Annotated in this window: 108 protein-coding genes and 6 tRNA genes (1 of these 114 cut by a window edge); 58 read left to right on the forward strand and 56 right to left on the reverse strand. The window is 66.8% G+C overall.

Annotated elements, in window-relative coordinates; translation table 11 throughout:
* The 4 genes from ACW18A_RS08385 to ACW18A_RS08400 all read right to left on the reverse strand — a co-directional run.
* A protein-coding gene (locus ACW18A_RS08385; protein WP_492024298.1) for a hypothetical protein crosses the window boundary here: on the reverse strand, positions 1-23 show its beginning. The gene continues 772 nt to the left of window position 1, outside the view; 23 of the gene's 795 nt are visible here — the first part of the coding sequence; the start codon lies at positions 21-23; the stop codon falls past the left edge of the window.
* A 409-nt stretch (positions 24-432) separates the two neighbouring features.
* Complete coding sequence (tuf, locus tag ACW18A_RS08390; RefSeq protein ID WP_492021680.1) at positions 433-1,623, reverse strand: elongation factor Tu; 1,191 nt, start codon at positions 1,621-1,623, stop codon at positions 433-435.
* A 52-nt stretch (positions 1,624-1,675) separates the two neighbouring features.
* Positions 1,676-1,749, reverse strand: a tRNA-Gly gene (locus ACW18A_RS08395).
* Between the two features lie 88 nt (positions 1,750-1,837).
* Positions 1,838-1,921, reverse strand: a tRNA-Tyr gene (locus tag ACW18A_RS08400).
* Positions 1,922-2,068: 147 nt separating this feature from the next.
* Between ACW18A_RS08400 and rlmB the strand changes: the two genes are divergently transcribed.
* The 3 genes from rlmB (at position 2,069) to ACW18A_RS08415 (ending at position 4,395) form a co-directional block, all read left to right on the forward strand.
* A complete protein-coding gene (gene rlmB, locus ACW18A_RS08405; protein ID WP_492024299.1) occupies positions 2,069-2,995 on the forward strand; it encodes a 23S rRNA (guanosine(2251)-2'-O)-methyltransferase RlmB in 927 nt (308 codons plus the stop codon).
* A gap of 28 nt (positions 2,996-3,023) precedes the next feature.
* Complete coding sequence (locus ACW18A_RS08410) at positions 3,024-3,830, forward strand: TerC family protein (protein ID WP_492024300.1); 807 nt, start codon at positions 3,024-3,026, stop codon at positions 3,828-3,830.
* Positions 3,831-3,942: 112 nt separating this feature from the next.
* Positions 3,943-4,395 (forward strand): hypothetical protein, encoded by a 453-nt coding sequence (locus ACW18A_RS08415; RefSeq protein WP_492024301.1) that lies wholly within the window; start codon positions 3,943-3,945, stop codon positions 4,393-4,395.
* Between the two features lies 1 nt (position 4,396).
* On the opposite strand, the gene metG is transcribed toward ACW18A_RS08415, so the two are convergent.
* From metG to ACW18A_RS08465, 10 genes are all read right to left on the reverse strand, one after another.
* Positions 4,397-6,100: a methionine--tRNA ligase gene (gene metG, locus ACW18A_RS08420; protein WP_492024302.1), complete on the reverse strand. Its 1,704-nt coding sequence runs from the start codon at positions 6,098-6,100 to the stop codon at positions 4,397-4,399.
* A 72-nt stretch (positions 6,101-6,172) separates the two neighbouring features.
* Positions 6,173-7,531: an MATE family efflux transporter gene (locus ACW18A_RS08425; RefSeq protein ID WP_492024303.1), complete on the reverse strand. Its 1,359-nt coding sequence runs from the start codon at positions 7,529-7,531 to the stop codon at positions 6,173-6,175.
* A 209-nt stretch (positions 7,532-7,740) separates the two neighbouring features.
* Positions 7,741-8,139, reverse strand: a complete 399-nt coding sequence (locus ACW18A_RS08430) for a DUF1489 family protein (protein ID WP_492024304.1) — start codon at positions 8,137-8,139, stop codon at positions 7,741-7,743.
* A gap of 165 nt (positions 8,140-8,304) precedes the next feature.
* Positions 8,305-10,296 carry an acetyl/propionyl/methylcrotonyl-CoA carboxylase subunit alpha gene (locus ACW18A_RS08435; RefSeq protein WP_492024305.1) on the reverse strand — a complete coding sequence of 664 codons (1,992 nt, stop codon included), beginning with the start codon at positions 10,294-10,296 and terminating at the stop codon, positions 8,305-8,307.
* 53 nt (positions 10,297-10,349) lie between these two features.
* Entirely contained in the window at positions 10,350-10,712 is a 363-nt protein-coding gene (locus ACW18A_RS08440; protein WP_492021284.1) for a hypothetical protein, read from the reverse strand.
* 31 nt (positions 10,713-10,743) lie between these two features.
* Complete coding sequence (locus ACW18A_RS08445) at positions 10,744-11,643, reverse strand: enoyl-CoA hydratase-related protein (protein WP_492021285.1); 900 nt, start codon at positions 11,641-11,643, stop codon at positions 10,744-10,746.
* Positions 11,644-11,657: 14 nt separating this feature from the next.
* Entirely contained in the window at positions 11,658-13,250 is a 1,593-nt protein-coding gene (locus ACW18A_RS08450) for a carboxyl transferase domain-containing protein (protein ID WP_492021286.1), read from the reverse strand.
* A gap of 64 nt (positions 13,251-13,314) precedes the next feature.
* Positions 13,315-13,734 (reverse strand): J domain-containing protein, encoded by a 420-nt coding sequence (locus ACW18A_RS08455; RefSeq protein WP_492021287.1) that lies wholly within the window; start codon positions 13,732-13,734, stop codon positions 13,315-13,317.
* A gap of 28 nt (positions 13,735-13,762) precedes the next feature.
* Positions 13,763-14,596: a division plane positioning ATPase MipZ gene (locus ACW18A_RS08460; protein WP_492021288.1), complete on the reverse strand. Its 834-nt coding sequence runs from the start codon at positions 14,594-14,596 to the stop codon at positions 13,763-13,765.
* A gap of 272 nt (positions 14,597-14,868) precedes the next feature.
* Positions 14,869-15,540, reverse strand: coding sequence for an SPOR domain-containing protein (locus tag ACW18A_RS08465; protein ID WP_492021289.1), 672 nt, complete (start codon positions 15,538-15,540; stop codon positions 14,869-14,871).
* Positions 15,541-15,624: 84 nt separating this feature from the next.
* Here ACW18A_RS08465 and panC point away from each other — a divergent pair, with 84 nt between their 5' ends.
* Complete coding sequence (gene panC / locus ACW18A_RS08470; RefSeq protein WP_492024371.1) at positions 15,625-16,479, forward strand: pantoate--beta-alanine ligase; 855 nt, start codon at positions 15,625-15,627, stop codon at positions 16,477-16,479.
* Positions 16,480-16,513: 34 nt separating this feature from the next.
* Here panC and ACW18A_RS08475 read toward each other — a convergent pair whose 3' ends face one another.
* From ACW18A_RS08475 to gor, 4 genes are all read right to left on the reverse strand, one after another.
* A complete protein-coding gene (locus ACW18A_RS08475) occupies positions 16,514-17,284 on the reverse strand; it encodes a chorismate mutase (RefSeq protein ID WP_492021290.1) in 771 nt (256 codons plus the stop codon).
* A gap of 282 nt (positions 17,285-17,566) precedes the next feature.
* Entirely contained in the window at positions 17,567-18,154 is a 588-nt protein-coding gene (locus ACW18A_RS08480; RefSeq protein ID WP_492021291.1) for a prephenate dehydratase domain-containing protein, read from the reverse strand.
* A complete protein-coding gene (locus ACW18A_RS08485) occupies positions 18,151-19,521 on the reverse strand; it encodes a class II 3-deoxy-7-phosphoheptulonate synthase (RefSeq protein WP_492021292.1) in 1,371 nt (456 codons plus the stop codon). The genes ACW18A_RS08480 and ACW18A_RS08485 overlap by 4 nt, the downstream gene beginning before the upstream one ends.
* A 39-nt stretch (positions 19,522-19,560) precedes the next feature.
* On the reverse strand, positions 19,561-20,955 hold the full coding sequence (gene gor, locus ACW18A_RS08490) for a glutathione-disulfide reductase (RefSeq protein WP_492024372.1): 1,395 nt from the start codon (positions 20,953-20,955) through the stop codon (positions 19,561-19,563).
* Positions 20,956-21,289: 334 nt separating this feature from the next.
* Here gor and ACW18A_RS08495 point away from each other — a divergent pair, with 334 nt between their 5' ends.
* On the forward strand, positions 21,290-22,249 hold the full coding sequence (locus tag ACW18A_RS08495) for a hypothetical protein (RefSeq protein WP_492021293.1): 960 nt from the start codon (positions 21,290-21,292) through the stop codon (positions 22,247-22,249).
* A 19-nt stretch (positions 22,250-22,268) separates the two neighbouring features.
* On the opposite strand, the gene rpiA is transcribed toward ACW18A_RS08495, so the two are convergent.
* Both rpiA and glmU read right to left on the reverse strand, forming a co-directional pair.
* Positions 22,269-22,955, reverse strand: a complete 687-nt coding sequence (gene rpiA, locus ACW18A_RS08500) for a ribose-5-phosphate isomerase RpiA (protein ID WP_492021294.1) — start codon at positions 22,953-22,955, stop codon at positions 22,269-22,271.
* A gap of 169 nt (positions 22,956-23,124) precedes the next feature.
* Positions 23,125-24,474 carry a bifunctional UDP-N-acetylglucosamine diphosphorylase/glucosamine-1-phosphate N-acetyltransferase GlmU gene (gene glmU / locus ACW18A_RS08505; RefSeq protein WP_492021295.1) on the reverse strand — a complete coding sequence of 450 codons (1,350 nt, stop codon included), beginning with the start codon at positions 24,472-24,474 and terminating at the stop codon, positions 23,125-23,127.
* A 67-nt stretch (positions 24,475-24,541) separates the two neighbouring features.
* On the opposite strand from glmU, the gene ACW18A_RS08510 reads away from it, so the two are divergent.
* Entirely contained in the window at positions 24,542-25,258 is a 717-nt protein-coding gene (locus ACW18A_RS08510) for an HAD-IA family hydrolase (protein ID WP_492021296.1), read from the forward strand.
* Positions 25,259-25,427: 169 nt separating this feature from the next.
* On the opposite strand, the gene ACW18A_RS08515 is transcribed toward ACW18A_RS08510, so the two are convergent.
* Positions 25,428-25,568 carry a hypothetical protein gene (locus tag ACW18A_RS08515; protein WP_492021298.1) on the reverse strand — a complete coding sequence of 47 codons (141 nt, stop codon included), beginning with the start codon at positions 25,566-25,568 and terminating at the stop codon, positions 25,428-25,430.
* Positions 25,569-25,694: 126 nt separating this feature from the next.
* On the opposite strand from ACW18A_RS08515, the gene ACW18A_RS08520 reads away from it, so the two are divergent.
* Both ACW18A_RS08520 and ACW18A_RS08525 read left to right on the forward strand, forming a co-directional pair.
* Entirely contained in the window at positions 25,695-26,984 is a 1,290-nt protein-coding gene (locus ACW18A_RS08520) for a dicarboxylate/amino acid:cation symporter (protein ID WP_492021299.1), read from the forward strand.
* 74 nt (positions 26,985-27,058) lie between these two features.
* Positions 27,059-27,133, forward strand: a tRNA-Val gene (locus ACW18A_RS08525).
* 84 nt (positions 27,134-27,217) lie between these two features.
* Here the strand turns inward: ACW18A_RS08525 and ACW18A_RS08530 are convergent.
* From ACW18A_RS08530 to ACW18A_RS08540, 3 genes are all read right to left on the reverse strand, one after another.
* The gene (locus ACW18A_RS08530; protein WP_492021300.1) at positions 27,218-28,855 is read right to left on the reverse strand and encodes a M28 family peptidase; all 1,638 of its coding nucleotides are present in this window, start codon (positions 28,853-28,855) and stop codon (positions 27,218-27,220) included.
* Between the two features lie 167 nt (positions 28,856-29,022).
* Positions 29,023-30,555: a methyltransferase regulatory domain-containing protein gene (locus tag ACW18A_RS08535; protein ID WP_492021301.1), complete on the reverse strand. Its 1,533-nt coding sequence runs from the start codon at positions 30,553-30,555 to the stop codon at positions 29,023-29,025.
* Positions 30,556-30,603: 48 nt separating this feature from the next.
* Complete coding sequence (locus ACW18A_RS08540) at positions 30,604-32,997, reverse strand: pre-peptidase C-terminal domain-containing protein (RefSeq protein WP_492021302.1); 2,394 nt, start codon at positions 32,995-32,997, stop codon at positions 30,604-30,606.
* Positions 32,998-33,216: 219 nt separating this feature from the next.
* On the opposite strand from ACW18A_RS08540, the gene ACW18A_RS08545 reads away from it, so the two are divergent.
* Both ACW18A_RS08545 and ACW18A_RS08550 read left to right on the forward strand, forming a co-directional pair.
* On the forward strand, positions 33,217-35,352 hold the full coding sequence (locus ACW18A_RS08545) for a DEAD/DEAH box helicase (RefSeq protein ID WP_492021303.1): 2,136 nt from the start codon (positions 33,217-33,219) through the stop codon (positions 35,350-35,352).
* A gap of 207 nt (positions 35,353-35,559) precedes the next feature.
* Positions 35,560-36,648 carry an ABC transporter ATP-binding protein gene (locus ACW18A_RS08550; RefSeq protein ID WP_492021304.1) on the forward strand — a complete coding sequence of 363 codons (1,089 nt, stop codon included), beginning with the start codon at positions 35,560-35,562 and terminating at the stop codon, positions 36,646-36,648.
* 168 nt (positions 36,649-36,816) lie between these two features.
* Here ACW18A_RS08550 and cysS read toward each other — a convergent pair whose 3' ends face one another.
* On the reverse strand, positions 36,817-38,226 hold the full coding sequence (gene cysS / locus ACW18A_RS08555) for a cysteine--tRNA ligase (protein WP_492021305.1): 1,410 nt from the start codon (positions 38,224-38,226) through the stop codon (positions 36,817-36,819).
* Between the two features lie 155 nt (positions 38,227-38,381).
* On the opposite strand from cysS, the gene folE reads away from it, so the two are divergent.
* The 18 genes from folE (at position 38,382) to ACW18A_RS08645 (ending at position 51,455) form a co-directional block, all read left to right on the forward strand.
* Positions 38,382-38,996 carry a GTP cyclohydrolase I FolE gene (gene folE / locus ACW18A_RS08560; RefSeq protein ID WP_492021307.1) on the forward strand — a complete coding sequence of 205 codons (615 nt, stop codon included), beginning with the start codon at positions 38,382-38,384 and terminating at the stop codon, positions 38,994-38,996.
* Positions 38,997-39,179: 183 nt separating this feature from the next.
* Entirely contained in the window at positions 39,180-39,620 is a 441-nt protein-coding gene (locus ACW18A_RS08565) for a biopolymer transporter ExbD (RefSeq protein ID WP_492021309.1), read from the forward strand.
* An 88-nt stretch (positions 39,621-39,708) separates the two neighbouring features.
* A complete protein-coding gene (locus ACW18A_RS08570; protein WP_492021310.1) occupies positions 39,709-40,050 on the forward strand; it encodes an MmcQ/YjbR family DNA-binding protein in 342 nt (113 codons plus the stop codon).
* 52 nt (positions 40,051-40,102) lie between these two features.
* Positions 40,103-40,969: an alpha/beta hydrolase family protein gene (locus ACW18A_RS08575; protein WP_492021311.1), complete on the forward strand. Its 867-nt coding sequence runs from the start codon at positions 40,103-40,105 to the stop codon at positions 40,967-40,969.
* Positions 40,970-41,031: 62 nt separating this feature from the next.
* A complete protein-coding gene (locus tag ACW18A_RS08580) occupies positions 41,032-41,877 on the forward strand; it encodes an aldo/keto reductase (RefSeq protein WP_492021312.1) in 846 nt (281 codons plus the stop codon).
* 39 nt (positions 41,878-41,916) lie between these two features.
* A complete protein-coding gene (locus ACW18A_RS08585) occupies positions 41,917-42,165 on the forward strand; it encodes an XRE family transcriptional regulator (RefSeq protein WP_492021313.1) in 249 nt (82 codons plus the stop codon).
* 11 nt (positions 42,166-42,176) lie between these two features.
* A complete protein-coding gene (locus ACW18A_RS08590; RefSeq protein WP_492021314.1) occupies positions 42,177-42,353 on the forward strand; it encodes a hypothetical protein in 177 nt (58 codons plus the stop codon).
* 8 nt (positions 42,354-42,361) lie between these two features.
* Entirely contained in the window at positions 42,362-43,888 is a 1,527-nt protein-coding gene (locus ACW18A_RS08595; RefSeq protein WP_492021315.1) for a UbiD family decarboxylase, read from the forward strand.
* A gap of 88 nt (positions 43,889-43,976) precedes the next feature.
* Complete coding sequence (locus ACW18A_RS08600; protein ID WP_492021316.1) at positions 43,977-44,942, forward strand: DUF1963 domain-containing protein; 966 nt, start codon at positions 43,977-43,979, stop codon at positions 44,940-44,942.
* Positions 44,943-45,068: 126 nt separating this feature from the next.
* Complete coding sequence (locus ACW18A_RS08605) at positions 45,069-45,407, forward strand: hypothetical protein (protein WP_492021317.1); 339 nt, start codon at positions 45,069-45,071, stop codon at positions 45,405-45,407.
* Positions 45,408-45,547: 140 nt separating this feature from the next.
* Positions 45,548-46,171 carry a hypothetical protein gene (locus ACW18A_RS08610; RefSeq protein ID WP_492021318.1) on the forward strand — a complete coding sequence of 208 codons (624 nt, stop codon included), beginning with the start codon at positions 45,548-45,550 and terminating at the stop codon, positions 46,169-46,171.
* Between the two features lie 39 nt (positions 46,172-46,210).
* Complete coding sequence (locus ACW18A_RS08615) at positions 46,211-48,040, forward strand: M14 family metallopeptidase (protein WP_492021319.1); 1,830 nt, start codon at positions 46,211-46,213, stop codon at positions 48,038-48,040.
* Between the two features lie 3 nt (positions 48,041-48,043).
* Complete coding sequence (locus ACW18A_RS08620) at positions 48,044-48,466, forward strand: MAPEG family protein (RefSeq protein WP_492021320.1); 423 nt, start codon at positions 48,044-48,046, stop codon at positions 48,464-48,466.
* A 39-nt stretch (positions 48,467-48,505) separates the two neighbouring features.
* Positions 48,506-49,864 carry a TldD/PmbA family protein gene (locus ACW18A_RS08625; RefSeq protein ID WP_492021321.1) on the forward strand — a complete coding sequence of 453 codons (1,359 nt, stop codon included), beginning with the start codon at positions 48,506-48,508 and terminating at the stop codon, positions 49,862-49,864.
* The gene (locus ACW18A_RS08630; RefSeq protein ID WP_492021322.1) at positions 49,861-50,655 is read left to right on the forward strand and encodes a 3'(2'),5'-bisphosphate nucleotidase CysQ; all 795 of its coding nucleotides are present in this window, start codon (positions 49,861-49,863) and stop codon (positions 50,653-50,655) included. Before ACW18A_RS08625 ends, ACW18A_RS08630 begins: the two co-directional genes overlap by 4 nt.
* Positions 50,656-50,679: 24 nt before the next feature.
* Entirely contained in the window at positions 50,680-50,925 is a 246-nt protein-coding gene (locus tag ACW18A_RS08635; RefSeq protein WP_309627613.1) for a DUF4170 domain-containing protein, read from the forward strand.
* A gap of 72 nt (positions 50,926-50,997) precedes the next feature.
* Complete coding sequence (locus ACW18A_RS08640) at positions 50,998-51,246, forward strand: hypothetical protein (protein WP_492021323.1); 249 nt, start codon at positions 50,998-51,000, stop codon at positions 51,244-51,246.
* Entirely contained in the window at positions 51,243-51,455 is a 213-nt protein-coding gene (locus ACW18A_RS08645) for a hypothetical protein (RefSeq protein ID WP_492021324.1), read from the forward strand. The genes ACW18A_RS08640 and ACW18A_RS08645 overlap by 4 nt, the downstream gene beginning before the upstream one ends.
* Positions 51,456-51,458: 3 nt before the next feature.
* Here the strand turns inward: ACW18A_RS08645 and ACW18A_RS08650 are convergent, their stop codons facing one another.
* Positions 51,459-52,124, reverse strand: a complete 666-nt coding sequence (locus ACW18A_RS08650; RefSeq protein ID WP_492021325.1) for a protein tyrosine phosphatase family protein — start codon at positions 52,122-52,124, stop codon at positions 51,459-51,461.
* 85 nt (positions 52,125-52,209) lie between these two features.
* Between ACW18A_RS08650 and ACW18A_RS08655 the strand changes: the two genes are divergently transcribed.
* Positions 52,210-52,773: a COG3650 family protein gene (locus ACW18A_RS08655; protein WP_492021326.1), complete on the forward strand. Its 564-nt coding sequence runs from the start codon at positions 52,210-52,212 to the stop codon at positions 52,771-52,773.
* Between the two features lie 214 nt (positions 52,774-52,987).
* Here ACW18A_RS08655 and ACW18A_RS08660 read toward each other — a convergent pair whose 3' ends face one another.
* Entirely contained in the window at positions 52,988-54,091 is a 1,104-nt protein-coding gene (locus ACW18A_RS08660) for a DUF2855 family protein (RefSeq protein ID WP_492021327.1), read from the reverse strand.
* Positions 54,092-54,299: 208 nt separating this feature from the next.
* On the opposite strand from ACW18A_RS08660, the gene ACW18A_RS08665 reads away from it, so the two are divergent.
* From ACW18A_RS08665 to lpxK, 4 genes are read left to right on the forward strand one after another with little or no spacing between them, the layout of a single operon-like run.
* Positions 54,300-56,129, forward strand: a complete 1,830-nt coding sequence (locus tag ACW18A_RS08665) for an ABC transporter ATP-binding protein (RefSeq protein WP_492021328.1) — start codon at positions 54,300-54,302, stop codon at positions 56,127-56,129.
* Position 56,130: 1 nt separating this feature from the next.
* Entirely contained in the window at positions 56,131-56,817 is a 687-nt protein-coding gene (locus tag ACW18A_RS08670; RefSeq protein ID WP_492021329.1) for a lysophospholipid acyltransferase family protein, read from the forward strand.
* Positions 56,814-58,106 (forward strand): 3-deoxy-D-manno-octulosonic acid transferase, encoded by a 1,293-nt coding sequence (locus ACW18A_RS08675; RefSeq protein ID WP_492021330.1) that lies wholly within the window; start codon positions 56,814-56,816, stop codon positions 58,104-58,106. Before ACW18A_RS08670 ends, ACW18A_RS08675 begins: the two co-directional genes overlap by 4 nt.
* Positions 58,103-59,110 carry a tetraacyldisaccharide 4'-kinase gene (gene lpxK, locus ACW18A_RS08680; protein ID WP_492021331.1) on the forward strand — a complete coding sequence of 336 codons (1,008 nt, stop codon included), beginning with the start codon at positions 58,103-58,105 and terminating at the stop codon, positions 59,108-59,110. The genes ACW18A_RS08675 and lpxK overlap by 4 nt, the downstream gene beginning before the upstream one ends.
* On the opposite strand, the gene ACW18A_RS08685 is transcribed toward lpxK, so the two are convergent.
* Complete coding sequence (locus ACW18A_RS08685; protein ID WP_492021332.1) at positions 59,095-60,414, reverse strand: metal-dependent hydrolase family protein; 1,320 nt, start codon at positions 60,412-60,414, stop codon at positions 59,095-59,097. The two genes, lpxK and ACW18A_RS08685, sit on opposite strands and share 16 nt — an antisense overlap.
* 128 nt (positions 60,415-60,542) lie before the next feature.
* On the opposite strand from ACW18A_RS08685, the gene ACW18A_RS08690 reads away from it, so the two are divergent.
* The gene (locus ACW18A_RS08690; protein WP_492021333.1) at positions 60,543-61,223 is read left to right on the forward strand and encodes a murein L,D-transpeptidase catalytic domain-containing protein; all 681 of its coding nucleotides are present in this window, start codon (positions 60,543-60,545) and stop codon (positions 61,221-61,223) included.
* 3 nt (positions 61,224-61,226) lie between these two features.
* Here the strand turns inward: ACW18A_RS08690 and purD are convergent, their stop codons facing one another.
* The gene (purD, locus tag ACW18A_RS08695; RefSeq protein WP_492021334.1) at positions 61,227-62,504 is read right to left on the reverse strand and encodes a phosphoribosylamine--glycine ligase; all 1,278 of its coding nucleotides are present in this window, start codon (positions 62,502-62,504) and stop codon (positions 61,227-61,229) included.
* Between the two features lie 47 nt (positions 62,505-62,551).
* Positions 62,552-62,707, reverse strand: a complete 156-nt coding sequence (locus tag ACW18A_RS08700; protein ID WP_492021335.1) for a hypothetical protein — start codon at positions 62,705-62,707, stop codon at positions 62,552-62,554.
* Between the two features lie 62 nt (positions 62,708-62,769).
* On the opposite strand from ACW18A_RS08700, the gene xseA reads away from it, so the two are divergent.
* The 4 genes from xseA (at position 62,770) to ACW18A_RS08720 (ending at position 66,086) form a co-directional block, all read left to right on the forward strand.
* Positions 62,770-64,377 carry an exodeoxyribonuclease VII large subunit gene (xseA, locus tag ACW18A_RS08705; protein WP_492021336.1) on the forward strand — a complete coding sequence of 536 codons (1,608 nt, stop codon included), beginning with the start codon at positions 62,770-62,772 and terminating at the stop codon, positions 64,375-64,377.
* 39 nt (positions 64,378-64,416) lie between these two features.
* Positions 64,417-64,611 carry a DUF2093 domain-containing protein gene (locus tag ACW18A_RS08710; protein WP_492021337.1) on the forward strand — a complete coding sequence of 65 codons (195 nt, stop codon included), beginning with the start codon at positions 64,417-64,419 and terminating at the stop codon, positions 64,609-64,611.
* Positions 64,608-65,468, forward strand: coding sequence for a M23 family metallopeptidase (locus tag ACW18A_RS08715; RefSeq protein ID WP_492021338.1), 861 nt, complete (start codon positions 64,608-64,610; stop codon positions 65,466-65,468). The genes ACW18A_RS08710 and ACW18A_RS08715 overlap by 4 nt, the downstream gene beginning before the upstream one ends.
* A gap of 87 nt (positions 65,469-65,555) precedes the next feature.
* Positions 65,556-66,086 (forward strand): response regulator, encoded by a 531-nt coding sequence (locus ACW18A_RS08720; RefSeq protein ID WP_492021339.1) that lies wholly within the window; start codon positions 65,556-65,558, stop codon positions 66,084-66,086.
* A 4-nt stretch (positions 66,087-66,090) separates the two neighbouring features.
* Here ACW18A_RS08720 and ACW18A_RS08725 read toward each other — a convergent pair whose 3' ends face one another.
* Positions 66,091-66,933: a lysophospholipid acyltransferase family protein gene (locus ACW18A_RS08725; protein ID WP_492024373.1), complete on the reverse strand. Its 843-nt coding sequence runs from the start codon at positions 66,931-66,933 to the stop codon at positions 66,091-66,093.
* Positions 66,934-67,012: 79 nt separating this feature from the next.
* Positions 67,013-67,783 (reverse strand): SDR family NAD(P)-dependent oxidoreductase, encoded by a 771-nt coding sequence (locus ACW18A_RS08730; RefSeq protein WP_492021340.1) that lies wholly within the window; start codon positions 67,781-67,783, stop codon positions 67,013-67,015.
* Between the two features lie 109 nt (positions 67,784-67,892).
* Between ACW18A_RS08730 and tipF the strand changes: the two genes are divergently transcribed.
* The 3 genes from tipF to ACW18A_RS08745 all read left to right on the forward strand — a co-directional run bounded on the left by tipF (position 67,893) and on the right by ACW18A_RS08745 (position 70,002).
* The gene (gene tipF / locus ACW18A_RS08735) at positions 67,893-69,167 is read left to right on the forward strand and encodes a flagella assembly cyclic-di-GMP phosphodiesterase TipF (RefSeq protein WP_492021341.1); all 1,275 of its coding nucleotides are present in this window, start codon (positions 67,893-67,895) and stop codon (positions 69,165-69,167) included.
* A 57-nt stretch (positions 69,168-69,224) separates the two neighbouring features.
* The gene (locus ACW18A_RS08740) at positions 69,225-69,677 is read left to right on the forward strand and encodes an HIT family protein (protein ID WP_492021342.1); all 453 of its coding nucleotides are present in this window, start codon (positions 69,225-69,227) and stop codon (positions 69,675-69,677) included.
* 249 nt (positions 69,678-69,926) lie between these two features.
* Positions 69,927-70,002: transfer RNA gene (locus ACW18A_RS08745), tRNA-Thr, on the forward strand.
* Positions 70,003-70,065: 63 nt separating this feature from the next.
* On the opposite strand, the gene ACW18A_RS08750 is transcribed toward ACW18A_RS08745, so the two are convergent.
* A complete protein-coding gene (locus ACW18A_RS08750) occupies positions 70,066-70,752 on the reverse strand; it encodes a hypothetical protein (RefSeq protein WP_492021343.1) in 687 nt (228 codons plus the stop codon).
* A gap of 24 nt (positions 70,753-70,776) precedes the next feature.
* Between ACW18A_RS08750 and ACW18A_RS08755 the strand changes: the two genes are divergently transcribed.
* Positions 70,777-70,941 carry a hypothetical protein gene (locus ACW18A_RS08755; RefSeq protein WP_492021344.1) on the forward strand — a complete coding sequence of 55 codons (165 nt, stop codon included), beginning with the start codon at positions 70,777-70,779 and terminating at the stop codon, positions 70,939-70,941.
* A gap of 28 nt (positions 70,942-70,969) precedes the next feature.
* Positions 70,970-71,509, forward strand: coding sequence for a DUF1003 domain-containing protein (locus ACW18A_RS08760; RefSeq protein ID WP_492021345.1), 540 nt, complete (start codon positions 70,970-70,972; stop codon positions 71,507-71,509).
* Between the two features lie 126 nt (positions 71,510-71,635).
* On the opposite strand, the gene ACW18A_RS08765 is transcribed toward ACW18A_RS08760, so the two are convergent.
* Complete coding sequence (locus ACW18A_RS08765) at positions 71,636-71,761, reverse strand: hypothetical protein (RefSeq protein WP_492021346.1); 126 nt, start codon at positions 71,759-71,761, stop codon at positions 71,636-71,638.
* A 58-nt stretch (positions 71,762-71,819) separates the two neighbouring features.
* Entirely contained in the window at positions 71,820-72,293 is a 474-nt protein-coding gene (locus ACW18A_RS08770) for a hypothetical protein (protein ID WP_492021347.1), read from the reverse strand.
* Positions 72,294-72,351: 58 nt separating this feature from the next.
* Here ACW18A_RS08770 and ACW18A_RS08775 point away from each other — a divergent pair, with 58 nt between their 5' ends.
* On the forward strand, positions 72,352-73,089 hold the full coding sequence (locus tag ACW18A_RS08775) for a cyclic nucleotide-binding domain-containing protein (protein WP_492021348.1): 738 nt from the start codon (positions 72,352-72,354) through the stop codon (positions 73,087-73,089).
* 2 nt (positions 73,090-73,091) lie between these two features.
* Here ACW18A_RS08775 and ACW18A_RS08780 read toward each other — a convergent pair whose 3' ends face one another.
* Positions 73,092-74,756, reverse strand: a complete 1,665-nt coding sequence (locus ACW18A_RS08780) for an amino acid ABC transporter ATP-binding/permease protein (protein WP_492021349.1) — start codon at positions 74,754-74,756, stop codon at positions 73,092-73,094.
* Positions 74,753-76,384 carry a thiol reductant ABC exporter subunit CydD gene (gene cydD, locus ACW18A_RS08785; RefSeq protein WP_492021350.1) on the reverse strand — a complete coding sequence of 544 codons (1,632 nt, stop codon included), beginning with the start codon at positions 76,382-76,384 and terminating at the stop codon, positions 74,753-74,755. Before cydD ends, ACW18A_RS08780 begins: the two co-directional genes overlap by 4 nt.
* 120 nt (positions 76,385-76,504) lie before the next feature.
* On the opposite strand from cydD, the gene ACW18A_RS08790 reads away from it, so the two are divergent.
* The 4 genes from ACW18A_RS08790 to hemN are packed head-to-tail and all read left to right on the forward strand — an operon-like array spanning position 76,505 to position 80,808.
* A complete protein-coding gene (locus ACW18A_RS08790; RefSeq protein WP_492021351.1) occupies positions 76,505-78,103 on the forward strand; it encodes a cytochrome ubiquinol oxidase subunit I in 1,599 nt (532 codons plus the stop codon).
* A 21-nt stretch (positions 78,104-78,124) separates the two neighbouring features.
* Positions 78,125-79,273, forward strand: coding sequence for a cytochrome d ubiquinol oxidase subunit II (cydB, locus tag ACW18A_RS08795; protein WP_492021352.1), 1,149 nt, complete (start codon positions 78,125-78,127; stop codon positions 79,271-79,273).
* Positions 79,274-79,292: 19 nt separating this feature from the next.
* Positions 79,293-79,442 carry a cytochrome bd-I oxidase subunit CydX gene (cydX, locus tag ACW18A_RS08800; protein WP_492021353.1) on the forward strand — a complete coding sequence of 50 codons (150 nt, stop codon included), beginning with the start codon at positions 79,293-79,295 and terminating at the stop codon, positions 79,440-79,442.
* Entirely contained in the window at positions 79,426-80,808 is a 1,383-nt protein-coding gene (gene hemN, locus ACW18A_RS08805) for an oxygen-independent coproporphyrinogen III oxidase (RefSeq protein ID WP_492021354.1), read from the forward strand. Before cydX ends, hemN begins: the two co-directional genes overlap by 17 nt.
* 117 nt (positions 80,809-80,925) lie before the next feature.
* On the opposite strand, the gene ACW18A_RS08810 is transcribed toward hemN, so the two are convergent.
* The 3 genes from ACW18A_RS08810 to ACW18A_RS08820 form a co-directional block, all read right to left on the reverse strand.
* On the reverse strand, positions 80,926-82,176 hold the full coding sequence (locus ACW18A_RS08810) for a glycosyltransferase (protein ID WP_492021355.1): 1,251 nt from the start codon (positions 82,174-82,176) through the stop codon (positions 80,926-80,928).
* A 112-nt stretch (positions 82,177-82,288) separates the two neighbouring features.
* Entirely contained in the window at positions 82,289-82,471 is a 183-nt protein-coding gene (locus ACW18A_RS08815; RefSeq protein WP_492021356.1) for a type II toxin-antitoxin system antitoxin, read from the reverse strand.
* 3 nt (positions 82,472-82,474) lie between these two features.
* Entirely contained in the window at positions 82,475-83,371 is an 897-nt protein-coding gene (locus ACW18A_RS08820; RefSeq protein ID WP_492021357.1) for an SPFH domain-containing protein, read from the reverse strand.
* 197 nt (positions 83,372-83,568) lie between these two features.
* Here ACW18A_RS08820 and ACW18A_RS08825 point away from each other — a divergent pair, with 197 nt between their 5' ends.
* A complete protein-coding gene (locus ACW18A_RS08825; RefSeq protein WP_492021358.1) occupies positions 83,569-86,772 on the forward strand; it encodes an autotransporter outer membrane beta-barrel domain-containing protein in 3,204 nt (1,067 codons plus the stop codon).
* A gap of 213 nt (positions 86,773-86,985) precedes the next feature.
* Here ACW18A_RS08825 and ACW18A_RS08830 read toward each other — a convergent pair.
* From ACW18A_RS08830 to clpX, 3 genes are all read right to left on the reverse strand, one after another.
* Positions 86,986-87,062: transfer RNA gene (locus tag ACW18A_RS08830), tRNA-Val, on the reverse strand.
* A gap of 98 nt (positions 87,063-87,160) precedes the next feature.
* Positions 87,161-89,563 (reverse strand): endopeptidase La, encoded by a 2,403-nt coding sequence (gene lon, locus ACW18A_RS08835; protein WP_492021359.1) that lies wholly within the window; start codon positions 89,561-89,563, stop codon positions 87,161-87,163.
* 381 nt (positions 89,564-89,944) lie between these two features.
* Positions 89,945-91,210: an ATP-dependent Clp protease ATP-binding subunit ClpX gene (gene clpX / locus ACW18A_RS08840; protein WP_492021360.1), complete on the reverse strand. Its 1,266-nt coding sequence runs from the start codon at positions 91,208-91,210 to the stop codon at positions 89,945-89,947.
* A 186-nt stretch (positions 91,211-91,396) separates the two neighbouring features.
* On the opposite strand from clpX, the gene ACW18A_RS08845 reads away from it, so the two are divergent.
* Positions 91,397-92,053, forward strand: a complete 657-nt coding sequence (locus tag ACW18A_RS08845) for an HAD-IB family hydrolase (RefSeq protein ID WP_492021361.1) — start codon at positions 91,397-91,399, stop codon at positions 92,051-92,053.
* Here ACW18A_RS08845 and ACW18A_RS08850 read toward each other — a convergent pair.
* From ACW18A_RS08850 to tig, 4 genes are all read right to left on the reverse strand, one after another.
* Positions 92,050-92,370 carry a hypothetical protein gene (locus ACW18A_RS08850; protein ID WP_492021362.1) on the reverse strand — a complete coding sequence of 107 codons (321 nt, stop codon included), beginning with the start codon at positions 92,368-92,370 and terminating at the stop codon, positions 92,050-92,052. The genes ACW18A_RS08845 and ACW18A_RS08850 overlap by 4 nt on opposite strands.
* Before the next feature lie 74 nt (positions 92,371-92,444).
* A complete protein-coding gene (locus ACW18A_RS08855; protein WP_492021363.1) occupies positions 92,445-93,086 on the reverse strand; it encodes an ATP-dependent Clp protease proteolytic subunit in 642 nt (213 codons plus the stop codon).
* Positions 93,087-93,194: 108 nt separating this feature from the next.
* Positions 93,195-94,151, reverse strand: a complete 957-nt coding sequence (locus ACW18A_RS08860; RefSeq protein ID WP_492021364.1) for a hypothetical protein — start codon at positions 94,149-94,151, stop codon at positions 93,195-93,197.
* A 202-nt stretch (positions 94,152-94,353) separates the two neighbouring features.
* Positions 94,354-95,697, reverse strand: coding sequence for a trigger factor (gene tig / locus ACW18A_RS08865; RefSeq protein WP_492021365.1), 1,344 nt, complete (start codon positions 95,695-95,697; stop codon positions 94,354-94,356).
* Between the two features lie 179 nt (positions 95,698-95,876).
* On the opposite strand from tig, the gene ACW18A_RS08870 reads away from it, so the two are divergent.
* On the forward strand, positions 95,877-96,590 hold the full coding sequence (locus ACW18A_RS08870) for an MBL fold metallo-hydrolase (protein ID WP_492021366.1): 714 nt from the start codon (positions 95,877-95,879) through the stop codon (positions 96,588-96,590).
* On the opposite strand, the gene ACW18A_RS08875 is transcribed toward ACW18A_RS08870, so the two are convergent.
* Positions 96,587-96,880, reverse strand: a complete 294-nt coding sequence (locus ACW18A_RS08875; RefSeq protein WP_492021367.1) for a hypothetical protein — start codon at positions 96,878-96,880, stop codon at positions 96,587-96,589. The two genes, ACW18A_RS08870 and ACW18A_RS08875, sit on opposite strands and share 4 nt — an antisense overlap.
* 98 nt (positions 96,881-96,978) lie before the next feature.
* Here ACW18A_RS08875 and ACW18A_RS08880 point away from each other — a divergent pair, with 98 nt between their 5' ends.
* Together ACW18A_RS08880 and ACW18A_RS08885 are read left to right on the forward strand one after the other, a co-directional pair.
* The gene (locus ACW18A_RS08880) at positions 96,979-97,125 is read left to right on the forward strand and encodes a hypothetical protein (RefSeq protein ID WP_492021368.1); all 147 of its coding nucleotides are present in this window, start codon (positions 96,979-96,981) and stop codon (positions 97,123-97,125) included.
* Between the two features lie 97 nt (positions 97,126-97,222).
* Positions 97,223-97,450 (forward strand): con-10 family general stress protein, encoded by a 228-nt coding sequence (locus tag ACW18A_RS08885; protein WP_492021369.1) that lies wholly within the window; start codon positions 97,223-97,225, stop codon positions 97,448-97,450.
* A 332-nt stretch (positions 97,451-97,782) separates the two neighbouring features.
* Here ACW18A_RS08885 and egtB read toward each other — a convergent pair whose 3' ends face one another.
* Both egtB and ACW18A_RS08895 read right to left on the reverse strand, forming a co-directional pair.
* Complete coding sequence (gene egtB, locus ACW18A_RS08890) at positions 97,783-99,942, reverse strand: ergothioneine biosynthesis protein EgtB (RefSeq protein ID WP_492021370.1); 2,160 nt, start codon at positions 99,940-99,942, stop codon at positions 97,783-97,785.
* A 238-nt stretch (positions 99,943-100,180) separates the two neighbouring features.
* Positions 100,181-101,074 carry a winged helix-turn-helix domain-containing protein gene (locus ACW18A_RS08895; RefSeq protein ID WP_492021371.1) on the reverse strand — a complete coding sequence of 298 codons (894 nt, stop codon included), beginning with the start codon at positions 101,072-101,074 and terminating at the stop codon, positions 100,181-100,183.
* Between the two features lie 95 nt (positions 101,075-101,169).
* Here ACW18A_RS08895 and ACW18A_RS08900 point away from each other — a divergent pair, with 95 nt between their 5' ends.
* Both ACW18A_RS08900 and ACW18A_RS08905 read left to right on the forward strand, forming a co-directional pair.
* Complete coding sequence (locus tag ACW18A_RS08900) at positions 101,170-101,937, forward strand: hypothetical protein (protein WP_492021372.1); 768 nt, start codon at positions 101,170-101,172, stop codon at positions 101,935-101,937.
* 9 nt (positions 101,938-101,946) lie between these two features.
* Positions 101,947-103,470 (forward strand): serine hydrolase, encoded by a 1,524-nt coding sequence (locus tag ACW18A_RS08905; protein ID WP_492021373.1) that lies wholly within the window; start codon positions 101,947-101,949, stop codon positions 103,468-103,470.
* Here ACW18A_RS08905 and ACW18A_RS08910 read toward each other — a convergent pair.
* Both ACW18A_RS08910 and ACW18A_RS08915 read right to left on the reverse strand, forming a co-directional pair.
* Positions 103,467-104,681, reverse strand: coding sequence for an acyl-CoA dehydrogenase family protein (locus ACW18A_RS08910; protein WP_492021374.1), 1,215 nt, complete (start codon positions 104,679-104,681; stop codon positions 103,467-103,469). The genes ACW18A_RS08905 and ACW18A_RS08910 overlap by 4 nt on opposite strands.
* A gap of 143 nt (positions 104,682-104,824) precedes the next feature.
* Entirely contained in the window at positions 104,825-105,130 is a 306-nt protein-coding gene (locus ACW18A_RS08915) for an SCP2 sterol-binding domain-containing protein (protein ID WP_428149721.1), read from the reverse strand.
* 166 nt (positions 105,131-105,296) lie between these two features.
* Between ACW18A_RS08915 and ACW18A_RS08920 the strand changes: the two genes are divergently transcribed.
* Positions 105,297-105,388, forward strand: a tRNA-Ser gene (locus tag ACW18A_RS08920).
* A gap of 192 nt (positions 105,389-105,580) precedes the next feature.
* Here ACW18A_RS08920 and ACW18A_RS08925 read toward each other — a convergent pair.
* On the reverse strand, positions 105,581-106,273 hold the full coding sequence (locus ACW18A_RS08925; protein ID WP_492021375.1) for an IS6 family transposase: 693 nt from the start codon (positions 106,271-106,273) through the stop codon (positions 105,581-105,583).
* 91 nt (positions 106,274-106,364) lie between these two features.
* Here ACW18A_RS08925 and ACW18A_RS08930 point away from each other — a divergent pair, with 91 nt between their 5' ends.
* Positions 106,365-106,517, forward strand: coding sequence for a hypothetical protein (locus ACW18A_RS08930; protein ID WP_492021376.1), 153 nt, complete (start codon positions 106,365-106,367; stop codon positions 106,515-106,517).
* Positions 106,518-106,893: 376 nt separating this feature from the next.
* On the opposite strand, the gene ACW18A_RS08935 is transcribed toward ACW18A_RS08930, so the two are convergent.
* From ACW18A_RS08935 to ACW18A_RS08945, 3 genes are all read right to left on the reverse strand, one after another.
* Positions 106,894-107,274, reverse strand: a complete 381-nt coding sequence (locus ACW18A_RS08935) for a VOC family protein (protein WP_492021377.1) — start codon at positions 107,272-107,274, stop codon at positions 106,894-106,896.
* Positions 107,264-108,199, reverse strand: a complete 936-nt coding sequence (locus ACW18A_RS08940) for an SAM-dependent methyltransferase (protein ID WP_492021378.1) — start codon at positions 108,197-108,199, stop codon at positions 107,264-107,266. The genes ACW18A_RS08935 and ACW18A_RS08940 overlap by 11 nt, the downstream gene beginning before the upstream one ends.
* 95 nt (positions 108,200-108,294) lie before the next feature.
* Positions 108,295-109,254: an MBL fold metallo-hydrolase gene (locus ACW18A_RS08945; protein WP_492021379.1), complete on the reverse strand. Its 960-nt coding sequence runs from the start codon at positions 109,252-109,254 to the stop codon at positions 108,295-108,297.
* A gap of 458 nt (positions 109,255-109,712) precedes the next feature.
* Between ACW18A_RS08945 and ACW18A_RS08950 the strand changes: the two genes are divergently transcribed.
* Entirely contained in the window at positions 109,713-110,258 is a 546-nt protein-coding gene (locus tag ACW18A_RS08950) for a carboxymuconolactone decarboxylase family protein (protein ID WP_492021380.1), read from the forward strand.
* Positions 110,259-110,475: the final 217 nt, after the last annotated feature.

Raw genomic sequence — 110,475 nt, forward strand, 5'->3', positions numbered from 1 at the left:
CTGTTTGTCACCTGATCATCCATGTCCGTGCCTCCGCCAAAGGACCGGACAGTGTGAGGGCGTTTCAGGGGGTGATGGGTATAAGGGCTTTAAATAGAGTCGGGCATTGATTGTATTGGGGAATTGGGACGATCCGTTGATGGGTGTGGCAGGTTCCCTTCTCCCCTTGCGGGAGAAGGTGGCAGCCCTCCGACTTGATCGGGGGGCTGACGGATGAGGGGTCGTACAGAGGCCGGAATGGGCCTGAGCAGCGCTGACATCTGACGTCAGCGTGACCCCTCATCCGACCTCGCTTCGCTCGGCCACCTTCTCCCGCAAGGGGAGAAGGGTAAAGAAAAAGGCCCCCCGGTTCGCACCGGAGGGCCTCTTTAACTCAGTCCGCGCTCAAGCAGCGAACGACCGCGTCGTTCGCGTCAGCGCAACAAGAAAGTCCTACTCGAGGATTTTGGCGACGACGCCGGCGCCGACGGTGCGGCCGCCTTCACGGATGGCGAAGCGCAGGCCCTGGTCCATGGCGATCGGGGTGATCAGTTCGACGTTCAGCTCGGCGTTGTCGCCGGGCATGATCATCTCGACGCCTTCCTTCAGCTGAACGATGCCGGTCACGTCCGTGGTGCGGAAGTAGAACTGCGGGCGGTAGTTGGTGAAGAACGGCGTGTGACGGCCGCCCTCTTCCTTGTTCAGGATGTAGGCTTCGGCGACGAACCTGGTGTGGGGCGTAATGGAGCCCGGCTTGCACAGGACCTGGCCGCGCTCGACGTCTTCACGCTTGGTGCCGCGCAACAGCACGCCGACATTGTCGCCCGCCTGACCCTGGTCCAGAAGCTTGCGGAACATTTCCACGCCCGTGCAGGTCGTCTTCTGGACCGGGCGGATGCCGACGATCTCGACTTCCTCACCGACCTTGACGATGCCCTTTTCGATCCGGCCGGTCACCACGGTGCCGCGGCCCGAGATCGAGAAGACGTCTTCCACCGGCATCAGGAACGGCAGGTCCAGGGGACGGGCCGGCTGCGGGATGTAGTCGTCGACGGTCTGCATCAGGGCCAGAACCTGGTTCTCGCCGATCTCCGGGTTCACGCCGTCGGTCGCGGCCTTGGCCGAACCCATGGTGATCGGAATATCGTCGCCCGGGAACTGGTAGGACGAAAGCAGCTCGCGCACCTCCATCTCGACCAGCTCGAGCAGCTCGGCGTCGTCGACCAGGTCGACCTTGTTCATGAACACGACCAGGGCCGGCACGCCGACCTGACGGGCCAGCAGGATGTGCTCGCGGGTCTGGGGCATCGGGCCGTCGGCGGCCGACACGACCAGGATCGCGCCGTCCATCTGGGCGGCACCGGTGATCATGTTCTTCACATAGTCGGCGTGGCCGGGGCAGTCGACGTGGGCATAGTGACGGTTGGCCGTCTCATACTCGACGTGAGCCGTGTTGATCGTGATGCCGCGGGCCTTTTCTTCAGGAGCCGCGTCGATGTCGGCGTAGTTCATCGCCTTGCCGCCGCTGGCCTTGGCCAGGGCCATCGTGATCGCCGCCGTCAGCGTCGTCTTGCCGTGGTCCACGTGACCGATCGTGCCGATGTTGCAATGCGGCTTGTTACGTTCGAACTTTTCCTTGGCCATGGCCAAACTCCTGATGGCCCGGGTTGAGGGGCGCTGGGTGCTATCAAAAACCTGGAGCGGGTAGACGGAATCGAACCGACATATTCAGCTTGGAAGGCTGCTGTATTACCATTATACTATACCCGCACGGAAACTACGGCAGCCCTTTGTTTTCACAAAGAAACTTCCGCAGAAGATCCTCAACGAAAACCCTGCCGTCCGTATCGAAAGCGCGTGGTGGGGGAAGCAGGACTCGAACCTGCGAAGCTTACGCAGGGGATTTACAGTCCCCCCCCTTTGCCACTCGGGACATTCCCCCAGCGCGCTATATCGATCCGTCCGAACCGTCCCTGACCAATCTTTCGACCGGCGTCGGAACAAAAGGCTTCAAGGTCGGGACACGCCTGAGATAGAGGGAGCGCCAGACCCGAAAGCCCTAGGGCTCCAAATCGGAGGGCGTCTTATAGTGTCGAGAAATCCAGAACGCAACGACCGGAAATCGGGTCAAAAACCGACCGGCAAACCGGCCTTCAAAGGCCGATCCGGCGACGCTTCGCCAGATTCCAAGGCTTCATCCAGGGGCGGTCCTGACCGGGGCGGCTGGAACCCCAACCCGCCGACCAAGGCGTTCAGCACGGCCGCTCCGCGCGCCGGACGGGGCAAGGTCGACGCCGACGGCTTCGTCTGGGGCCGACATCCCGTACTGGCGGCGCTGGCGAACCCGGCGCGCAAGGGAATGGGGCGTCTTCTGGCGACCGCCGATCGCGCCGCCGAACTGGAACGCGACGGCATCCCCAACGGTCACAAGGTCGAGGTGATCGACGGCCTGGCGCTGGAGCGGATGCTGCCCGCCGGGGCGGTGCACCAGGGCCTGGCCTTCAAGGTCCAGCCGCTGGAAGGCGTGGCGCTGGAGGATTTCGCCGACCCCGCCGGGGGAATCATCGTCATGCTGGACCAGCTGACCGATCCCCAGAACGTCGGCGCCATCTTCCGCTCGGCGCTCGCTTTCGGCGCCAGGGGAATCATCGTGCAGGACCGGCATTCACCGGTGCTGGCCGGGGCCCTGGCCAAGGCGTCGGCCGGGGCGACGGAACGTCTGCCCTGCGCACGGGTGACGAATCTGTCGCGAGCGCTCGAGACCCTGGCCGATCTCGGCTGGCGGGCGGTCGGGCTGGACGGCGCGTCGGAGGAACTGCTGGAGGACGCGCTGGATCACCGGCCCACCGTGCTTGTCATGGGATCCGAGGGTGACGGCATCCGACGGCTGGTGGCCGAACACTGCGACGTCCTGGCCAAAATCCCCATGCCGGGCGGATTCGAGAGCCTGAACGTCTCCAATGCGGCGGCCGTGGCTCTATATGAGGCGACGAAGAAGCAGCGGTTGCTTGATTAGACCTCGGTCCCTGCCCTAACAGCGCCTCATGGAATTCCTCAGCTCCCCCGAATTCGCCAGCCAGCTCTCCGCCCTCGGCAAGGTATTGGCCATCGATCTGGTCCTGGCCGGCGACAACGCCGTGGCCGTGGGCCTGGCCGCCGCCGCCCTGCCGCAGGAGCTGCGTCGCAAGGCCATCCTGATCGGTCTGGCCGCCGCCGTCGTGCTGCGGATCCTTTTCGCCCTGGTCACGGTGCAGCTTCTGGCCATCATCGGCCTGCTGATCGCGGGCGGGGTGCTGCTGCTGTGGGTGTGCTGGAAGATGTGGCGCGAGCTGCAGGAGGCCGCTACCCACGATCAGGCCGAAGCCCAGGCGGAGCTCGAGCTGGCCCTCGCCATCGAGCACGGCAAGGGGCCTTCGCCCGAGGAGATGGGGCTGAAGCGCAAGACCTTCGGCGCGGCCATGGTCCAGATCCTGATCGCCGACGTGACCATGTCGCTGGACAATGTGCTGGCCGTGGCCGGCGCGGCGCATGACCACCCGTGGATCATGGTGTTCGGTCTGGTTCTGTCGATCGGCCTCATGGGCGTCGCGGCAACCTATATCGCCAAGCTGCTGAGCCGTTATCGCTGGATCGGCTATGTCGGCCTGGTCATCGTGCTCTACGTCGCCATCCACATGATCTGGGACGGCTATCGTTCGACCGTGGTCCGGGCGCTGGCCGTCGAGCAGCACAACGCCTCGGCCCCGGCCTTCCTCGATGTCACCGCCAAGGAGGTGGAGAAGTCGTGCCGGCCGGAGAAGGGCGAGAAGCTGACGGTCTGTCTGGCACAGGCCGCCCTCGCCAAACCCTGATCCGACCTGATGGGGCGCGGCATCCGGCTTTCGGTCCCATTGGCAGCGGGCTAAGGTCTTCGGGCGCGGTCAGGTGGGACAGAGGTCCGCGTCGCCGCGCGGGGGAACCGGAATGAGCCTTCTTCTCGCCCTTGCCTTGATCAGCGCCCCCCTGTCGGCGGCTTCCACCACGGTCACGCCGCCACCGGCCGTCCAGGCCGGGCCGCGCACCGTCCTCGTCGGCGATCCGCTGCGCCGTCCGATCCTCGATGGGCTGCGGCCGGCGATCCAGCGCGATCTGGGGGGGCAACCCGTTCAGTTCATGGTCGATCGGCTGCGGGTGCAGGGCGACTGGGCCTTCTATGCCGGTTCGATTCAGCAGCCGAACGGTCGGCCGATCGACTTCAGCCAGACCCGTTACGCCAGCGCGATCGAAAACGGGGTCTTCGACGGACCCGGGACGTTCGCCCTGCTCCGCCGGAGCGCCGGCGCATGGCGCGTGGTGACCTTCGTCGTCGGCCCGACGGACGTGGCCTATCTGGGCTGGTCCGACGCCCACGGTGCGCCCAAGGCCCTGTTCGACTAGATCACGCGGCCCCGCCGAAGCGTTCGGACCACTCAGCGACCTGGACGTCCTCGATCTTCCTGAACAGGACCTCGGCCGATGCCACCTCCTGGCCGCGTGGCAGGCGGTCCAGCAGGGCGTCGCCCGCGCCCGGCCAGGACAGGTCTGTTTCTCCCACCGTGGCCGCGATCACCGGCGCGGTGAACGCCATGACCGGTGCCGCCAACCGCGCGAACAGGGCGACGAGGTTCAGCCCGGTGCGGACGCCGACGGCGGCGCGATCGACATCGGTCTTGAACGCGGTCCAGGGCGCGGCTTCCTGAAGGTATTCGTTGCCCAGCACCCAGACGGCGCGCAGGGCCTGGCAGGCCTTGCGGAACTCCATGGCCTCGAAGGCCGCAGTCGCCTCGGCGATGCCGGCGCGGATGTCGGCGTCGAGCTTCTGTTCCAGCGGGCCGGGTTCGCCGCCGTCCGGGACCACGCCGTCGAACTTCGATTCCGCGAACTTGACGATCCGGTTGACGAAATTGCCCAGCACGTCGGCCAGGTCCTTGTTCGTCGTCGACTGGAACTGCTCCCAGGTGAAGGCCGCGTCCGACCCTTCCGGCCCATAGGCGGTCAGATGCCAGCGCCAGTAGTCGGCGGGCAGGATTTCCAGCGCCTGGTCCATGAAGACGCCGCGCTTCTGCGACGTCGAGAACTTCCCGCCGTACCAGTTCAGCCAGTTGAAGGCCTTGAGCGTATCGACCGTCTTCCACGGCTCCCCGGAGCCCAGGATGGTCGCGGGGAAGCTGACGGTGTGGAAGGCGACGTTGTCCTTGCCCATGAACTGGACGTAGCGGACGTCGTCGGCTCCCTCGTCCAGCCGCCACCAGTCGCGCCAGGTCCGGCCATTGGCCTCGGCCCACTCCTCGGTCGCGCCGATGTATTCGATGGGGGCGTCGAACCAGACGTAGAAGACCTTGCCCTCCATGCCGGGACGCGAACCGCCGTCGGGACCGACCACCGGCACGCCCCACTTCAGGTCGCGGGTAATGCCCCGGTCGATCAGGCCCTCGTCGAGGTGTTTCAGGGCGATCGACCGGGCCAGGGTCTGCCAGTCGGTCTTCGATTCGATCCAGCCCCGGATGCGATCCTCGATCTTCGTCTGCAGCAGATAGAGGTGGCGGGTGTCGCGAACCTCAAGGTTGGTCGAGCCGGAGACCGACGAATACGGCGCGATCAGATCGGTCGGGTCCAGCAGGCGGCCGCAGTTGTCGCACTGGTCGCCGCGCGCGCCGACGTGGCCGCAGTGGGGGCAGGTCCCCTCGACGTAGCGGTCGGGCAGGAAGCGGGCGTCGTCGATCGAATAGATCATCCGGTCGACGCGTTCCTCGATCAGGCCGTTCTCCTCCAGCACCCTGGCGAAATGCTGGGTCAGGCGACGGTTGGGCTCGCGCGAGGAGCGGCCGAACCAGTCGTAGCTCAGCCCGAAGGCGGCACCGGCGGCCTTCTGGATCTCATGCTGTTCGTCGCAATAGGTCTGGACGTCCTGACCGGCGGCGGCGGCGGCCAGTTCGGCCGGGGTGCCGTGTTCGTCGGTGGCGCAGATGTAGAGGGTCTCGTGGCCCTGTGCCCGCTTGAAGCGGGCGAAGACGTCGGCCGGCAGCATCGAGCCCGCCAGATTCCCCAGGTGCTTGATGCCGTTGATATACGGCAGCGCCGAGGTGATCAGGATGCGGGACATAGGATTCCGGGAAGCCAGGAGCAGGTTTGGGGTGAAGAGTGCTAGTGCCAGTGAGCAAGGAGCGAAAGCTGCTCACCAGCACTTTTCACTAGCACCTTGCGGTCGCCGCCGCGCCACCCTCACAAACCGCCCCGTCAACAGGGCGGAAGACACAAGGCTGGCGATGATCACGGCCCAGACCAGGCCATTGACCCCGATCTCGTGCGCCAGGACCCAACCCAAAGGCATCATGACCCCGCCGTAGGCGGCGAAGTGGATGATCGTGGGCCACCAGACGTCGCCGGCCGCGCGGTTGGCCTGGGCCGCGACGACCTGGATGCCGTCCGCCACGAAGAACAGGGTCGCCAGAACCAGGGCGGGCGCGGCGATGGCCAGCAGCAGGGGATCGCGATTGTAGGCCCCGACCATCAGATGCGCGCCGGGCCAGACCAGCAGGGCGACGATCAGGGTCAGGCCGGTGACCACACCGATCCCGACCAGACCCGCCCGCAACGCGCCTTGGCTGTCCCCTGCCCCATAGGCGCGACCGACCAGCACGGCCGTCGCCGACGACAGGCCCATGGGGACCATGAAAACGATCGCCGACACGTTCAGCACCACCGCCCAGGCCGCCGTCTCGTTGGCGCCCAGCTGGCCGGCGATGAAGGTCATGGCGGCGAAGGCCGCGACCTCGATGAAATAGGACGAGCCGCCGCCATAACCGATGCGGCGCTGTTCGGCGGCGGCGACCGGATCGGGCCTCGGCCGGGTGAAGATCCCCAGCGCCCGCGCCTCCGGCAGGCGGACGATGTAGATCACCAGGAAGATCGCCAGCGCCGCCCGCGCCGCGAAGGTCGCCCAGCACGAGGCCTCGGCGCCATTGATGCCGAGGCCGAGCAGATCGGGCACCAGCAGCAGGTTGAGCGCCAGGTTGACGCCGTTGGCCACCCACATGGCGACCATGCCGGGCTTGGGTTTACCGAGCGCTTCGAGGAAGAACTGGGCTGCGACCGACACGAGGTAGGCAGGCATGGACAGGGCCAGCACGATCAGGGCGGGGCTCGCGCCCTCGGCCAGACCGGCTTCGAGGTTGAGCTGGCGCAGGAGCCAGGGGCCGACAAAGATCAGGGCGATACAGGCGGCGACGCCGAGCTGCAGCGCATAGACGAATCCGCGCCGGAGCACGGCCCCGACCTCGGCGCGGCGTCCCTCGCCCAGCATCCGGGCCGTCATGACCTGGACGCCGAACAGCAGGCCGACCGCCGTCACGACGATGATCGAATGCGGCGCCCAGGCAAGGGAATGAAAGGCCAGTTCGCGCGAGGCGTAGTTACCGACCACGATCGCGTCGGTCAGCCCCATGGTCATGATGCCGATCCGCGCCAGCACCACCGGCCAGGCCAGGGTCAGAAGCTCGCGGGTCGCGGCGCGGGTGGAGGGGGAGAAGATCATGGGAGGGCGCGGAGACCACGTCGAGGCACGAAGGTCAACACGGTCCTTCTCCCCTTGCGGGGGAAGGTGGCCGAGCGGAGCGAGGTCGGATGAGGGGTCACGCTGACGTCTGAAGTCCGCTCAATCAGCCCTCCCGCCAACAGCCGGTGTGACCCCTCATCCGTCAGCCTTCGGCTGCCACCTTCTCCCGCAAGGGGAGAAGGACGCTCTCACCACGCCCCCATCTCGCGCAGCTGTTTCGCCAGGTCATCGGGCATGTCGCCGGCGTCCAGCGTCGACAGGTCGGCGGGCGCGTCTTTTGGATCGAAATAGCGCCAGCCCTGGAAGGGTCGCCGGGCGAGGGGCGCGGTGCGGATCACCCGGGGCGCGAGGGTGATCAGGCACTGGGAGGCCTTGCCCTCCCCTTCAGTCGTGATGTCGGTGATCGGCATCCGACAGGCGACCGAACCCTTGATGACCCAGAACAGGGAGCCGCCGTCTTCGAGTTCCGCGGCGCGTTTGGGCGTCATCCGGGTGTGGACGGTCAGCCATTCGTTCTTCGCGGCGCGACGTTCCAGCGTCTCGACCTCGGAAACGCCGACGCAGAGTTTGATCATGTGGAGAGGCATGGGGGAGGCATTAACATCTCCCTCCCCGACCGGGGAGGGTCGTCGCGAAGCGACGGGGTGGGAACGGCGGGTAACGCGGATGCAGGAGGGCGGAGTTTCGCCTTGCCGCCCCCACCCGGTCTCCGCTGCGCTGCGACCACCCTCCCCCGAGGGGGAGGGAGAAAGTCAGGTCTTGGCCTCGACTTTGGCCAGCACCGCATCGGCCGCCACCTGATCCCCGACCGCGAAGCCGATCTCGCCGACGACGCCGTCGAAGGGGGCGGTCAGGGCGTGCTCCATCTTCATCGCTTCCAGCACGATGATCGGCTGGCCCCTGGTCACCGTGTCACCGGGTTTCGCGGGCGTGGCCACGATCTTGCCGGGCATGGGCGCGCGGAGGGCGCCATCAGAGGCAGAGCCGCCCGCTGCGCGGTCCGCCACGCCGCCGCGCCAGGAGACGCTGATCGCCTCGCCTTCGGCGAAGAGAATGTCAGTGTCGTCGTCACCATAGGCCCAGTTGAAGACGCGGTCGCCGACCAGAACCTGCTGGTTCGACACCTCTGCCGGCATCCGGTCGGCGCCGATCAGCCATTTGAAGCCATCCTCCGTATCGGTCAGGACGGGCCTGACGACGGGCCTGCCTGCGACCCGGGCGGCGTAGCTGGCGCTGGGCGGACCGTTCAGGCGGAAGCCGAAGGTCGCGCCTGGCAGGCCTTCAAACGGCGAGGCCCGGTCAGCGCCCTTGTAGCAGGTGCGGGCGTGCCACTCGTCCTCGGCGGTCAGTGCGATGGCCGCAGCTTCGATGGCCGGATCGTTGGCAGCCACCAGGGAGTCCGCCTCGGCCGCGATCAGGCCCGTGTCGACGTCGGCGGTCACGAAACGGGGATGACGCAGCAGGCGCGTCAGGAAGCCCGCATTGGTCCGCACCGGCCAGACCTCGACCTCGCCACAGGCCTGCGCCAGCCGTTCAGCCGCCGCTTCTCGCGTGTCCGCATGCACGATCAGCTTGGCGATCATCGGGTCGTAGAACTGGCTGACCTCGCCGCCCAGCTCCACCCCGGTGTCGATGCGGATGTCGTCGGGCAGGACGAAATGATCCAGCCGCCCGATGCTCGGCAGGAAGCCGTTGGCCGGGTCCTCGGCATAGAGGCGGGCCTCCATGGCCCAGCCGTTCATCGGGATGTCGGCCTGTTTCAGCGGCACCGGCTCGCCGGCTGCGGCGCGGAACTGCCATTCGACCAGGTCGACGCCGGTGATGGCCTCGGTGACCGGATGTTCGACCTGGAGCCGGGTGTTCATCTCCATGAACCAGATGCGGTCGGCCTTCAGCCCGTCGGAGGCGTCGGCGATGAACTCGATGGTGCCGGCGCCGACATAGTTCACGGCCTTCGCCGCCTTCACGGCCGCCGAGGTCACGGCCTCGCGCGTCACGGCGTCCATGCCGGGCGCCGGGGCCTCCTCGATGACCTTCTGGTGCCGGCGCTGCAGTGAGCAGTCGCGCTCGTAGAGGTGGACGACCTCGCCGTGGCTGTCACCGAAGACCTGAACCTCGATGTGGCGGGGCGAGAGGATGTATTTCTCGATCAGGACCCGGTCGTCGCCGAAGCTGGAGGCCGCCTCCCGCTGACAGGAGGCCAGGCCATCGAGGAAGGCCTCGGACGCATCGACGCGGCGCATGCCCTTGCCGCCGCCGCCGGCGACCGCCTTGATCAGGACCGGATAGCCGATGGCGTCGGCCTCGGATTTCAGCCGGTCGGGCGACTGGTCTGCGCCCATATAGCCGGGGGTGACGGGCACGCCGGCCTCGACCATCAGTGTCTTGGCCGCGTCCTTCAGCCCCATGGCGCGGATCGCGGCCGGCGGGGCCCCGATCCAGACGATGCCGGCCGCCATCACGGCCTCGGCGAACTCCGCGTTCTCGGACAGGAAGCCGTAGCCGGGGTGGATGGCCTCGGCGCCTGTCGCCTTTGCGGCGGCCAGCACCTTGTCCGCGACCAGATAGGACTCCCGCGCCGCCGCAGGGCCGATCAGGACGGCCTCATCGGCCTCACGGACGTGCAGGGCCCCGGCGTCCGCCCCGGAATAGACGGCGATCGTGCGGATCCCCATCCGCTTTGCGGTGCGGAAGACACGACAGGCGATCTCGCCGCGATTGGCGACCAGGACGGACTTGAACATATCGACGGGTTTAGAGGGGCGCGAGGCGAGGGTCGAGTGTCGAAGACGCCTCGTCAAATCCGCTGCAGGGCGCGGGCAAACTCGATCGTGCTGAGATCCCCATCCCAGTAGCCCACCAGAGCGGCTTCGTTCAGCCTGATCCAGGCCGAGACGAGCTTGAAATCGGCGCTCACGAGCGGACCTTCGATCACACGAGGCTCGGGCCGCACGCCGACGACAGCCGTGTCTTCGATGATCATCCGATCACCGTGGGGACGGCAGACCTTCACCCGAACATCGTGGCGCTCGTTCCTGTTGGGGCTGACCCAGACGGTCATGGGCAACCCGGTGTCTCGCGGATACAGGTTCGCCATCTCGAAGAGTTTGTTCTCCTGCTCGAGAGTCCATTCAGGCTCGACCGGCTTGTGCACGTTCATCGCGTGAGCCTATCCGATTTTCGCGCCCCGGTCACTCCGCCCAGCGGGCCGGGCGCTTTTCGAGGAAGGCGCGGACGCCTTCCTGGCCCTCGGGCGAGACGCGGGCGCGGGCGATGCGCCTGGCCGTCTCCTCCATCAGGCCGTGGTCGATGTGACGACCGGCGACGTCGCGGACCAGCCGCTTGGCCTCACCCATGGCGCCGGGGGCGTTCTGGGTGAGGCTGTCGGTCAGCATGGAGACGAACTCGTCGATCGAGCCCTCTGGCAGGACCATGTCGATGATTCCGGCGTGGGCGGCGTAGTCGGCGTCAAAGATGTTGGCCGTCAGGAACAGCTGTCTGGCGCGGCGGGCACCGACGGCCTCGATCACATAGGGGGCGATGGTGCCGGGAATCAGGCCCAGCTTGACCTCGGAGAAGGCGAAACGAGACCCTTCGACGGCCACGGCCATGTCGCAGGCGCAGACGATGCCGGCGCCGCCGCCCATGGCTGCGCCCTCGACCAGGGCGACCGTCAGGGCCGGGATGTCGTGCAGGGCCTTGAGCATCTTCGCCAGCATCATGGCGTCTTCGCGATTGTCGCTCTCGGACCAGTCGATGGCGTCGCGCATCCAGTTCAGATCGCCGCCCGCGCTGAAGGTCCCGCCTGCACCGCGGATGAAGACCACGCGGACATTGTCGGCGCCGTGCAGGGTCTCGAACGTCTCGTAGAGGGCCGCGACGGTGGCGGCGTCGAAGGCGTTCTTCTTGTGCGGGCGGTTGATGGTGACGAACACCACGCCGTCGGCGGTGCCGTCGACCTGGACCAGATCATCATTGGCGTCGGGCGCAGGATCGGGCACCAGGGGCTGGGCGATGGCGTTGATCTCGGCCGCCTCGGCATCGGTGATGTCGAGAGCGTTCAGGTCGGATTCGTCGGGTTTGTCGGTCATGGAAGACTCCTCAATCACATCCTGAACACGCCAAAGGTCGTGTCGGCTATCGGCGCGTTCAGACTGGCCGAAATGGCCAGGCCGAGAACGTCGCGGGTCTGTGTCGGGTCGATGACGCCGTCATCCCACAGGCGGGCGGTGGCATGGTAGGGATTGCCCTCGTCCTCGTATTTCTGGCGAACCGGGGCCTTGAAGGCCTCGGCCTGTTCGGGGGTCCAGCTGTCGGCGTCGCGGTGGACGGTGGCCAGCACGCTGGCGGCCTGTTCGCCGCCCATGACGCTGATCCGGGAGTTCGGCCAGGTGAACAGGAAGCGCGGGCCGAAGGCGCGGCCGCACATGCCGTAGTTTCCGGCACCGAAGGAGCCGCCGATCAGGATGGTGAACTTGGGCACGGAGGCGCTGGCGACGGCCGTGACCAGCTTCGCTCCATCTTTTGCGATGCCGCCGGCCTCGTATTTTCCGCCGACCATGAAGCCGGAGATGTTCTGCAGGAAGACCAGGGGGATCTTCCGCTTGCAGGCCAGTTCGATGAAATGGGCCCCCTTCAGCGCACTCTCGGAGAAGAGCACGCCGTTGTTGGCCAGGATGGCGACCGGATAGCCCCAGATGCGGGCGAAGCCGCAGACCAGGGTGGTGCCGTACAGCGATTTGAACTCTTCGAACTCCGAACCGTCGACGATCCGGGCGATGACCTCGCGCACGTCATAGGGGGCGCGGACGTCATCGGGGATCAGGCCGTAGAGTTCGGCCGGGTCCAGCGCCGGATCGCGGGGTTCGCGCACATCCATGTCGACGCGCTTGATGCTGTTCAGATGGCCGACGATGTCGCGCACGATCTCCAGCGCGTGTTCGTCGTTCTCGGCGACATAGTCGACCACCCCCGACCTGCGACCGTGGGTCTCCGCTCCGCCCAGTTCCTCGGCCGAGATGATCTCGCCGGTGGCGGCCTTCACCAGGGGCGGGCCGGCCAGGAAGATGGTGCCCTGGTTGCGGACGATGACCGTCTCGTCCGACATGGCCGGGACATAGGCGCCGCCGGCGGTGCAGGAGCCCATGACGCAGGCGATCTGGGGGATGCCCCTGGCCGACATCTGCGCCTGGTTGAAGAAGATGCGGCCGAAATGGTCGCGGTCGGGGAAGACTTCGGCCTGGTGCGGCAGGTTGGCCCCGCCGGAATCGACCAGATAGACGCAGGGCAGATTGTTCTGTTCGGCGATCTCCTGGGCCCGGAGATGCTTCTTCACCGTCATCGGGAAATAGGCGCCGCCCTTCACCGTCGGATCGTTGGCGACGATCATGACCTCGCGGCCCGAGACGCGGCCGACTCCGCAGATCATGCCCGCGCCGGGTGCCTCGTCATTGTACATGCCATTGGCGGCCAGCTGGCCCACCTCAAGGAAGGGCGAGCCGGGGTCGAGCAGGCGTTCGACGCGGTCCCGGGGTAACAGCTTGCCGCGCGAGACGTGGCGGTCGCGGCTGGCGTCCGATCCACCCCGACCCGCCTTCGCCACCCGTTCGCGCAGTTCGGCGTTCAGGGCGGTGTTGTGGGCGTGCAAGGCCTTGAAGCCCGGCGAGTGCGGATCGATGGCGGAGGTCAGCTTCGGCATGGCGGGATGTTTACGAGCGGTCGCGACGGAAGGCAAAGGCGGACCCTCTCCCAGAGGGAGAGGGTTACCTTCCAAGAAGTCGATCCCGCGCGGCATTCAAACGCGCGGCCAGACCCTCGGTGCCGCCCTGGTCCGGATGGGCGCGGCCCATGAGGCGGCGCCAGGCGGCGTTGATGGCTTCGGGGGTGGCGGCGGCGGAAACGCCGAGGATCGAGCGGGCCTCCGTATCGGACAGGCCGGCGGGGCGCGGGGCGACCGACCGGATCCGTGACGACACCGTCAACCACAGGGCCGCACCGATCAGGGCCGAGCCGCTGATCCACGCGCCCTTCGACAGGGCCAGCGCTCCGCCGGCCAGCATGACGGCTGAAATCAGCGTGGCGGCGACGCGCCACTGGCCCCGACGAGGGCCCTCAGTCTGACGCCCCAGCCGGACCAGGGCCCAGACGCCGATGCCGACCAGCACCAGCCAGATCAGACCCATGAGACAGTTTGCATGTTGTGGGCCCCGGTCAGGCCGCTGCGTCCAGGGCCGGCAGGGTGCCGGCGTCGAGGCCCAGCGACTTCATCAGGTTGCGCATCTCCTGCCGCGCGGCGACGTGGGCCAACGACACGGCCACGGGGCGCACCTCATTGGACAGGTCGGCGACCGTCAGGCCGAAGGGGAAGAGTTCGCGGTAGATGACCCGGTCGCGCAGACCTGGACCGACGCGGAAGCCGACACGCTTGGCCAGCTTCTGGATCTTCTCGTCCAGGCGGCGGCGGTTTCGGGCCTCGGCGACGGCAAGGCGGTTGGTGATGATGACCCAGTCGATGGCGGCCTGGCGGCCTTCCTTGATCGCCCGCTGCTTGCGCGCCTCCCAGACGCTCTCGGAGTAGGTCGATGGCTTAAGCAGGTCGAGGGTCACCGGATCGACCGTGCCCAGCATGTCGAAATCGACGAAACTATCGTTCATCGGGGTGACGATCTGGTCGGCCCGGGCATGGGCAGCGCGGGCCAGGGGCGTGTCACCGCCGGGGGTGTCGATCAGGATCACGTCTGAGTTCCGGGCTTCGGCGAAGGCGGCCTCGAAGCGCGCGATCTGTTCGGCCTCGTCCGCCCTGGCCAGGGCCTTGCCCTCGCCGAGGTCCGGCTCAAGCGGCATGGGCAGGGAGACGCCGTTGGCGGCGGTCCAGGCGGCGCGGTGGGAGAAGAAATGCGACATCGACCGCTGGCGCAGATCAAGATCCAGGATAGCGACACGCCGACCGGCGTGCAGCAGGCCGCAGACGATGTGGATGGCCAGGGTGGACTTGCCCGCCCCGCCCTTCTCATTGCCGACGACGATGACCTGGGGCTGCGTCATGATCTGGTGATCCGAAAGCTGGCGACGACCGACTCACTCGCCAGCCGCCATGGTTCGCCAGAATTGGGGGAGCCGTCCCGTCCGTCAACGAAAGGTTAAGCGACACCTGTGGAGGCTTTCTCTTGGGGCGCTACCGCTCGACGCGCGGCGTCTCGCTGCTTGAGCGCGGATTGGGGCGCTACCGCTCGACGCGCGGCGTCTCGCTGCTTGAGCATTCTTGTTGCGCTAGCGCTCGCGACGCGTTCGCTCGCTGCTTGAGCGCGATGAGGGGATCAACCCCTGCGCAGGCACCCGAGTTGCGCGGCATCGGCGGCGCGACAGACGGCGCGGGCGGCGTTGGCGGGCGCAATGACCTTCAGACGGGTCAGGTCGCGACCATCGACCTCGACAGTTTCGAAGGTCGGAGACAGTCCGGCCACGACTTGGCCTGCGGAGGCGATCCGCGTCCAGGCGGCGCGGGCAGCGCCCGGGCTTGAGAAGGCGCCGAGTTGCAGCGTCGTGCGTGAAGCCGGAGGCGGAGGACCGGCCGCAGGCGTGGTGCGGACAACGGCGCGTTCCACGCGAGGCGTCTGCATCCGGTCCGAGACCTGCTGCACGACGGCGTCTGCCACCATCGGAGCGGCGGCCTCGATCATGGCCGGAGCGGCGCGTTCGACCGCACCACGCAGGCCGGCGTCGCGGGCGTCCCACAGGTCGTGCGGATCCATGACCTCGACCCGAAGCGCGCCGGGGTTCACCACCGCTTCGGTCGCGGCAAGCGCGGGACGAAGGCCGCTCTCGGCCGCGGTGCGCACAGTTCCGCCCCCGCCGTCGAGCGGGATATCCGCCACGGCCTCGGCCATGGACTCAAACCGGTGCGGGTCGCTCTCCACCGGGCTGCACGACGAAGTCGCGAGACCGGCGAGGCCGAGGAGCACTGGACGAAGCATTCTGCTGGGCGTCATAAGCCCCTCATAGCCCGGCAGGTTTTTCCGCCCCGTGCACGAACAGCCTTAAGTCGAACGGTTAACCCGGTAAGCATGACCGAGATCACTCCTCCCCTTCCCATCGCGCGAACCGTCGAGGCACTGCGTACGACCGTCCGCGCGTGGCGTCGTCAGGGGTTCATCGTGGCCTTCGTGCCGACAATGGGAGCCTTGCATGAAGGGCATCTGACCCTGGTGCGCGAGGCCGGGCGGCGCGCGGACAAGGTTGTGGCCAGCGTGTTCGTCAATCCCACCCAGTTCGCCGCGCATGAGGATCTGGGGACCTACCCCCGACGCGAGGCCGAAGACGCCGGGCTGCTGGCGGGCGCCGGCTGCGACCTTCTGTTCGCGCCCACGGTCGACGAGATGTATCCGGAGGGCTTCGTCACCTCGGTTACCGTCGGCGGGCCGTCCCAGGGACTGGAGACGGAATTCCGGCCGCACTTCTTCGGCGGTGTAGCGGTCGTGGTCGCCAAGCTGCTGAACCAGGTCCAGGCCGACATCGCCGTGTTCGGGGAGAAGGACTACCAGCAGTTGATGGTGGTGCGCCGCATGGCCCGCGACCTCGACATCCCGACCGAGATCGTGGGTTCAGCGACCGAGCGCGACGGGCATGGGCTGGCCCTCTCGTCGCGCAACGCCTACCTGGCCGAGGCGGAGCTGGAGATCGCACGCAGGCTGAACGGTGTTCTGGCCGAAGCGGCCGTCAAGGCGGCGGACAGCCGTCCGCTCGCTGCGGTCGAGCGCCAGGCCTATGCCGACCTGTTGAAAGCCGGGTTCGAGAGGGTGGACTATGTGGCCGTGCGTCGGTCCGAAGATCTGGCCGCCTTCCCGAACGGAGTGGTCGACGGGCCGGCGCGGATTCTGGCCGCCGCCTGGCTGGGGACAACCCGGCTGATCGACAACATGGCGGTCTGATCCGGACGATCAGGGCTGTCGTCAGCCGCACTGTCTAGCCGATCGCGCCCACACAACCCTCGGCGTCGCCGGGGATGAGCTCGGCGTCGGTCAGGGCCAGGGTCCAGCCGTGGTGGGTGTTCAGGCCCCAGCGACGCGCGCCGCCGCCGTCGCCGGCGTCTCCGCCCGCCGAGACCACCACGCGACGGCCCCTGGGCAGGGCCGCAGGGTCGATCTTGCCGACGGCCAAGGAGGTCGGCTGACCGCCGGCCGAGCCGAAGCCGTCGAACACGCTCAGCGACGACCAGTCACGACGCAGACCGACCCACCAGGAATCGTCGGTGTTCACGGCCAGCACGGCCACGCCCCTGCCCTCGGCGGCGAAGGCGAGCGCGGCCTGCGGATCGCGGACCATGCGAATGGCGGCGGCCACGCCGAAGCGGCGGCGGGCGCCGTCGAAGGCGCGGGTCGGGTCGGTCGGGGCCCAGACCTGGACCTGAAGCTGGCCCTGACGCGCCAGACCCCAGCCGACGATCTCCCGCCACAGGCCTTCAACGGCCGTCAGGTTCTCGGGATCGGCCTTCGCCATGACGCGGCTCAGCACAGCCTGCTCACGGTCGGGGCGCAGTTTGGTGTGTGGGCCGTGGGGGGCGTCCTTGGCCAGACCGACCCTGGCGGCGATGGCGAGGCGGCGCTGGAACAGGGCCAGAAGCTCGTCGTCGACGAGGTCGATCTCGTGACGCAGGGCGGCCAGGGCTATCTGCTCGGGCGACAGGTCTGCGGGGTTCACGTCGGGCCAGACTGGCTGGAGGTTCGAATTCGGCATGGGATCTGGGCTTTCACGGATTGTATTTCGATCAGGGGCGAATGGGTGCGCCGCCGCCCTGGTTGAGGGCGGTCGCCGGCGAGGCTGTCAGGAGCGGGGGTCGCTCGAGGCCTCAGCCGGCGTATCGAAAGCCGTAAAAATAGGTGCCAAAATAGCAGGCAGCCACGCGCGAACGGAGCGAAAGGGTCGAAAGCGAAGCGCGCAGCGGGGACATGGGTCGAACCGGTTGTTCGGATCGGTGGCGATCCGTCGGCCCTTAAGACACGCAACGATCGTGCGGCGTCAACCCGGCTCGCGGGCCAGGAGAACAAATCGCGTGCGATTGTCGTCGGAATCCTGAAGATCGTTGCGCAGAACCGTCAGTCCATAGACCTCGGCGGCGGCCACCGGCGCGATCGCGGCGCGACTGCGATCGCCCAACCCGGCCACCTCGCGAGCGGCCCCCGCTGTGTCGAAGACCTCGACGATCTCGACGCCCATCTCAGCCAGGGTCCGGGCGCACTGGCGGAGCGCGACGGGATGACTGGCCACAGTCCGAATCTGCTCGATCGCCGTGCCTTCGACGGCCATCAGCGCCATACGGATGGGTCGCCAGGCATCGCTGACAACGAACAGTCCGGCCTCGGCCACGAGGGTGGCGGCGGGCTCCACGACGCCGATGGTCGAGTTCTCGACCGGAATCAGGGCGCAGTCGCAGTCGCCTGATTTCACAGCCGTGATCGCCTCGGCGAAGGTGGCGAACGGCACGTGCACATCCCAGGGGCGCAGCTCGACACAGGCCTCATGGCTGAAGGCGCCGGGCGCGCCCTGGAAGGCGGTTCGCCCTCCCCGGTGGTCGCCCGGGGGTCTGCCGATCGCGGCGGCCGTCACGCCGCCTTCGACTTGTTCAGGCGACCGGACTTGAGACGCTCGGCCACCAGGAAGGCCAGCTCAAGCGCCTGGTCGGCGTTGAGGCGCGGGTCGCAGTGGGTGTGGTAACGGCTCGACAGGTCGTCCTCGGACACCGCCTGGGCCCCGCCCAGGCATTCGGTGACGTTCTGGCCGGTCATCTCCAGATGGACGCCGCCGGGGTGGACGCCCTCGTGTTCGGCCACCTCGATGAAGCCCTTCACCTCGCCCAGGATGCGGTCGAACGGCCGGGTCTTGTAGCCGTTGGAGGCCTTCAGGGTGTTGCCGTGCATGGGGTCGATCGACCAGATGACCTTCTTGCCGTGGGCCCGGGCGGCCTTCATCAGCCGCGGCAGGCGGTCATGAACCTTGTCGTGGCCGAAACGGCCGATGATGGTCAGACGGCCCGGGATGTTTTCCGGGTTCAGGGCGTCGATCAGCGGCAGCAGGTCGTCCGGCTCCATGGTCGGGCCGCACTTCACGCCGATCGGGTTCTTGATGCCGCGCATGAACTCGACGTGGGCGCCGTCCAGCTGACGGGTGCGCTCGCCGATCCACAGCATGTGGGCCGAGGTGTCGAACCATTCGCCGGAACCGCCGTCCAGACGCGTCAGGGCGCTTTCGACGTTCAGCAGCAGGGCCTCGTGTGAGGTGAAGACCTCGACGCGGCTCAGGTCGGGATGGGTCTCGGGCGTGACGCCGACCGCCTCCATGAAGGCCAGGGCCTCGGCGATCTTCTCCGCCAGTTCGCGATACTGGGCCCCCACGCCGCCGTCGGCGAAGCCCTGGGTCCAGCGATGGATGTTGTAGAGGTCGGCATAGCCGCCGCCGGCGAAGGCGCGCAGCAGGTTCAGCGTCGAGGCCGACTGGTTGTAGGCCTTGAGGAGACGCTGGGGATCGGGAATCCGCTCCTCAGGCGTGAAGGCCGAGCCGTTGATGTTGTCGCCGCGGTAGGACGGCAGTTCGACGCCGTCGATCTCTTCTACCGGCGATGAGCGCGGCTTGGCGAACTGGCCGGCGATGCGGCCGACCTTAACCACGGGCTTGCGGCCCGCGAAGGTCAGGACCACGGCCATCTGCAGGATCAGGCGGAAGGTGTCGCGGATGTTGTCGGTCGAGAACTCCTTGAAGCTCTCGGCGCAGTCGCCGCCCTGAAGCAGGAAGGCGTCGCCGCGTTCGACCTGGGCCAGTTTGGCGGTCAGGCTGCGGGCCTCGCCCGCGAACACGAGCGGCGGCAGGGCGCGCAGCTCGTCCTCGACGGCGGCGAGGGCGAGGGCGTCGGGATAGTCCATCGGCATGTGCACGATGGGTTTCTGTCTCCAGGATTCAGGGGTCCAGCGCTTGGTCATGGTGTCAGGATAGGCTTCTCGCGCTTGCGAGACAACAAATCAGCCGGCGCTCGTTTCCTGCGGCTGCTTGACCTTCAGGGTCACCAGCTCCTCAGCCATGGTCGGATGGACGGCGCAGGTGGCGTCCCACTGGGCCTTGGTCAGTCCGGCCTTCACGGCGATGGCGGCCAGCTGGATCATCTCCGGAGCCTCTGGCCCGACGATGTGGACGCCCACGACGCGGTCGGTGTCGGCATCGACGACCAGCTTCATCAGCACCCGTTCGTCCGAGCCGGCGAAGGCGTATTTCATCGGCCGGAAGCGGGTGACGTAGACGTCGACGCCCTTGGAGCAGGTGTGACGCGCCTCGTTTTCCGACAGGCCGACCGTGCCGACCGGCGGCTGGGAGAAGACCGCGGTGGCGACGGCCTCGTAGTCGAAATGCTGAGGATTGTCGCGATAGACGGTCTCGTGGAAGGCGACCGCCTCGCGGATGGCGACGGGGGTCAGGTTCATCCGGTCCGTGACGTCGCCGATGGCCCAGATCGTGTCGGCGGTCGTCTTCGACAGGGTATCGACCTTGATCGCACCCTTCTCGTTCAACTCTACGCCGGCGGCCTCCAGACCCAGGTCCACAACGTGCGGGACGCGGCCGGTGGCGAACATGACCACGTCGGTCTCGATCTCCATGCCGTTCTCAAGCACGTTCACGAGGCCGGTCGCGGTCTTTCTGATCTCCGAGTGCTGGCAGCCGAGGATGACCTTGATGCCGCGCTTCTCGATCTCTCCGGCCAGATGGGCGCGCACGTCGTCGTCGAAGCCGCGCAGGATGTTCGGACCGCGATAGATCAGGGTCGTCTCGACACCCAGCCCGGCGAAGATGCCGGCGAACTCGACCGCGATATAGCCGCCGCCTGCGATCAGAATGCGCTTCGGCAACTCCGGCAGGTGGAATGCTCCTTCAGAGGTGATCGCATGTTCGATGCCCGGCAGGTTGTCCGGCATCCAGGGCCGGCCACCGGTGGCGATCAGAATGCGTTCGGCGGTGATCGTCTGGTTCTTTCCCCCCTCGCCCTTTTTTAGGATCTCGACGGTGTGGGCGTCCTTGAGGACGGCGCGGCCGTGGATCAGTTCGACCCCGGCCTTGCCGAGGTTGGCGACGTAGATGCCGGACAGGCGGGCGATCTCGACATCCTTGGACTGGATGAATTTCGGCCAGTCGAAACTGGCCTCCACCGTCCAGCCATAGCCCTCGGCCGTCTCGAACTGGTGGGCGAAGTCAGAGGCCATGACCATGAATTTCTTGGGCACGCAGCCCCGGATCACGCAGGTCCCGCCGACGCGGTGCTCCTCCGCGATAGCGACCTTCTTGCCGCCCAGCCCCGCCAGACGCGCGGCGCGCACCCCGCCGGATCCGGCGCCGATAACGAAGAGGTCGTAGTCGTAGTCGGCCATGGCGATCTCGAAGCGGACGGAAAACACCGTCCGAAGCGTCCGAAGCGTCCGGAGGGGCCGGACGTCGCTGGCGGCGTCGGCGGGTGGATTTAGGCGCCGCTGACACTCGGGACAAGCGCCCCAACCGCTTCAGCTCGAGGCCTCGGGGCTCCCTCCCCGTCCTGCCGCGATGGCAGGGCTCGAACGGGCCGGCGTCGGGGCCTCCGGAACGCGCTCTTCGCGGGTCGCACCTGTCGCTTTCCGGCCACGGCAAGCGCGTTGAATCGGTCGCAGTTGAACAACCACAGATCAGTGTTAGCGTCATCTCCGGGACCTGTTCAGGAGAGACACCGTCATGCTTACGCTCGCAGCCCTGGCCGTCATGGCCACACTGTCGCTCGAGGGCGACGCCAACACGTCGAACCGACCGATCCAGGTCGCGCCACAAGTCGCCCAGACGGGCGAGCCTGTCCGGCTGGAGGACATCGAGGTCACGGGCCGGCCGCTGGACACCCTGATCAACACCTTCGTCAACGAGGTCGCTGCGCCCGCCAATCGGCGCAGCCTGGCCCGCTGGCAGGGTCGGGTCTGCGTCGGCACGGTCAACCTCAGCAGCGAGGCGGCCCACTATATGATCGACCGCGTCTCGACCGTCGCCGATGACATCGGCCTGGACGTCGGCGCGCCGGGCTGTAGGCCCAATGTCATGATCGTCGTCGCGGACAACGCGGACGCGACGACCGTGGCCCTGACCGAGAACCGCCGTCGGATGTTCCGCATGGGCGGATCGGGCATGGATCGCGGCAGTCGCGCCTTCGAACAGTTCCAGACCTCGGATGCGCCGGTGCGCTGGTGGACCCTCAGCGCACCGGTCGACGCGGAGACCGGGGCGATCGCCACGCGGATCCCCGGCGAGTGCTTAGGCTCCTGTAGCGGGCCGGAAGACTACGCCCCCGTTGTCCGGGTCGCCTTCGCCTCGCGTCTGACGACCCAGATCGTCGACCGCATCCTGCGCACCATCGTGGTGGTGGATGTGGACCAGGTCGCCAATGTCTCGCCCCGGCAGCTGGCAGACTACGTCTCGATGGTCGTGTTTGCCCAGATCGATCCGGAGGCGGACACCCGCGACTACGCTTCGGTCCTGAACGTGTTCGAGTCGCCGGACACGGCCGAGGGTCTGACGCAGTGGGATCTGGCCTATCTCGAAGGCCTGTATCAGGCGCAGCGCACCCGGCTGAACACGCGGGCCGCCAACAGCGAGATCGCCAGTTCGATCCATCGCGCCCACTCCCGTCTGAACAGCGCCGAAGACTAGGTTCCGCGCGGCGTGGAGGTCAGGGCAGCCTGATCTCCACCCCGGCGTCCGTGCCGATAATCGCCTCGTCGGCGAGGTCGAGGAACAGGCCGTGCTCGACCACGCCGGTGATCAGCTTCAGGTCGTCGGCGAGCCGGACAGGGTCGTGGATGGCCCCGCAGTTCACGTCATAGATCAGATTGCCGCCGTCGGTGCGGACCACGCCCCGGTCCGCCTGACGCAGGCGGGCGGGCATGGCGATGTCGTGATCGACCAGGACATCCATGATGCGGTTGGCCGTGGCCTTGTGGCCGAAGGCGACGACCTCGATCGGCAGGGGGAAGGTGCCCAGAACCGGCACGACCTTGGCCGCGTCGGCGATGACGATGCAGTGGTCCGAGGCCTCCCACACCAGTTTCTCGCGCAGCAGGGCCGCCCCGCCGCCCTTGATCAGGGCCAGGCCCGGCCCGACCTCATCGGCCCCGTCGACGGTCAGGTCGATGCGGGACACGTCGTCCAGGGTCGTGAGCGGCAGGCCCAGCTCGCGGGACAGATCGGCCGTCCTCTCCGAGGTCGGGACGCAGCGCAGGCCGCTCAGATTCCGCGCCGCCAGGGCCTTGACGAACCAGGCGGCGGTGGAGCCGGTGCCCAGGCCAACGACCATCCCGGCCTCGACGCGGAGAGCGGCGGCCTCACCGGCGATCTGTTTCTGGAGGTCTGCGCTCATCGTCCCTCTCCCGTGGGGAGAGGGCTTGAGCGCCCGAGAGCGCAGCGATCGGTCTTGCGCGAAAGGGTGAGGGGTAGAGGCCAACCGGTGAGGGCGAACCCCTCACCCTTTCGGCTGGACGCATCGCTGCGCTCTGCGAGCCTCAAGCCCTCTCCCGCCGGGAGAGGGATCATGATCTGCTCTCCTTCTTCGCCTTGGCCTTGTCGCGGAAGGCCGCGCCGGCGCCGTCCTTGTTGACCTGACGCGCGCGCGCCAGGGCGAGGGCCTCGGCGGGGACGTCCTCGACGATCACCGAGCCCGAGCCGACGATGGCGCCGGCGCCGATGGTGACCGGCGCGACCAGCGATGAATTGGAGCCGACGAAAGCCCCCTCGCCCACCACCGTCTTCGCCTTGTTGAAGCCGTCGTAGTTGCAGAAGATCGTGCCCGCGCCGATGTTGGCGCCCGCCCCAACCGAACCGTCGCCGAGATAGGACAGGTGGCTGGCCTTGGCACCCTTCTCCATGCGGACGTTCTTCACCTCGACGAAGTTGCCGACCTTCACATCCTCGCCCAGGTCCGCGCCGGAACGCAGGCGGGCATAGGGTCCGACCTCGGCGCCGGAGGCGATCGTCGCACCCTCGATATGGCTGAAGCTGCGGACGCGGGCCCGTTCGGCGATGGTCGCACCCGGGCCGAAGACGACGAAGGGTTCAATGATTGATCCGGCCCCGACCCGGGTGTCCCAGGCGAAATGGACCGTGTCGGGTGCCGACATGGTGACGCCGGCGGCGAGGAAGGTTTCGCGCTGGACCTTCTGGAACAGGGCCTCGGCCTGGGCCAGTTCGGACTGGGCGTTGACCCCCATGACCGAGTCCTCCGACGCCATGGTCACCCGGGTCGGTTCGCCGCGCTTGCGGGCCAGTTCGACCACGTCGGTCAGATAGTATTCGCCCTTGGCGTTGTCGTTCCGGACCTCGGCCAGGAGGGAGAAGAGCAGGCCCACGGGTGCGGCCATGACGCCGGAATTACAGGTGGTTATGGCCAGAACCTCAGCCGACGCCTCCCTGGCCTCGGTGATGGCGGCCAGGGTGTCGCCCTCCACGACCAGACGGCCATAGGCACCGGGATCGGCGGCCTCGAAGCCGATGACGGTGACGCCGTCGTGCGTCTGGAACACCGCCTCGATGTCGGCGGCGCGCAGCAGGGGCACGTCGCCATAGGTGACCACCACCTGGCCGATGAAGTCGCCCAGCACGGCCTCGGCGGCGCGGACGGCGTGCCCGGTGCCCATTGGCGGGTCCTGAACGGCGACGGCGTCCTCCCCGAGCCGCGCGACGACATGGGCGCGGACCTCCGGAGAGTGGGCACCGACGACGACGACGATCCGCTCGCAGTGCAGGGCCTCGGCCGCGTCGATGGCGTGATCCAGCATGGCGCGATGGCCGACCGGGTGCAGCACCTTGGGCAGGGGCGACTTCATCCGCGTCCCCTGGCCGGCGGCGAGGATGATGGCGGCTCTTGGATGGGGTGTGGTCATGAATCGGTCCGGGGTCTAGTCACGCGCCGTGGTCTAGCCCATCGGGACGGCCGACGGGAGACGACTGATGATCGAACGCGACCTTGAAGGCTGGACCCTGGCCTTCGATCTCGACGGCACCCTGGTCGAGACGCATGAAGATCTGGTCGGGACCCTGAACCGGATGCTGGTGCTGAAGGGCCTGCCGCCGGCACCGATGGAGAGCGCGCGGGAGTTGATCGGCGGCGGGGCCCGCGCCCTGCTGACGCACGGCTTCGAACTGGCCGGAGCGCCGGTTGAACAGGCGAACGCACCCGCCCTGTTCGACGCCTTCATTGCCGACTACATCGAGCATATCGCCGACCACTCCGCCCCGTTCGAGGGCGTGGTCGAGACGCTGGAGACCCTGGCGGCGCGTGGTGCGACCCTGGTCGTCGTGACCAACAAGCGTTCGGACCTGTCGGAACTTCTGCTGGGCAGGATCGACCTGACCCGCCATTTCGCCGCGATCGTCGGACCGGATCGGGTCAGTGCGAGGAAACCGTCCGGCGCGCATCTGATCGAGGCTGTGAAATCGGTCGGCGGCGATCCCGGGCGCGCCATCATGGTCGGCGACGCGGCCCCGGACATCGGCTGTGCAAAGGATGCCGGCGTGCCGTCCATCGGCGTGACCTTCGGCTATACGCCGATCACGATGGAGGATCTGGAGCCCGACATCATCGTCGACGCCTTCGAGGACATCGAGGAGGCCGTCGATATGATCGTGGTCGAGCACTATGTGACGCGGGCGCTGGCGGCAGTCTGAGGCAAGACGCGCAGCCTAACCCGATCTTCAGACCTTGATGCGAAGCTTCCCCTCCCGAAAAGGAGAAGCCTGTGTTCGGAGAAATTCTCGCCTACCTGCATCGTCACAACCGCGTGGCGCTGACCAGTGCATTCATCCTGACCCTGGTCGCCGTCGCCCAACTGATCGGCTAGCCGACCTCGAGCTTCGGAGTGCCCTGATCCGCCCTGGCCGCGTCGAACGCCGCGCGCGATGCCTCGATCCGGCGCTCGGCGAGGCGGAACGGCGCGGAGACGATCCTGCAGTGTACGGGATGCCGAACGTGGGTCATTGACCCCTCTCCGTCCGGGCGAGGGAAGAAAATCTAAACCCGCAAGCAGAACTCCTGAGCCCCTTCCGCGTTGCGATCCCGACCGGCGGCGAACATGTTGCGGGCTCATCCCCGAAAGTCGCCGTCATGCTCGCTCGTTTCTTCGCCGTTCCCCTGTGGCAGCGCACTGCCGCAGGGTTCGCGCTCGGCATCGTCGCCGGATTGATCCTGAGGGAGCAGGCCGAGGTCTGGCTCCAGCCGATCGGCGACATCTATCTGAACCTGATCCGGATGGTCGTCGCGCCCCTGGTGCTGTTCACCATCGCCAGCTCTATCGCCAAACTGGGCGAAGGCGCGGGTGCGATCCGGCTGGGGGCGCGGACCATAATGTGGTTCGCCATTACCTCCTTGCTGGCCGTGCTGGTCGGGTTCGCCTTCGGGCATCTGATCAATCCGGGCATGGGGCTGGCCGACCTGCCGCTGGGCGAGGTGCGCGAGCGCGAGATTCCGACTCCGCTGGACGTGCTGATCGGCATCGTCCCGACCAATCCGTTCGCGGCCCTGGCCGAGGGCAAGGTGTTGCAGATCATCTTCTTCTCGGCGCTCGTCGGGGCGGCGCTGGTGGCGCTGGGCGACCGGGCCCAGACGGCGCGGCGGTTCGTCGACGAGGGCGCGGCCATCGTGTTCCGCATCGCCCGCTGGGTGATCCAGCTGACGCCCTTCGGCGTGTTCGGCCTGATCGGATCGGTCGTCGGCGGCTATGGCTGGGAGGCGCTCTTGCCGCTCGGCAAGTTCATCATCGCCATCTATGCGGCCTGCCTGTTCCACATCCTGATCGTCTATTCGGGCCTGCTGAAACTGCACGGACTGAAGGCGACGGCCTTCTTCCGCGGTGCCTTCGCGGCCCAGCAGACGGCGTTCGCGACCTCCTCGTCACTGGGCACATTGCCCATCACCCTGCGCCAGACCGTGGAGCGGCTCGGCGTGCCCCAGGCCTATGCCGCCTTCGCCGTGCCCCTGGGCGCCAGCGTCAAGATGGACGGCTGCGGTGCCATCTATCCGGCCATCGCGGCCATCTTCATCGCCCAGTATTTCCAGATCGAGCTGTCGATCACCCAGTATGTCCTGATCGGGCTGACGGCGGTGCTGGGATCGCTGGGCACGGCCGGTGTGCCGGGCACATCGATCGTCATGCTGACCCTGACCCTGTCCACCGCCGGCCTGCCGCTGGAGGGGATCGGCTATATCGTCGCCATCGACCGGATCATCGACATGATGCGCACCGCGACCAACGTCACCGGTCAGATGCTGGTCCCCGTGCTTGTCGCCAGGGAAGAGGGCATCCTGAACGAGGGGATCTACAACGGGCATGTCGCCTGGCTGCCGGGGGACCCGGACGCGGAGACGCCGGAGGGCGTGCGGGCGGCCGGCATCTGAGGCTTGCCTCTGATCGGGGAGCGGGCTATGTCCGCGCCTCCCCGCTTTGGCACTTCGCTTTCGGGGCCCGAGATGGATGCTTAGCTCAGCGGGAGAGCACCTCGTTCACACCGAGGGGGTCGCAGGTTCAATCCCTGCAGCATCCACCATTTTTCTGGCGGGCAGCCGCCACACCAACCCTGCCCGCGGGGTTTCGGTTCGAGGCAAGAGCCTCTCTCCTCCATCCGTCTCCCTCATTCCTGTCGTGAAGCCGCGCTGGCTTGTCGCACGCCTTCGAATTCGTTTCCCGGCGTCCAGGCCGGCCAGTCGCGCCCGTTCGCCAGATCGCGGCCGACCCGGTAAAGCAGTTGCACGTCCTGGGCCGCGCCTTCCATGGACCAGTCGGAGGACCATTCGTCGGTCGGCTGGTGATAGCGGTCGCGGACATAGGCGCGGCTGGCGTCCGAGGCGCCGGTGAAACCGGCCGCAGCGAACAGGGCCGGGACGCCCATCTTCGCCAGCGGGAAATGGTCCGAGCGATAGAAGGCGCCGACCTGGGGGGCCGGATCGGGGATCAGGGACCGCCCCTCCTCCGACGCCAGATCGGCCAGCCGGTTCTGGGCGTCGGTCTTGCCGAAGCCGATAACGACGATCTCGGACGACGCCGGGCCGGGAAGCAGGCTGTCCATATTGATGTTGACCACCGTGGTCTCCAGCGGAACCAGCGGATGCGCCGCATAGTAGTAGGCGCCGAGCAGCCCCGCCTCCTCCGCCGCCCAGGACACGAACAGGACCGACCGGTCGGTGCGCGGGGCCTCGGCGTAGAGCCGGGCCAGCTCAAGCACCGCAGCCACGCCCGTGGCGTTGTCCACGGCACCGTTATAGATGTCATCGCCCGCCGCATTGGCGACGGCGCGGCCATAGGCGTCCCAGTGGGCCCCGTACAGGACAGTCTCGCCCGGATAGCGCCTTCCCGGCAGACGCGCAGCGACGTTGCGAGTGGTCAGGCGACTGAAGGTCTGGCCAAGGTCGAGGGACATCGTCACCCCCTCCAGCGCCACCGGGCGGAAGTCCGATGACTGGGCCGCTGTCTTCAGAGTCGCATAGTCGAGGCCCGCCGCTGTCATCAGCCGCGCCGCCTGGTCCTGCTGGATCCAGCCCTGGGCCTGCACCCGCTCACGCTCGGGATCAGCGCGGACGATGTCGAGGCCGGGCGCGGTCGAGGAGTTCTGCAGGGTGTTCCACGGATAGCCGGCGCCCGCCGTCTCGTGGATCACGAAGACGGCCGCCGCCCCGCGCCGGGCCGCCTCCTCGAACTTGTAGACCCAACGTCCGTACCAGGTCATGCCCTGGCCGTCGAAACGGTTCGCCGTGGGGCTGTCAGGCGCAACCTCGAAGTCCGGGTCGTTGACCAACATCAGGACGACCTTGCCGCGCACATCGACGCCCTTGAAGTCGTCCCAGCCGCGCTCCGGCGCGTTCACCCCGTAGCCGACGAAGACGACCGGGGCATCGGCGATGGTGATGTGGGGCTGAGGGCGATGGCTGTTGGCGATGATCTCCGCGCCGCGCTGGAGCGTGATCGTCTCCCCGCCCGCCTTGGCCGTGATCACCGCCGGCCCGTGCTGGACGAAGCGGTTGATCGGCACGGTCTGGAAATACGTCCCGCCGTCGCCTGCGGGTTCGAGGCCGAGGGCGCGGAACTGGTCGGCGATCCAGGTCACCGACCGCTCCTCGCCCGCCGTGGTCGGGGCGCGGCCTTCCAGATCGTCGCCGGCCAGCACTGCGACGGCGGCGTTCAGCCGGTCAGGATCGATCCGGCCTTCCTGTGCGATGGCTCCTGAGGCGGAAACGAGGCAGGCGGCGAGGACGGCGAGACTGACACGAGACACAGGCGACACTCATTCACGGACTGCGGGATGTCGACCCTGACCCACCGGGTCCGCGCTGTCGAGCGAGAGACGCGGGCCGGAGTTGACCGAGGAGGAGCGGCCGCTCCTCTCAAAACTGCTGCCGTCGATGGACACCCGGGTGCCGCCGACGGGATGCCGGGCCTGATCTAGAGGATCGCCAGCGCCCGATAGAGCGGGACCGTCTGGTCCAGAAAGCGGCGCGCCATGTCGCCGAGCACCGACAGATTGTCGTCGCGGGTGACCAGGTCCTGGCCGCTGCGAACGGCGCGCTCGTTGGTTGTCTGGAACACCTCCCGGACGGACAGGGCGATCGCTTCGGTCGTGCGCGCACCGGCCAGCCAGGCGCGCAGGAACAGCTGGGCCGACCGGGGGGTCAGGATGCCGCCGCCGGTCGTCGGCGAGGCCATGTGGTTCAGGTGAGGGCCGGTCACGGCGCGGTCGAGGACGAGACGGTTGTAGGCCGCGCATCGCGCCCGGATTTCGGGGGTGAAGGTCTGGGCGGGGCGCAGCACGCCCATGCCGACGAGGTTGATCAGGGCGGCGAGCACGTCGCTACGCCTCAGGCCGGAAACACCGGGCGCGGCCATGAGTCCGGTCGTGGTCTTCGGACAGAAGTCCTCGCTGGCCAGCGCGAGCGCAAGCGGACCGTAGGTTGCCTCGGACAACACGACCTCCCCCTGCGCGCCCCTGAGCTGGAAATCGATCTCGTCGAGCCCGCAGGCGAGGACGAAGGCCTGGGCGTCGAGGCCCGTCGCCTGTTCGGCGGGTGACAGTGTTCGAGCGGCCTTCGCGAAGACGTCGGGCCGGAACTGCTGGTTGACGAGGAAGTCGCGGACGGACTCCCGCAGGACCGTATCCTTCTGCCGGTCCAGCAGGGCCAGGCCGGCCGGCGGGAGGTGAATGGCGTTCACCCGATCCAGCAGGCGGGCGGAGGTGACGAAGCCGAGATCCGCCTCCGCCAGGGCCTGCGCCACCTCCGAGAAATAGGGGACGTGCCAGTCGGCGTTCAGATACTCGTGGCCCAGATACTGCGGCCCGACCCTGCGCAGGGACGCGGCATGGCTCGCGGCGGGGCGGCTTTCGGCGAAGAAACGGCCGTCGGCGGCGGCGACATCCTCCATGAACTCGAGCGCCGCCTCGATCCGGGCTTCGGGGCCGCCGCCTGACCGCGCGGCATGTCCCAGTTTCAGCAAGTGACGGACCGGCGATCGCGAGGCCCAGCCGGGCTGGCAGTTGTAGCTCAGATAGACCACGCCGCCGGGCTTGAGCCGGTCCCGTAACAGCTTGACGATGACCCGACGGCTGTCGTCCGAGACCCAGCTCCAAACCCCGTGCAGGGTGATGACGTCGAACTGCGGCAGGTCGTCACGCGCCGCGAACGTCCCGAAATCCTGGGCGTCGAGCTGCACCGCGCCGCCGAACGACGCCGCCAGTTCGCGGGCGTGCTCGACATGGGCCGGGTTGATGTCGACGCCCCAAAAGTCGCCGTCGTTGGCGGCGGCGTGAACCGCCAGCGACACCCCCTGCCCCATGCCGAGCTCGAGACAGGTCGGTGCCTCGGGCACGGCGACGTCCACGCCCGCGATCAGGCCGCAGAACCGCAGATGGGCCGGGCCCAGCTCGTGATAATAGCCGGCCGTGTATTCCAGCTCGGCGTAGTGGCGATCGGGCGCACCCATCCAGACCTCCTGCACCAGTCGGGCCCCGAGAGGCGAGGCCCGTCTGGCTCAGTGTGAGCCGGCGTTGAAGCCGGTCGACGCCAGGCGCAGGACCACGTCGTCGACCTGGACCCCGCCCCGGTCGATAACGAGGTTCTGATAGTTGCGCTGGCCGTCCCTGGTTTCGGCCTCGACGTTCTCGACCTCGGCCACGAACTGGCGACGCAGGTAGGTGGCCAGTTCGCCGGCAGTGACCATGCCGTCGCCGTCGACGTCGCCGGCTCCGGCCAGACCTGCGCGAAGGAAGTGGGACAGATAGCCGCCGGCCTCGAACTTGTCGGCCACGGCGCTGGTCAGGTCTTCTTCGGACGAGAACAGGCCCATGACGCCCGGGCGATCCACAACGTTGCGCGCGAAGCCGCCGGAGAAGCAGCTGTCGAGCACGAGCAGGGACAGGCGGGTGTTCAGGCCAGCGAACAGTTCGGCCATCTCCTGATCGGTGATCTCGCCGTCGCGCAGGACGATCGATTCCACGAGGCCGTCCGGCTCCAGCGCGCTGGCGGAGGCGTCTTCCTGGCTGCCGTGGCCGGAGAAGAAGAACATGAACATGTCATCAGGCCCGGCCTGACGCGCGACCTGCTGGAAGGCGCGACGCACACCGCCGACCGTGGCCTCGGCATTGGTCAGGACGACGCTGGAGGGGTTCAGAACCCCGCCGCGCTCCAGGGTCTCGGCCAGCTTCTCGGCGTCTTCATCCGTATACGGAAGATCGCTGGCGACATCGCCGTATTCCGAGATACCGACCATGATGGCGAAGACACGCGGGCCACCCTCGACCGAGGCCTGACGCGGCGAACCCTGGCTGGGACTGACCGAAAAACGGTAGGAGCCGGTCTCGCCGGCGGCGTAGGAGGTGACCATCACCTGATACTCGCCGTCCTCCTGGATGACCGTGTCCAGGCGGCTGTTGGTGCCGTCCTCGCCGTCGTCGTTGTCAATCTGTTCGCCCGATGGCGTGGTCAGGATGATATAGGCGTCGAAGGCAGAAGACGTCAGTTCCGCCGCCACCCGCTGACCGCGACGGCCGGAGAAGGTGAAGGTGTCGACATATTCACCGCTGTCGAGCTGCTCGTCGCCAGACTGCAGCGCGCCGCCGACCGTGTCGCCGATCGAGATAGAGCCGCCCTCGACATCCTGACGCCCGCCCCGATCCTCGACATAGGAGTCCTGACGCGGCCGGCCCTGCGACTCGCGACCATCGGCGGCGAAGACGCCGAGGCGATAGGCCCCTGCCTCGCCCGACGCATAACTGGTGGCCGTAATCTGGTAATCGCCGTCCTGCGGCAGGGTGACGAACAGGCGGCTGTCCAGCGCGCCGTCGCCATCGGGATCGTCGTCGTTGAACTCCGACAGGCCGGGCCCCTGGATCGCGACATAGGGATCGAAGGCGGAGGACGCCAGGCGCAGATCCAGTTGCTGACCGCGACGCCCGCGCAGGGTGTAGGTGTTGAGGTATTCGCCGCTGTCCAGCTGACGGTCGCCCTGCCCCAGGTCGCCGTTGACGGTCTGACCGACCTGGATCGAGCCGTCGGCCTGACGCGCCGGCGGCTGATAGTTCTGCTGCGGCGGACGCCCGCCCCCGGAGTAGGGCGCACGTCCACCCTGCTCGGCCAGGATTTGATAGCGGCCGGTCTCGCCCGAGCCGAAGCTGGTCGCGGCAACGGTCACGACCCCGTCGGCAAGGGCGGTAAAGGTCAGGCGGCTGTTGCGGCCGCCGCGCTGGCCCGGATCATCGTCGTTATCCTCGCTGAGGCCGCCGGGACCGCGCACCATCAGATAGGCGTCAAAGTCGCTGGCATCGAGGCTGACGGTATAGGTCTGGCCGCGCCGGACCTGCAGGTCCCAGTCGTCGGCGAACTCACCCGACTGAAGCGTGCGATCGCCCCGGGCCAGGGCACCGGTTGCGGAACGATCCGGCTGCAGAGCGCCGCCCCCGGCGTTTTGCTGACCGCGTCCGCCGCTGGCCTCGGCATAGGCACCGCGCCCGCCGGCGTTTCCGGCGCCGCTCATCGACAGGCTGTAGCGGCCGCTCTCGCCCGACTCATAGCTGGTCGCCGTGATCCGATAGGTCCCGTCGGCGGGCAGGCGCACATCGAGGCCCGCATTGGTGCCGTCGTCGCCTGAGTCGTCGTTGTCTTCCTCAAAATCGCCCGGGCCGCGGATCATCAGATAGGCGTCGAAATCGTCCGAACGCATGACTACCGAGAGCGGCTGGCCCGCCCGGCCCTGGACCTCATAGACATCGACAAACTCACCGGAATCCAGCTGGTCGTCTCCGCGCGACAGATCGCCCTGAACCGAGCCGCCCGGCTGCAGCCGCTGCTGGGCGATGGCCGGACCCGTCAGCAGCGGCGCGGCTGCCAGCGACAGCGAAAGCGCTGTGGAAAAAAGAACTCTGCGCATGACGACTCTAACCCCCGAAAGACCGCCGGACATTGCCCCCTGCCCGGCAGGATGTCACGGGCTCGCGGAACGAGGGTCAGATTCCGACACCTTCCCGCCGTATCACCCTCATTCGGCCTTGTTCGCGGAGCAGAAGCTCCGCCCCGCGAAATCCCCGCGCGGCCCACAGAACGCCCCGCGCCGCTCGCCAATCCGGGCCCGGCGCCCTACGGAACCGACATGCCCTTCCCTGCCAGCCATCCTGCGCTCGACCGCGCCCTGTCCGAACGCGGCTATGCCGAGCCGACTCCTGTCCAGGCGGCAGTGCTGGAGGCGTCCCAGGCCGAGGACGGCACCGGGCGCGACCTGCTGGTCTCGGCCCAGACCGGATCGGGCAAGACCGTCGCCTTCGGTCTGGCCCTGGCCCCGACCCTGCTGGGCGATGCGGAGAAGTTCACCGACTTCGGCAACCCCCTGGCCCTCGTCATCGCCCCGACCCGCGAACTGGCCCAGCAGGTCTCCAACGAGCTGCAGTGGCTCTACGCCCAGACCGGGGCGCGCATCGTCTCCTGCGTCGGCGGCATGGATCCGAAGGTCGAGCGGCGGGCGCTGGAGCGCGGTGCCCATATCGTCGTCGGCACGCCCGGCCGTCTGCGCGACCATCTGGAACGCGGCGCCCTGGACCTGTCTGAAGCCCGCGCCGTCGTACTCGACGAGGCCGACGAGATGCTGGACATGGGCTTCCAGGAAGACCTGACCTTCATCCTCGACGCCGCTCCGCCCGAGCGCCGGACCCTGCTGTTCTCGGCCACCCTGGCGCGCGACATCGTGCAACTGGCCAAGACCTATCAGCGCGACGCCGTGCGCATCGACACGGTCGCCGGCAACAAGTCGCACGCCGACATCGAGTACAAGGCCATCCGCGTCGCGCCGAACGAGATCGAACTCGGCGTCGTCAATGTGCTGCGCTATTTCGAGGCCCCCGGCGCGCTGGTGTTCGCCAACACGCGCGAGCGGGTGAAGCATCTGACCTCGTCGCTGCGCGAACGCGGTTTCTCCGTCGTCGGACTGTCGGGCGAACTGACCCAGAGCCAGCGCTCCGAAGCCCTGCAGGCCCTGCGAGACGGCCACGCCCGCGTCTGCGTCGCCACCGACGTCGCCGCGCGCGGTCTCGACCTGCCCGACCTGGGTCTGGTCATCCACGCCGAGATCCCGGTCAACAAGGCCGGCCTGCTGCACCGGTCGGGCCGCACCGGTCGTGCGGGCAAGAAGGGCGTGTCCGTCCTGCTGGTCTCCTACACCCGCCGCCGCAAGGTCGAGCTGATGCTGCAATCGGCCTCGATCGTCGCCGAATGGTCCGGCCCGCCGTCGGCCGAGATGATCCTGGAGAAGGACCGCGAACGCCTGCTGGCCGACCCCGCCCTCACCGCCCCGGTCGAGGACGAGGAGGCCCTGGAACTGGGCCGGCTGCTGCTGGAGCGGACCACGCCCGAACAGGTCGCTGCGTCCCTGATCCGCCTCTATCGCCAGAAGCTGCCGGCCCCGGAAGAGGTCTATGACGACGAGCGCATGAAGCGCGCCCAGGTCAGCGGTGTGAACGATCGGGGTCAGGAGGACGGCCCGTTGCGCGACTTCGCACGCGGCGGCGACATGGTCTGGTTCCGCATCAACATCGGCCGCGACAAGAACGCCGATCCGAAATGGCTGCTGCCGACGCTTTGCCGTCTGGGCCATGTGACCAAGGGCGACATCGGCTCGATCAAGATCTTCGACCGCGAAACCAAGTTCGAGATCACGACGGCCGCCGAAGCCAAATTCCGCGCCGCCATCGCGGCCGGGACGGAAGACGGCGTGACCGTCTCCGACGCCGTGGCACCCGGTCCCAAGGAACGTCCTGCCAGCCGCTGGGACAAGAAGCCCGCCGGTGACGGTGGTGATCGTCCGGAGCGCAAGCCGTGGGCGAACAAGACCGAGAGCGACCGCCCTGCCCGCGCCGAAAAACCCGCATGGAAACCCCGCGAGGACGGCGACAAGCCCGCCTGGAAGCCGCGCGAGGACAAGCCGGCCGGCGAGAAGAAGCCGTGGGTCAAGCGTGAGACTGCTCCGGCCGCCGAGGGCGAGCGGCCCAAATGGGTCAAACGTACGCCCGACGCCCCCACGCCTGAAGGCAAGAAGCCCTGGGTCAAGAAGCCTCATTCCGATCGTCCGAAGACCGCCTGGGCGCCTGCCTCCGACGCCGCGCCCGCCGCGCCCGGGGACAAGCCCTGGAAGGGCAAGCCCAAGGGCGGCGACCGTCCCTGGGCCGCCAGGGACGCGCACGGCAAGCCGGCCGGCGAGAAGAAGCCCTTCAAGGGCAAGAAGAAGCCGAACGGCTGATCCTCCAATCCTCCCCCGACGGGGGAGGTGGCGCGGAGCTCTTCGCGACGTGACGGAGGGGTCTCACCTCGAACCCGGTGTCTGGGTCTGCCCCCCCCACCACTGCGTGGTCCCCCTCCCCCGATGGGGGAGGATTAGGTTGGCGAGCCTCCGCGTAACCGATTACAGTCCCGGAAAAGAAGACTGACCCCGGGACAGGAAACACGTATGGCCGACGTCGCACTCAGCGGCATTCACAAGAGCTTCGGCGCGACCGAGGTTCTGAAGGGTGTCGATCTGACCATCGCCGACGGCGAGTTCGTGGTGTTCGTGGGACCGTCAGGCTGCGGCAAGTCCACCCTGTTGCGCGTCATCGCCGGACTGGAAGAGGTCGATGGGGGCGAGGTCTCGATCGGCGGGCGGGTGGTCAACGCCTTGTCGCCGTCCGACCGGGGCATCGCCATGGTGTTCCAGTCCTACGCCCTCTATCCGCACATGAGCGTGCGCCAGAACATGGCCTTCGGCCTGACGCTGGCGAAGACGGACAAGGCCGAGATCGAACGCCGCGTCATGGCCGCCGCCGAGACCCTGAACATCGTCGACTATCTGGATCGCAAGCCCAGGGCCCTGTCCGGCGGCCAGCGCCAGCGCGTCGCCATCGGCCGCGCCATCGTGCGGGAGCCCGAGGTCTTCCTGTTCGACGAGCCCCTGTCCAATCTCGACGCCGCCCTGCGCATGCGCATGCGCTACGAGTTCGCCTCGCTGCACGAGCGGCTGAAGACGACCATGATCTACGTCACCCACGACCAGGTGGAAGCCATGACCCTGGCGGACCGGATCGTGGTGCTGAACGGCGGGGTCATCGAACAGGTCGGGGCGCCGATGGAGCTCTACGAGCACCCCCGCACCCGCTTCGTGGCCGAGTTCATCGGCAGCCCGAAGATGAATCTGATTCCGGCAGAGCTGGTCGAGGCGTCCGCGACCGGCGTAATCGTTCGAACGGCGGCCGGAGAGACCGTGCATGTCGGCGTCGACGCCGCCTCGGCCAGGGCGGGTCAATCGGTCATGCTGGGCGTCCGTCCCGAGCATCTGACGCTCTCAGGTCCCGGCGACGGGATCCGGGTGAAGGCGGCCTTCGTCGAGACCCTGGGCCATGCGACCTATGCCTATGTCTCGCAGGCGGGTTCGAGCGAGGCCATGACGGTGCAACTGTCCGGCGACCTGCGCCCGAGGGTCGGCGAGGCCCTGACCCTGCACATCGACCCGGCGCGGGCGCACCTGTTCGACTCTGACGGAGCCGCGTTCAGGCGGCTGTAGCTCCCTTCTCCCCTTGCGGGAGAAGGTGGCCGAGCGGAGCGAGGTCGGATGAGGGGTCACGCGGACCTTGCCGATCTACGCTCGGTCCGCCCACTCCAGGCGACGGTACGACCCCTCATCCGTCAGCCTTCGGCTGCCACCTTCTCCCGCAAGGGGAGAAGGAGACAATTACTCCTTAAGCCGCCAGGTCGCGCCGGTCGGGCCGTCCATCACCACGACGTTCAGGGCCGTCAGCCGGTCGCGGATACGATCCGCCTCGGCCCAGTTCTTCTCCGCCCGCGCGGTGACCCGTTCGGCCAGAAGCCCCTCGACCTCGGCCTTTAGCGAATCGTCGGCTCCGCCCTCGAACCACTGGTCCGGGCTGGACAGCAGCACGCCCATGATCCGGCCGCAGGCCGTCAGTTCCGCCTTGGCGATACCGACCGCATGGTGGTCTCCTGCCGTCATCGCCCGCTCGATCTCGCTGGACAGGGCGAACATCGTCGCCATGGCTCCCGGCGTGTTCAGGTCGTCGGAGATGGCCTCCAGGAACTCCGGTGACGGCATGTCCCCCAGCGGCGCGATCGCCTGGGCCCGACGCAAGGCGCCGTAAAGCCGGTCCAGGTTCTTGCGCGACTGGTCCAGCAGCGACTGGTTCCAGTCCAGCGGCTGACGATAGTGGGCTGACAGAAGGGCCCAACGCACAACCTCGCCCGGGATCGTCTGCACCAGGTCGTGCAGCAACAGGACGTTGCCGATCGACTTGGACATCTTCTCCGCATCGACGGTCAGGAAGCCGTTGTGCATCCAGTAACGGCTGTATGCGTCATGAGCCGCCTCGCCATGCGCATGGCCATGGGCGCAGACCCCCTGGGCGATCTCGTTCTCATGGTGCGGGAAGACCAGGTCGATGCCGCCGCCGTGGATGTCGATCGGCAGGCCGAGGGTTTTCTCGATCATGGCCGAGCATTCGATATGCCAGCCCGGGCGCCCCTCACCCCAGGGCGAAGGCCAGGACGGCTCGTCGGCCTTGGCCGGTTTCCACAGGACGAAGTCGTGCGGGTTCTTCTTGTAGGGGGCGACCTCGACCCGGGCACCGGCGATCATGTCGTCCAGGTTCCGGCCCGACAGGGCACCGTAGGCCGGATAGGAGGACACGTCGAACAGCACATGGCCCTCGGCGACATAGGCGCAGCCCTGATCCACGATCTCGCCGATCTGTTTGATGATCGCGTCCATGTGGTCGGTGACATGGGGCGCGATGTCCGGGGGCGAGACGTTCAGGAGCCCCATGTCGGCCAGATAGGCGGCCTCGTAGCGGGCCGTGACCTCGCCGATCGGCACGCCCTCCTTGAAGGCCTTCGCATTGATCTTGTCGTCCACGTCCGTGACGTTACGGGCGTAGATCACGCTGTCCGCCCCGTACTCGCGCCGCAGCAGGCGGACGAGGACATCGAACACCACGGGCGGACGGGCATTGCCGATGTGGGCGTAGTCATAGACCGTCGGGCCGCAGACGTAGAGCGTCACCCGTTCCGGGTCCCGGGGGACGAAGGCGCGCTTCTCGCGGCGCAGGGTGTCGTGCAGGTACAGTGTCATTTGATCGCGGTGCAGTCGGTTTTCTTGCGGGACGGGCCCTGCGTCCCATATAGCCGTGTCGACGCGGCGAATAGCCGACGTCATCGAAAAGGGAGAGCGACACGCGTCAATCCGGGACCTTCGTTCCGGCGCTACTATGTCGCTTCAATCAGTTTATGGACGCCCACGTTTCCACGCCGGTCCTGGTCGGCAACGATTCCGATACGAAGCCCAGCCGCGAGCAGGCCCTGGCCGCCGTTCGCACCCTGATCGCCTGGTCGGGCGACAATCCCGACCGCGAGGGCCTGAGGGACACGCCCCGGCGCGTCGTCGACGCCTATTCCGAATGGTTCGAGGGCTATGACGCCGATCCGGCCAAGGAACTGAGCCGCACGTTCGAGGACGTGCAGGGCTATGACGACATGGTTCTGCTGCGCGAGATCGAGGTCGAGAGCCACTGCGAGCATCACATGGCCCCCTTCCTCGGCAAGGCCTATGTCGCCTATCTGCCGACCGAGAAGGTCGTGGGAATCTCCAAGATCGCCCGCGTGGTCGAGATCTTCTCCAAGCGTCTGCAGACGCAGGAGACCCTGACACAGGAGATCGCCAAGGCGCTCGAGGACAACCTCAACCCTGCCGGCGTCGCTGTCCTGATCGACGCCGAGCACCAGTGCATGACGACTCGCGGCGTGCATCACCGCCACGTCTCGACCATCACGACCCGCTTCACCGGGGCCTTCAAGTCGGACCCAGCGCTCGTGGAACGTTTCCTGAAGCTGGCCAAGGGCTGATCGATAAATCCTCCTTCGCACGCAGCGGAGGAGGATTTTTCCCCGTTCAGGCGAAAACCGCCTCCAGGGAACCGACTTCCTTCCGAGACCGCTTTACAAGCCTCGCGGCAGACGCCAAGAAACCGTCCGAACCGTAACGCGTCGCTCGCGCCCCGCGCCCGAGCCTCCATGGAGAATCAACGCATGGGCTCCAAGCTCGCAGGTCCCGCCGGACAAGGTGGCAAGACCATCTCCCAGAACGCGGACATCAACGTCACGCCGTTCGTCGACATCATGCTGGTGCTGCTGATCATCTTCATGGTCGCCGCGCCGCTGGCGACCGTGTCCATCCGCCTCGATCTGCCGCCGGCGACCCCGCCCACCGGCGAAGAGCCGAAGGAACCGGTCTACATCACCATCCAGGATACCGGCTCGATCTTCATCGCCGAGCAGCAGACCACGATCGAAACCCTGGCCGTGGACGTCTGCGCCGCACTGGGCGGCGGTTCGCCGGCCTGCCAGGAAGAGCGCGTGTTCGTCCGCGCCCAGCCGGAAGTTCGCTATAACGCCTTCATGGAAGTCATGAACGACCTGCAGAAGAACGGCTTCTACAAGGTCGGCCTGCTCAACGAAGACATCGAATAGGTCTCGCACCTCTTCGCACCGATCAGGGCCGCGTCTCGAAAGGGACGCGGCCTTTTTCATTCGCGCCATCCGTCCTAGGGTCGGTGCCATGACACCCTCAGACCTCCGCGCCCTCGTCCTGACCCTCCCGGAAACGGAGGTCGGGACGACCCGCGGGAAACCTTCCTTCAAGGCGGCGGGCAGGTTCTTCACCCGCCTCCGGGCCGAGGACGACAGCGTCGTCGTCTATGTCGACAGCGAGGACCATCGCGACATGCTGATCGAAGCCGAGCCCGCGACCTTCCACACCACCGACCACTATCGCGGCTATCCGATCGTCCTGGCCCGTCTGGCGTCGGTGGATCCGGTCTGGCTGCGCCAGGCGCTGGAGAAGCGCTGGAAGAAGATCGTGCCGAAGACGGTGTCGAAGACCTACACACACGTCGCTTGACCTGACGCTACGTCATCATGCCAGGTTCGTTTCCAAACAGGACGGACAGGTCATGGACACCCCGGAATTGGTCACCCGCGATCTCACGGCCGAGGCGGCTGACGGCTATCGGCTGGCGCTCAGGCTGATCGCGCCGGCGAATCCCTCCCATGCGGTGCTTGTCACCTCGGGCACCGGTTTTCCAATGGGGTTCTACGAGCGGTTCGCCCGCCATCTGGCTGCGAGCGGCGCCGCGGTCCTGATCTACGACATGCGGGGGATCGGCGCGTCCCGTCCGGACGATCTCGCGGCCATGCAGATGACCTATGAGGACTGGGGGCGTCTGGACATGCCGGCCGCCCTGGAAGCCCTCATCGAGAGCGCACCGGGACTTCCGGTCCTGCATGTCGGCCACAGCGTCGGGGGTCATTTCGCCGGCTTCATGCCGAACCACGCAAAAATCGAGCGCCACGCCTTCGTCGCCGTGGGCTCGGGGTATTGGGTCGACCATTTCCGCAGCTACAATCCGATCGAGATCTTCTTCTGGTGGATCTATGGCCCGTGGAGCCTGGCGCGCCACGGCTACATCAAGGGCGGCAAGCTGTGGCGCGGTGCCGACCTGCCGCGCGGCGTCTTCCTGCCCTGGCGACGCTGGTGCCATGACCCTCGCTATTTCGCGGACCACCTCGGCACGGCGTTGCAGCCCAACCATTTCGCCGAGGTCACGGTGCCGATCCGGTCCTGGATCTTCACCGACGACCCCATCGCCAATCGCAAGACCGCGCCGCGAATGCTGGAGGTCTATCCGAACGCGCCCGGCGAGCTCATCGTTCGCGAACCGGCCGACTATGGCGTTGCCCGCATCGCCCACGAGGGCGCTTTCAGGCGTGGACTGGAGCCGCTCTGGGACGAGATTTCCGACTGGCTGGCCGGCCGATAGCTGGCGCAGGAGCGTCGCCCACCCATATCCAGCCTCCCGCGAACCCAGGCCGGAGCCGCCCGATGTCCGAACAATTGTCCCTGACCGTCGACGGCCTGAGCATCCCCCAGCTCGGGTTCGGCACCTGGCAGCTGGAACCCGCCGACGCGCGGCGCATGGTGGCGGAGGCCCTGCGCATCGGCTACCGCCACATCGACACGGCCTGGATCTACAAGAACGAGGCGGCCGTCGGCGACGGCATCCGGGACGCGATCGAGGCGGGCGGGGTCGCACGCGAAGACATCTGGCTGACAACCAAGATCTGGGTCGAGCATTTCGAGCACGACGCCCTGCTGCGCCAGGCCGAAGAATCGGCGAACAGCCTGGGCTTTATCCCCGACCTCCTGCTGCTTCACTGGCCCAGGATGACGCCGACCTTCGCCGAGACCCTGGGCGCCCTGAACGAGGCCAGGGCGAATGGCCTGACCCGTTCGATCGGCCTGTCGAACTTCCCCTCCGCCGAGTTCCGGCGGGCGCAAGACCTGTCGCAGGCCCGCCTGGTCACCAACCAGGTCGAGTACCATCCCTATCTGTCGCTGAAGACGTTGCGCGCCACGGCCGCCGATCTTGGTTCCTCGATCACGGCCTGGTCGCCCCTGGCCCAGGGCAAGATCGCTGGTGATCCGGTCATCGGCGACATCGCCCGCGCCCACGGGAAGACCAACGGCCAGGTGACCCTGCGCTGGCTGGTGCAGCAGGGCGTCATCGCCATTCCTCGCACGGTCAAACCCGAGCGGGCCGCGGAGAATTTCGACATCTGGGACTTCCGGCTCTCGGACGAGGAGACGGCCCGAATCCACGCCCTCGCCCGCCCGGACGGCCGCCTCGGCGACTGGCTCGACAAGGACTTCCGCTGGGATCAGGATTGACCGCAGACGCGGCAGGAAAGCCGCGCGCGGAGGTTTCGCATGGGCTCTGTTCTCGGTTTCCCCGGCCTCGATCCGCATGACGCGGCCGTCGGTGCCCGTCTGAAGCGTTGGCGCGAACAGCGCGGGGTCGATGTCGACGCCGTCGCTGCCGTTCTCAAGATCACTCCGGAAGAGGAACGCCGCGCCGAGGCCGGTCGAGCCCACCTGACCACGCTCCAGATCGCCGCGGCCACACATCGCCTGCGCCTGCCGATGTGGGCGCTGGTTTCCGACCGCCCGGCCTACTGACGATCCACAGGATGCACGGCGCCGCGCGCGGCTGGCGCATTCTGTTTGCCATCCTCGGCTGGGCTCGGGCGGCCGTGAATTTTTCGGCCCTGCTGGCCTTCTTCCAGGTGCCCGGTCTGATCGTCGCGGCGATCGATCGCGGCCTGGGTGCACTCGGCAAGGGTGACAGTTCCCTCGCGCCGTCCTAATCGGACCCATGGCCTACAAATCCTTGCGCGACTTCATGGCCCAGCTGGAGGCCTCGGGCGAACTGGTGCGCGTGTCGGAGCCCGTCTCCACCGTACTGGAGATGACCGAGATCCAGACCCGGCTGTTGCGCAACGGCGGCCCCGCGGTCCTGTTCGAAAAGCCGGTCATGCCCGACGGCTCGATCAGCCCGATCCCGGCCCTGGCCAATCTGTTCGGCACGGTGAAGCGCGTCGCCATGGGCGTGACGCTCGACAAGAAATCCCGCACCACGGCCGCCGAGTTGCGCGAGGTGGGCGAACTCCTGGCCTTCCTCAAGAATCCGACCCCGCCGCGCGGCCTCAGCGACGCCATGGAGATGCTGCCGCTGGCCCAGTCGGTGCTGGCCATGCGGCCGAAGGTGGTGAAGTCCGCCCCGGTGCAGGAGGTCGTGCTCAAGGGCGACCAGATCGACCTCGGTAAACTGCCGATCCAGACCTGCTGGCCCGGCGAGCCCGCGCCCCTGATCACCTGGGGCCTGGTGGTGACGAAAGGTCCGTCGGACGACCGCGAGGACGACTTCAACCTCGGCATCTACCGCATGCAGGTGCTGGGCAAGGACAGGGCCATCATGCGCTGGCTGGCCCATCGCGGCGGGGCGCAACACTATGCCCGCCACAAGAAGCGCAAGACCGGCCCCCTGCCCTGCGCCGTCGTGCTGGGAGCCGATCCGGGCACCATCCTGGCCGCCGTCACGCCGGTGCCGGACACGCTGAGCGAATTCCAGTTCGCCGGGCTCATGCGCGGTGCCAGGGCCGAGCTGGTGGCCTGCAAGACCGTGCCCCTGATGGTTCCGGCCCAGGCCGAGATCGTGCTGGAAGGCCACGTCCTGCTGGACGAGCACGCGCCCGAGGGCCCCTACGGCGACCACACCGGCTACTACAACTCGGTCGAGACCTTCCCGGTCTTCCAGGTCAGCGCCATCACCATGCGGCGCGATCCGATCTATCTGACCACCTTCACCGGCCGCCCGCCGGACGAGCCCAGCGTACTCGGCGAGGCGCTGAACGAGGTCTTTATCCCCCTGCTGCGCGCCCAGTTCCCGGAGATCACCGACTTCTGGCTGCCGCCCGAGGGGTGCAGCTATCGCATCGCCGTGGTGTCGATGAAGAAGGCCTATCCCGGCCATGCCAAGCGGGTAATGCTGGGCGTCTGGAGCTATCTGCGGCAGTTCATGTACACGAAGTGGGTCATTGTCGTGGACGACGACATCGACGCCCGCGACTGGAAACAGGTCATGTGGGCCATGGCCACCAAGATGGACCCGGCGCGCGACATCACCCTGATCGAGAACACCCCGATAGACTACCTCGACTTCGCCAGCCCCGAGAGCGGCCTCGGCTCCAAGATCGGCCTCGACGCCACCGACAAATGGCCGCCCGAGACGAAGCGCGACTGGGGCGAGGAGATCCGGATGGACGAGGCGGTCGTCGAGCGGGTGTCGGGGATGTGGGACCGCTTGGGGCTGCCGGGCGACGGCGCGCCGATCTGGAAATAGACCGATGTGGGGCTGGCTGAGACGACGGTTCAATCGTGTGGCTGCGACGCAGCTCCAGCCCCCGAAACGGCGGGCGGCGCAGCTACCTTTGGGGTCACTCGACGATCTGAACGCACTGATCGACCGCTGCTGTCTCGGCGCTGCGCGCGAGGTGATTCTCTCCCGGAGCACGCCCTGTTTCCACATGATCGCGGGCGGCCCCGCCTCCGATGCGCCGCTCGGGACCACGCGACTGGGCGGTGCGCCCGACCTGCCCGTCGGCAACGCCTGGCCCATCAGCGAACATGGGGCCTGCAGCTTCCTCGGACAGTTCGATCTCACCGACGTTCGCGCCCGGACAGGCGCGACAGACCTGCCCCCCGAAGGCCTGCTGTCCGTGTTCGTCGACTTCATCGACAGCGCGGCCGACCCCGTCCGTGTGCAGGCGATCCTGACCCCGCCCGACGTTGCGCTCGAGCGCCTGACGCCACCGGCGCACACCGACGAGTACGGTGCCTGTTCCGGGTGGCTCAACCCGATCAGCGTCGCCGCCTTCGCACCCGGGATCAATGTCCCGCCCTTCGATTTTCGATTCGATGCCGAGGTCGAGGCATTGGCACCCGAGGCCGACATGGACGCCTTCCACGATGGCCTGTGGCCGACGCCGGAGGGAACCGTCGGCCAGTGGCTGGGTGAAGGCTTTGATATCGGCGGGCCAGACCTTCGCCTTGCCATCCACGGCCGCCAGATCGGCCGTCCCCGTCTGGCGGCCTATGATTTCGTGGAAAGCTGGGAGGCGTGGGAGCAGCTGAAGGCCACCGGTCACAGGTTGCAGAGCGGCCAGATCTACCGGCCATGGACCGACGCCGACGACGCCGACGTCCGTTTCCTCCTCGACAACCGTGACCGGTTGACGGCCGACGTGGCGCAGCTTCGACTGCTGCTCCTGATCCAGTCCAACAAGCCAATGAATCTCTGGATCAACGACGCCGATCCGATCTTCTTGTTCATCCCGGCGGCGCGGCTGGAGCGTGGCGATTTTTCGGAACTGCATGGCGCGGTGACGCAGGGCTGACGAGACGCCGATCTGGAAATAGCGACATCGAATTCTTCGACGATTGTGGCCGAAAATCGCTTTTCAGATGACCGATATGTAATCTAGGTTCCCGCCTCCATACCTTGTCCCCTTTTGAGGCCTGTCATGAAACTTCCGCTTGTCGCCCTGCTCGCTGTCGTCATCGCCGCGCCGGTGGCCGCCTCCATTCCGGCGACGGCCGAGGCCCAGGTTCTCGCCGGCCGCGGCGGCGACAGCCGGCGCATGCGTGAGGCACCCCGCCCCGCCCTGACCGCGCGCGAGGAGGACCGGCTGTTCGAGGCCGAGGAAGCCGTTTTCCAGTTGCAGTCGCAGATCGAGACGCTGGAAGCCCTGACCGCGCCGACCCCGGAACAGATCTCCAGCATTGAAGACCTGCGCGAGCGGCTCGAGGACGAACAGGGGACCGTCGACCGCCTCACCCGCAAGCGCGACCGTCGCGGCTGATCGTCGGGCGGGGGCGCCCCCCCCGTGACCTTCGCTAGAGCATGATCGCTTCTGGTGGACCCGCCTAGCGGGTCAGACATGAAGCGTGAATCATGCTCTCGCTAGAATCTGGAGCCTGAGGCAAGGGTCGGGGAGCCGTTGTGAGCGCATTCGAGTTCTTCTTCAGCTTCTACGGCCTGTTGCTGGGCCTGTCGGTTGCCGAGCTGGTCGGCGGCTTCTCCCGCGTCCTGCATGAGCGGCATCGCGTCCGCTTCGGCTGGCTGACCCCGCTTCTGGCGGTGTTCGTGGCCGTCGACCTGGCGACCTTCTGGAACCAGGCATGGCGGTTTTTTCGCGGGGCACCGTTCAACCCCGCCCTGCTGCTGATCGGCCTGGTCATCGCCGCGACCTTCTACGTCGCAGCCAGTGTCACCTTTCCGCGGGTGACGGCCGAGGGCGTCGAGACGCGCATAAATCTGGACGACCATTTCTGGGCCCATCGTCGGGTCGTATTTGGCTGCGTGCTGGCCGCCAATGCCATGGTCTGGGCGCTGCTCGGCCTTCTGGCACTCGCCGACCCGGCATGGGCCGCCCTCTGGACACCGAGACTGCTGGTCGGAGTCGTCCTCTTTGCCGCCTGCACGGCAACCGCAGCATTTTCGTCCTCGCGGCCGGTCGTCATCGGGGCCCTGCTGATCGTGTTGGCCTACACCCTGTGGAACATGGTCCGTGCAGGGGCGATCCTCATCGCCGACGGTGCCTGGTTGCCCGCGACTGGGAGCTGACACTTGCCAGAGGGACAGGATCGGCCGACGAAGACGCGCATGCGCCCGATCCTGATCTCCGCGGCCCTCGCCGCCCTAGCCACTTGCGTGACCCCCGCCATGTCCCAGTCGCTTCCCACTATCGCCCCCTGGGACCAGCCCTTCCTGCCGCCCGCCCTCGCGTGGGACGGGGCCAGTCGTGCCCTTCTGGCGGACCCGTCCAATCCGTGGATCACCGAGTTCGAACGCGATCCGGCACATGATTTCAGCCCCGACTATGCGGCCACCCGCGCCTGGTTCGATCGGCTGGACGCGGCGTCGGACCTGATCCGCATTCAGCAGTTCGGCGTGTCGCCTGAGGGCCGCCCGATCTATGCCGTCATCGCCTCGAGGGACGGTGCGACCCTCGACCCCGGCAAGCCCGTCCTGCTGGCCCAGGCCGGCATCCATCCGGGCGAGATCGATGGCAAGGACGCAGGCATGATGCTGCTGCGCGACATGGCGTTCGGCGACAAGGGCGACCTGCTGGACCATGCCAACCTCGTCCTGATCCCCATCCTTTCGGTCGATGGTCATGAGCGCGCCTCGCCCTACAGCCGTCCGAACCAGCGCGGCCCCCGCATCCAGGGCTGGCGCAATACGGGCACGAACCAGAACCTGAACCGCGACTTCCTCAAGCTGGACCAGCCGGAGATGCGGGCCCTCCGGACCTTCATCAACGGTCTCAAGCCCGACCTCTACCTCGACATCCACGTCACCGACGGCATGGATTACCAGTACGACATCACCTACGGCTTTAACGGCGAGTTCGACGCCTTCAGCCGCTCGCCGGCAGGGTCCGCCTGGCTGGACGACGTCTTCAAACCCGCAATCAACGCGGCGCTTGAAGACCAGGGTCACATCCCCGGGCCCCTCGTCTTCGGCATCGACAACGAGCACCCCCGGGCCGGCCTCAGCGACGGGGGCCTCGGCGAACGCTTCTCCAACGGCTGGGGCGCGGCCGCGCACGTGCCGACCGTCCTGATCGAGAACCACAGCCTCAAACCCTACGAACAGCGCGTCCTCGGCACCTATGTCTTCCTCGAAGCCTCGCTGCGCCTGCTGTCCGATCAGGTCGCACCCCTGCGTGCCGCAATCGCCGCTGACCAGGCCCTGCGCCCTTCCGAAATCCCTGCCAATTTCGAGCCTGACCCGACCCCGCACCAGACCCGCGCCTTCAGGGGCGTCTTGTATGAGACCTATGACAGCCCGGCCTCGGGCCGCACCGAGATCCGCTGGCTGGGCCGGCCCGACCCCGAGCTCTGGCAGGTGCCCTACTATGGTTCGCGCCCGTCGCTCAGCCTGCGCCGACCCGCCGCCTACTGGGTGCCCGCCTACCGCCCCGACCTGATCGAGCGCCTCCGGATCCATGGCCTGACGCTGGAGACCCTCGATGCGCCCCGCACCGTCTCCGTCGAGTTGCTGCGCCTCGACAACCCCGTCCTGGCGACCCGGGTCAACGAGGGCCACGTCCAGATGACCGTCACCGAGGTCACGCCCGAACGCCGCGACTGGACCTTTGCCCCCGGCTCGGTCCGCGTGCCGACCGACCAGCCCTTGGGCGACATCGCCGTCCTGCTGCTTGAGCCCCAGTCCAGCGAGAGTTTCTTCGCCTGGGGGATGTTCCCGGAGATTCTCAGCCGGGTCGAATACATCGAGGGTTACGCCATCGCTCCCCTGGCCGAGGCCATGATGGCGGCCGATCCGGCGCTGAAGGCGGAGTTCGAGGCCAAGGTCGCCGCCGAGCCCGCGTTCGCCGCGAATGGCGATGCCAGATTGGCGTGGTTCTACGAACGAACCCCGTTCTATGATGACCGCTACCGGCTCTATCCGGTCGGACGGGAGGACTAGAGAATGGACGTGCTGACGGAGATGACTGCGGCTCAGGCGACGGCTCTGTGGAGCGGCCTGATGATCCTGTGGCTTGTGTATCTGGGCGTCCGGGTCGCTCTGGCCCGGCGCAGCAACAAGGTCCTGCTGGGCGACGGGTCCAATGCGACCGTCATTCTGGCCAGCCGCGTGTTCGGCAATGCCGCCGAATACACGCCGATCGCCATCGGCGCCCTGGCGGTCCTGACCCTGTTGGGGATGCCGTCCTATGTCCTGCACGTCCTCGGCGGCCTGCTGTTTCTCGGCCGCCTGATCCACGGCTTCGGTCTGAGCAACACGAAGGTCACCGCCGGACGCGTCTTCGGCATGGTCCTGACCTGGACGCCCCTGACCGCGGCCGCTGCCATGTTGATCGTCCACGCCTTCGTCGGCACGCCGCAGGGCTAGGGGCGTTGCGGGGGAGGTCCGGGTCCGCCATATCGGGCCATGCCTGACAGCCTCCCCGCCCCCAACCTTCAGCAAGACCTCTTGCACGATGTCGTCGCCGCCGCCCTGAGGGCCGGAGCCGACGCCGCAGAGGCCGCCACCGCCGAACGGTCCTCGCTGGCCGTGGGAGTCCGCAACGGAACCCTCGAGGATGTCGAGCGCGAGGAGAGCCGCGATCTGGGCTTGCGGGTCTTCATCGGCAGGCGACAGGCCACGGTGTCCGCTTCGGACCTCTCGGCCGCCACGCGTGAGCGGCTCATCGAGCGCGCCGTCGCCATGGCCCGGCTGGCCCCGGAAGACCCCTACGCCGCCCTGGTCCCCGCCACTGGACTGGCGCGCGGCCCCTTCCCCGACCTGCAGCTCGCGGACACGGCCGAACGCACCGCCGCCGAACTGGAACAGGTCGCCCGAGAGGCGGAAGGCCACGCCCTCGCCGTCTCCGGGGTTTCCAAGTCCGAGGGTGGCCACGCCAGCACCGCCTCCAGCCGCTGGCGGCTGGTCACTTCCGAAGGCTTCGACGGGGCCTATGCCGCGACCGGATTTTCGCTCGGCGTCGGCGTTATCGCCGAGAAGGACGGGGCCATGGAGCGCGGCGGCGAAAGCCGTTCGACCCGATGGCTCGCGGACCTGCCCGGCCCCGACGGTATCGGAGCCGAGGCCGGTCGCCGTGCGGTCGAGAAGCTCGGGCCCCGCAAGATCGCCTCGACCACCGCGCCCGTCATCTTCGAGCGACGCGTGGCTGCGCAGGTCCTTTCGCCCCTGCTCGGTGCCATCTCCGGCCCCTCGATCGCGCGCGGCCAGTCCTTCCTGAAGGACCGGATGGGCCAGCAGATCCTGCCCAAGGGTCTCAGCCTGGTGGATGACCCGTTCCGTATCCGGGGCATGGCCTCTACCCCCTTCGACGACGAGGGTTCGCCGGTCGAGCGCCGCCATCTGGTCGACGACGGGGTCCTGACCACCTGGCTTCTGAACGCGTCAGCCGCCGCCCAGTTGGGCCTGAAGTCCACCGGCCACGCCTCCCGCGGCCTCGTCGGCCCCTCCGGCGTCTCGACCCACAACCTGCACCTGACGCCCGGCGAGGCCGACCTGAACGGACTGATGGCCCAGGCGGCGACCGGCCTGGTCATCACCTCCATGTTCGGCCCCTCGTTGAACGCCAACACCGGCGACTGGTCCGCCGGGGTGTCAGGCTACTGGTTCGAGAACGGCGAGCCGGCGTATCCGGTCAGCGAGATCACCGTCGCCGGCAACCTCGCCGACCTGTGGATGCGGCTCGTGCCCGGCTCTGACCTCGAGTTCCGGGGCGGCTTCAACAGCCCGTCCCTGTTGATCGACGGCGTCGCAATCGCAGGCAAATGATCGATCCCGGCGCAGACCTCGCCCTGATCCTCGACGCCGCCCGCGCCGCCGGCACCCTGGCCGAGGCCGAGCGCGATCGCGGCCTGAAGATCACCCACAAGGACGGCGGCTCGCCCGTCACCAACGCTGACATCGCCGTCGACAACATGTTGAAAGACCGGCTTCTGGCAGCGCGACCGGACTACGGCTGGCTGTCCGAGGAGACCGCCGACACGACCGACCGCCTGTCCCGTCGTCGCCTGTTCGTCGTCGACCCCATCGACGGCACAGTCGCCTTCCTCAAGAACCAGCCCTGGTGGTGTGTGCCCATCGCGGTGGTCGAGGACGGACGGCCCGTCGCCGCCGTCATCCATGTGCCCGCCACGGGCGAGACCTATGAGGCCACACTCGGCGGCGGTGCCCGTCTGAATGGCCGACGGATCGCGGCCTCGGACGTCGATACGCTGGACGATGCCGCCGTTCTCGCCGACGCCCGCCTGATGGAGGGCCCGCACTGGCCCGAGCCCTGGCCGCCGATGCGTTACGAGAAGCGCAACGCCCTCGCCTACCGCATGGCGCTGGTCGCCTCAGGGGCCTTCGACGCGGCCATCGCCCTGACGCCGAAATGGGATTGGGACGTCTGCGCCGGGGCCCTGATCGCCGGCGAGGCGGGTGCCACGGTCAGCGATCACCATGGCCATCCGTGGCTGTTCAACCGCCCGGACCCGCGCCAGGCCAGCCTCGTCTGCGCCGCGCCGGCCTTGCACCCGTTGATCCTGCGGCGCACAACGCCTATCCCGCTGGCGACCTGATCTTCCCATCTGCGGACCCGCCCCATGACAGACGCCCCCAACGCCTCCGATCCCCAGTTGCTTCACCTCGTGATCGGCGGAGAACTGCGCCACCTCGACGCTCCGGTCTTCCGCGATCTGTCCAAGGTCGAGTTCGTCGGTGCCTTTCCGAACTACGCGGAGGCCAAAGCGGCCTGGAAAGCCCGGGCCCAGGCCACCGTCGACAACGCCCACATGCGTTTCTTCATCCTGCACGCCCACCGCATGATCGACCCGCGCGGCGAGGCCTGATCGTCGCAGGCGGAACCGTCGCGGCGACGCTCCCGCTGTAAATGGCTAGGTTGCTCGCGAAAGGAGCGTTCCATGATCCCGACCCTGATCGTTCTGGCCCTGCTGGCGCTGGGCGTCGGCATCGTCGCCTTCGCCACCCGACGGCCGACGACCCTACAGGACGTCATCGTCGACAATGATGTCGCCTGGAGCGACCCCGTCACTCCGGCGGAAGTCGCCCCGATCGAGGTCGACCCCTTCGCCCACGCGCCCGTGCTGACCCCCTCCGTCATCGCCGAGGCCGCGTCGGCGGATACGAACCCTATGGAGCGCGCCTCGTGACCCTTTTCGGCACAACCCTCGACGGTGCCCAGATCGCCGGCCTTGTGGGCCTGCTGGCCACGCTGGCCCTGTGGCTGATCGTTCTGGGTCGCGAGCGCGGCTATGCAAAATGGTTCCGGCAATGGGAGGCCGACCGCAAGGCCCGCCACGATGCAGCGACGGGTGAAACGCCGGAGCAGAAGCGCGAACGCACCGGCCCCTGGGGCTGAAGTCTACTCTCGCTTCAGCAGCTTTTCGGTCAGCAAGGTCCCCCACCAGTTTGCCCGGAAGTCCTTGCGCATCGCCTGCGGATCGTAGGCATCCGACTCGACCCACTCCATGAAGCCCACCCCGGTCGGCTCGACCTCGTTCACATAGGTCTCGAGGAAGTGGTCGAGTACGCCGGTCAGCCCCTCGCGGCTGTGCAGGTATTTCTTCGACAGCTCGCTCATCGCCTTCGAGATCGGCTCGCCGAGGTGGAAGTGACGATAGAAGACCGCCATCAGCCCGGCCCGGTCCGCTCCGGACTTGCAGTGGATCAGGACCGGATACTCAATGCTCTGGAAGAGGTCGCGCGCGCGCCGCACCCGATCCTTGCCCGGCGGATCGCGCGAATCGAGCGGCGCGTCGATGAGAGTCAGGCCAAGACGCTCGCAGGCCGCCTTCTCCAGCCAGTAGTAGCCCTCGTCCCGCTCGCCGCGCAGGTTGATGACGGTCTTGATTCCCCGCCTCGCCCAGCCCTCCAGCTGGCGCGGTGACGGCTGGTTGGTGCGCACCAGATCCGGCCCCAGCCAGTGGGCATTGGAAAACGCCAGACGCAGGAAGGCGTGGTCGTTCCAGAAGAAGTCCCGTTCGGCCGCGCGCCGCCCGACCTCCGTGCTCACATCAAATCGCGCCATCGGGTCAGACATAGATGGGGCGACAGCCTGCGTCATCCCGTGCAGGATCGCAGCGACCGACCTGTGTCATTGTGGAGTCCCTTCGATGCGTCTGATCCCTCTCGCCCTGGTCCTCGCGCCCCTCGCCCTCGCCGCCTGCTCGCCGGCCGAAGAACCCGTGACCGCCCCGGCCGACGCCGCGGCCCCGGCCGTTCCCGCCGCGTCTCAAGCCCCTGCCGCCCAGGCCAACGACCCCGCCTTGGGAACAGCCATCGCGACCGTCCTCGGCGAGGACGCCGCCACCACCCGCACCGTCGTCCGGGTCGTGGGCGAAGGCCCGGGACGCATCGCCCTCGTCTATCTGGTCGGCATGAACTGGTGCGGCTCGGGCGGTTGCAACCTGCTGATCCTGCGCCCCGGCGCGGCGGGCTGGGAACAGATCGGCAATGTCTCGCGCGTCAGCAACCCGGTGCGCCTGCTCGCCACCTCGACCAACGGCCTGCCCGACATCGGCGTCACCGTCTCCGGCGGCGGCGGCCCGCCCCCCTATGAGGCCAGGCTCTCGTTCGACGGCCAGTCCTATCCGCGCTTCCCGTCCGACGAACCGCTGGTCGGGGGAAACGGAACGGCGGTGATCACAGACACCGACATCCCGCCCCCCTCCGAGTGAAGGTTGGCGGAGGGTAATGTCTCAGTTGGAAATGCCGGTTAGAGTCGAAGGGCTGGAAACGGAGCCAAATCCAAGGGTCACAGACACACGCTGAGCACCAGAAGCTTTTCGCCGGACCCGGTCATTCCAACTTTCGCCAGCCTATCCTCAGCACCGGACATAAGCCGCGCTACGTCTGCGGGCGAAGTGCCAGGTCACAGTCCGCCAGCAAACGTCAGCGAGCGATCCGGACGATCGCGCCCTGCATCGGATCCGCGGCCCCAGAGACGAGATCGCGGATGACGCTGGCTGCGGCCTCAAGGCCCGTGTGCTCCGAAATGTTGATCCACGGCGAGCCAGAATCCACGACCCGCTCGAAGAAGCCGCGCTGATCTGACTGGAAGCGCTCAAGAAAGGCCAGGAGTGTCCCCTTTTCGCGGTGCTGCCCGAGACTCTGGGGAGCGAAAAAGAATATCGGGCGGGGGCCGCGCAAACCCGGATCCGCGCGTGACATGGAATCGGCCTGGGTCGAGCCTACCAGGCAGTCGTAGACCAGGTTCGTGCCAAACCGCTCGTGCACCCGATGGCGCAATCCGGGATCACCCGCCAAGTCGAGGTAGAGGGTGGGCAGGCCGGTCTCCAGGCTTTCTACCTCATCATAACCGTGTACGGCGTCATAGATGCCCAGCCCTTCGACAAAATCGCGATTGCGAGTCCCGGTCAAGGCCACGAGGCGAACATCGTCATCCGCCATACAGTAGGCAGCTCCGTAGCCGGTCTTGCTCGAAGCGCTCGACACCACGATCTGGCGCGCGCCGAAGAATGCGTTCTCCCGCAAGAAATCCACGGCCGTATAGGAGGTGATGAAGAGCGGCCGGAACAGGGCTTCACTATTCTCCAGCGCCGGCGAATAATTGGGATCTCCCGCACAGAGCGTATAGCGATTGTAGATGTCTGGCAGTGGGATCCGCCAGGGTGCCACATCCGCAAAGCCGTCCCGACTGACCTTGCCAGCTTGAACGACCAGCGTGTCCGCCATCGGAAAGTAACCGAACACACGCGCGCCGACCTCGACCCCGGCAACCCGAGACTCCACGACGTCGGCAAAACCCCAGACCGGCATCAGGCCGAAGTCGTCATGGCCAGTCGGAAAGAACCGCCAATAGCCGATCGTATCCCCGTAGGCGGTATAGGAGATGTTGTTGGTCGTCAGGGAAAAGCGGTCAAGCGCCAAAACGACCTCCCCTTCAGAGAGTTCGCTCTTGGGCGGCATCACCTCGATCCGTGTCTCGCCGGGTGCGGACTTTCGCGTCATCAGGCGGCGGTTGACGTCGAGCATGGCATGTCTCCAAAGCAAGCAAGCGGATCGCACAGGACACGACCTCACTCTCGATGGCAACGTGCTCCTATGTCCAATCCCGGCCAGCCGCTCAATTCTGTGACTGGCGCGGGGCGCCCGATTGCCGCCGCCCCAAGTTTTCAAACTGAGGCACTACGCGGCGGAGTGATCCCTTGACTTGCGGGGCGGGCCGTCCGACCTCGGGCGGATGACTTCGCCCGTCCCGACCGTTCCGCAGGAGGACGCCGCCTCGCGCCCCCTGATCGGCCGCATCTGGCGCGACTACCTGTCCCGCCGCAAGGCGGCCCTGATCGTATCTCTGCTCTGCGCGGCGGTTGCGGGCCTCAGCGCCGCCACGGTGCTGCAACTGCTCCAGCCCGCCATTGACGGCATGTTTCTCGGCCAGCCGGTGAAGGTGGCGGGTCTGTTCGTTGTGCCGCCGCAGCATGCGCTGGTCGCCATCCCGACCATCATCGTCGGCATCGGCCTGATCTGGACGGCGGCCTCGCTCGGCCAGGCCGCACTCGTCAATCGCCTGGGGCACGGCATCGTCGGCGACATCCAGGTGCGACTGTTCGGCTCCATGATCCGAGCCGACCTCGCCCGGCTGCGCAGCCAGCATTCCGGAACATTTGTTTCCAGCGTCCTGTTCGACGCCAACCTGGTACGCGAGGCCTTCACGAACGGGGTCGTCGGATACACCCAGCACGGTCTGACCCTGATCGCGGTGATCCTGTACATGGCGTGGTCCGACTGGCGGCTGACGCTGATCGTCCTGCTCGGCGCGCCACTCATTGCCCTGGTCATCCGCCGCTTCGGCAAGCGGATGCGCAAGGCTACGACCGGCGCCATGGTCGAGACCGAGAACCTCTCCACCGCCCTGATGGAGAACCTGGACGGCGTCCGCCTGATCAAGATCGAGAACCGCGAGGCCGCCGAGGAAGCCCGTGTCGGTGAGGTCGTTAGCCGCCGCCAACGCCACGTGATCAAGTCCGCCGACTCCAGAGCCTTCGCCGGCCCCTTCTCCAACCTCGTCGCCATGCTGATCGTCGCCGCCGTCATGGCCTACGCCGGCTGGCAGGCGCGCCAGGACCAGATGACCGTCGGCGCTTTCGCGGCCTACGTCGGCCTGTTGATGTCCGCTGGCCAGTCCCTGCGACAGGTGACCAATCTCCAGACCGTGATGGCCGAGGGAATGACCGCAGCGCGCCGCCTGTTCGCCTCCCTGGACATCGCCCCCGAGATCCGCGAGGCCGCCGCGCCCAAGGCCCTGCCGTCCGGCCCGGCGACGATCGTCTTCGACGACGTGTCCTTCAGCTACGGCGCCGCCGCCCCGACCTTCTCCGGGGTCGCCCTGACCGTCGCGCCGGGTGAGACCGTCGCCCTTGTCGGTCCGTCCGGCGGCGGCAAGTCGACGCTGCTCAGCCTCCTGCCACGGTTCTACGATGTGACCTCGGGCAAGGTGACCATCAACGGCGCCGACCTGCGTGATCTCAGCCTGTCGGATCTGCGCGCCCGTATCGCCCTGGTGACCCAGGAACCCTTCCTGTTCGACGACACCATCGCCGCCAACATCGCCTATGCCCGCCCCGATGCGACGCCGGAGCAGGTCGCCGAGGCTGCGCGTTCGGCCGCCGCCCACGACTTCATCACCGCCCTGCCGGAGGGCTACCAGACCCGTGCCGGAGAAGGCGGCATGCGCCTGTCGGGCGGCCAGCGTCAGCGCATCGCCATCGCCCGCGCCTTCCTCAAGGACGCGCCGATCCTTCTGCTCGACGAGGCCACCTCCGCCCTGGACACCGAGAGTGAGGCCCTGGTCCAGGCCGCGCTGGAGCGGCTCATGGCCGGTCGATCAACATTGATGATCGCTCACAGGCTGTCGACCGTCCGCCACGCGACCCGGATCGTGGTGCTGGAAGCCGGCCGTGTCGTCGAGACCGGCACGCATGCCAGTCTCGTCCGGAAGGGCGGCCTCTACAGCCGGCTGGCGAAACAACAATCGCTCGACGGAACGCCACCCGTCGCCACGGTGGCTTGACGTGAGGCCGCTCCGCAACCCGATCATCCAGACCATCCTGTCCTTCGTGCTCGCTGGCTGGATGCGGTTCTGCGTCGCGACCACGCGCTGGACCTACGAGGGGCGCGAGCATGCCGAACAGGTCTGGGATGACGGCGGCGGCGTGATTTGCACCTTCTGGCACTCCCGCATCGCCCTCTGCCCTGCCTGCTGGGATCACACACGAGGTCAGCCGACCAAAGCGCTGGTTTCACTCAGCAATGATGGACAGTTCATCGCCAGGGCGCTGGCGCTCCTCGGCTTCCCCGCGGTACGCGGTTCCTCCGCCAACAAGGACAAGGCGGACGTCGCCAAGGGCGGGGCGCGAGCGCTCCGCGACGGCCTGAAACAGCTGAAGGTCGGGGGGCTCGCCATCACCCCCGATGGCCCCCGAGGTCCGGCATGCGTGATGGCCGAAGGCCTGCCTCTGATGGCCAAAATGTCCGGTGCCCCGGTGCTGATCATCGGCATGAGCTGCAACCCGGCCATCCGCCTCGGCAGCTGGGACCGGGCCGTCCTGCCCCTGCCCTTCGGACGCGGCGCGGTCGTCTATGATCTCGTCCGCTTCCCGGACGGGGCCGCCATCGCGGACATGGTCGGTCCGTGGGGCGATCGCCTGACCGCCGTGGAGGCCCGCGCCGACGCGATCACGGGGTTGAAGCGGCTGTGACCCTGCCTCTCCGCGCCTACCGCCTGCTGACCCGGGCTCTGGAGCCGCTCGTCCCTTGGCTGCTCGCGGCCCGCGTCAAACAGGGCAAGGAAAATCCCGTCCGCGTCGATGAACGCCTGGGCGTCGCCGGCGTCGCGCGGCCCGACGGCGACCTCGTCTGGCTACACGGCGTCAGCGTCGGGGAGACCCTGTCCCTGCTGCCCCTGGTCGAGCGGATCGCGAGGGCCAGGCCCGACCTGACCATCCTCGTCACCTCCGGCACGGTGACTTCAGCGGAGTTGTTGGCCCGCCGCCTGCCGCCCGGTGTCATCCACCAATTCGCCCCCGTGGACGCGCCCGGTGTCGTCGCCGCCTTCCTCGATCACTGGCGTCCGTCGCTCGGCGTCTTCGTCGAGTCCGAGCTGTGGCCCAACCTGATCCTTACCGCCCGCGACCGGAAGATTTCGCTGGCTCTGGTGAGCGCTCGTATCACCGGGAAGACTGCGGCCGGCTGGGCCCGCGTCCCGGCTTCGGTCCGCACACTGCTGGACGCCTTCACCGTCCTCATGCCCCAGGACGACACCTCGGCGGCCCGGCTCCAGAGCCTCGGTGCCCGCGTTGACGGCGAGGTGAATCTGAAGCTCTCCGGGGCCCCCCTGCCCTACGACGCCTCGGATTTCACCTCGCTCAGCGCCGCCATCGGCGACCGTCCGGTGGTCGTCGCCGCCTCGACCCACGAGGGCGAGGAGATCGCCATCGTCCGCGCCCTCGATCATGCAGCGGAAGGCCTGTGCCTGATTCTGGTCCCGCGCCACCCCGAGCGCGGGACCGAAATCGCCACCGCCCTGACCCGCGACGGCTATCGTTTCGCCCTGCGGTCGCGTGGCAGCCAACCGAACGCCGGGATGGACATCTATGTCGCCGACACCCTGGGCGAGCTCGGCCTGTTCCTGCGTCTGGCCGATGTCGTGGTCATGGGAGGCTCGTTCGGCTCCTTCCTCGGGCGCGAGCTCTGGGGCGGGCACAATCCGCTGGAGCCCGCGCGTCTCTCCAAGCCGACCGTCACCGGTCCGGACGCCTCGAACTGGCAGGGTGTGACCGCTGATCTGGTGGGGGCCGGGGGCCTCGCCGTCGTCCATTCGCCCGGCGACCTCGCCGGCGTCGTCGCGCCCCTGCTGAACGATCCCGCCGCCGCCCGGGGCATGGGGGAGCGCGCCCGCAGCGCCGCCGCCGACGTGGGTGCCGGTCTCGACCGCCTCTGGGACGCGCTCCAGCCGCTTCTGCCGCCAGCGGCCCGGCCGCGCCGATGAAGCTCTCCACCCCCCGCTGGTGGTATCAGCGCGACGGCCGCCACGGCCGCGTCGCCCGCACCCTGTTGAAGCCCGTTTCGTGGATCTGGGCCGCCGCCACCGCCCGCCGCATCGGCCGCGCACAGCCGGTGGATGTCGGCGTCCCGGTCATTTCCATTGGTAACCTGACCGTCGGCGGCTCCGGCAAGACCCCCGTCGCCCGCGAGGTCCTGCGCCTGCTGCATCAGCAAGGCATCGCCGCCCACGCCCTGTCGCGCGGCTACGGCGGCAGGCTCACCGGCCCGCTCCGGGTCGATGCCGCGATCCACACGGCCGCCGACGTCGGCGACGAACCCCTGATGCTGTCTGGCGATGCCCCCGCCTGGATCTCCGCCGACCGTGTCGCCGGCGCCCACGCCGCCGTCGAGGCGGGTGCCCAAACCCTCGTCCTCGACGACGCCCACCAGAACCCGACCCTGAGGAAGACCCTCAGCCTCATCGTCGTCGATGGCGAGACGCGCGAAGACGAATGGCCGTTCGGCGACGGCTCCGTCTTCCCCTCCGGTCCGATGCGCGAGCCGCTGGCCGCCGGTCTGGCCCGCGCTGACGCAGTCATCGTCCTGCTGCCCGCCGACAGCCCGCCCGCCGATCCCGATCTGCTCGCCGTTTTCGACGGCCTGCCAACTTTCATCGCCCGGCTGGAGCCTCACCATGCGCCCCCGTCAGGGCCCCAGGTCGGTTTCGCCGGGATCGCCAAGCCGTGGAAGGTCGAGCGGTCACTGATCGCCGCCGGCTGCGACCTGAAGGACTTTGCGCCCTTCCCCGACCACGCCGAATACCGGCCGGAAGACCTCGCGTTCCTGGCCGACCGCGCCGCTGTGTTCGACGCGGGTCTGGTCACGACTGAAAAAGACTGGGTCCGCCTGCCTCCCGGCTGGCGGACCCGTGTGGTCTCATGGCCCGTCGCCGCCCGGTTCGAGGACGAGGCGGCGTTCGCGGCCTTCCTGGCTCAGTCGTTGCGGTAGACGACCCCGCCCTTCATCACGAAAGCCATAGCCTCCAGCGTCGTGACGTCGGTCAGGGGATCGCCATGAACCGCCACGATGTCTGCCGGACGGCCCGGTGCGATCAGCCCGGCCTGGTCGGCGATCCTCAGATGCCCGGCCGCTACGACCGTCGCCGCCTGGATGGCTTCCAGCGGCGTCATTCCCGCCTGCACCAGAAGCGCGAACTCCTGGGCGTTGTCGCCGTGGGCCGAAACGCCCGAGTCGGTACCGAAGGCGATCCGCACCCCGCCGTCATGCGCCCGCCGCGCCATGTCCAGCATCTTCGGCCCGGCCTCCAGCGCCTTGGCCGTCTGGGCGGGGGTGAAGAAGTTGCCCGGGCTCGACGCCACCCGCGCCACGAAGTCCCCGGCCAGCAGGGTGGGGACCAGATAGACGCCCTCGCGCCGGAACAGCCGGATCGACTCGTCGTCCAGATAGGTGCCGTGTTCGATCGAGTCCCCGCCGGCCCGGAGGAAGGCGTTGATCCCGTCCACGCCATGGGCGTGGGCCGTCACCTGACGCCCCATCCGGTGCGCGACCTCGACGATGGCGGCCAGTTCGGCGTCGGTGAACTGCTGGGCAAGGCCCGCGGCCGTGTTCGACAGCACGCCGCCGGTCGCGGTGATCTTGATGATGTCGGCGCCCGACCGGACCTGGGTCCGAACCGCCCGCATGCAGTCCTCAGGGCCCGAGCAGACGCTCTCGGATGACAACAGGTGCATGATATCATCGCGATAGCCGTTGATGTCGCCATGGCCGCCGTGGATCGAAACGGAGGAGCCGGAAGCGATGATCCGCGGTCCCGGCACGTCGCCCCGTCGAACCCCGTCGCGCAGGGCGAAGATCGCGTCGTTGCTGGCGCCCAGATCCGCCACGGTCGTGAATCCGGCCATGAGAGTCTTTCGCGCGAACCCCGCGCCGATAATGGCCCCGTCCGCCGCGTCGCGCGTCACCGCGTCCAGCCGCCCCGTCGGGCTCTGCTGCGAGGTCAGGTGCACATGGCTGTCGATCAGCCCCGGCAGGACGAAGGAATCTCGCAGATCGACGACATTCGGGCCCTCGCCGACGAAGCCGTCGCGGATTTCCGTGATCTGGTTCCCTACGATCACGAGAGTTTTATCTCGCAGCACAACACCGCTTCCGGGGTCCGCCAGAAGCCGCCCCGCCTGAACGAACGTGGTTTCCCCGTTCGCGGGAAAAGCCTGTGAGGCGGGGCCCTGCTGCGCCTGCGAAGGCGTGGCGAGCGCGAAAACGGCGGCGACCGCCAGTGCGACGAACTTCATAAACCTCTCCCTGTTACTCTGACGTCACCATACGCCTCGGCGGATTTAGGCCAAGGCTCCGGTTGAACCCGGCGGCGCATTTGTGAAACAAGTCATCGCTTCGGCATAACCGCTACGAAGGGCGTCGCATGCGGCTATCGAGACGGGGTCTGATTCTGGGCGGTTCGGCGGTGCTCGCCGGCTGCGCAACCGCACCTGCCGCCGTCGTCGAGACCCCGATCGTGCTGGCCGCCGCGCCGCCGCCGCCCCCACTGCCGCGCCTTCCGCAGATCGCCCCGCCGCCGCTCGATCCCGGCCGACTGGTCCGGCCCGAGCTGATGAGCCGGGCCATGGCGGCGCTGGACGTTCACAGCCACAGGATCACCCTGCGTGACCGGATGTATCTGGTCGATTTCCAGAAATTCTCAGGGGACGCCCGCCTGTTCGAGGTCGACCTGATCGGCGGCCGCGTCACCGCCTTCCGCACCTGCCACGGCCGGGGCTCGGACCCGGAACACTCCGGTTTCGCCCGCACCTTCTCGAACACGCCGGAAAGCTACATGTCCTCGGTCGGTGCCTATGCCACCGCAGGCGCGGGCTGGGGCTCGCAGCAGGGCCCGAACGTCCTGCTCGACGGGCTGGAGTATTCCAACAACCTCGCCCGCGACCGCGCCATCATCGTCCACGGTGCCGACTACGCTGATCCGGATTTCCTGGCCCGCGAAGGCAAGCTGGGCCGCAGCTATGGCTGTTTCTCAACCGCCCACACCGACCTGCCGATGCTGCGGGAGCGAATGGGCGAAGGGCGTCTGCTGTTCGCCTACGCCTAGGGGCTACTCGCGCTCCAGCGCGCGCCAACCGATGTCGGTGCGGCAGAAGCCACCGGGCCAGTCGATTTTCCTGACAGCCGCATAGGCCCGTTCGCGCGCCTCGGCGATGTCGTCACCCTCGGCGCAGACGCTCAGGACCCGCCCGCCCGCCGCGACCAGGGTCCCGTCCTCACGCCGCTGGGTGCCGGCGTGGAAGACCTGGACGTGCGGGCCGAAGTCCTGCTCGGCACCGCGGATGATCGAGCCCTCCAGCGGGCTGTCGGGATAGCCCTTGGCCGCCATGACCACGCAGATCACCGTCTGCGGCCTGAACTCCGGCTCCGGCAGGCGCGACACGTCCCCGCGCGCGCAGGCCAGCAGATAGGGCACGATGTCTCCGGCCATCCGCATCATCAGGACCTGGCACTCCGGGTCGCCAAAGCGGGCGTTGAACTCGACGACCTTCGGACCTTCTTCGGTCGACATCAGCCCGGCATAGAGGACCCCCTTGTAGGGAGCGCCCTCGGCCGCCATCGCCTTCAGGGTCGGCTGCACGATCCGGCGGTTCGCCGCCGTGACCAGAGCCTCGTCGAACACCGGAGCGGGCGAATAGGCGCCCATGCCGCCCGTGTTGGGTCCCAGGTCGCCGTCGAAGGCCCGCTTGTGATCCTGGGCCCCGCCGAACAGGACTGCGCGCTTGCCGTCGCACAGGGCGAACAGGGATCCCTCCTCGCCCTCCATGAATTCCTCGATCACGACGCGTGACCCGGCCGAGCCGAACCGCCCGCCCAGCATCCGCTCGATCTCGGCCTCGGCGTCCCGGCGGTCAGGGCTGATCGCCACCCCCTTGCCGGCCGCGAGTCCGTCGGCCTTGATGACGTAAGGCGGCTTGAAGACCTTGAGCGCGTCCTTGGCATCCGTGACCCGATCATAGACGCCGTAGTGAGCTGTCGGGATCTCGTGCCGCTCCAGGAAGGCTTTCGAAAATGCCTTGGAGGTCTCCAGCTGCGCCGCCTTGGCGCTGGGGCCGAAACAGGGAATGCCGGCCGCATTCAGCATGTCCGCCAATCCGGCCGCCAGGGCGACCTCAGGTCCAACGACGACCAGCCCGACCTTCAGCTCGCGGGCCAGCCGGGCCAGACCCTCGGCATCGTCGGCGCGGATGTCCGGAACGCATTCGGCCACCTTGCCGATGCCGGGATTTCCGGGCGCGCAGAACAGGCGGTCGACCAGCGGCGATTGCCGCATTTTCCAGGCCAGGGCGTGCTCGCGCCCTCCCGATCCGACCAGCAGGATATCCATGCGCGCGGAATGGCCGCGCAGGCCCCGCCGGTCAAGGCCGCAGACGCTCAGAGCAGGGCGGAAACCACATAGACAAGGGCGGCGAGCATGAAGATCAGCCCCAGGACCACCCAGATTCTGACTCCCGAGTCGCCGCTGCGCCGCGAAAGCTCGCGCTCGTCCGGGTTTTCCTCATCGCGCCGGGGGATGCGATCGTCGTTCATCCTGCCGATATAGGCTGAACGCAGCGGTTTCCGCACCTCCCCGGCGACGCTACAGTCGCGCCATGACCGACGAGTACTTCTTCGCAGGCCCCACCGACCCGGAGCCGGCCGCCCCCCAAAGCCAGGGAGTCGGCGACAACAATCCGCCCCTGTCGATTTCCGAGCTGTCCTTCGCCCTCAAGCGCACGCTTGAGGACCGTTTCGGCCACGTCCGGCTCCGTGGAGAGGTGTCCAAGGTCAATCGCCACGCCTCCGGCCACATCTATCTGACGCTGAAGGATGACAAGTCCGCCATCGACGGCGTGGTCTGGAAAGGCTCGGTGCGCGGCCTCGGCGTCCAGCCGGAGACCGGCCTCGAGGTCATCGTCACCGGCAAGATCACCTCCTACCCGGCTCGCTCGTCCTATCAGATCGTCATCGAATCGATGGAGGCGGCCGGCGCAGGTGCCCTGCTGGCCCAACTCGAACGGCTCAAGGTCAAACTGAGCGGCGAGGGTCTGTTCGACGCCAGCCGCAAGAAGCCCGTCCCGCTCTATCCCCGCACCATCGGCGTGATCACCAGCCCGACCGGTGCGGTCATCCGCGACATTCTCCACCGCATCGCAGAGCGCTGGCCCTGCCGGGTGATCGTCTGGCCGGTGGTGGTCCAGGGCGATGCCGCCAGCGGCCAGGTCGGCGCCGCAATCCGCGGCTTCGACGCCATGACCCCGGGTGGCCCCATTCCCAGGCCCGACCTGCTGATCGTCGCGAGAGGCGGCGGGTCGGTCGAGGACCTGTGGTGCTTCAACGACGAAGGCCTGGCCCGCACTGTGGCCGCGGCGGCCATTCCGATCATCTCGGCCGTCGGGCACGAGACCGACACGACATTGATCGACTTCGTCTCCGACCGCCGGGCCCCCACACCCACCGGCGCCGCCGAGCTCGCAACGCCCGTGCTCGCAGACCTGCGCGCCTTCGTCTCCGATCTGGAACGCCGCCTCGACCGCGCAGGCGCGCGATTACTGGAAGACCGCCGCGTGCGTTTGCGCTCGGTCGCGCGAGGCCTGCCCGCCCGGCCGGAGGAACTGGTCGCTCTGGCCCAGCAGCGCCTCGACCATGCCTCAAGCCGCCTGGCGTCCGGTCTCGGCCGCAACACCGAACTGCATCACCGGCGTCTGATCGCTGTCGGCGGCCGCCTGGCCCCGGCCCTGCTCGATCGCGCGATCGAGCAGCGAACGGCGCGGCTTGAAAGCCAGTCGACACGGTTGATCGCAGGGCTGGGTGCCAACGCCGCCTTGCACGAGCGCCGCCTGCTGCGCGTCGCCGGCCGACTGACGCTCGACCCGATTCACCGCCGCCTCGACCAGCGCGTTTCACGACTGGAGACGGTCTCCGCCCGGCTGTCCCGGACTATCCCGCAGTCGATCGAGCGCGCCGAGACCCGCCTCACCGCCCTCGCTCGCGCCCTGGCCACCCTCGACCCGAAACGACCCAGGCCCGGCTTCGCCCGCATCGACGACGAGACCGGTGTCATGGTGTCCTCGGCCGCCGTCCTGTCGCCCGGACAGGCGGTGACGCTGGTGTTCCCTGACGGCTCGAAGAGTGCGCGGATCGAGGGCGAAGGCGCGCCCCGACCCAGGCCGGTCGCCAGGCCGAAAGCGGCACCGGCTCCACAGGGCGATCTATTCTAGTCAGTGGTCCGAAACCGACGAAGCGGCTAGTCTCACTCCATGACCTCTGCCCCCTCCCCTGCGACGCTCCACTACGGCGACGGCGAGTTCGCCGTTCTGAAGCCCGGGCCCTTCGTCCTGTGCGCCGTCTCCGGCCGCCCGATCCCGCTCGAGATCCTGCGCTACTGGTCCGTTGAGCATCAGGAGCCCTATCTCGGGCCGACCGAAGCCCTCTCGCGGATGGTCGATCAGTGACGCCTTCGCGGCGCGGCCTGATCCTGGGTGCCGGCGCCGCATCCCTCGCCGGTCCTGTCCTGGCCCAGACGAACGACGGGCTCTCCCTTAACGGCCGTTTCGTTCAGGGCGGGTTCGCCATGGGCCGGTCGGCACCACGGGCCATGGTCTTCGTGGACGGCGAAGCCCTGACCACCGCCTCGGCCACCGGGCTGTTCGTCGTAGGTTTCGACCGCGACGCACCGCCCTCGGTCCAGCTGGAGGTCCGCAGCCAGAACCGCATCGCTCGACGCACCCTGACCATCGACCGGGGAACCTTTCCCTCCACCCGCATCAACGGCCTGCCCCAGTCCACGGTCGAACCCTCCGACCCCGCGCTGCTCGCCCGCATTCAGCAGGAGATCGCGCTGAAGACCGAGGGTTTCGCCAGCCGCACGGACGCCGACGATTTCCAGTCCGGCTTCTCCTGGCCGCTGGACAGCTACCGCGTCACCAGCCTGTGGGGCTCCCAGCGGGTCCTGAACGGCACGCCCGCCCGGCCGCACTTCGGCATCGATCTGGCCGCGCCGGCCGGATCACCGATCCGGGCCCCGGCGGACGGCGTCGTCACCTTCGCCCGCCCCGGAATGCATTTCGAGGGCGGCCTGACCCTGATCGACCACGGCCAGGGCCTGATCACCGCCTATCTGCATCAGTCCCGGATCGAGGTCCTGCCGACCCAGCGAGTCACACGCGGCGACGTCATCGGCCGGGTCGGAATGACCGGCCGCGCCACAGGTCCGCACCTGTGCTGGCGCATGAAATGGCGCGATCGGAACTGCGATCCGTCTCTTATGGTAGGACATTCAGCGCCCGAAACCGGTTACCAGACCGGCTAGGCTCATGTTCCGCGTGGACCTTGTGATACTTTGTCCCTAGAATCGACGATCGGACCGCCGTGGGCGGCAGTCTCGGCGCGTCCATAAATGTCTGCCCTTCAATCGCTCAACATTCTGCTGGTCGACGATAACCAGCATATGCGAGCCATCACATCCGCGATTCTGCAGTCGGCCGGCATCCGCAAAATCCGCGAGGTCTCGGACGGTGCGATGGCGCTCGACGTCTTGCGCCTTCACGATATCGATCTGGCCATCGTCGACTTCAACATGTTCCCGCTGGACGGGGTGGAGTTCACCCGCCTGGTCCGTAACAGTCCCGACAGCGTCGATCCTTATCTGCCGATCATTATGATGACCGGCCATTCGGAAAAGCACCGCGTGGTTGAGGCGCGCGACGCCGGCGTCACGGAGTTCGTGGTGAAGCCGATCACCGCCAAGGCCGTCTTCGACCGCATCCAGGCCGTGATCATGCGCCCGCGCCCCTTCGTGAAGACCGGCGGCTATTTCGGCCCCGACCGTCGTCGCACCAACGCGACCAACTTCAGGGGCCCACACCGTCGTTCGACCGACATGGCCGAGACGGCTTCCACGGATATCGACGGCGTCGGCAACCCCTGAGGCCTCAGGCACCATCCTCAAGCGCCTTGTAGACCCGGTCGGGCCAGCGCTTGTGGACCCAGAACCAGTTCACCGGATTCTCGCGAACCCTCTCTTCTACGAAGGTCGTGATCGCCTGAACGCCGCGAGCGATGTCACCCGCCCGGTCGCCGGTGTCCACCAGTTCGATCGGCTCATGCGCCGTCACACGGAACCGGACGCCGGGCAGCCGCACCACCGACATCGGCTGCAGCACGGTCCCGAACCTCAGCGCGAGCCGGCTCGGCCCCGGCGCCGCGTTCACCGGCTGACCGAAGAAAATCACCTCCGGCCCCTCGGAGAATTTCTGGTCGTTCATCAAGGCGACGCTCTCGCCCCGCGCCATCCCGGCCAGCAGTTCGCGGGCGCCGTCGCCGCCCTTGGGCGCGAACAGCTTGATTCCGTAGCGCGCCCGGGCCGCGATGATCTGGGCGTCAACATAGGGGTTGTTGGCCGCACGGTAGGTCACTTGCACCGGCACGCCGGAGGCCACCAGAACAGCCGCCATGGTCTCGATGTTCGCCATGTGGCCGGACACGAACACGACGGGCTTGCCGGAGGCGCGGATCGCCTCCAGCCTTTCGGCACCGACGATGTCGATCCGCCCCGACGCGGGGGTCAGTCTGTCCATCACCGCCGTTTCGGCGAACGTCCGTCCCGTCTGCTCCCACTGCGCCAGGGCCAGCCTCTGCCGGTCGTCCTCGCCCATCCCGGGGAAGGCGATGCGAAGGTTGCGCAGTACCGTCTTCTGGGTTCCGGTGATCGGTCCGAGCGTCCGCAGCACCAGACCGCCGAAGTTCGAGGCCGCCTCCAGCCCGATCAGCCGCATCAGGCCGATGAAGCCGGCGAACAGCGCCGCTTCCAGCCGCCAGATCAGGTCCTGGCGTAGGCCCGGGCCCCTGGCGTTCTCACCAGGCAATCGTCAGCCCGCCGTCCACCACCAGGGTCTGGCCGTTCACATAGGACCCCGCCTTTGAACACAGATAGACGGCCGTCCCTGCGATCTCGTCCGGCTGCCCGATACGCTTCATCGGGTTCGGCTCGACCGTCGCCTTCAGGACCTCATCGTTTTCCCAGAGGTATTTGGCGAAGTCGGTCTGGATCAGACCCGGCGCGATGCAGTTGACCCGCACGTTCGAAGGGCCCCACTCGACAGCGAGGTTCCGCGCCAGCTGCATGTCCGCCGCCTTCGACACGTTGTAGGCACCGATCAGGGCATTGCCGCGCAGGCCGCCGATGGACGAGATGATCAGGATCGCCCCGTCTTTCCGCGCCAGCATCTGGGGCGCCACCATCTGGGTCAGCCAGTGGTTCGAGAGGACATTGTTCTGGAAGATCTTCTGGAACTGCTCGTCGGCGATGCCGGCCATCGGCCCGGCATAGGGGTTTGAGGCGGCGTTGCAGACCAGGATGTCGATCTTGCCCCAGGCGGCGTTGGTCTCGTCGACCAGCCGCTGCAGATCTTCCTTCGACGCGATATTGGCGGGGATGGCCATGGCGCGACCCTCGCCGTATTTGCCGTTGATCGCCTGGACGACCTCTTCGCAGGGTCCCGCCTTGCGCGAGGAGATGACGACCTTGGCCCCGTGCTCCGCCATCCGCTCGGCGATGGCCTTGCCGATGCCCTTGGACGAACCCGTGATGACGGCGACCTTGCCGCCCAGATCGAACAATTCCATGCGTATCCCCTGTTTCGGCGTGCTTTCTGTTCCGCACACCCTAGCTGTTTCGCCCTGATACCCCGATACTCGGCCGATTCCATCCGGGAAGTCGGACTTCACCGTTCCCATGCGCGCACTGACCACCGCCTTCCTGTTCTTCGGCTACGTCTTCCTGGCGATGACGGTCGGTGCCTTTCTTTGGCGCGCCGGTCTCGGCCTTGGCCTGGGTGCGGCTGCGGGCCTGGGGATGTTCGGCATCCTGATCGGCGTCCACGCCATCTTCACCGGCATCGGCGAACGCAAGGCCCTGCGCGCCGAGATCGGTCAGGTCCGCGAGGCTCACCGCCTTCTGGCCGACGCGATGGAGCAGACCCAGACCGCGCTCGGCGACCTCGCAACGGCCATTGAGGCCGGAGCCCTGTCGCGCACCGACGAACTGACCGGCGAAGTCCGCATGCTGGAGGACCTGATCCAGCAGATGAGCGTCTCGATCGACGAGCGGCTAAAGGTCGCCCCGATGGTCGCCCCTGACAGCGTCGAGGCCCGCCGTCACCACCAGTCGAACCTGCTGCTCAGGACCGTCCACGACGCCCTCACGGAGAACCGCGTCGACCTCTATCTCCAGCCCGTCGTCACCCTGCCCCAGCGCCGCACGGTCTTCTACGAGAGCTTCACCCGCCTGCGCGATTCAACCGACCGCGTCATGATGCCGGCCGAGTATCTGTCGATCGCCGAGGGCGAGGGCCTGGTCCCCGCCATCGACAACCTGCTGCTGTTCCGCTGCGCCCAGATCGTGCGTCGCCTGGCCCGTCAGGACAGGAAGGTCGGGGTCTTCTGCAATGTCGCCCTGTCGTCCCTCGGCGACGAGACCTTCTTCCCGCAGTTCCTCGAGTTCCTGTCGGAGAACCGCGACCTGAACCAGGCCCTGATCTTCGAACTGGGTCAGGCCACATTCGACGCCCGCGGTGCCGTCGAGGCGCGCAACATGGCCAAGCTGGCCGACCTCGGCTTCCGCTTCTCGATCGACAAGGTCCAGACCCTGGACCTCGATTTCAACGACCTGCAACGCTCCGATGTCCGCTTCGTGAAGGTCGCTGCCGACCTGTTGATCGAACAGCTGCTGGACCTTGACGGCGGCTCGCCGATCCCTTCGCTGCGTGACATCCAGGCCGCCGACTTCGCCCAGCTGACACGCCGCTACGGCATCGAGGTCATCGCCGAGAAATGCGAGAGCGAACGCCAGATCGTCGACATCCTCGAGCTCGACATTTCCATGGGCCAGGGACATCTCTTCGGCGAACCCCGCGCCATCAAGGAAGCCGTGCTGGCCGAGACCGACCCGCCCGCCGACTTCGTGCGGTCCACGCTGATCTCGGCCGAAAAGCGCAGGCGCTACGCCTAGGCCCTTTGGTCATTCTCACGTCTGCGCCCCTCGCCGAAGGATATCAGGTCGAACCCCATGACCCTGCACGCGCCCTACGACCCCTCCAACATCTTCGCCAGAATTCTACGCGGCGAGATCCCCAGGGTCACGGTGTGGGAAGACGACGCCGTTCTCGCCTTCATGGACGTCTTCCCCCAGTCCGAGGGCCACGTTCTGGTGATCTCAAAGACCTCTACCGCCCGCAACCTGCTGGAGGTCGAGCCCGAGACCCTGGCGACGCTCGCCGCCGCGACCCAGCGTATCGCCCGCGCTGTCGAAAAGGCCCTGTCCCCCGACGGCTTCTCGATCATGCAGTTCAACGGCGAGGCCGGCGGCCAGACCGTCTTCCACCTGCATTTCCACATCATCCCCCGCTGGGCCGACCGACCACTGCAGGGCCACGGCCAGGCCGGCATGGCCGATGTCGAGGACCTGAAGGCGACGGCGGCCAGGATCGCCGCCGCGCTTCAGGCACGGCCGCCGAATTGAACCGAAGCCCGATCCAGTTCGTCGGCACCGCATGGCCGTATTCGAACAAGGCGAGGCCCCGGCTGACGATCATCACGACCGACAACGGCTTCGACCCGAACTTCAGACGACGGGCCAGGCGAAGGTCGTAAAAACCTTCGGCAGCACCAGCATGACCCCAGGCAGGATGTCGGGCGGGTTCAGCATGGCGTTTGATGGCTTGCGTCGTCGCCCTCACGCCAGCTACACCCCCGGCCTGATCACGTCAGGGCCGGCTTAGCTCAGTTGGTAGAGCGCCAGTTTTGTAAACTGGATGTCGCGGGTTCGATTCCTGCAGCCGGCACCATCATTGCGAATCCCTCTGGCCGACGAGGGCCGGTCAGTTCCACGGGGACGCACGCCGGGTGCCTCAGCGGTCCGGCGCATCTGGCGGCTGCGACAGTTCCGGCCCCGGATCTGATTGGCCTGTCGAAACGCCCCAGGTGGATGCCGTCGTCCCGGTTCGCAGGTTTTCCCTGAATCGCCCCAGCCGTTCCCGGTAGCCCTCGGCATCCCCGAACTCGACGAAGGCCTGGTAGCGCTGGTGTGGGCTGGTGACCTTGAGCGCGTGCTTGATCGGGCACCAGTATTGTTCGGTCCGACTGGCGATCTCGCTGACATAGGCGGCAACACCGTTGGCGTATTCACAGAACCAGCAGTTCAGGCGCTCGATCCAGTTGAGGTAGGCTAGGGCCTCGCGGTCAAAGATCAGATAGTCGCGCCTCGGGACGCGGGGCAGGCGATAGGCGCGAAAGCAGATCGCCTGATAGGCCGAGGCCCAGACGTCGATCAGCATCAACGGCAGGATCAGGGAGTAGATCACCGGGGCGGTCAGCACCGTTGCGGGCTGCGCGGCGGCGAGGAAGGCGGCGGCGCTCCGCTTCAAGCGTCGGTGCTCCGCCACCACCCCGTACTCGAACTCCACCAGACCCTCGTGAAGGCGCCAGCCGAGGGCCTCGCGACGTCGGAATATCTCCTGGTCCAGCTCGCTCTGAAGCCGAACGATCTCGGCCGCGATCTCTTCGATCCGCGCCTGGATCGGCGCGCGCCCGCTCATCCCGCGCCTCCCGGACCGAATGCCATGACTGCCGCCGCCTCCGCCGACATGACCTTGGTCTGGTGGCCGAGGCTCGCGATCCGCTTGTCCGTCATGAAGTCGCCCCTGCCCGCGCTGCCCGGCGAGATAAACGCTTGGCGGCAGGTCGACATTGATCCGAATCAATGTCCTCGCCAGCGGCTGCCGTAAGGGTGCCCGCTGGACCGAGAGACACCTCATGAATTCGATCGATCGTCGCGACGAGCTTGCGCAGGGGCTTCTTGGAACAGGCTATGACGCCCTGACCGAGGTGCAGAAGAGCGTCATTGACCTGATAATCTCCGAAGAGCCTACCGGGATGAACCCCCTCGCGGCCGCGGACGACCGCAGTTTCGGGGAGCGTATCTCCGACAGCGTGGCGAGGGTCGGGGGATCCTGGGCCTTCATCTTCTGGTTCAGCGGCTGTCTGCTGGCCTGGGTCGGGCTGAACACCCTGCTGGCGAGCGTCGACAAGGCGTTCGACGCCTACCCCTTCATCTTCCTGAACCTGATCCTGTCGACCGTCGCAGCGCTGCAGGCCCCGGTGATCATGATGAGCCAGAACCGGCATGCGGCCCGGGATCGGCGGGCAGCGGAACATGACTACCGGGTCAATCTGAGGGCTGAACTTGAGATTATGCGGCTGCACGACCGACTGCAGTCCAGCGAAGCGCAGCTCCATCGGATCGAGGCGGCGTTGGCCGCCCTGACCACTGAACCCGATCAGATTACAGCCTGAACCCGTCGGCTTCTTCAAGGCCTCGCGAGGGGCCCGGGATCGTCGACCCCGGGCGCCGGGATACGCAAGGTGCACCAAGAGAAGGCTGGCCGGGAAGCCCTGTCGGCCCTCACGAGAGCCTGGGACTCAGCGCGCGCGCGGCAGGTCGCGTCGCGGAAGGGCGGTCCAGACGGCGGCGCCGCCGACGGCGACTATGAACAGGGCGAAGGCGGCAATGACGCCTCCGACAAAGGGGATGGCTTCTACGGGCATGGTGTTTCTCCTTGCCAACCCTGATGGGCTCCCCGAGCCGATGCCGCATTGACCGAGATCAAAACACACTGTGCAGATCGCCAACCCCGGAGGCGAGCACGAGAGCGGTCGCATCGGCGGGCGTGTCGAGAGGCCGGACCAGTCGCAGGCTGTCGCAGTCCTGCAGCCGGGCGAGGACGACGACTTCGGCGATCAGGGCGTCGGCGATCGCGCGAGGATGGATGAGGTCGAAGGCCACCAGCCGTTCGACCTCCAGGCTCGGCCCCGTCTCGCTGCCCTGGACGATGCGATAGGTCAGAAGTCCGCACAATCGGCCCGATCCGTTGCTGGCGACAAGGACGCCTCCCGTTGAGGGGTCCCGCAGCCGCGCCAGGGCACCGAGCCGCCAGTGATCTGGATCCAGTGCGCTGGATCCCAGGCTGGCGAGGACGAGCGCCTCGTCCAGATCGGCAGCCAGGAGGGGGTGAACGCGCACCTCTGTCATGGCCCAGCATGAAGGAAAGCCATCCTGGGCCGCCTTGATCTCGATCAATCCGTCATTTGCGGTGACCGCGCACAGGCCTTAGGCTCACGGCCGTCAGGACAAGATCATGCTTGAGCTCAAGGCTCTTCCCGTCGGATGCGCAGACCGTCGCCGCAGCAACGCCTGCGCCGACTGCGGCGCGCGTGCGTTCAGCGTGTGCGGCAGCATCGACGACGCTGATCTCGGTCGCCTTGACGCCCTGGCGGAGCACATCGTCCTTCGGCCCGGCGAAGCCCTGATCCGCGAAGGCGACCCCGCGCTGCATGTGTTCAACATCACCTCGGGCTCTGTCCGGGTCTACAAGCTGCTCTCCGACGGCCGGCGTCAGATCACCGGCTTCCTGTTCGCAGGAGACTTTCTCGGCCTTGCGACCGGAGAAACCTATGTCTTCTCCGCGGAGGCGATCGAGCCGGCCACGGCCTGCCGCTTCCGAAAGAGCGATTATCGCGGGCTGATCCGCGAGACACCGACGCTGGAAGCCGCCTTGCTGGACCGCGCCAACCACGAACTGGCCGCAGCCCAGAACCAGATGATGCTCCTCGGACGGAAGACCTCCCTGGAACGGGTCGCCACCTTCCTGCTGGATCTCCCGGGCCATGATCCAGTCCGCGCGACGGTCGCCGGGCATGTTCATCTGCCGATGACCCGCCTGGAAATCGCCGACTATCTCGGGCTCACCATAGAAACCGTCAGTCGTGTGCTGACGCGGTTGAAGACGAGCGGCGTCATCAGGCTGATATCCCTGACCGAGCTGCATATCCTACAGCCTTCCGTGCTGCGGGCACTGGCAGACGGGGACGCCTGATCTCAGGCGGCGGCAGCGCGCCGTTCGTCGATCATCAGCTTGATTTCGCCGCCCGCCTGCAGGCCCAGAACCTCGATGGCTGTGTCGCAAAGCGAGCGGACGGCCGGTCGGTGGCTGATCACGATGAGGCCCTGGCCGCTGCGGTCGAGGCGCCGCCGCAGACCCTCGATCACGCGGGCTTCGCAGACTGCGTCCAGACCTTCGGTGGGTTCATCAAGAACGAGCCAGGGCGCGCTGCGAAGATAGGCGCGGGCGAGGCCGAGGCGTCGCCGTTCTCCTCCGCTCAGACAGGCACCGTTCTCGCCCAGCGGCATGTCCAGACCGAGGGGGGAAAGACGAACACGGTCCGCAAGATCTGCGTCTTCAAGAGCGCCCCAGAGGTCCTGGTCGCGGGCTTCCGGATCAGCTATACTGAGGTTGGTCCGAACGGTGCCGGTCAGAAGACGGACCTCCTGGGCCGCGTAGGAGAACTGTCGGCGAAGCACGGCTCGATCCTGATCACGCGAGGGGGCACCGGCGACGGTGAGACTGCGATCCGGACAGGGACGGAGGCCCATCAGCCGTTCGATCAGGGTCGTCTTGCCGAGGCCCGTCGCGCCCGTGACCGCCAGGCGGTGGGGCGGATCAAGGCCCAGGCCGACCGACCGGAACGCCAGCTTCGAGACCGGGCCCATGCGCCAGACGTCGGACACCGGAACTGCAGGGTCAGGGATAAGCTCCGATAGCCGGATCAGCGCCTGATCCGCAGCACCGGCGGATCGAAAATGCGCGGACAGGGATGACGCGGCCTCCAGCGAAGCGACCGACGCGAGCACCGCGAGGGCGACGAGCGCCGGAGGATGCTGGATCGAGACAGCGAACACACCGACTGCGGTCGCGCCCATGGCAAGCGTCTGCCACGCCGCGACCCGGCCGCCGGCGATCGACACGTTGCGGGTGGCCTCATCGAGAGCGGAAGCGGTGCGATCGCTTTCGACGACCGCCCAGCCTTCCAGACCATAGGCGCGCAGTTCAGCGGCCGAGGCCTGCAGGGAGGCCAGACGATCCTTCAGCCGACCGACAGCGACCTGGACCTCACGTCCCGCCGGATCGATCCACTGTCGACCGATGACGAGCGATCCGGACACCGAGATCGCCAGGCCGAGCGCCACCAGGATCCCCGCCCTGACATCGACCAGTCCTGCGAGACCGATCGCCGCCACGGATCCGGCCGCGGCACCCCAGGGTCCGCTGAGACGCACGAACAGGGTCTGGATCGCATCCACGTCCTGGACAAACCGGGCGGACGCCTCCCCGCTGGAAAACGCCAGGGCCTTGTCCGGCGCGGCGGAGGCCAGTTCCGCGAAGAGGGCCGGCCGTAGGGCCGCCAAGGCCTTCAGCGCCGCGTCGTGGCCGCTGACCCGTTCCAGGTAGCGGGCCCCGGTGCGCAGGATGGCCAGCAGCCGGATCGCTGCGCTCGGTAGCAGGACGTTGAAGGCCTGGGCCGCGCCCGCTCCGGCCAGTCCCGCCAATGCGGCACCGGTGATGAACCAGCCTGAGAGACCGAGCAGAAGCACCGCGCTCGCGGCGGCCACGACCGCGCACGCGGCCGCCGTCGCCAGGCTGACGCCCTGGGCCCGCCGTTGTCGGGCCAGCAAGGCGTGAAGCTGGAGACGTCCTGCCGTCACAGCCGCACCACATGGTCGGCGATAGCCAGCACAGCCTCGGAGTGGGTGGCGATGAGAACGGTGCGGCCCTTGCAGGCCTGTCGCAGCGCGCCGAGCACGGCTGTCTCCGTGTCTTGATCAAGGTTGGCCGTGGGCTCGTCAAAAACAAGAACCCGCGAGTCCGAAAGCAGGGCGCGAGCGAGACCCAACCGCCGCCGTTCCCCGCCGGACAGGCCGCCGCCCCGCTCGTCGAGTTTCCGCCCGAGATCGCCATGCAGACCGGCCCGGCCGGCAGCGCGCAGGATCGCGCCGGAGGATACGCCCTGGCCTGCGAGGGCGATATTCTCGCCCAGGGTCCCGGGGATTACGATCGGCGCCTGGCTGGCCCAGCCGACCGAGCCCGCAAAGTCGCCGATCTGCGAAAGGCGCTGTGCACCGATCTCGACCTCGCCTGCCGACAGCGGCGCCAGGCCCAGCAGAAGATGCAGCAGGCTGCTCTTCCCGGAGCCGCTTGCGCCGGTGATCGCCACGACGGAGCCCGCCGGGGCATCCAGATCAAACCGGCTCAGGATCGCCGGTCCGCCTTCGTATCGGATCTCGACATCCCTGAATCGGATCGCGGGCGGTTCGTCCCAGATGATCCGGGGTTGGGGCCGCCGCGGACTCTGGTCGGCGCCTTCGACAAGCGCGGGAACCGCCGCCTCCGCCGCCTGACGGTCGTGGTAGGCGGCCGCCAGCCGTCGCAGCGGCGCATAAACCTCGGGCGCGAGGGCGAGAACGAAGAAGGCGCGCGTGAGCGTCAGCGTTTCCGGCACTTGAAACGGGAGCAGACGAAGGAGGTTGAACCCGCAGTACACGGCCACCAGGGCGACCGACAAGGCCGCGAAAAACTCCAGCACTCCGGAGGACAGGAAGGCGACCTTCAGGACACGCCCGGTGCGATGCGCCAGCTCCGTCGAAGCGCGACCGATCTCCAAGACCGTGCGCGACTCGGCCTGGAACGCGATCAGGACCGGCAAGGCCCGGATGCGATCAAGGAACAGGACGGACAGTCGCTGCAGTGCCTCGAACTGACGCCGGCTCTCGGCCGCGGCGGCCATGCCGGCCAGCGCCATGCCGGCCGCGAACGGCACGAGGGTGAACAGGAGGACGCACGCTGCGACAGGGCTGGCGAACCCGACCGCCGCGATGATCAGCAACGGGGCGATCGTCGCGGCCTTCCGCAGCGCGGCGAACCTCGCGAAATAGCCGTCCAGGGCCTCGACGCCCTCGACGGCCGAAGACACGCCGCCCGCTCCGTTGCGTCGCCCCTCGAACAGGTCCTCAAGCACGAAACGGCGCACGCCGCGCTTGACCCCCATCGCCGTCGCCGCCGATACGCGAACCGCGAGCTGGGCGAGCACCGCCCTGGCACCCAGGCTCAGGAGCGCGAGCGCGAGCCAGAGCCCGATCTGTCCGTCCCCGCCGGCCAATCGACCGAGGGCTCCGGCCAAGCCCGCCGCAAATCCGATGGCGGGGATCGCATCCAGGACCGTCAGCAGGTCCGCGAGCGTCCGTCCGCGGCGGTGTGACCGCGCCCAAAGCGCGAGGCGGCGTTCGGGAGGCAGGGTGATGGGTCCGGTGGAGGGAGCAAGCGTCGCAAGCGTCATGCCGCAGCCATAAGGGGAGGCCCGTGGACCGGCTTTGATCGAAATCAAAGCCGGTCCACGGGCCCGTCTCTAGACGGAGGGTCTCGTCGGTCGTGGGGATCGGCGATCCGGAGCTCTCCCATGGACCTGGCGGTCGTCGACCTCTCCCGGCTGCAGTTCGCGCTGACGGCCCTCTACCACTTCCTGTTCGTGCCGTTGACGCTCGGCCTGTCCTTCATGCTGGTCATCATGGAGTCGATCTATGTGATGACCCGCCGGCCGATCTGGCGAACCATCACCCGTTTCTGGGCGACCCTGTTCGGCATCAATTTCGCCCTGGGCGTCGCGACCGGCATCACCATGGAGTTCCAGTTCGGGATGAACTGGGCCTACTACAGCCACTACGTCGGCGACATTTTCGGTGCCCCGCTGGCGATCGAAGGCCTGATGGCCTTCTTCCTTGAGGCGACCTTCGTCGGGCTGATGTTCTTCGGCTGGGACAAGCTGAGCCGGGTCGGCCACCTGTTCGTGACCTTCATGGTCGCGCTCGGCACCAATCTGTCGGCCCTGTGGATCCTGATCGCCAACGGCTGGATGCAGAACCCGGTCGGCGCGACCTTCAATCCCGACACCATGCGGATGGAGGTCACCGACTTCATGGCCGTGCTGATGAACCCGGTCGCCCAGGCCAAGTTCGTCCACACCGTCAGCGCGGGCTATGTCATCGCCTCGGTGTTTGTGCTCGGCGTGTCTGCCTTCTACCTGCTCAAGGGCAGGCACAGGGCCTTCGCCAGGCGCTCGATGACTGTGGCCTCCGCCTTCGGGCTGGCAGCCTCATTGTCGGTCGTCGTTCTGGGCGACGAGAGCGGCTACGCGCTCACCGACAACCAGAAAATGAAACTGGCCGCGATCGAGGCCATGTGGCACACCGAGGCGGCACCGGCTGGCCTGACGGCCTTCGGCTTCCCCAACATGGAAACGCACCGCACTGATGCCGCGGTGACCATTCCCTGGGCGCTCGGGCTGATGGCGACGCGAAGCCTCGACGGGGAGGTCGAGGGCATACTCCCTCTGGTCGCCACGGCCCAGACACGCATCGAATCCGGCATTCTGGCCTATGACGCGCTCGAGCGTATCAAGGCGAACCCGAACGATCCGGTTGCGCGCGGCGATTTCGAGCTGCACCGCAATGATCTCGGCTACGGCCTCATGCTGAAGCAACTCGTCGCGGATCCGCGTCAGGCCACGCCCGACCAGATCGTCGTCGCAGCCTGGAACACTGTGCCCAACGTGCCGGTGATGTTCTGGACCTTCCGGTTCATGGCCGCGATCGGTTTCGCCATGATCGCCCTGTTCGCCACGGCCTTCGTCCTGTGCACCCTTCGCAAACATGAAACCCGCTGGTTCCTCTGGCTGGCAGTGCTCGCCATTCCCTTGCCCTGGATTGCCGCCGAACTGGGCTGGATCGTCGCCGAGGTCGGGCGTCAGCCCTGGGCTGTAGACGGCGTCCTTCCGACCTTCCTGGGGGCCTCCAGCCTGAGCGTGCCCCAGCTGTGGACCACGATCATCGGTTTTACGGTCCTCTACGGCGGCCTGGCGGTGATCGAGGTCGGGTTGATCCTGAAGACCATCAAGCGCGGCCCCTTCGCCGAACAGGAAGAGTTCGCGGATCAGCCCGCAGACGAGCCTGGTCCTCACGCCCCCAACATCCCGCCCGTCACCGCCCCCGCCGTCGCCTGACCTGATCGCTAGGAAAACGAGATGGATATCCCCCTCGACTACGCCACCCTCCGCCTGATCTGGTGGGGACTGCTGGGCGTGCTGCTCATCGCCTTCGCCCTGACCGACGGCTTCGACCTTGGCGTCGGCGCGCTTCTGCCCTTCGTCGCCCGCACCGATGAGGAGCGCCGCATGGTGATCAACACCGTCGGCGCGACCTGGGAGGGCAACCAGGTCTGGTTCATCCTCGGCGGCGGTGCGATCTTCGCGGCCTGGCCCTTCGTCTACGCCGTGAGCTTCTCGGGCTTCTACCTGGCCATGTTCCTGGTGTTGTCCGCGCTGATCCTCCGGCCGGTCGCGTTCAAATATCGCTCGAAGCGGCCGGGCAAGGCCTGGCGCTCGGCCTGGGACTGGGCGCTGTTCATCGGCGGGTTCGTCCCGGCCCTGGTGTTCGGCGTGGCGGTTGGAAACGTCCTGCTCGGAGCCCCTTTCCGCCTGGATAGTGATCTGCGGTCCTTCTACGAGGGCACGCTGCTGGGTCTGTTCACCCCGTTCAGCCTGCTCTGCGGTCTGCTGTCCGTCTCGATGCTGGTTCTGCACGGCGCGGTCTGGCTGGGTCTCAAGGCCGAGCTTGGGCCGGTTCAGGGGCGGGCGCGTAACTTCGGCATGATCGCGGGCCTTCTCAGCCTCGTCCTGTTCGCAGCCGGCGGCCTGTTCGTGGCCTTCGGGGATCTCGGTTACCGCATCGTCGGGGCGGCGGATCCGTCGGGCTTCTCCAACCCGCTGCGGACGGCCGTCGTCGCCGCTCCGGGAGCCTGGCTCGACAACTACGCCGCCTATCCCTGGATGATCGTGGCACCCGTACTGGGCTTCGCAGGGACCGTCATCTCCCTGCTGGGTCTGTGGCGCCGGTCCGAGCCGCTGGCCTTCGCGGGCTCGTCGATCGCAGTCGTCGGGATCATCTCGACCGTGGGCCTGTCCATGTTCCCCTTCATCCTGCCCAGTTCGATCCATCCGGGCTCGAGCCTGACGGTGTGGAACGCGTCCTCAACCCAGACCACCCTGTTCATCATGCTGGGCGTCACGATCGTCTTCCTGCCCCTGATCCTGTTCTATACGGCCTGGGTCTACCGCGTTCTGTGGGGCCGGACTTCGACTGCGGCGCTCAAGACAAATCCCGATCTCTACTGAACCGAAGGACACCTGACCCATGTGGTATTTTACCTGGATACTGGGCGTAGGCCTCGCCGTCGGCTTCGGCGTGCTGAACGGCCTCTGGCACGAGTTCCACCTCTCCGACGAAGGCGACCTGGGCCTGTCCGAACCCGAGACCGATGCGACCGATGTCGGCCTGCGCTGAGACCCGCAGTCTCATTAGAACGGCCGCGCTGATCAGGCGCTACGACAGCAATGTCCCCCGCTACACCAGCTATCCGACCGCCGCCCGGTTCACACCGGATGTGGGTCCCGATGACTGGGGGAGATGGCTCGAAGCGGTCCCGGCCGACGATGCGATCTCGCTGTATGTCCATGTCCCGTTTTGCCGAACGCTTTGCTGGTATTGCGCCTGCAACACGCGAGCGGTGAACCGCCGGGAGACGATCCGGAGCTATGTCGACCTGCTGCTGACCGAGGCGCGTCTGGTCGCGGATCGGCTGGGCCGTCGACAACGGGTCGCCCGCCTTCATCTTGGTGGCGGCACGCCGAACATGCTGTCCGTGGACGACCTGGACCGCCTGTTCGCCGGTTTACGTGACGTCTTCGACTTCGCCCCGGATATCGAGATTGCGGCGGAACTCGACCCGGCAAGCCTCTCGCGCGCCTGGGTCGAGCGGGCGGCGCGTCATGGCCTCAACAGAGCCAGCCTCGGGGTCCAGGACCTGTCGCCCCGGGTGCAGAAGGCGATCAACCGGATCGAGCCGTTCTCCACGGTGGCCGAAGCCGCCGAGTGGCTGTGGGACGCCGGGGTGGAGTCCCTCAACCTCGACCTCATGTACGGGCTTCCGCTTCAGACCCGCGATGATCTGCTGACGACCCTGGACCAGGTGACCACCCTGCGTCCCGCGCGCATCGCACTGTTCGGCTATGCCCATGTTCCGTGGATGAAGCCGCACCAGAAGCTGATCAACGAAGCGGATCTTCCAGGGCCGGAAGACCGGTTTGCACAGAGCCAGGCGGCCTCTGCCTGTCTGCTGGATCAGGGTTACAAAGCTGTGGGGCTGGATCACTTTGCCCTGCCGACGGACAGCCTCTCGATCGCCTCGCGCACCGGGCGGCTGCATCGCAATTTTCAGGGCTATACGACGGACGTCGCCGAGACTCTCATCGGCCTGGGTGCCTCGTCGATCAGCCGGACACGCGAGGGCTACGTTCAGAATCACGCCGTGGAGCGCGACTGGCGCGCGTCCGTCGGCGCAGGTCAACTGCCGGTCGCGCGCGGCCTCAGGTTGACGCCGGACGATCGGCGCCGGGCCGATATCATCGAACGTCTGATGTGCGATTTCAGGGTCGACCTCCAGGACATCGACCGCAAACACGGCCCGGCTCCGGACCGGTTCTCGGCGGCCTTCGCCAGACTGCAGCCGCTGGTGGATGACGGGCTGGCGACACGCGACGGGGATGTCGTCAGCGTGACCTCTGCCGGCCGGCCGTTCGTCCGTCTGGTCTGCGCCGCGTTCGACACGAGCCTTTCACCGTCGCCGTCGAGACATGGGCGTTTGATCTGAAGCTTGCGCTGGAACAAGGCTGAACGTCTGACGGGTTGGCCGCAACCTCTGTCCACGGATCCACCGTCGAGAAAGATTCGGCGATGCGCTCTGAAAAGAGAGGACGAAATCGGCCGGCTAGTGAACCGCCAACTCCTCGCCCGACTGCACGAACTCCGGCCGGCCACTGACCTCGCCGTAGGTCATGCACAGGTCCTCGAACACGCGGTTCCAGGCGAAGCGTTCGACCGTATGCACCCGCGCCGCCGCGCCGACGGCCTCGACGTCACGGGCGAACAGGGCCTCGATGGCCTGGGCATAGTCGTCGGGGTCGGCGCTGCGGGACAGTTGGCCCACGCTGTCGTTGACGGTCTCGGCCACGCCACCGGCGTTGACGCCGACGACCGGACGGCCACAGGCCATGGCCTCCAGCACGATCAGGCCGAACGGCTCCTTGTCGTTGGCGTGCACGAAGGCGTCGCAGCTGGCGATGATCCGGGCCACGGCCCTGGGATCGCGCTCGTAAGGCAGGGCGATCACGCGGTCTTCGGCCGGCATCCCCTGCCCCGCCCCGACCAGCACGAGATGATAGGGTGCCCCCAGCTTCTGGACAGCCTCGATCAGGACATCGATATTCTTCTCGCGCGCAGGACGACCAGCGAAGCACAGCAGGCGGGCGCTGGCAGGCAGGCCAAGCTTCTTCAATAGCCAGTCGCGGTCGCGCCGATCGGGACGGAAGGTGTCGATTTCCACGCCCAGTGGCCGGATGACGATGTCCCGGATCCCCGCCTCTTCGAGGCGGCGGGCTATGAAACGGCTGGGCGAGATGACGCGGTCGAACTGGCCGAACAGGCGGGCCCAGCGCTTCTCGACCGGCTTCTTGGCCCATTCGCCGAAGTGCAACGCGGCCAGGCCCGCGGGATCGGAGTGGCAGAAGCCGACGACCGGACAGCCGGCGCGCTGGCCGGCCTCCAGGGCACCCTGCCCCGGCGTATAGGGATCGCCCGCCTCGATCAGAGACGGCTTCATCGAGGCGACCCACGCGCCCCAGCGCTTGACTGAACTGGGCCAGCGGTAACCGTCTCCGAAGGGCAGCTTGGTCGCGTGCAGCTGGATGACCCCATCGCGCCCGGCCTTATGCTGGGCCCCGGGCACGACCAGGGAGTGGGCCACGCCGGGACGGTTCGCCTCCAACCAGGCCTTCTTGGACAACAGGTAGCGCTTCACCCCGCCTGAGCGCGGCGCGTAAAGCATGGTGGTGTCGACCATACGCGGACGCGGATCCTGGGTGGACGCCTTCAGGACCCTGAGCGTCTCGGCGACCTCTTCGTCCCAGCCGGGAATGAGCCGTAGCTCACCTTCGTGAACGTCGAGATCCGTCATGCTCATGGGGTCGTGCTCCGGGGACTGCCGCGGCTGAACGCGCGTCCGGGACTTTGGGATGCGTGCGGACGATTTGGGCCGAGCCATGAAGCGCCCCTACGCTCGCCGAAGGTGAAGCTCAAGCCTCATCATCGGTGTCGCCCGGCGGCGGAATGCGCACGCCCCGCCGCTCCAGCGATTCCCTGAGAAGAATCTCCAGCTGGGCGTTGACGGAACGCAGCTCCGCCGCCGCCAGCCGTTCGACCGCCGTCATCACGCCACCGGAGGCGCGCATCAGGAAGGGTTTGCGGACCCTCGCCACGCCCTAGCCGTAGAGGGTGCCGGTATTGACCACGGGCTGGGCCTCGCGGTCGGCGCACAACACGACCAGCAGGTTGGAGACCATGGCGGCCTTCCGGTCCTCGTCGAGATGCACGACCTCGCGCTCGCCCAGATCCTTCAGCGCGCTCTCCACCATGCCGACCGCGCCGCGAACGATCAGGCGGCGGGCCGACAGGATGGCCTCGGCCTGCTGGCGCCGCAGCATGGCGCCCGCGATCTCGGGCGCATAGGCCAGGTGGGCCAGACGCGCCTCGTCGATGGCGACGCCCGCCACCCGGACCCGGTTGGCCAGCTCGTCGCGCAACCGTCCGGCGACATCCTCGGCGTCGGCGCGCAGGGTCAGTTCCTGCTCGACGCCGTCCTGCTCCTCGCCGTGGTCGTAGGCGTAGTGGGAGGCGATATCGCGCAGGCCCGTGTCGATCTGGATGTTCACAAAGGCCTGGTAGTCATCGACGTCGAACAGGGCCTGTGCCGAATCCTCGACACGCCAGACGACGTTGGCGGCGATTTCGACCGGGCTGCCCCGCTTGTCATTCACTTTCAGCTTATCGCTCGTGACGTTCCGCGCCCGGAGCGAAATCTTCTTGCGGGTGTACCAGGGAAGGACCCAGCGCAGGCCGGTGGTCCGGTCCGTACCGCGATAGGAGCCAAACAGCATTATGGCCGCGCCCTCGTTCGGCTGAAGTGAATAGAGGCCGCACAGCAGGAACAGGCCGATGAGGGCCAGAACGATGCCTCCGACCACATAAAGCGCCGTTTCGGGGGCCTGCGCCACGGCCACTGGACCGAGGATGATCAGTCCCATCCCGATCAGCAGCATCAGTATGCCGTTGGTCGTCGCTGCAGGCCGTTCCTGCGAGATTGTGCGTTGGTCGGTCATCTTGCACTCCACTTCGATATTTAAATGATATCACTTTTTGGGTCGCAGTGCAACGCTCTCAGCGACCTCCGGTCGCCAGACACATTGCTTTCGGCCTTGCATTCGCCTCAAATTCGCGAAACTTGAGACAGGTCGCGACGCCCCTGTTAGAAGGCGCCCGACGCCCGTGCGCGTGTCCACTTGGGGTGAATTTCCGAATGCGTAGACTGCTTGCGACCGCGGTAGCGCTTGCCCCTCTGATGACGGCCGCAGGAGCGCATGCCGAGGTCGTGATTTCGACCGCTCGCACAACGCCCATCGTCACCTCCCTCGCGACCGGTACAGCCCGCGACGACATCCGCATCGGAACGGGCGGCTCCATCGCCGTGAACACCGGCGCGGCGATCACGGTCGATTCGAACAACAACATCGATCTGGACAGCGGCACCAACATCACGATGGCCAATTCGGCCGACGGGTCGACCGCGATCCTCGTAGGCCCGACCTCGACGGCGGCCAACATCATCATCGGCGGGACCATCGCGGTCCAGGACAGCATCACTACCTACCCCGACTCGGACAACGACGGCGATCTGGACGGTCCGATCGCGGCCGGCGCCAACCGCTACGGCCTGCGTCTGGTCGGCACGACGGCCCTGACCGGTAACATTCTGGTCGAGAGCACCGGCACCATCCTGGCCGAGGGCGCCAACTCACGCGCCATCTCGATCGAACGGGCCCTGACGGGCAACGTCACCAGCTTCGGATCGCTGCGTGCGATAGGCGACAACGCCATCGCCTACTCCCAGACAGGCAACGTCTCGGGCGCGGTGAAGCTGGGCGGCCCCGTCACGGCCCAGGGCCTGGGCGTCAACGCCGTCAACATTCAGGGCGATGTCGGCGGTCGCCTGACGCTCCAGGGCGACATGGCCGCGACCGGCTATCGTTACACGACGCGCCCCGGTGATACCGCCCTCGCCCTGCTCGATGCGGACGACCTGCTGCAGGGTGGTTCGGCCATCGTCATCGGCGGCAACGTCGCCGGCGGACTGGTGCTGGATACCCGGCCAGCCGATCTCATCGCCGACGTGGCGGGTAACACCACCACGACCGATGAGGACGGAGACGGCGTCGCCGATGCGTCCGAGGGCAACTCCGCCATCAACAGCTACGGGGGCGCGGCGGCCCTGACGGTCGGTTCGTCCACCCGCAGCATCACTCTGGGAGTCGCGGGAACAACCGCGACCACCAGCTACGGCCTGATCAACCGGGGCACCATCAACGGAGATGGCGTTTACAACAATGTCCACGGACGGGGCATGCAGCTGGGCGTCGCGGGCGGCCAGAATGTGGTCATCACCGGCGGCGTGCGCAACGAGGGCGCCATCACTGCGATCGGCAGGAACGGCGGCGCCACCGCCGTCGCGATCAATGCGAACGTGACCGCCAACCGGTTCGACAACATCTCGAACATCACCGCGGGCGTTTCCAGCACACTGGCGAACGCTCCGGCGATCGCCATCGACATCGCGGCCGGTGCCAACCTGTCGAACATGTTCAACAACGGCTCGATCCTGGCCACGGCCGGAGGCGGCGTCTCGAACGTCTTCGGCATTCGCGATCTGTCGGGCACGCTAAGGTCGATCAACAACGCGGGCACCATCCAGGCCTCGTTGCTTCCGAATACGGCCGGCGATCCGCTCACGGGCGCGGTTACGGCCATCGACGTCTCGGCCAACACCACCGGCGTCACCTATCGCCAGTACGGTGAAACCAGCACGCCCTCCACCGCCGACCCTGACACCGACGGCGACGGGGTCACCGACTCCAACGAGCCGGTGCTGGTCGGAGCCATCCGCTTCGGCTCGGGCGCGGACCTGCTCAGCCTGGAAAACGGCTTCATCAACGGCGACGCGTCCTTCGGTGCCGGCGCGGACCGGCTGAACATCACGGGCGGCGGAATCCTGACCGGCGCGATCACCGATACCGACGGCCGCCTGGACATCAATGTGACCAACGGAACGCTGGATGCGCGCCAGTTGACCCGCACCAATGTCACCAGCCTGAACGTCGGCGCGGCCGGTGACCTGATCGTCACGGTCGATCCCGCAACCTCGACCAACGCCGGCTTCCGCGTCAACGGCACGGCCAATCTGGCGACCGGCGCGGGCCTGGGCGTGCGTTTCAACTCCCTGATCACGGGCCCCCAGCGGTTTACCGTCATCGACGCCAACACCCTGATCATCGGCACGATCGACCAGACGTCGGTGCAGGCCAACTCGCCCTATCTTTACGTGGTCAACGTCGGTGCCGACGTGGCCGCAGGGGATGTCTATATCGACGCCCGTCGCCGCACGGCGGCCGAGGCGAACCTGATCCCCGTCGAAGCCCAGATTTTCGATTCCCTCTATGGCGCACTGAGCTCCAGCACGGCGCTCCGCAACGCCTTCGTCTCCCAGACCGGTCGTGAAGGCTTCATCAACCTGTACGAGCAGGTTCTGCCGGACCATTCGGGCGGCCCGCTGCTGTCGCTGGCCTCGGGGGTGGATGCCGTGACCCGCGCCTTGACCGGCCGCAACGCCACCGTCGAGCCGGGCCAAACCAGCGCCTGGCTGCAGGAAATTAATTTCTACGCCGACAAGGACAAGACCGACACCTACGGCTTCCGCTCGGAAGGCTTCGGCGTCGCGGGCGGAATCGAGCGTGGCACGGGCCTGGGTGCCGTCGGGGTCTCCCTGGCCTTCACCTCGTCGGACATCGAGGATCCCGAGGCCGAGGCCGAGGAAGTCCTGTCGGCCAACCTGGTCGAGCTGGGCCTCTACTGGCGGGCTCAGGGCCAGGCCTGGAGCACCTGGGCGCGCGCGGCGGGCGGCTACGCCACCTTCGATTCGACGCGCCAGCTGGTCACCCAGAACATCAACCTCATCAACACCTCCAGCTGGAACGGTTTCACACTGTCGCTGGGCGGTGGTGCCTCTTACGAGAAGAATTTCGGCCGTCTGAGCATCCGCCCGGAAGTCTATGCCGAGTATTTCTCGCTGAGCGAGGACGCGCACACCGAGGTGGGCCTGGAGCCTGGCTTCAACCTCAAGATCGAGGACCGCGACGGCCATCTGCTCACCGGCGTCGCCGCCGTGAATATCGGCTACGGCTTCGGCGAGAACGGCTGGATCCGCCCCGAGGTCCGCCTCGGCTGGCGTCAGAACTTCTCGGTCGATCCGGGGGAGACCATCGCCCGTTTCGCCTCGGGCGGCTCGCCGTTCACCCTGACGCCGGACTCGATCGAAGGCGGCGGCCCGCTTGCAGGCTTCCACCTCAGCGTCGGCAACGAACTCGGCAAGATCTCGATCAGCGCCGACGCCGAGATGATCGAGGACTATGTCCGCTACACCCTGCTGCTGCGGGCCAGCTTCCGGTTCTGATCAGGTTGACTAGGTTGGTCGAAAAACTTGGTCGATTTGGTCGTGAATCCTGGTCGGTTTGACCATGCAAAGACAAAGGCCGCCGGATCGCTCCGGCGGCCTTTTCTGTGTCTGCGCTCTTGGACCCGCCCTTCTTCGCCAAGGCTACGAAGGGCATCCTGCTTCGCTATCTGTCGTGGCCCGTCCTGCGAAGCGCAGTAGCGCGAAGCAGGATGGTAGGCGGCGACGGGTTCGAACCGCCGACCCTCTCGGTGTAAACGAGATGCTCTGACCAGCTGAGCTAGCCGCCCTCACCACGGACGCGGGTTGTGCCCTCCCCTGCTCCTCGGTTCAAGTCGCTCCGGCCAAAGAAAAACCTCCCCGCCGGCAGGCGAGGAGGCTGTTCAGGTCAGTGGCTGACGACCGTCGATCCGCCGGCGGCCGGAGGCACCTGCGGAGCCGGGTTCAGCGGCTCGGCCACCTCATCCCACTCCACCGGCGTCAGAGAGCCGGTCAGCGCCCATTTCAGAGCCTCGTCGGCCGTCGAGATCGGTATGATTTCCAGCGCCCCCTTAACGTTGTCGGGCACCTCGGCGAGGTCCTTCTCGTTCTCCTGCGGGATCAGCACGGTCTTCACGCCGGATCGCAGGGCCGCGAGCAACTTCTCCTTCAGGCCGCCGATGGCGGTCACGCGACCACGAAGCGTGATCTCGCCGGTCATGGCGATGTCCTTGCGGATCGGCACGCCCGTCAGGACCGAGACCATGGCTACGGTCATGGCGACGCCGGCGGAGGGACCGTCCTTGGGCGTGGCGCCGTCCGGCACGTGGACGTGAATGTCGGTCTTCTCGAACACCGGCGGCTTGACGCCGAAGCTCAACGACCGCGCCCGAACGTAGGAGGCGGCGGCGGAGATGGATTCCTTCATCACCTCCTTCAGGTTGCCAGTGACGGTCATGCGACCGCGACCCGGCATCTTGATCGCCTCGATGGTCAGGATGTCGCCGCCGAACTCGGTCCAGGCCAGGCCGGTGACGATGCCGACCTGGTCTTCCTCGTCCGTCTCTCCGTAGCGGAACTTCTTCACCCCGGCGTACTCGGCCAGCTTGGCCTCGTCGACGGTGATGGAGAGCAGGTTCTGCTTGGACATCTCGCGCACGGCCTTGCGGGCCAGGCCGCCCAGAGCGCGCTCCAGCGACCGCACCCCGGCTTCCCGGGTGTAGTAGCGGATCAGGTCGCGGATCTGTTCGTCGGGCACCACAAACTCCGCCGGCGTCAGGCCGTTGTCGGACGTGACCTTGGGCAGGACGTGACGCTTGGCGATCTCGACCTTCTCATCCTCGGTGTAGCCGCTGACCCGGATGATCTCCATCCGGTCGATCAGGGGCTGAGGCATGTTCAGGCTGTTGGCCGTGGTGACGAACATGATGTTCGACAGGTCGTAGTCGACTTCCAGATAGTGGTCTCCGAACGCGTTGTTCTGCGCCGGATCCAGCACCTCAAGCAGGGCCGAAGACGGGTCCCCGCGCCAGTCGGCACCCAGCTTGTCGATCTCGTCCAGCAGGATGAAGGCATTCGTGGTTTTCACCTTCTTCATCGACTGGATGATCTTGCCAGGCATCGAGCCGATATAGGTGCGGCGGTGACCGCGGATCTCCGCCTCGTCGCGCATGCCGCCCAGAGACATGCGGACGTACTCACGGCCCGTGGCCTTGGCGATCGACTTGGCCAGCGAGGTCTTGCCGACGCCCGGAGGGCCGACGAGGCAGAGGATCGGGCCCTTGAGCGAGTTGGTGCGCGCCTGCACCGCCAGATACTCGATGATCCGTTCCTTGACCTTCTCGAGGCCGTAGTGGTCCTCCTCGAGGATCGCCTCGGCCTTGTTCAGGTCGATGGGCTTTTGCTTGGTCTTGCCCCAGGGGATCGACAGCAGCCAGTCGAGGTAGTTCCGGACCACGGTCGACTCGGCCGACATCGGGCTCATGTTACGCAGTTTCTTGACCTCGGCCTCGGCCTTGGTGCGGGCCTCCTTGGACAGGCGCGTCTTCCGGATGCGCTTCTCCAGCTCCATAATCTCGTCGCGCGCGTCGTCGGTCTCGCCCAGCTCGCGCTGGATCGCCTTCATCTGCTCGTTCAGATAATATTCGCGCTGGGTCTTCTCCATCTGGCGCTTCACGCGCGAGCGGATCTTCTTCTCGACCTGGAGGACGGAGATCTCGCCCTCCATCAGGCCGTAGACCTTCTCGAGACGGGCGGGGACCGCGATGGTTTCCAGCAGGGCCTGTTTGTCCGCGATCTTGACCGAAAGATGGGCCGCCACGCTGTCGGCCAGTTTCGACGCGTCGGTGATCTGAGGGATGGAACTGAGGGCCTCGGGCGGCACCTTCTTGTTCAGCTTCACATAGGATTCGAACTGTTCGACCACGGCGCGCAACAGGGCCTCGGCCTGGGACGGTTCGCCCAGGTCATCCTCGATCTCGACGGCCTCGGCCTCGAAATACTCCTCGCGATCGGTGAACCGGGTCAGGCGAGCACGGCCCTTGCCTTCGACCAGGACCTTCACGGTGCCATCGGGCAGCTTCAACAGTTGCAGCACGGTAGCGAGCACGCCGACCGGATAGATGGCGTCCGGCGACGGATCGTCGTCGACGCTGTTCTTCTGGGTGGCCAGCAGGATCTGCTTTTCACCCTTCATGATCTCGTCGAGCGCCCGCACGGATTTCTCGCGCCCTACGAACAGCGGCACGACCATATGGGGGAAGACGACGATGTCCCGCAAAGGCAGGACGGGCAGAATTTTACTCTCGGACATTAATGCGCTCCTGGACCTTCGATCATCTCCGGTCCGCCCACCCCTGACGCCCCGCGATATGCAGCGACACCCTGGAGAGGCCCGTCGATTCCGACGGTGTTCGTGTGAGTATGTGGCCCCTTGGCCCCGGGGTTCAAGCACCGCCCCTCGACGTTGCACAGGTGCGCCGAAATACGGTCAAGCTGCACGATCCGTGTAGCGCATCCTGCAGAATGGGGTCGGATCGGCCTCCAGGACCACCCGCGATACGTCAGTTGCTGTTCTGGCCGCTGTGGCTCCCACGCCGGAACATCGTCCGTCCCCGGCAACCTTGCCCGCCTGATATGAAGACGGGGCGGAGCCTCGACGGCCCCGCCCCTGTTCTCGTGGCTCAACCCCGCCTCAGGCGGCGCCGTCGGCGGCCTTTTTCTTCTCGGCATAGATCAGCAGGGGCTGGGCCTTGCCGTCGATGACCTCGGCATTGACGACGACTTCCTCGACGCCCTCGAAGGTGGGCAGTTCAAACATCGTTTCCAGCAGAATGCCTTCCAGGATGGACCGCAGGCCGCGGGCGCCGGTCTTGCGCGTGATAGCCTTCTTGGCGATCGCGTTCAGCGCGTCGTCGGTAAACGTCAGGTTGACGTTCTCCATCTCGAACAGGCGCTTGTACTGTTTGACCAGGGCGTTTTTCGGCTCGGTCAGGATGGTGACCAGGGCTTCCTCGTCCAGATCCTCCAGCGTCGCCAGAACCGGCAGACGGCCGATAAACTCCGGGATCAGGCCGAAACGCATCAGATCGTCCGGCTCGACACCCTTGAGGATGTCACCCGTGCGACGTTCGTCGACGTTCGACACCTTGGCGCCGAAGCCGATCGAGGCCCCTGCCCCGCGCGCCGAGATCACCTTTTCCAGGCCGGCGAAGGCACCGCCGACGATGAACAGGATGTTGGCAGTGTCGACCTGCAGGAACTCCTGTTGCGGATGCTTGCGGCCGCCCTGCGGGGGTACGGAGGCGACGGTGCCTTCCATGATCTTCAACAGGGCCTGCTGCACGCCTTCGCCCGAAACGTCGCGGGTGATCGAAGGGTTGTCGGACTTGCGCGAAATCTTGTCGATCTCGTCGATGTAGACGATGCCGCGCTGGGCCCGCTCGACGTTGTAGTCGGACGCCTGAAGCAGTTTCAGGATGATGTTTTCGACGTCCTCGCCCACATAGCCGGCCTCGGTCAGGGTCGTGGCGTCGGCCATGGTGAAGGGCACATCGATGATGCGGGCCAGCGTCTGGGCCAGCAGCGTCTTGCCCGAGCCCGTAGGCCCGATCAGCATGATGTTCGACTTGGCCAGCTCGACGTCGTTGTTCTTCGTCGCGTGGTTCAGCCGCTTGTAGTGGTTGTGGACCGCGACCGAGAGGACCTTCTTGGCGTGGCTCTGGCCGATGACGTAGTCATCGAGGACCTCGCGAATTTCCTTCGGTGTCGGAACGCCGTCCTTGGACTTCACGAAGCCGATCTTGTGCTCTTCGCGGATGATATCCATGCACAGTTCGACGCATTCATCGCAGATGAACACGGTTGGACCGGCGATGAGCTTGCGCACCTCATGCTGGCTCTTGCCGCAGAACGAGCAATAGAGCGTACTTTTGGCGTCGGTGCCGGCTGCTTTGGTCATAGACCCTTCTCACTCTCGCGCCGTTTTGGGAGACGGTCGCGCTTTCCCCGCGTTGATTCCACCACTATGGACGCGAAGATATTCAAAAAATGACAATCAACCATCCGCACGCTCGCCACAACCCCGCCCACGACCGGCGAGGTGCGACTGACGTGGACTGTTCAGGCTGGATGGAGATCACGGCGAATGGCTGACATGGGCACCACGGCCGGCTTTCGCCAGTCCGACGATCCCTCGCGACCCATCGTCGCGTTCGATTTCGACGGCACGCTGACAGTTCGCGACAGCTTCACCCAGTTCCTGCGCTGGCGTTCCGGCACGGGCGGCTGGGCGTTGGGACTGGTCAGGATGGGCAAGGCCACGACTGCCTATGCGCGTGACCGGGACCGGGGGGCGATCAAGGCGGCCTCGGTGAAGGTCTTCCTGAAAGGTGTGACACGGACCGAGCTTGAGGCAGACGCTGCCCGGTTCGCCGATGCGAACTGGGACAAATTCATGCGGCCCGACGCGCTCAAGGTCTGGGCGGACTGGGGAAGCAGGGGCGCTCATCGCGTGATCGTGACCGCATCGCCGGAGATCACGGTGACCCCGTTCGCCCGACGACTTGGTGCGGAGGATCTTCTGGGCACCCATCTGACCTTCGACGACCACGACCGGATCACTGGCGCCTTCTCCAGTCCCAACTGTCGCGGCGAGGAGAAGGTGCGACGTCTGCATGAGGCCTTTGGTCCCGATCTGAAGCTGGCGGCGGCCTATGGCGATACGTCAGGCGACATCGAGATGCTGGCGATCGCGGAACAGCGAGGTTTCCGCGTGTTCACCGGCCGCCCGGCCCGCGGTTAGCGGCCGTCAGCGTCCACATCGAAGACCACGACCTTGCCGCGCGAGGTCGGATCCCAGCCGGCTTCGATGGCAGAGGCAATGGCGTTCCTGACGCTCTCGATGTTGATCCGCTGGCGTTCGAAGTTCGGCGAGCCGTTGGCCCGCATCACCATGGGAAACAGGACGATGGCCTCGCGCTGGGCGTCCTTGAGCTTAAGGGCGATGCCGATGCCGTCCCAGTTGTTGCCCGTGGTCCGCTGCGGCTGTCGCCGAACCTCCCATTCGTAGTCTTCGCCGTCGACCTGGACGACGCCTTTGAGGTCTCGCGTGTGTTGCATCGGGGGCTGATAGCACAAACGAAAAGGGCGCGCCGATCCCGGCGCGCCCTTCTGTGGTCCTTGATCCGAAGGAATCAGATGGTCTTGATGCCGTCCGCCTCGGCCTCGGTGCGCTTGTCGTAGACGTGATCGACGATGCCCCAGGCCTTGGCATCCTCGGCGGTCATGAAGTGGTCGCGGTCCAGGGTGCGCTCAACTTCCTCGTAAGTCCGACCCGTGTGGTGGACATAGATTTCGTTCAGGCGGCGCTTGGTGGCGATGATGTCCTCGGCGTGGCGTTCGATGTCCGAGGCCGTGCCGCGGAAGCCGCCCGAGGGCTGGTGCACCATGACCCGCGCGTTCGGCAGGGCGATACGCTGGCCCGCCTCACCGGCCGTCAGGATCAGGGAGCCGGCCGAGGCGGCCATGCCCATGACCACCGTCGAGACCGGCGACTTGATGTATTGCATGGTGTCGTAGATCGCGAGCGCCGAGGTCACCTGACCGCCGGGGCTGTTGATGTACATGCTGATTTCCTTCTTCGGGTTCTCCGATTCCAGGAACAGCAGCTGGGCGCAGATCAGGCTGGCCATGCCGTCCTCGAACGGACCGGTCAGGAAGATGATCCGCTCGCGCAGCAGGCGCGAGAAGATATCGAAGGCCCGCTCGCCGCGGCTGGACTGCTCCACCACCATGGGGACGAGATTATTGGAGATGTAGTCGATGGGGTCGCGCATGGGATCTCGCTGATGTCGGCCGGCGCGACTCGAAGGGGTCGCGTCCGTTCTTCCTGATATCGCGTCGCGAGGGCGCCAGCGCAAGTTCTCCAGCCCGGAGCGACCGACTCAGTTCTCCTCGGGGACCTTCAGGCGCTCGCCCGCCATGGCGTCGGCGACCGCCCGGGCGTTACGGCGCGCGTTCGACTCGGTCTGGTCGGCGGTATAGAGGCCGCGCAGATAGGCGGTGTCCCAAGGGGTCAGGAATCTGTCGGTGACGACGTCCGGGTCGAACAGGTTCAGAATGGTGTCGAAACTGGCGGTCTGCGCCTCGGGGTCGATCTGGGCCAGGGCGACCATGGCGATATAGTCCGAGATCTGGTCGAAGCCGGCGCGCTCGAGCGCGTCAATGTCGAGAACGATGATCACCTGACGCAGGTCGTCGCGGATCTGGGTGTTGAGGCGCGAGGCGGCGAACACCGAGATGTTGGGGGCGAAGTCGGTGACCGCGGAACAGGCCCCGGTGCACTGGCCGGGGATCCGAACGGCGGCGTCGCCGGTTTCGGAATCCACCGGCAGGCTGACGTGCCACCAGCGGATCAGCTGGTCGGAGGACTGGAACGCGTCCAGCGCCCGGTCGCTGCGGTTGGCTCCGGAGACATTGGTGTCGAAGGCGCGTGGACGCGACTCGACCAGGGCCCGCGCCATGGCCCGGCCGTCCTCGGCACCGATGATCAGCACGTTTGGCGTGCAGCCGGAGTCACCGGCCCGCAGGCCCAGATCCAGGGCCACAGTCGAAACGCGGTCGACGATGTATTGTGCCGCCTCGGCCTGGAGACTGATCGCGCCGACGCAGACGCCGCCCCGCCAGAGCGCCAGGCCGCGGTTGCGCACCGGGGCGGCCACCTCACCGACAAAATCGCGGGTCGCCTCGCCCAGATCGCGGCCCTCCACCACGATGTCGGCAAGAGGGGTAGCGATGTCCTGACCGGGGTCGACGGGTGCGGTCTGGGCGAGGACAGGGCCGGCCACTGAAAGGGTGGTCAGGACGGCCAAAACGGTCGCCGCCGACGAGAGCCTGCGCATCGGTTTTCGCCTCGTGATCAACCCGTGAAGACCGATCCCCTAGCTGAATTCCGACAGAACCCTAAGTTACAACGCCGTCATTGTGTCGGCGCTTTGTGGACCATCGACCAGGCCGCCCCCGGGATAGATCCCGGATCGACGCGGCACCCGTGAGGATCAGGTCTCTGTCTCCCGGGCTTTGGCCCGGCACGCGAGGTCCAGATCAGCCCTCGTCTTCTTCCTTGAGCAGCTCTTCCTTGCTGATCGGCGTATCGGTCACTGTGGCCTGGTCGAAGATCAGGTCGACGACCTTCTCCTCATAGATCGGGGCGCGCATCTGGGTGGCGGCGTTCGGGTTCTGGCGGTAGAAGTCCAGCACCATACGTTCCTGGCCCGGATAGTTGCGGGCCTCGGCCATGATCGCCTGGTTCAGCTCCTGGTCCGTCACGCCGACGTTGTTGGCGCGGCCGATCTCGGCGAGCACCAGACCGAGGCGCACGCGGCGCTCGGCGATCTTGCGGTACTCTTCCTTGAGCTTCTTCTCGGACTTCTTGGCGTCTTCAGGCGTCAGGTTGCCGGCTTCCTTGTCGGCCTCGACCTGTTTCCAGATGCCGTCGAACTCGGCCTCCACCATCTTGGGCGGCAGGTCGAAGGAGTGGGCGGTGTCCAGCTGGTCCAGCAGGGCGCGCTTCAGCTTGAAGCGGGCCGCACCGGCGTACTGCTGGTTCAGGTTCTGACGCAGCAGGTCCTTCAGCTTGTCCAGCGACTCCAGACCGATGCGCTTGGCGAACTCTTCATCGACGACGGCTTCGGCCTCGGCCTTGATAGCCTTCACCTTGATGTCGAAGGTCGCCAGCTTGCCGGCCAGATTGGCGGCCTGGTAATTCTCGGGGAAGGTCACCTCGATGGTCTTCTCTTCGCCGACCTTGGCTCCCTTGAGCTGCTCTTCGAAGCCGGGGATGAAGCGGTTCGAGCCGATGACCAGGTCGGCGTCTTCGGCCGTGCCGCCGTCGAAGGCGACGCCGTCCAGCTTGCCGAGGTAGTCGATGGTGACCTGGTCGCCGTCTGCGGCCTTCACGGTCTTGCCCTTCTTGTCCTCATAGGACTTGGCCTGACCGGCAAGCTCCTTGAGCGCCTCGTCGAGGTCGGCGTCCGAGGCCTCATAGACCGGGCGGTCCAGCTTCAGGGTCTTGGGGTCGACCGGGGTGAAGTCCGGCATGACTTCCAGGGCCATTTCGAAGGCCAGGTCGTCGGAGCCGGCCAGAACCTTTTCCATGTCCGAGGTCAGCTTCATGTCGGCCGGGGCGGCCGGACGGACCTTGATCTCATTCAGAGCGGCCTGGCTCGACTCGTTGATGGCGTCGTTGACGATCTCACCCATCATGTCCCGGCCGAAGGTCTTCCTGACGTGCGACGCGGGCACCTTGCCGGGACGGAAGCCCTTCAGCTTCATCTTCGGAGCCATCTCGGCCAGCTTTGCGTCCAGCTTGGCGTTCAGTTCGGCGACCGGGACGGTCACGGTGATGACGCGGCTCAGGCCTTCGGTGGTGTTTTGGACGACTTGCATGGGACGAATCTGACGCTCTGGGGCGGTGCCGGGATATCGGCGCTCGCGAAGATGAGGAATGCAGAAAGGGCCGCCCCATCCGGAGCGGCACCTCGAAGCCCGCCCTTATGATGAGGTGGGCTCCAAAGGTCAACGAGGAGGCTGTTTGACCGGACGCCGAGGCTCGCTATGTCGGTGGAATGACCCAGTCCGCCTCCCAGGCCCCCTCCCCCATCGGCGTTTTCGTGACCGCCGTCACGCCACTACAGCAGAACTGCACCACCGTCTGGTGCACGGCGACTTTGAAGGCAGCGGTCATCGATCCGGGCGGATCGGTCGATCAGATCATCGGTGAGATCACCCGGCGCGGCCTGACGCTGGACCAGATCTGGATCACTCACGGCCACCTTGATCACGCGGCGGGCGCAGCGGAGATGGCGGAGAAGTCGGGGGCCCCGATCATCGGGCCCCATCCCGAAGACCAGTTCTGGATCGCCGACCTGCCCGAGCACGGCCAACGCTGGGGTATTCCCGACGCCCGCACCTTCGTGCCAACGCGTTGGCTGGACGACGGCGACACGATCAGCCTCGGCGAGACGACCTGGGACGTGTCGCACTGCCCCGGGCACACACCAGGCCATGTGATCTTCTTCAACCGCGCCGCCCGCTTCGCCCAGGTCGGCGATGTCCTGTTCAAAGGCTCTGTCGGTCGCACGGATTTTCCGCGGAGCGACCCGGAGGCCCTGATCCGCTCGGTCGTGACCAAGCTCTGGCCGCTGGGTGACGACGTGACCTTCGTGCCGGGACATGGTCCGATCTCAACCTTCGGCGAGGAGCGCCGCACCAATCCGTTCGTGTCAGACGCGGCCGTGGCGCACACGCCTCTGGCGCGCGCGCCTTCAGGCCCAGCTTAGCGGCGCAGAAGCAGGCCGATCAGTAGGCCGACGCCCAGCGCGTAGACGGTCGCCTTCAACGGCCTTTCCTCGATCCGGGTGCGAGCCAGAAAAGCTTGCTCGCGCGCCCAATCCCTGCCGGTCTCGATATCGGAGCGAACCGCTCCGCGAAGACCCTGCTCCCGGGCGAAGGCGCGCGTCTCGGCGTCGGCCATCCAGCGATCCCCGGCGCGATCAAGGCGAGCGGGTTGATCGTCGGCGTCATCGACGATGTCTTCAGCGCTGAGGGCTGTGGGATTGATATCGGTCATGGCGGGCTCCTGCCGGGCTTGTGATCAGGTCGATTGAACCCGGGCGACGATCGGCAGTTCCGTTTGGTGAAGCCCAGTCCGGGCCGCGAGATCACACCATGACCGACCCGACGCCCCAGCCCGAAATCACCCCGCCGATGACGCCGTCGCCGCAGCCGGACATCGACCCTGCGGGCACGCCAGACGAAGTGCCGCCCCAGCCCGCCGACAATGACGGAGAGGTCGAAAGACCAGGCGCAGACTGATTCGCACACTGTTGAAATGTCGATCCTTCGGAACCGCGATCGGGCTTCAGGGTTCTCATCTGCAAGCGCCAGCATGAATTTCGAAAGGGAGCCTCGCATGGCCAAGGGCCCGCTTAACCGACCCTCCGGTGTCTCCAAACGAGGCTTCGCCTCGATGGACCCCGAGCGACAGCGCGAGATCGCCCGAAAGGGCGGTGCCAGCGTCCCCAGCGAAAAGCGCAGCTTCTCACAGGACCGCAGCCTGGCCGCCCAGGCCGGGCGAAGGGGTGGTGAAGCGTCTCACGGCTCGCGCCGACCGGAAGATGTCGAAGGCCCGGCCGAGTAGCGTTCGGCCCCGGAAACAACGGAGGACGATCGGTGCGAACCGGCCGCCCTTGTCCGTTTGCCGGTTGACTCAGAGCCGACGCATTTCAGGACTTCGTCCGTCCGTCCGGACGAAAAACACCCTGACGAAACGGACGAAACGGACGAACTCCGGGTGGGGTGCCCTCTCCAAGACCCGCGATCCCGAACCTTACACCCGCGCCGGACCAGGGCGCATCCGGAACAGGTCGAGGCCCGCCACGGCTGGCCAGATCAGGATACCAACGTCGAACAGAAAAATATGTTCGACACGATCCGACGTCTCGGTGGAACCCGCTGACCCACGAAGACGTGTCAGGCGGCGAGCAGAACCAGGGCCACCGATGGATCAGGGCTCTGCTCGAAAGACACCATCCGCCAGCCCGCAGCCTCGGCCATCGCCGTCACGGAGGCCTGTGTGAACTTGCGAGAGCTCTCGGTATGGATGGTCTCGCCGGCCACGAACGGGATCACCGCTCCGCCGATCTGGACCTTCATGTCCCGCGTGGCGCGCAGGTGCATCTCCATACGGGAACTCTCCGCATTCCAGACCGCGAGGTGCTCGAAGGCGTCGAGATCGAAATCTGCCCCCAGTTCGCGATTGGCCCGAACCAGCAGATTCCTGTTGAACGCCGCCGTCACACCCTGGGCGTCGTCATAGGCAGCGACCAGCACGGCCGGATCCTTGACCAGATCAACGCCGAGGATGAACAGCGACGACCGGCCCAGCCGGTCCCGCGCATTGGCCAGGAAGGCCACCGCCTGTTCCGGCTCCAGATTGCCGATCGTCGAGCCCGGGAAGAATCCGACCCGACGGCCGCGCCCGAGTTCCGGCAAGGGGGCCAGATTGAGGAAATCCCCGACCATCGGCGCCACCTCCATGTGCGGATAGGCCTCAGCGATGCTGGCGGCGGCGGCGTTGAGGGCGTCGGGGCTGATGTCGATGGGGACATAGGCCTGCAGCGTCGGTGCCGAATCCAGCAGGATGCGAGTCTTCTCGCTGGCTCCCGAGCCGAACTCGACCAGGACAGCGTCGTCGCCGAAATGCCCGGTAAGGCCGGACGCCATGGCCCGCAGCAGGGCGGCCTCCTGACGGGTCGGATAATACTCCGGCAGCCGGGTGATGTCCTCGAACAGGTCGGACCCGACGGCGTCATAGAACCATTTCGGCGACACGGCCTTCTGCGTCCGGGACAGTCCGGCGACCAGTTCGGCGCGGAACCGCGCGGTCTCCAGGTCCTCGATACGCGCCCGCTCACCCGCCGGGGCGTCGGACGCCAGCCTCAACCCTGTGAAGGCCCAGCGCTGATGCGGATAGAAGAAGTTGCGGTAGGTGCCGCGGGCGTGACCGGCAGGCGTCGCGAACGAACCGCCACGCAGAACCCGCTGGTTGGCCATGAATTTCCCGTTGTATTCCGACGCTGTACCCTCCGTCGGCCTGAAGCCGGGATAGGGCGAATAGGCGCTGGCGGTGTGCTGCCATACCTCGCAGAACAGGTTGGAGAAGACATCGGGCGCAGTGGCGACGGCGCTCTCCCATTCGGCCTCGGTCGGCAGCCGCTTGCCGGCCCACTGGGCATAGGCATCTGCCTCGTAGGCGCTGATGTGTCGCACAGGCGCATCCGTATCGACCACCGTGCGACCGGCCAGGCCCAGAACGGTCCATTCGCCGTCGTCCTCGCGCCAGTACAACGGCGCGGTCCAGCCGTCGGCCTTCACCACCGCCCAGCCGTCGGCCAGCCACAGCTCCGGCCGCCGATAGCCGCCGTCCGCCATGAAGGCCAGCCATTGGCCGTTGGTGATCAGATCGTGGTCCAGCACGAAGGGCTCCAGCCAGACGCGGTGGCGCGGCCCCTCGTTGTCGAAAGCGAAGCCCGTCCCGCCATGGCCGATGTCGACCAGCCCGCCCTCGAACCGCGTCTGCCCGCCCCGTCCCGGCTGCAACGGCCCGCCCGGACGCGGCTCGACGGCATAGGCGGCCGGGTCCAGCGGCGACCGCGACATCAGGTTCAGCAGGTCCATCAGGAACAGCTCCTGATGCTGCTGGTCGTGGTTCAGGCCGAGGACAAACAGATAGTCCTCCAGCCGGCCGTCGAGGCCGCGCCCGATCCGCTCGACCATCCGCCGGTCGATCTCGGCACGATAGGCCATCACTTCGTCCAGCGACGGGCGGGTCATCAGGCCGCGCTCGGGCCGCTCGACCCGTCGGCCCAGGCTCTCGTAGTAGGAATTGAACAGCTGCTGCAGGCGCGGGTCGACGGGTTCGTATCCCGGCTCGGCCGCCAGGATCATCACCTCGAAGAACCAGCTGGTGTGGGCCAGGTGCCATTTGCCGGGGCTGGCGTCCGGCATCGACTGCGCTGCCATATCCTCGGCCGACAGCCCCGCCGCCAGGGCAGGCATGGCGGCCCGAAGGGTACGGTAACGCCCAAGGTCATCTGCCCCGGGTAAGGCGGCTCGCGCAGATGGTTTCATCGGACAGGCTCCATGGGCACGAGACAGGTCCCCGTGGTCGTCGGCGTGCTGACTAGCACATCTGTTCTGGTTACGTTGCCTTCAAGGAGGGGTTACACGTTCGGCCGCGCGCCTGCTGACAGCGTGGTGGCAGCAGACGGCCCCGCACACCCAGGCCAACGTCCGCTTTCGGCTCGGACACTGTCGGCATCACGGCTTTTGGGCGAGGCTGCGTGGGTTTTTCGACCTGGCCCGCTGCTCAGGAATCCCGTTGAACGAACGCAGTCGCCAGTTGAGACGCCAACCGTTCCTGCGTGACGAGATAGTTGTCCATGTTGGTGGGTTCGGCGATCTGCCGTGTCCAGACCACCTCGCCATCGCTAGCCGAAATGAGAGACAGGTTCGCAATCGTGCGATCCGGCATCTGGCGCACGCCGAGATCCAGAAAATACGGTGCCGAGGTTTCACGAGATCCAACCTTCAGGAACGACACATCATCGCCGGCTGAAGTCTCGAGGTCGCTGATGAGGTTCTCCCGCAGGCCGTCAATGAACCGGGGAAACAGGGTGGTGTCGCACATGTTTCGCCCTGGCGGTACGGCGATCCGCTCCACCGGAGGCCGAGGTGAGGAGTCAGTCTCCGAGGACAACGCCATGGGGATCGCCCAGCCACAGGCCGCCAGGACAACGAACCCTGCCGCAGCCTGCGGGAGGAATCTCGCCGCCCTGTTCGTCCGTCGAGCCGGCGTTTCAGGCTGGGCGTCGATGTCGCCGACGAAGCGGTAACCGAGGCGCGCGTGGGTTTCGATCAGACCGGCCGCGTCACCGCTCTCGGCCAAAGCCTTTCGCAGTCGCCGGACACAGGTGTTGAGGTTCTGGTCCGCGCCGAGATGACCGGTCGACCAGAACCTGTCGATCAGTTCCTCGCGCGTGGCGATCCTGTCGCGACATGCGATCAGATAGTCGAGCAATTCCAGGGACTGGCGAGGGACATCGATCGGCCTGCTGGCCCTCGAGAGACTGAACGGCTGGGTGCAAAGCACATAGCCGTCGAAACAGGTGGTGCGATCGCGAAGCCCGGCGGCGACGGCACCTTGCTGCATTTCGGCCATGCGCCTTCCCCGGACATTCAATGTCAGCAGATTTCCTACCATGTCATTTGCCGGCTTCGCGAGAAAACAGGATGCCCTTGGTCCTCTGCTCCTTCCCGGTCGCCGGCGTCGGAGCCCATCACAGGGACATCAGGACCATGCGCCTCTTCACCTGCGCCGCCCTCTGCGGCCTGGTCGCCCTGGCGGCTTCACCAACAACGGCTCATGCCGAGCAGACCAGCATCGAGGTCCGCGTGCTGGCGCGCGGCGCCAAGTTTGTTCCCGGCTATCAAGCGGTGGCGGTGACGCTGCGCGACGTCGAAACCGGCGAGGTTCTGGCCCACGGCTGGACCCACGGGGGCACGGGCGACACGGGCCGTATACTCACCGGCCCTCGTGGAGCTCCGCTTCAGCAGGCAGGGGATGACGGGGCGGTCTTTTCGACGTCACTCGACCTCGATCGCCCCCGTCTGGTCGCGCTTGAGATCGAGGGCCCCAGGGGTCAGGCCGGGACCGGCGGGCGCCTGGTCAGTACCCAGTGGATCCTGCCGGGAAAACACGTGACCCATGGCGATGGCTGGCTCGTCGAAATGCCCGGGCTGATCGTCGACCTGTCCGTCCCGATCGCCCACGCCTTCGTCAACACCGGCGAGGAGATCGCCTTGCTGGCCGGTGTGACGATGATGTGCGGCTGTGGCCTGGAAACCGGGGGCACCTGGGATGCCGACCGGACGGAGGTCGAGGCGTGGATCTACAAAGATGGCGAGCAGGTCGCTGTCATTGAATTGCCGTTCACCGGCCAGGCGAGCCGGTTCGGCGCCACCTACACACCAGCCGGTCCCGGCCTCTACGAGATAGAAATCCGCGCGTGGGCACCCGACTGGAACAACGCCGGCGTTGATCGAACGTCGATCTTCGTCCGCTGAACAACCCGATTGCAGGATACGTCGTTTATGGATTTTCCCAAACTGATCAGTCGCCGACGCACGCTGGGCCTGGCCTTGTCCGGAGCAGCCCTGTCGACCGGATGTCTGCCGGGCCGGGCTGCAGCCCCATCGGTTTCAGCCGAGCTGGACGACATTCTCGACGCGACGGCGTCGGGGTATGGCACGGTCGGATATTCCGTAGCCGTGCTGCGGCGCGGCAAGCTTGCCTATGTCCGGCACGCGGGCCTGGCGGACAGGGATAGCGGTGACCCGATCACAAACCGGTCCGTCTATCCGATCTTCTCCATCTCGAAGCTGTTTCTGGTCGTGGAGTTGCTCAAGGCGGAAGCGGGCGGGTTTATAGACCTGTCCATGCCGATCGGAAGAATCCGGGCGGACCTTCCCCAAACCTGGGCCGGGATCACGCTGGAGCAGGCGCTGGCGCATGTCTCGGGCTTGCCGGACTATATTCCTGACCATGTCGAAAGCACGGCGGAAAAGGCGATCGCCGCGATCCGCGCCGAGCCGTTGCGGTTCGCCCCCGGTTCTCGCAACGACTACAATCAGACCAACTTCCTGCTCGCGAGAGACGCGTTGGAGCAGGCCACGGACCTGCCTCTGACGACACTGGTCGCACGGCAGTTCCGCGCCGCCCGGATGCAGGATTCCAATTATCATACGGGCTATCCCGGGGGATCGGTGCAGTTGCCCGGGTTGGTGTCCAGCTACCGTCCGGTGCCCCCGCGCGATCGGCCGCCGCCGCCTTTCACCCTGCCCTCCTGGCCCGGGTACACCTTCGGGTCGACCGGCGTCTTTTCGACGCTCGCCGATATGGTGCGGTGGAGCGAGGCGCTCCTGAGCGGCGACCTGCTACCGCTCGGCCCCTTGCGCGCCTCGTGGGCACCTTTCCCCATTCAGTCGGGCGAGGCGGCATGGCACACCCATGGCTGGGAGTATTACCGGCACGGCGAAGTGACGATCGTCGGACACGGCGGCGATGTTCGCCTGGTATGGCGGCATTTCTTCCGGACGGAAGACCCCGAAGACTGCGCGACAGTGATCTATCTGGACAATGGAGGACGATCGACCTTCGATCGGCACCGCCTCGTGACCCTGCTCGCGGACCGCGTCATGCCGGGTGCGGCCCGTCCGCTGGAAGCGGAGGAGGAAGCGCTGTTCCGGGGGCTCGCATCGGATCGATGGGATCAAGCGGTCAACCGGCTGAAGACGACTCTCGCCCGCGACACGATCGAAGCCGTCGTCAATCGCGTCGGCTACGATGCGATGAACATCCTTGATGCGGAAACCTCCCTGTCCGCGTTCGAGTGGAACACCCGCGAGTTTCCCAACTCGTCGAACGCCCACGACAGCCTGGGGGAGGCCTATCTCGCCGCCGGGCGGCCCGGACCGGCCCGTGCCAGCTACCAGCGCGCGCTGGCGCTCGATCCGGGCAACGCCAGAATCGAGTCCGTTCTCCGAGGCCTTGCGGTTCCGGCCACCCCGCAAGGCGTCGGGGCGGGCGAACGTTCCTAACGAACCGGCCGCCCGCCGTGCTTCGAGTACTCGATCCGCGCGATGGTCCGGTTGTGCACCTCGTCCGGGCCGTCGGCGAGACGAAGGGTGCGCACCCCCGCGTACATCTCGGCCAGCGGCGTATCGCCTGAAACGCCCGCGCCACCGAACGCCTGGATGGCGTCGTCGATGATCTGCAGCGCCATCCGGGGCGCCGCGACCTTGATCTGGGCGATCTCGGACTTGGCGTTCTTGGCCCCGCCATTGTCCATCATCCAGGCGGCCTTCAGCACCATCAGGCGGCACATCTCGATATTGGTGCGGGCCTCGCCGACGCGCTGTTCCCACACCGAATGCTCGGCCAGCTGCTTCCTGAAGGCGGTGCGGTTCAGCAGACGTTCGCACATCAGCTCCAGCGCCTTCTCGGCTGCGCCGATGACACGCATGCAGTGGTGAATACGGCCCGGCCCGAGGCGGCCCTGGGCGATCTCGAAGCCCCGGCCCTCGCCTGCGATCAGGTTCTCGACCGGCACCCGCACGTTGTCGAGCACGACTTCGGCGTGACCGATCGGGCGCTCGTCATAGCCGAACACCGTCAGCATCCGCTCGACGCGGAAGCCGGGCGTATTGGTCGGCACCAGAATCTGGGACTGCTGCTGATGGGTCGCGGCGCCGGTGTCGGTCTTGCCCATCACGATGGAAATGCCGACGTTGGGATGGCCCATGTTGGTCGACCACCATTTGCGGCCGTTGATCACATACTCGTCGCCTTCGCGAACGATCGAGGTCTGGATGTTGGTCGCATCCGACGAGGCCACGGCCGGCTCGGTCATCAGGAAGGCCGAACGCAGTTCGCCCGCCATCAGGGGCTTGAGCCAGCGTTCCTGCTGCGCCGCGTTCCCGTACATATGGAGCACCTCCATATTGCCGGTGTCAGGCGCGTTGCAGTTGAACACCTCCGGCGTCCACAGACCGGCGCGGCCCATCGCCTCGGCCAGGGGGGCGTACTCCAGATTGGTCAGGCCCGCCCCGTGTTCGCCCGGCAGGAACATGTTCCACAGGCCCGCCTCGCGCGCCTCGGCCTTCAGGGCCTCCATGGTCGGGGACTGGACCGTATGGTCGCGATGGATGTCGGCCCAGTAGTCGGCGGCGCGCGGCATGACCTTGTCGTCGAGGAAGCGGTTGACCCGGTCCTGCCAGTGCAGGGCCTTGTCGCTGTGCCTGAAATCCATGGTGTTATTCCTCCCCCATAGGGGGAGGGGGACCGCGTAGCGGTGAAGGGGGCCAGCCCCAGACACCCCGCTCGCGGTGAGCCCCCTCCGTCACGGCGCGAAGATGCGCCGCGCCACCTCCCCCGACGGGGGAGGATTGACGCTTAGCGCTTCAGCAGCGGGATCAGCTTCTGGGCGATCATCATGTCGCCGGCGATCTTCAGCTTGCCCTGCATGAAGGCCATCATCCCGTCCAGCTTGCCCTCGGACATGGCGATGAAGTCGTCCCACGACACGGTCACGGTCGTGTCGGCGGGCTTGTCGTCATTGGTCACGGTATTCGGAACCGAAGCGCCGTCGATGAAGATCTTGCCGGTGTCGCCCAGGTCGATCTTCACGGTCTTGCCCAGACCGGAGTTGTCGCCGACCGCGCCGCGGATGTGTTCAGTGACTTGAGCCAGATCGGCCATAGAGCGTCTCCCTGAGAAGGTGGAGCCGAAGCCCTATCCCTCCATGGGTCGCCTCACAAGATCACGTCGGGGAAACTGTTGCCGCTGCCCCGGCGGCACAGGATCACAACATTCCGAAACAGCGGATTGCGCCGCGTCGCCGCCTCCGCTATCGAGCCCCCCTGCTGGAGACGTGGCCGAGTGGCTGAAGGCAACGGTTTGCTAAATCGTCATACCCTGTAAGGGGTATCGAGGGTTCGAATCCCTCCGTCTCCGCCACACTCTTCACGGATAGCTTCCGTGTCCCTGATCTCGGGGAATATTGCCCGACATTACCGCACCTTGCTCGACCCCGGAGACCGGAACCCGGTCTCCGTTCGAGGCCCGATGCCTGATCGTCGGGCATTTGCCCGCCCGTGGGCGCTGTCAGGGTAACTTCGCCAAGTCGAAAGCCCCCTGCCCCGCCGACCTTCAGGCAACGGCAGCCGCCCATGCGGCATCAGCATCAGCACGGAAGCGGCGAAGTGTGGGTCTGCTGATCAAATGGCGTTGGATGTTGAAGGTATTGTAAATCGCTGCGTGGGTGGTGAGGAATCTCTGGGTTGAGGCTTGGGATTTGAACCGCTGCTGCTGCCGTTCTCGTCGTCGGATCGGAAGGTGCGAGTTCTCCGCCCGATTGTTCTCCCGAAGCCGGCCAGGTCGGTGCAAATGCCTGAGATCCAGGACATCGAGCGCTGCGCCATATGAGGCGAGACCGTCGGTCGTGATCGTCCGCGGCTCGATCGGCTGGTTTTGAAGGAGCCGCCTGAGCAGCTTCAACGCAGCGTCCGTGTCCCGCCGGCGCTGGACCAAGAGGTCGAGAACCTCGCCTTCGTCGTCGACGGCGCGCCACAGATACATCCGCCTTCCGCCGATCGAACAGACCATCTCGTCCAGATGCCAGCGAGGCGTTGGAGCTGGCCGACGGCGCTTCAGTCGCCTCGCGATCAGCGGTCCGAACTTGATCGTCCAGCACCGGATCGTCTCATAGCTGACGTCGATCCCGCGTTGCGCCAGGAGCTCCTCGACGTCACGAAAGCTGAGGCTGAAGCGAAAGTACAGCCAGACGGCATGGCGGATCACATCTGCCGGAAAACGGTGGCGCTTGAACGAAATCGGCTTCACGAAACATGATCCCCGTCAGTGGCTTACGCCACAAATATCGGAGACCTTTTATCGTTCGCCTGACAGCACCCTGGGCCGGCTGCGGGGTCGCATGCTCGCCGCAGGATCCCTAGGCAAGTATCTGATGGGCGGGTTCATGGTCGCGTTCGGCCTGTTGATCCTCGCCGGAGCGGACAAGGCCCTGGAGACATGGCTGGTCGATGTATCGCCGCTTTGGCTGACCCAGCTGACGACCCGCTACTGATCTGCCGCCGATGGCCGAGGTTGGTGCCGAGCCGCCCCCGGTCCCGTTCCAGGCGCAGGTCCGTTCCCCACCCAGAACAGACCTGCACGACGTCCGCTTAGGGCGCATCCGTCGAATGTCCGCAACCGGGCGTCAGGCTAAAGTCTGAACCCGACCCATTCGAGACATTTGCGTCGGAGGGCTCAAACGACCGGGGCTGACTCAAAGCGGCGGTTCGGAAGGTCTGCTTTGGACGCATTGCCCGGCCTACGCCGCGTCGACACGATGGACCCGGCAATCGCTCGGCTCCGCGAATATCCGGCCCATCCCTTCCGCGACACCCTCACTCAGGAGGAGCCAGTACCGCGGGGGACGGGCGCCGAACGAATGAACGCGCCTAGGCTGTGTCCTCCCATCCCGCGCCCGACGTCTTCTGCAAGGCGTAGACCTGCCCACCAGGGCCCCGGAATTTCAGCCATTCGAAGCCGTTCCAGGAACCGATCTCGCCGAGAATTTCCACCCCTTGCGCGATCAGTTCCTCGCGCGCCGCGGCAACGTCGTCCACTTCGAAGCCGACGACGGGCACCGAGGTGGACTCCCGCCCCTTTGTACCGGGTCCGAACACCTCGAGGATCTGGCCTTCGGCCACCTTCAGCATGGCGACGCCGCGGTTCTCGATAACGACGGGTGACAGGCCCAGAACGTCCGTGAAGAACGACACCGTCTGCTTGAAGTCGTCTGCACCCACGCCGACCCACGAATAGCCTTTAACCTGCACGAGCCGCTCCGATCCTCGTGACTCGCCCGGGGAAGGACACCCCAGCGCGGCCGTCGTGAAAGTCCGAACGGCGCTCCACCCATTCGCGCCCGGCGCTGGTCCCGGCTGGTCGCGGTCGGCCGATCGTAATCGCGATTCGAGGGCCGCGAAGTGAACCGGATCGGCTTGCAGAGGCACCTGTCTCAATCCGCGTGGCGGTCACCAGGCAATGAGTGAGGGAAGGCGCGGACAGCTGGCCATGCAACACGTGGCGTACGAGCCAGGCGCATTGGGCCAGATAGTCAGGCTGCCAATCGGCGCGCTGGCAGCGGTAGAGGATGTCGTCCTCCCAGAGAATGTCGCCATCGAGGACTTCCCGCGCGGTAACCGCATCGAGCCGATCGTTCGATGACAGGTGCCGTCTCCACCAGTCGGTGGAGTGATATTTGTGGTACTCGACATTCCATCCCCCGGTATCGGCGAACAGACTGGGCAGTACATCCGGCTCATCCCGGAAACATCCTTGGGCAATGCCAATTTTCCCGCCGGGCTTCAGAAGCGAGGTCAGGTAGGTCAAGACCCATGGCTGGGTGCCGAAGCAATGAAACGCCTGCATGCAGAAGATAGCGTCAAGACTGCCTGCTGCGATTGGCAGCCCCCGCCGAACATCGCCCTGCAATGTCGTCACCTTCTCTCCTACGCCCGCTTCGATGGCCCCGAGTTTGCGTTCTTCGGCGCTGATCCACAGATCCAGCGAGGTTACCTGGGCCTCGTAGCGCGTCGCGAGGTAGACCGAAGACTGACCACGGCCGCAACCGAGGTCGAGGACCCTGGCCCCTGGCTCGAGCGACAGCGCCTCGGCCAGGCTCTGCGCCAGTATCAACCCACCCGGGGCCATCCCGGCACCGTCATCATAGATGACGTCGCGAGACAGCTGGCCGAGCATCGGGTGACGCCTCGGGTCCAGTGACCGACACCGGGACTCGATGAGTTCCCGGCTCGGCACTGGACCTGTCGACGCTATAAAGTTTTGCGGATCCACTACATTGGAACGTTGCGTGCTTCGCCTGGGCGAAGCAGGTGCAACGACGCGGTCAGGCCCGCGTTCTCGAATTCGCGAGCGATGTACCACGCACCCTGCGTGAAATGCCGCCAACCTTCAAAGTGTGCGGGATAGACATTCTTCAAGCCAAGGACCTGAGTTGCGCGTACGCCGTCGGCTGAGTTCATGGTCAGATAGTTGTCTCCCACGGCCGGCACGTTTGCGGCACCCAGGTGCAGAATCGCCGCACTAACCTTGTAGCGTCTGGCGATTTCGTTGATCTCGTCGATCCACACCGTGTCGCCCGAAATGTAGAAGGCGCCCGATTCTTGACCTTCCCATTCAAGCATGAATCCGGTGACTTCACCGACGATATCGCGCAGGTCCGGGTTGCTGGTGTGCACTGCCGGCATCGCCGTGATCTTCAGCCGCTCACCGGCGGCGTTTGTGATCTCGGTGCTTTGCCAGGTAGGAAGACCCCTGACGTCGTTGCCCGGAAGATTCATCTCGGCGCTCTCTGGCGTGGTCAGGGTGATGGCCACCTTCTCCAGAAGCCTGCGACCCTCGTTGTCCAGGTTGTCCAGGTGCTGAGCATGGCTGATCAACGCAAGATCGATCGGACCAATCTCATCGACCGGTATCGGCGGCTCCATAACCTTGGTCAGCAGGTGGCCAGGGCCCTCGTTGCGTTCAGTCCCTTGAGGATCGAATCCCGGGTCGCTGATGATCCTGAAACGCCCGATCTCGATCAGGTAGGTGGGCCCGCCCAGGTATGTCAGCCGCGGCATCATCGATAGGTTGGCCGGCTTCGTCGCCATTCCGTCGAGAGCTGCAAGTTGCCCACCGGCAGTTCGAGGTTTGGCCACGGCCTCACCCGACGTGGTCAGACCGATTGCGGCGGCTACGACACCGGCTCCCGTTAACGCGTCGCGCCGGCTCAGCGGCTTTTTCGTATTCATCTTCGTTTCCCTGTGAAATGGCGGAGACGTCCGGTTGCGACGAAGCCGCAGCACCCAGCGCAAAAACAGTCTGGGTCGGCCGCGTGCGTGCGGGAACGAGCTATCCACGCAACAGACTCTTCCGCGCAAAGGAACAGTTGAAGGACACGCGCTTGCGGAACGCTGGCGTTGTACGCCGCAAAACCTTCTGGTGATGGATTGCACGCGGCCAAATACTGGTCCGGCCGTGCGCGTCACCGCTGCGGCTCTTCTGGCCGGCTGGGTCAGTCTCTCAGAAAGCGGGCCCGGTGAGCAGGCGCTGGTGCGAATAGCGCTCGTCTGGCGACAACCGCCACACGCGACTGTTCTGCTGTTCGCAATAATGAAGTGCATGGCACGTGGATTATCCCTGGAACCGATCGCGCCCATCTTCCGGCCATCGACATCGTCGTCGTGATCCTGAACCTGGAGCCTGCCCCATGTCCCGCCTGACCATCCCTACCCGTGACGCCGTTCCCGCAGCGTCGAGCCCGTTGATCGATGCGGTCGAGAAGTCGCTTGGCGTCGTGCCGAACATGTTCCGTCTCGTCGGTCAGAGCCCGGCCGCGCTGGAAGGCCTGCTCGGCATCAACGGCGCGCTCGGCCGGGCGCTGGACGCCGCAACCCGCGAACGTATCGCCCTGGCCGTCGCCCAGATCAACGGCTGTGACTACTGCCTGTCCGCTCACACCTATCTGGGCCTGAACCTGGCCAAGCTCGATGCGGCAGAGATCGACCGGAACCGTCTCGGCGGCTCCTCCGATCCGCGCGCCAACGCCGCCGTCGCCTTCGCCGCCAAGGTCGCGACCGAGCGTGGCCGTGTCAGCGACGCTGACATCGCCGCAGTGAAGCTGGCCGGCTTCACCGAAGCCCAGATCATCGAGATCGTTGGCCTCGTAGCGGTGAATTTCTACACGAACTTCATCAACAACGTGGCCGAGACCGACATCGACTTCCCGCTGGTTCGCGCCGCCAAGGCCGCGTGATCGAAGGGGCTGCAACAGCGCCCCACCAGAGCGCCGGCGGGCTAATTTGCCCGCCGGCGCGTCGATGTCCGTCCCGGATCGGGCGAAAGCACCGTTGGGTTCCGAGCCGGTTCGTCCTTCCACGAAGAGGGGCTGCGCCAAGACCTGGCGTCGGCCCTGGACTCCCTCCCCCCGAGACAGCGCCGCGGAAGGCGCGTTGATACTGTCAGTCAAAGAG

The sequence above is a fragment of the Brevundimonas sp. AVps5 genome (assembly GCF_058681515.1).

Bases quoted from the DNA above. Each gene is read 5' to 3' on its own strand.
- ACW18A_RS08615 (WP_492021319.1), top strand. From the start codon at position 46,211: ATGCGCCCGATCCTGATCTCCGCGGCCCTCGCCGCCCTAGCCACTTGC.
- ACW18A_RS08415 (WP_492024301.1), top strand. From the start codon at position 3,943: ATGAGCCTTCTTCTCGCCCTTGCCTTGATCAGCGCCCCCCTGTCGGCG.
- glmU (WP_492021295.1), bottom strand. From the start codon at position 24,474: ATGACCACACCCCATCCAAGAGCCGCCATCATCCTCGCCGCCGGCCAG.
- cydD (WP_492021350.1), bottom strand. From the start codon at position 76,384: ATGACGCTTGCGACGCTTGCTCCCTCCACCGGACCCATCACCCTGCCT.
- ACW18A_RS08590 (WP_492021314.1), top strand. From the start codon at position 42,177: ATGCACGGCGCCGCGCGCGGCTGGCGCATTCTGTTTGCCATCCTCGGC.
- hemN (WP_492021354.1), top strand. From the start codon at position 79,426: ATGTCGGCCTGCGCTGAGACCCGCAGTCTCATTAGAACGGCCGCGCTG.
- ACW18A_RS08575 (WP_492021311.1), top strand. From the start codon at position 40,103: ATGGACACCCCGGAATTGGTCACCCGCGATCTCACGGCCGAGGCGGCT.
- ACW18A_RS08870 (WP_492021366.1), top strand. From the start codon at position 95,877: ATGACCCAGTCCGCCTCCCAGGCCCCCTCCCCCATCGGCGTTTTCGTG.
- ACW18A_RS08455 (WP_492021287.1), bottom strand. From the start codon at position 13,734: ATGGGTCTGATCTGGCTGGTGCTGGTCGGCATCGGCGTCTGGGCCCTG.
- ACW18A_RS08445 (WP_492021285.1), bottom strand. From the start codon at position 11,643: ATGACCGACAAACCCGACGAATCCGACCTGAACGCTCTCGACATCACC.
- ACW18A_RS08605 (WP_492021317.1), top strand. From the start codon at position 45,069: ATGAAACTTCCGCTTGTCGCCCTGCTCGCTGTCGTCATCGCCGCGCCG.
- ACW18A_RS08540 (WP_492021302.1), bottom strand. From the start codon at position 32,997: ATGCGCAGAGTTCTTTTTTCCACAGCGCTTTCGCTGTCGCTGGCAGCC.
- folE (WP_492021307.1), top strand. From the start codon at position 38,382: ATGGACGCCCACGTTTCCACGCCGGTCCTGGTCGGCAACGATTCCGAT.
- ACW18A_RS08485 (WP_492021292.1), bottom strand. From the start codon at position 19,521: ATGACCAAGCGCTGGACCCCTGAATCCTGGAGACAGAAACCCATCGTG.
- ACW18A_RS08510 (WP_492021296.1), top strand. From the start codon at position 24,542: ATGATCGAACGCGACCTTGAAGGCTGGACCCTGGCCTTCGATCTCGAC.
- lon (WP_492021359.1), bottom strand. From the start codon at position 89,563: ATGTCCGAGAGTAAAATTCTGCCCGTCCTGCCTTTGCGGGACATCGTC.
- egtB (WP_492021370.1), bottom strand. From the start codon at position 99,942: ATGAAACCATCTGCGCGAGCCGCCTTACCCGGGGCAGATGACCTTGGG.
- ACW18A_RS08820 (WP_492021357.1), bottom strand. From the start codon at position 83,371: ATGACCGACCAACGCACAATCTCGCAGGAACGGCCTGCAGCGACGACC.
- ACW18A_RS08435 (WP_492024305.1), bottom strand. From the start codon at position 10,296: ATGTTCAAGTCCGTCCTGGTCGCCAATCGCGGCGAGATCGCCTGTCGT.
- ACW18A_RS08710 (WP_492021337.1), top strand. From the start codon at position 64,417: ATGACCTCTGCCCCCTCCCCTGCGACGCTCCACTACGGCGACGGCGAG.
- ACW18A_RS08900 (WP_492021372.1), top strand. From the start codon at position 101,170: ATGCGCCTCTTCACCTGCGCCGCCCTCTGCGGCCTGGTCGCCCTGGCG.
- ACW18A_RS08550 (WP_492021304.1), top strand. From the start codon at position 35,560: ATGGCCGACGTCGCACTCAGCGGCATTCACAAGAGCTTCGGCGCGACC.
- ACW18A_RS08845 (WP_492021361.1), top strand. From the start codon at position 91,397: ATGGCTGACATGGGCACCACGGCCGGCTTTCGCCAGTCCGACGATCCC.
- ACW18A_RS08700 (WP_492021335.1), bottom strand. From the start codon at position 62,707: ATGAACGACGATCGCATCCCCCGGCGCGATGAGGAAAACCCGGACGAG.
- ACW18A_RS08850 (WP_492021362.1), bottom strand. From the start codon at position 92,370: ATGCAACACACGCGAGACCTCAAAGGCGTCGTCCAGGTCGACGGCGAA.
- ACW18A_RS08450 (WP_492021286.1), bottom strand. From the start codon at position 13,250: ATGCCGAAGCTGACCTCCGCCATCGATCCGCACTCGCCGGGCTTCAAG.
- ACW18A_RS08950 (WP_492021380.1), top strand. From the start codon at position 109,713: ATGTCCCGCCTGACCATCCCTACCCGTGACGCCGTTCCCGCAGCGTCG.
- ACW18A_RS08410 (WP_492024300.1), top strand. From the start codon at position 3,024: ATGGAATTCCTCAGCTCCCCCGAATTCGCCAGCCAGCTCTCCGCCCTC.
- ACW18A_RS08940 (WP_492021378.1), bottom strand. From the start codon at position 108,199: ATGCTCGGCCAGCTGTCTCGCGACGTCATCTATGATGACGGTGCCGGG.
- ACW18A_RS08585 (WP_492021313.1), top strand. From the start codon at position 41,917: ATGGGCTCTGTTCTCGGTTTCCCCGGCCTCGATCCGCATGACGCGGCC.
- rpiA (WP_492021294.1), bottom strand. From the start codon at position 22,955: ATGAGCGCAGACCTCCAGAAACAGATCGCCGGTGAGGCCGCCGCTCTC.
- ACW18A_RS08930 (WP_492021376.1), top strand. From the start codon at position 106,365: ATGCTCGCCGCAGGATCCCTAGGCAAGTATCTGATGGGCGGGTTCATG.
- tuf (WP_492021680.1), bottom strand. From the start codon at position 1,623: ATGGCCAAGGAAAAGTTCGAACGTAACAAGCCGCATTGCAACATCGGC.
- ACW18A_RS08730 (WP_492021340.1), bottom strand. From the start codon at position 67,783: ATGGAATTGTTCGATCTGGGCGGCAAGGTCGCCGTCATCACGGGTTCG.
- ACW18A_RS08650 (WP_492021325.1), bottom strand. From the start codon at position 52,124: ATGGCGCGATTTGATGTGAGCACGGAGGTCGGGCGGCGCGCGGCCGAA.
- ACW18A_RS08790 (WP_492021351.1), top strand. From the start codon at position 76,505: ATGGACCTGGCGGTCGTCGACCTCTCCCGGCTGCAGTTCGCGCTGACG.
- purD (WP_492021334.1), bottom strand. From the start codon at position 62,504: ATGGATATCCTGCTGGTCGGATCGGGAGGGCGCGAGCACGCCCTGGCC.
- ACW18A_RS08855 (WP_492021363.1), bottom strand. From the start codon at position 93,086: ATGCGCGACCCCATCGACTACATCTCCAATAATCTCGTCCCCATGGTG.
- ACW18A_RS08765 (WP_492021346.1), bottom strand. From the start codon at position 71,761: ATGCCCGTAGAAGCCATCCCCTTTGTCGGAGGCGTCATTGCCGCCTTC.
- ACW18A_RS08630 (WP_492021322.1), top strand. From the start codon at position 49,861: ATGATCGATCCCGGCGCAGACCTCGCCCTGATCCTCGACGCCGCCCGC.
- ACW18A_RS08690 (WP_492021333.1), top strand. From the start codon at position 60,543: ATGCGGCTATCGAGACGGGGTCTGATTCTGGGCGGTTCGGCGGTGCTC.
- ACW18A_RS08775 (WP_492021348.1), top strand. From the start codon at position 72,352: ATGCTTGAGCTCAAGGCTCTTCCCGTCGGATGCGCAGACCGTCGCCGC.
- ACW18A_RS08810 (WP_492021355.1), bottom strand. From the start codon at position 82,176: ATGAGCATGACGGATCTCGACGTTCACGAAGGTGAGCTACGGCTCATT.
- ACW18A_RS08655 (WP_492021326.1), top strand. From the start codon at position 52,210: ATGCGTCTGATCCCTCTCGCCCTGGTCCTCGCGCCCCTCGCCCTCGCC.
- ACW18A_RS08725 (WP_492024373.1), bottom strand. From the start codon at position 66,933: ATGCGGCTGATCGGGCTGGAGGCGGCCTCGAACTTCGGCGGTCTGGTG.
- ACW18A_RS08520 (WP_492021299.1), top strand. From the start codon at position 25,695: ATGCTCGCTCGTTTCTTCGCCGTTCCCCTGTGGCAGCGCACTGCCGCA.
- ACW18A_RS08475 (WP_492021290.1), bottom strand. From the start codon at position 17,284: ATGCCGAATTCGAACCTCCAGCCAGTCTGGCCCGACGTGAACCCCGCA.
- gor (WP_492024372.1), bottom strand. From the start codon at position 20,955: ATGGCCGACTACGACTACGACCTCTTCGTTATCGGCGCCGGATCCGGC.
- ACW18A_RS08750 (WP_492021343.1), bottom strand. From the start codon at position 70,752: ATGAGCGGGCGCGCGCCGATCCAGGCGCGGATCGAAGAGATCGCGGCC.
- metG (WP_492024302.1), bottom strand. From the start codon at position 6,100: ATGTCCCGCATCCTGATCACCTCGGCGCTGCCGTATATCAACGGCATC.
- xseA (WP_492021336.1), top strand. From the start codon at position 62,770: ATGACCGACGAGTACTTCTTCGCAGGCCCCACCGACCCGGAGCCGGCC.
- ACW18A_RS08915 (WP_428149721.1), bottom strand. From the start codon at position 105,130: ATGGCCGATCTGGCTCAAGTCACTGAACACATCCGCGGCGCGGTCGGC.
- ACW18A_RS08910 (WP_492021374.1), bottom strand. From the start codon at position 104,681: ATGGATTTCAGGCACAGCGACAAGGCCCTGCACTGGCAGGACCGGGTC.
- ACW18A_RS08545 (WP_492021303.1), top strand. From the start codon at position 33,217: ATGCCCTTCCCTGCCAGCCATCCTGCGCTCGACCGCGCCCTGTCCGAA.
- ACW18A_RS08640 (WP_492021323.1), top strand. From the start codon at position 50,998: ATGATCCCGACCCTGATCGTTCTGGCCCTGCTGGCGCTGGGCGTCGGC.
- ACW18A_RS08875 (WP_492021367.1), bottom strand. From the start codon at position 96,880: ATGACCGATATCAATCCCACAGCCCTCAGCGCTGAAGACATCGTCGAT.
- ACW18A_RS08580 (WP_492021312.1), top strand. From the start codon at position 41,032: ATGTCCGAACAATTGTCCCTGACCGTCGACGGCCTGAGCATCCCCCAG.
- ACW18A_RS08620 (WP_492021320.1), top strand. From the start codon at position 48,044: ATGGACGTGCTGACGGAGATGACTGCGGCTCAGGCGACGGCTCTGTGG.
- tipF (WP_492021341.1), top strand. From the start codon at position 67,893: ATGCGCGCACTGACCACCGCCTTCCTGTTCTTCGGCTACGTCTTCCTG.
- ACW18A_RS08760 (WP_492021345.1), top strand. From the start codon at position 70,970: ATGAATTCGATCGATCGTCGCGACGAGCTTGCGCAGGGGCTTCTTGGA.
- ACW18A_RS08825 (WP_492021358.1), top strand. From the start codon at position 83,569: ATGCGTAGACTGCTTGCGACCGCGGTAGCGCTTGCCCCTCTGATGACG.
- ACW18A_RS08440 (WP_492021284.1), bottom strand. From the start codon at position 10,712: ATGAACGTGCACAAGCCGGTCGAGCCTGAATGGACTCTCGAGCAGGAG.
- ACW18A_RS08860 (WP_492021364.1), bottom strand. From the start codon at position 94,151: ATGCGCAGGCTCTCGTCGGCGGCGACCGTTTTGGCCGTCCTGACCACC.
- ACW18A_RS08685 (WP_492021332.1), bottom strand. From the start codon at position 60,414: ATGAAGTTCGTCGCACTGGCGGTCGCCGCCGTTTTCGCGCTCGCCACG.
- ACW18A_RS08565 (WP_492021309.1), top strand. From the start codon at position 39,180: ATGGGCTCCAAGCTCGCAGGTCCCGCCGGACAAGGTGGCAAGACCATC.
- cydX (WP_492021353.1), top strand. From the start codon at position 79,293: ATGTGGTATTTTACCTGGATACTGGGCGTAGGCCTCGCCGTCGGCTTC.
- ACW18A_RS08720 (WP_492021339.1), top strand. From the start codon at position 65,556: ATGTCTGCCCTTCAATCGCTCAACATTCTGCTGGTCGACGATAACCAG.
- ACW18A_RS08880 (WP_492021368.1), top strand. From the start codon at position 96,979: ATGACCGACCCGACGCCCCAGCCCGAAATCACCCCGCCGATGACGCCG.
- cydB (WP_492021352.1), top strand. From the start codon at position 78,125: ATGGATATCCCCCTCGACTACGCCACCCTCCGCCTGATCTGGTGGGGA.
- ACW18A_RS08465 (WP_492021289.1), bottom strand. From the start codon at position 15,540: ATGACGCCCAGCAGAATGCTTCGTCCAGTGCTCCTCGGCCTCGCCGGT.
- tig (WP_492021365.1), bottom strand. From the start codon at position 95,697: ATGCAAGTCGTCCAAAACACCACCGAAGGCCTGAGCCGCGTCATCACC.
- lpxK (WP_492021331.1), top strand. From the start codon at position 58,103: ATGAAGCTCTCCACCCCCCGCTGGTGGTATCAGCGCGACGGCCGCCAC.
- ACW18A_RS08885 (WP_492021369.1), top strand. From the start codon at position 97,223: ATGGCCAAGGGCCCGCTTAACCGACCCTCCGGTGTCTCCAAACGAGGC.
- ACW18A_RS08515 (WP_492021298.1), bottom strand. From the start codon at position 25,568: ATGACCCACGTTCGGCATCCCGTACACTGCAGGATCGTCTCCGCGCCG.
- ACW18A_RS08535 (WP_492021301.1), bottom strand. From the start codon at position 30,555: ATGGGTGCGCCCGATCGCCACTACGCCGAGCTGGAATACACGGCCGGC.
- ACW18A_RS08635 (WP_309627613.1), top strand. From the start codon at position 50,680: ATGACAGACGCCCCCAACGCCTCCGATCCCCAGTTGCTTCACCTCGTG.
- ACW18A_RS08945 (WP_492021379.1), bottom strand. From the start codon at position 109,254: ATGAATACGAAAAAGCCGCTGAGCCGGCGCGACGCGTTAACGGGAGCC.
- ACW18A_RS08895 (WP_492021371.1), bottom strand. From the start codon at position 101,074: ATGGTAGGAAATCTGCTGACATTGAATGTCCGGGGAAGGCGCATGGCC.
- ACW18A_RS08665 (WP_492021328.1), top strand. From the start codon at position 54,300: ATGACTTCGCCCGTCCCGACCGTTCCGCAGGAGGACGCCGCCTCGCGC.
- clpX (WP_492021360.1), bottom strand. From the start codon at position 91,210: ATGACCAAAGCAGCCGGCACCGACGCCAAAAGTACGCTCTATTGCTCG.
- ACW18A_RS08460 (WP_492021288.1), bottom strand. From the start codon at position 14,596: ATGACGCAGCCCCAGGTCATCGTCGTCGGCAATGAGAAGGGCGGGGCG.
- ACW18A_RS08625 (WP_492021321.1), top strand. From the start codon at position 48,506: ATGCCTGACAGCCTCCCCGCCCCCAACCTTCAGCAAGACCTCTTGCAC.
- ACW18A_RS08430 (WP_492024304.1), bottom strand. From the start codon at position 8,139: ATGCCTCTCCACATGATCAAACTCTGCGTCGGCGTTTCCGAGGTCGAG.
- cysS (WP_492021305.1), bottom strand. From the start codon at position 38,226: ATGACACTGTACCTGCACGACACCCTGCGCCGCGAGAAGCGCGCCTTC.
- ACW18A_RS08425 (WP_492024303.1), bottom strand. From the start codon at position 7,531: ATGATCTTCTCCCCCTCCACCCGCGCCGCGACCCGCGAGCTTCTGACC.
- ACW18A_RS08595 (WP_492021315.1), top strand. From the start codon at position 42,362: ATGGCCTACAAATCCTTGCGCGACTTCATGGCCCAGCTGGAGGCCTCG.
- ACW18A_RS08495 (WP_492021293.1), top strand. From the start codon at position 21,290: ATGCTTACGCTCGCAGCCCTGGCCGTCATGGCCACACTGTCGCTCGAG.
- ACW18A_RS08660 (WP_492021327.1), bottom strand. From the start codon at position 54,091: ATGCTCGACGTCAACCGCCGCCTGATGACGCGAAAGTCCGCACCCGGC.
- ACW18A_RS08755 (WP_492021344.1), top strand. From the start codon at position 70,777: ATGACTGCCGCCGCCTCCGCCGACATGACCTTGGTCTGGTGGCCGAGG.
- ACW18A_RS08740 (WP_492021342.1), top strand. From the start codon at position 69,225: ATGACCCTGCACGCGCCCTACGACCCCTCCAACATCTTCGCCAGAATT.
- ACW18A_RS08570 (WP_492021310.1), top strand. From the start codon at position 39,709: ATGACACCCTCAGACCTCCGCGCCCTCGTCCTGACCCTCCCGGAAACG.